Genomic DNA, 112,117 nt, shown 5'->3' on the forward strand with positions numbered 1-112,117 from the left:
GGCTCGATCGCCCTGGCCTACGAGGACCCGGCCGGGCGCACCGTGATCTTCACGGGCGACTCCCTGTTCCCCGGCGGGGTGGGCAAGACCGACTCTCCCGAGGCCTTCCGCGCCCTGCTGCACGATGTGCGCACCAAGATCTTCGACGTCTACGACGACGACACCCTCATCCTGCCCGGTCACGGCGAGTCCACGACTCTGGGAGCCGAGCGCCCGCACCTGGACGAGTGGGAGCGGCGCGGCTGGTGAGCCGCGGATCGGCAGCCGGGAGCGTGGTCTCGGCCGATCGCTGATCCCTCCCCCGCCCTCCCGACGACGCCGCGACGCCCCGTCGACCGCCCTCGTGCGAGCGGTCGACGGGGCGTCGTCGCGCCTGAACCGGCTCAGAACAGCCCGTGCACGGCGCCGTCGGCGTCGAGCCCGATGCGCTCGGCCGCCGGGGAGGCGGACAGCCCCGGCATGGTGCGCATGGTCCCGCAGATTGCGTAGACGTAGCCGGCCCCGGCGGCCAGGCGCACCTCCCGCACGGGCAGGCGCCATCCCGTGGGGGCGCCCTTCCGGGTGGGATCCGCGGTCAGGGACAGGTGCGTCTTGGCGATGACCACGGGCAGGTCCCCGTAGCCCTGCTCTTCGCAGCGGGCCAGCTGGCGGGCAGCCGCCGGGGCGATCTCCAGCCCGTCGGCCCCGTAGACCTTCCGGGCCACGGCGTCGAGCTTGTCCGTCAGGGAATCCTCGGGGGCGTAGGTGGGCACCAGCTCGTGCGGCTGCTCGCAGGCCTCGGCCACGGCGTCGGCCAGCTCGGTGGCGCCGTCTCCACCGCGGGCCACGCCCTCGTGCACGGCCACCCGCGCCCCGGCCCGCTCGGCGATCTCCCGGATGACGGCGTGCTCGCTGGGGTGGTCGGTCGGGAAGGCGTTGATCGCCACGACGGGGCTGATGCCGAAGCCGCGCAGGATCGCCAGGTGCTTGAGCAGGTTCAGGGCCCCGGCGCGCACGTCCTCGGGGTTCTCGGCCAGCAGCTCCTCGGGCAGGGGCTTGCCGGGCACGATCCGGTGGCGTCCGGAGTGGGCCTTCAGCGCCCGGACGGTGACCACGAGGACCGCGGCGTCCGGGGTCAGCCCGGAGACCCGGCACTTGACGTTGACGAAGCGCTCGGCACCCATGTCCGCTCCGAATCCGGCCTCGGTGATGACGTAGTCGGCGTGCTCCAGGGCGGCGTAGTCGGCGAGGATCGAGGAGTTGCCGGTGGCGATGTTGCCGAAGGGCCCGGTGTGGATCAGGGCGGGGACCCCTTCGAGGGTCTGCATCAGGTTCGGGTGGATCGCGTCGGCCAGCAGGGCCGCCAGCGCGCCGTCGGCCTTCAGGTCCTCGGCGGTCACGGGCGCGCCGTCCCGGGTGGAGGCCACGACGATGCGGGCCAGCCGGGCCTTCAGATCCGCCAGATCCGTGGCCAGGGAGAGGATGACCATGATCTCGCTGGCCGAGGTGATGTCGAAGCCGCTCTGGCGGGTGACCCCGTCCTGGCGCTCCCCCAGGCCGATGACGACGTGGCGCAGGGAGCGGTCGTTGATGTCCAGGACGCGCCGCCACGTGATGCTGCGCTCGTCGATGTCCAGGGCGTTGCCGTGGTGCAGATGGTTGTCCAGCAGCGCCGCGAGCATGTTGTGCGCGGCGGTGACGGCGTGGAAGTCCCCGGTCAGGTGCAGGTTGAGCTTGTCCATGGGGATGACCTGCGAGTACCCGCCGCCGGCGGCCCCGCCCTTGATCCCGAAGGTCGGGCCCAGGGAGGGCTGGCGCAGGGTGAGCATCGCGGAGCGGCCGGTGCGCGCCATGCCCTGGGCCAGGGAGACGGAGGTGGCGGTCTTGCCCTCCCCCAGCGGCGTCGGAGTGATGGCGGTGACCAGGACGTAGCGGCCGCGACGCCGTTCGGGGGCGGCGTCGGCGGCGGGCAGGAGCTTGGCGACGTGGCGGCCGTAGGGCTCCAGCCGGTCGCGCTCGATGCCGGCGGTCGCGGCGATCTCCTCGATGGGCCGGGGCTGGGCCTGCTGGGCGATCTCGAGGTCGGAGGGCATGCTCATGGGGACTCCCATCGTCGTGGGGGTGGGTGCGTTCCCTCTCCAGTATGGTGGCGGCGGGACCCAACCCGGCCGAGGCGGCGGGGTCGGGTCGGGCGGGCGCAAGCGGGGCCGACCCGGGCGGGTCGGTAGACTCGGGCCCGATGAGACTGCTCGAAGCCCTGGACCCCCGCCTCGCCGATGACGACCGCCGCTACTTCCGGGGAGATTTCGCCTCGAATCCGCTGACCGCGGAGGAGATCGCCGACGGCTTCTCCCGGTGGATCGACTCCCGGGGGATGCAGCTGTACCCGGCGCAGGAGGAGGCGGTGCTGGAGCTGGCCTCCGGGGCCAACGTCATCCTGGCCACCCCGACCGGCTCCGGGAAGTCCACGGTCGCGGTGGCCGCGCACTTCACGGGCCTGGCCCGCGGGCAGCTCTCCTACTACACGGCGCCGATCAAGGCGCTGGTCTCGGAGAAGTTCTTCGACCTGTGCGCGATCTTCGGCGCGCAGAACGTCGGGATGGTCACCGGGGACTCCTCGATCAACGCCGGTGCGCCGATCGTGTGCTGCACCGCGGAGATCCTGGCGAACGTGGTGCTGCGCGAGGGCGCGGGGGCCGATCTGTGCCAGGTGGTCATGGACGAGTTCCACTTCTACTCGGATCCCCAGCGGGGCTGGGCGTGGCAGGTGCCGCTGCTGGAGCTGCCGCAGGCGCAGTTCCTGCTGATGTCCGCGACCCTGGGGGATGTGACCCGGTTCCGGCGGGAGCTGAGCGAGCTGACGGGCCGGGAGACGGCCTACGTGACCTCCTCGGAGCGGCCGATCCCGCTGCACTACTACTACTCGGAGCAGCCCGTGCACGAGGCCATCGAGGAGCTGGTGCGCACGGACCGGGCCCCGGTGTACGTGGTCCACTTCTCCCAGGCCCAGGCCATGGAGCAGGCCCAGGCGCTGATGAGCATCGCGGTGCTGTCCAAGGAGGAGCAGCAGGCGGTCTCCGAGGCGATCGCGGGCTTCCGGTTCTCGGCGGGCTTCGGCAAGACCCTGAACAAGCTGGTGCGCCACGGCATCGGGGTGCACCACGCCGGGATGCTGCCCAAGTACCGGCGGCTGGTCGAGCAGCTGGCCCAGCGCGGGCTGCTGAAGGTCATCTGCGGCACGGACACCCTCGGCGTCGGCATCAACGTGCCGATCCGCACGGTGCTGATCACGGCCCTGTCCAAGTTCGACGGACGCCGCACCCGGCGGCTGAAGGCCCGGGAGTTCCACCAGATCGCCGGACGGGCCGGGCGGGCCGGATATGACACGGCCGGGACCGTCGTCGTGCAGGCCCCGGAGCACGAGATCGAGAACGCGAAGCTGCTGGAGAAGGCCAGGAACCGCTTCGGGGAGGACGAGAAGCGGATCGAGCAGTCCCTGCGGGGCAAGCGGAAGAAGCCCCCGCAGGGCTTCGTGACGTGGTCGCGCCAGACCTTCGAGCAGCTGGTGGCCGCCGAGCCTGAGCCGCTGACCAGCTCCTTCGGGGTGACCCACTCGATGCTGCTGAACCTGCTGCACCGGCCCGGGGACCCCTTCGCCGCGGCCGGCCGGCTGTTGCGGGAGAACCACGAGACCCCGGCCCGGCAGCGGGAGATGATCCGCCGGGCCCTGGGCATCTACCGGGAGCTGCTGGCTGCCGGCGTCCTGCGCCGCCTGGATCGCCCGGATGAGGAGGGCCGCCCGGTGGCGCTGACCGTGCAGCTGCAGGAGGACTTCGCGCTGAACCAGCCGCTGTCCCCCTTCGCCCTGGCGGCCCTGGAGCTGCTGGATCGGGAGTCGCCGGACTACGCGCTGGACGCCGTCTCCGTGATCGAGGCGACCCTGGATGACCCGCGGCAGGTGCTCATCGGCCAGGAGCGCAAGGCCCGCGGGGAGGCCATCGCCGCGATGAAGGCCGAGGGCATGGAGTACACGGAGCGGATGAACGCCGCGGACCGGATCACCTACCCGCAGCCCCTGGCCGAGCTGCTGGAGCAGGCCTTCGAGACCTACCGCTCCGGGGCGCCGTGGATCGCGGAGTTCGAGCTGTCCCCGAAGTCGGTGGTGCGGGACATGTACGAGCGGGCCATGTCCTTCGGCCAGTACGTGCAGTTCTACGAGCTGTCCCGCTCGGAGGGCATCCTGCTGCGCTACCTCTCGGACGCCTACCGGGCCCTGCGCCAGACGGTGCCCCCGGCGGCGCTGACCGAGCAGCTGGAGGATCTCATCGCGTGGCTGGGCGAGCTGATCCGGCAGACGGACAACTCCCTGATCGACGAGTGGGAGCGAATGAGCGCCGGGCAGGACGCGGCACCCGCGCCGGAATCCCTGGAGGAGCTGGTGGCCGAATCCGCCCCGAAGGTCACGGACAACCCGCGGGCCTTCCGCGTCATGGTGCGCAACGCCCTGTTCCGGCGAGTGGAGCTGTTCGCCGACGAGCGCGAGCGCACCCTGGGCTCCCTGGACGGGGACTCCGGGTGGGATGCCGACGGGTGGGCGGATGCGATGGACGAGTACTTCGAGACCTACGACGACCTGTTCACCGATGCCCAGGCGCGCTCCCCGCAGCACCTGATGATCGATGACTCGCAGCCCGGGATCTGGCGGGTGCGGCAGGCCTTCGCGGATCCGGAGGAGGCCTACGACCACGGGATCACGGCGGTGGTGGATCTGGCGGCCTCGGATGAGGCGGGCGCCCCGGTGCTGCGCATCGGGCACGTCGGTCCCTTCGCCGAGGCCGGACCGCTGGAGGCCGCGGAGGACCTGCTGGATGGGGAGTCGCCTCTCGATGGCACCTTGGGGGCACGGCGATGAGCCGGGTCCTGCCGGTGCCCGGTGCGGCACCCGTGCCCCACCGGGCCGGTCCCGTGCACGAGGTCGGGAGCCTGCGGCTGAGCGAGCATCGGTTCCGGGTGCCGCTGGCCCACGCCCGGGCTTGGACCCACCCGGAGGATCCGGCGGTGCCGGAGGCGGTGGCGGACCGGGAGATCGAGGTCTTCGCCCGGGTGGCCACGAGTGCTGATCCGGAGGCGCCGGTGCCGGTGCGGCGTCGGCCGTACCTGGTGTACCTGCAGGGTGGGCCGGGCATGGCCTCCCCGCGCCCGGCGTCGGATTCCGGGTGGCTGGGGCTGCTCGCCCCGCACTACCGGGTGGTGCTGCTGGATCAGCGCGGCACCGGCCTGTCCACCCCGCTCAGCGCGGGGTCCCTGGCCCGGGAGGGCGACGCCGCGGCGCAGGCGGCGTACCTGGAGCATTTCCGCGCTCCGGACATCGTGGCCGATGCGGAGGCGGTGCGCGCGACGCTGCTGGCCGGGGAGCCGGAGACCCGGTGGGCGAGCCTGGGGCAGAGCTTCGGCGGCTTTCTGACCCTGACCTACCTGTCCTTCGCCCCGGAGTCCCTGCTGCACTGCTGGATGACCGCGGGCCTGGCCCCGATCCACCGCGGCCCCGAGGAGGTCTACCGGGCGACGTATCGGCGGATGGCCGAGCGCAGCCGGGAGTTCCTCTCCTGGTACCCGGAGGATGCCGAGCGGGCCGGGCGGATCGCGGATCTGCTGGCGGGGCGGGAGGCGCTGCTGCCGGATGGGTCTCCGCTGAGCCCGGAGCGGTTCCAGAGCGTCGGGATGCTGCTGGGCGGCACCGGGCGGGTGCACCGGCTGCACTACCTGCTGGAGTCGGCCTTCGCCGAGGGCCCGGATGGCCTTGCGGAGGGCTTCCTGGCGGAGGCGGCCGGCGTCGTCGGCTTCGCGGGGCACCCGCTGTACGCCCTGATGCACGAGGCCATCTACGCGGATGGCCCGGGCACGGCGACGGCGTGGGCGGCGCAGCGGGTGCGGGAGGAGCTGCCGGAGTTCTCCCCGGGGGCCCGGCCGCTGCTGTTCACCGGGGAGATGATCCAGCCGTGGCACTTCCGCCTGGATCCGGCGCTGCGCCCGCTGCGGGAGGTCGCGGAGCTGCTGGCGGCCAAGCAGGACTGGGGGCGGCTCTACGACCTGCGGGTTCTGCGGGGCAACGAGGTGCCGGTGGCGGCCAGCGCGTATGAGCACGACGTGTACGTGGACTTCGACGCGGCCCGACAGACCGCGGCGTCGGTGGGGTCGCTGGACCTGTGGACCTCCCCGACGCTGCACCACGACGCCCTGGGCAACGACTCCCGGGAGGTGCTGCACGGGCTGGGCGAGCTGCTGGCCCGCGCCGGGGCCCTGCCGGGCAATCCGGTGTCGCCCGCGTGAGGTCCGGGGCGGCCCTGAACGCGGCCCTGAGCGGACGCAGACGGTCATCTGCCCGGTCCCCATGTGGCGCCGGGTACACTGACGTGCAGGTTCCCGGGCGCCCACCCCGGTCCCGCCCGATCCTCGGCGCGGGACCCGAGGCACCCTCTCCCGGAAGGAGCAACCCATGAGCGGAAAGATCACGCTGATCGGGGACACGTGGACGTCCACCCGCCCGGTCACGGTCAGCACCCGTCCGGTGGCCCGCCAGGACGCCGACGGCCTGGCCCGGCTGTTCTTCACGGCCTACGATGACGGTTCGGTGACTTCCCAGGCCCACGCTCTGGAGATCCTGCACCACATGTTCGACGGCGAGTACGGCGCGGTGCTGCCGAAGGCCTCCCCCGTGGTGGTGGATGATGCGGGCCGGATCATCGCCGCCGCCCTGGTGCTGGAGTCCCGGGTGGGCGATGACCTGCCGGATTCGCCGTATATCTTCGAGCTGTTCACGGAGTCCTCCCGGCGCCGGGAGGGCTTCGCCGAGCAGCTGCTGCGCGTGGCCATCACAGAGCTGAAGGAGGAGGGGTTCGAGCACGTGGCCCTGCGGATCAGCGAGGACAACGCCGCGGCGCTGGCCCTGTACCTGACCCTGGACTTCCGCCGGTGGTTCCCCGAGGAGGATGAGCTCTAGGCTCCCACGGGACGCCGCCGCGCGGGCCCGATCGCACCGAGGTGCGCTCGGCCCGCGCGCGTCTGACGGGTCTGCTGTGTCTGCCGTGACTGCTCAGAGCAGCCGCCGCTGCCCCGCCGGTTCCAGCAGCTCGGGCCCGTTGTTCCGGGGGCTGCCCACGGCCGGTCCCACCTCGCGCAGGCGCCATGCGGCGGCGACATCGTAGGCTCGTTCCCGCACCGCGTCGATGGCCCGCTGGGCGGCCTCGGCGCCCTCGGCGGCGGTGCGCAGCCAGGTGCTCAGCCCGTCCTGCGGGTCCCCGGTGGTCTCCAGGGGGATCGGCAGGCGGTCGTGCAGCCGGGAGAGCTGGCGCAGGGTCTCGGAGTCCCGGGCATCGGCCTCCTCGGCAGAGGGCGAGTCCATGGTGAGGATGGTCGCCGAGAGCAGCCACTGTCCTTCGTCGGGGCCGCTGGGGATGCGCCACCAGTCGTAGAGGCCGGCGAAGTAGATGCTCTGCTCCTCGGCGGAAGGGTGCACGTAGTACGGGGTCTTCTCGGGGGTCTTGCGGCCGGGGACCTCGGTGCGCAGCCACTCGTAGTAGCCGTTGGCGGGGATCGCGCAGTGCTGGGCGGCGGCGGCGTGGCGGAAGGCGGGCTTGGTCGCGGCGGTCTCGCTGCGGGCGTTGAAGGTGCGGGAGGAGAAGGTCTCGTCCTTCGCCCACCGGGGCAGCAGGCCCCAGCGGGCCGGGTGGATGGCGCGTCGCCGGGTGCCGTCCTCCTGGGCGTGGTCCACGATGATGGGCACCGTGTGCGTGGGAGCGACGTTGTAGTCCGCGCAGCTCTCCTCCAGCTCCACCCCGGCCAGCAGGTCCCCCGCCGCCCGGGCGATCACGTAGCGTCCGCACATCGCCGGTCCCCCTCTCCCAGTCCTCGGCGTCTCCCCTCGTCCGACGGCCATCATGCCACGCCGACGTCGCCTCCCCCACACCCTGGGAAAAACCTGTAAGGTTCTTCGGGTTCCCATCCATCTCGCACCAACAGGAGATCCCCCGTGTCCGAGAACCCCCACGGCTCCCACCCGAGCCAGGAGCCCACCCCCGAGGGCTACCCCGCCCCCACCCACCAGAGTGGCCAGCAGCAGGCCGGCTACCCGCAGGCCCCCTACGGCGCTCCCCAGGTTGCGCCCCAGAGCAAGGCGCGCAACGTCGTCGGCATCATCGCCATGATCTGCGCGATCCTCGGGACCATCCTGGCCTGCATCCCCGGGATCTTGGCCCTGGGATGGATTCTGCTTCCGGTGGGCTTCATCATGGGCATCGTCGCCGTGTGCCTGAAGGGCAAGGTCAAGTGGCAAGGGATCACCGCGATCATCGTGTCGGTGGTCGGGACGCTGATCGGCTTGCTCGTGTTCTTCCTCGTCATCGCCAACGCCGTCAACGACGCCGTGCAGGATAGTGATACCTCGCCGTCCACTTCAGCGTCCTCCTCCGCCGCGGCGGGTTCCGCCGCCGAGGAGACGGGCAAGTTCGGCCAGACCGTCCAGTGGGATGATGGTCTCAAGGCCACCGTGGGCGAACCGCAGGAGTTCACCCCCTCGGAAAGCGCTTCCGTCCAGGGCGATGGACAGGCTCGGAAGTTCACCATCACCGTGCACAACGGCACCGACAAGGCCATCGATGCCATGGGCATCAGCTCCACGGTCCAGTCGGGTGGAAAGCAGGCTGACTCCGTCTTCGATTCCGCGCAGAACATCGAGATTCCTTCTGGGAAGATCCAGCCCGGCAAGGATCTGACCTTCGACGTCGTCTACCAGGTGGCCGATCCGTCGGACATCAGCTTCGACCTGTCGATCATCGATCCGGACAGCTTGGACACCCATGAGGTGACCTTCGTTTCCTGATCGCCCTCGCGATCCGCCTCGGGCCCCGACATCCCAGCGATGCCGGGGCTCTTTGCGTCCATCCGGATTTTCCCTGCCGCGCAACATGGTCCTTCTTCCGCTCCCACGCGACGAAGACCCCTCCACGCCGTGTTCCGCGGGCTCGCGATGCCACGCCGACGTCGCCTCTCCCATACCGTGGGAGAACCCGGTAATGTCCTGTGCACCCTCATCCCGTCTCGCCCCGCGGGAGATGCCCCGTCTCCGAGACACCCCACGGTCCCCACCCGAGCTGGCAATCCGGTCCCGCGGGCCTACCCCTCCCGGGCGGCCACCCGCAGGTCCCCGACGGGACTCCCCCGTTCCCGCCGGGAAGGACCGGATCCAACGTCGTCGGCATCATCGCGCTGGTCTGCTCGATCCTCGGCACCGAGCTGATCTTCCTCCGTGTCCCCCTGCTGGGGCTGTTCGGCGTGATCCTGCTGCCGATCGCCTACTCCTGGGCATCATCGGCGTGTGTCAGAGACGGAAGGCCAAGTGGCAGGGCGCCACCGCGATCGTCGTGTCGGCGGCCGGCACGGTGGCCGGCTTCATCACGCTCACCCTGCTCATCGCGATCCCGATCTTCGGCCTCCACCTTAGACCTCCGACCCGATGCCATCCGCCGTGTGCACTTCGAGCTCACACGCCATCCGGGCGATGAGGCCGACCGCGCCCGCTCACCCGAGCCCGCCCCGGGCAGCCCGCTCCCACGCGGCGTAGCGTTCCAGCACGGCATCCTCGACGTCTTCGATCCTCGCCTCGGGGATCAGCTGCCGGACCGCTCCCACGGTGCCGGGATCCAGCTCGAGACCCAGGGCCGCATAGACCTCGGTGAGCACGGCGGCCAGCGGCTCCCGCCGGTCCACGACGACGGCGGCGGAGAACCACCAGGCGCCGGCCACCACCCGCTGCGCGGTGCCCACCAGCTTCGTCGGTCCGATGCCACCGGCCGCGCCGTGGACGCTGAACTCCCCGGGACAGTATTCGCCCGGCAGCTCCCCCACCCCGGCGTCGACCCCCAGGTCGGCCAGGGCCCGCGCCCACAGCGCCCCGAACTCGCGGTAGCGGCGCTGGTTGCCGCCGGTGGCATCGGCGTCAGGGCACAGGTGGTCCACGATCAGGCAGTCCCGGTGATAGGCCGCAGCCCGCCCGCCGACCTTGCGCACCCACGGTTCGAAGCCGTGAGCCGCGGCGGACGATGCCGCCCGGGCGAAGCCGGGGTTCAGCTCATCCCGACGCCCGAAGGCCACCACCGGCGCCGGACGGGACAGGCGCAGCACCTCCGGGTGCTCCCCGCGCCCGACGGCGCGCAGCAGCTCCAGGGTCCGCGCGTAGTCCGCGGCACCCGGGGCCGCGGCCTCGACCCGCTCGATGCGCACCGGCGCCTCCTTCTCCCGATTCCCGGCCAGCCTAGTCCAGCGCGGACGCTCGCTGTGGCCCCTATTCCGGTTCGGGGCACCGGGCAGGTGCCCGTCCCGGGCGCGGGGGTATCCTCGAACAGCGCCGCCCCCCTCATTCCCGTCTCGAACCGAGGTCTCCGCCCGTGCCCACCGCCACCCCGTCTTCCGGGCGCGATCAGACCGACCCGTCCGAAGGCGGCGCCGTCCTCAACGCGCTGCGTCACCCCCGGGTGCTGGGACGGGAGGTGACCGCCGGGTTCATGACCTCCCTGGCGCTGATCCCGGAGTCCACGGCCTTCGCGGTGGTGGCCGGGCTGGATCCGCGGATGGGGCTGTACGGCGCCGTCATCGTCGCGGTGGTGACCTCGGTGCTCGGCGGGCGCCCCGGCATGGTCTCGGCCGCGGCCGGCTCGGTCGCGCTGGTCGCCGCTCCCCTGGTCCGCTCCCACGGGGTGCAGGCCTACCTGCTGGCCGTCATCCTCTCCGGGGCGCTGCAGGTGGTGCTCGCGGTGTGCGGGGCGGCGAAGCTGATGCGGCTGATCCCGCCGGCGGTGATGCGCGGGTTCGTGGATGCCCTGGCCATCCTGATCTTCACCTCGCAGCTGCCGGAGCTGATCGGCGTCCCCTGGGCGGTGTACCCGCTGGTGGCCCTCGGGCTGTTCGTGGTCTTCCTGCTCCCCCGCCTGAGCACGGCCGTGCCGGGGCCGCTGGCCGCCGTCGTCGTGGTGACGGCCGCGGCGTGGCTGCTGGGGTGGACGGTGCCGACCGTCGGGGACCGCGGCGCGCTGCCCCACGGCCTGCCCAGCCTCGGGCTGCCGAGCCTGCCCACGGATGCGGGCGCGTGGACGGCGATCGTGCCGATCGCGGCCGCGATGGCCGTGGTCGGGCTGGTGGAGTCCCTGCTGACCGCCCGTCTGGTCGATGACATCACCGGCACGGGCTCGGATAAGACCCGGGAGGCCTGGGCGCTGGGCGCGGCGAACATCGCGGCGGGATGCTTCGGTGCGATGGGCGGGTGCGCGATGATCGGGCAGACCATGATCAACGTCCGGCACGGCCGGGCCCGGACCCGCCTGTCCACGCTGGCCGCGGCCGGCTCGGTGCTGCTGCTCGCCCTGGTGCTCGCGGACCTGCTGGCGGCGATGCCGATGGCGGCGCTGACCGCGGTGATGGTGTTCATCGTCGTGACCACCTTCGACTGGCGCTCGGTGGCCCCGCGGACCCTCAAGCGCTCCCCCTGGCCGGTCACCGTGGTGCTGGTGGCCACCGTCGGACTGACGGTGGCCACCCATGACCTAGCGATCGGCGTCATCGTCGGCACGGTGCTGGCCCGGCTGCTGCCGCGCGGGACCCGCCCGCAGGTCATCTGACCTCAGCGGGCGGGCCTCGACGGAGGGATGAGCGGGCGGCTCAGCCGAGCAGCCGCGCCGCGGCCTCGGAACGCTGCCGCGCGTCATCCTCCTCGGCGCCGGCGGCCACGTGCTCCTGACGCCAGGCCTCCACGAGCCGGCCGCGCAGGGCATCCTTGCCCTGTTCGGCGTGGATCTGCTCGAGGACTTCGCGGGTGTGCCCGATGTTGCCGGACAGGTGCACGTCCAGGGCGGCCAGGGCCTCGTCCCACGCGACGCCGAGCTCGGCGGGACCGTACTGGCCCCACCGCTGGTCATCGGCCACGGTGTGCCGCACGGTCACTGAGGTCCCGGTGACCCCGGTGGTCACGGCGACGGCGACCTTGCCGGTGCGCTCGGCCTCGGTCCACTCCAGCTGCAGGGCGCGGTGGCGGTCGCAGTACTGGATGGTGCCGGTGACGCCGCGGTCCTCGACGGCGAAGCTCCCGCCGGTGCGCAGCTCCCCGGTGACGGTTCCGAACCAGTCGGCCAGGCGCTGCGGCTCGGTGAGGGAGTCCCAGACCTCGGCGATGGGGTTGGTGTAGTGGGTGGCCAGCATGACCACGTGGGTCTTCTCGTTGTCCTTGACGTGGCGGTCCACGCGCTCGAACTGCTCGGTGGGATCGGGAATGCTCATGATCTCCGTCATACAGGACCGCGGGCCCCGGCGCCACTCGTAAAGACCGGAGACGCCGAGGAGCCCGGTCTGCGCCCCCGGGTGGGGGCGGGCCGGGCTCCTCGGCGCCGGAGGATCCGCTCAGCGGATCAGAAGTCCCAGTCCTCGTCCTCGGTGTTCACGGCCTTGCCGATCACGTAGGAGGAGCCCGACCCGGAGAAGAAGTCGTGGTTCTCGTCGGCGTTCGGGGACAGGGCGGAGAGGATCGCCGGGGAGACGTCGGTGACCGATGCCGGGAACATCGCCTCGTAGCCCAGGTTCATCAGGGCCTTGTTGGCGTTGTAGTGCAGGAACTTCTTCACGTCCTCGGACAGCCCGACGCCGTCGTAGAGGCTGTGGGTGTAGGCCACCTCGTTCTCGTACAGCTCGAACAGCAGCTCGAAGGTGTAGTCCTTGATCTCCTGCTGGCGCTCCGGGGACTCCTTCTCCAGGCCCCGCTGGAACTTGTACCCGATGTAGTAGCCGTGCACGGCCTCGTCGCGGATGATCAGGCGGATCAGGTCCGCGGTGTTGGTCAGCTTCGCGTGGGAGGACCAGTACATCGGCAGGTAGAACCCGGAGTAGAACAGGAAGGACTCCAGCAGGGTGGAGGCCACCTTCTTCTTCAGCGGGTCCTCGCCCTGGTAGTAGTCCATGACGATGTTGGCCTTCTTCTGCAGGTGCGGGTTCTCCCGGGACCAGCGGAACACCTCGTCGATCTCCTTCGTGGAGGCCAGGGTGGAGAAGATCGAGGAGTAGGACTTCGCGTGCACGGACTCCATGAACGCGATGTTCGTGTACACGGCCTCCTCGTGCGGGGTGAGCGCATCCGGCAGGAGGGAGACGGCCCCGACGGTGCCCTGGATGGTGTCCAGCAGCGTCAGGCCCGTGAAGACCCGCATGGTCAGCTGCTTCTCCTCCTCGTTCAGGGTGTTCCAGGACTGGACGTCGTTGGACAGCGGGACCTTCTCCGGCAGCCAGAAGTTCCCGACCAGCCGGTCCCAGACCTCCTGGTCCTTCTCATCCTGGAGGCGGTTCCAGTTGATCGCCTCGACCTGGTGGACCAGTTCGACCTTCTCGCTCATCATGGCGTTCTCGGTGCTCCTTGTGCGTGGTGGCGGATTCGACGACGGCGGCGGGCGGGGCCGCTCACAGCATGCAGGACACGCAGCCCTCGACCTCGGTGCCCTCCAGGGCCAGCTGGCGCAGCCGCGAGTAGTAGATCGTCTTGATCCCCTTGCGCCACGCGTAGATCTGGGCCTTGTTGATGTCCCGGGTGTTCGCGGTGTCCCGGAAGAACAGGGTCAGGGACAGGCCCTGGTCCACGTGCTGGGTGGCCGCGGCGTAGGTGTCGATGACCTTCTCGTACCCGATCTCGTAGGCGTCCTGGTAGTACTCCAGGTTGTCGTTGGTCAGGTACGGGGCGGGGTAGTAGACCCGGCCCAGCTTGCCCTCCTTGCGGATCTCGATCTTCGAGGCGATCGGGTGGATCGAGGAGGTGGAGCCGTTGATGTAGGAGATGGACCCGGTCGGCGGCACGGCCTGCAGGTTCTGGTTGTACATCCCATGGGCCTGCACCTGCTCGCGCAGCCGCTCCCAATCCTGCTGGGTGGGGATGTGCACGCCGTCGAACATCTCGCGCACCTTCTGCGTGGCCGGGGCCCACTCCCGCTGGATGTACTTGTCGAAGAACTCCCCGGAGGCGTACGCGGAGTCCTCGAAGCCCACGAAGGACTCCCCCCGCTCCTTGGCGATCAGGTTGGAGGCGCGGATCGCGTGGTAGAGCACCGTGTAGAAGTAGATGTTCGTGAAGTCGATGCCCTCCTCGGACCCGTAGTACACCTCCTCGCGGGCCAGGTAGCCGTGCAGGTTCATCTGCCCCAGCCCGATGGCGTGGCTCATCCGGTTGCCCCGCTCGATCGAGGGCACGGAGTCGATGTCGGACATGTCCGACACGGCGGTGAGCCCGCGGATCGCGGTCTCGATGGTCTTGCCGAAGTCCGGGGAGTCCATGGTGTGGGCGATGTTCAGGGAGCCCAGGTTGCAGGAGATGTCCTTGCCCACCTCGGCGTAGCCGAGGTCCGCGTCGTAGGCGGAGGGCTCGGAGACCTGCAGGATCTCGGAGCACAGGTTGGACATGATGACCTTGCCCTGGATGGGGTTGGCCCGGTTCACCGTGTCCTCGAACATCACGTACGGGTAGCCGGACTCGAACTGGATCTCCGCCAGGGTCTGGAAGAACTCGCGGGCGTTGATCTTCTTCTTCTGGATCCGGGAGTCATCGACCATCTCGTAGTACTTCTCCGTGACGGAGATGTCCGAGAACGGCATCCCGTAGACGCGCTCGACGTCGTACGGGGAGAACAGGTACATGTCCTCGTTGCGCTTGGCCAGCTGGAAGGTGATGTCCGGGATGACCACGCCCAGGGAGAGGGTCTTGATGCGGATCTTCTCGTCCGCGTTCTCCCGCTTGGTGTCCAGGAACTTGTAGATGTCCGGGTGGTGGGCGTGCAGGTACACCGCCCCGGCGCCCTGGCGGGCCCCGAGCTGGTTGGCGTAGGAGAAGGAGTCCTCCAGCAGCTTCATCACGGGGATGACCCCGGAGGACTGGTTCTGGATCTTCTTGATCGGGGCGCCGGACTCGCGCAGGTTGGTCAGGGCGAAGGCCACCCCGCCGCCGCGCTTGGACAGCTGCAGGGCGGAGTTGATGGAGCGCCCGATGGACTCCATGTTGTCCTCCACGCGCAGCAGGAAGCAGGAGACCAGCTCACCGCGCTGCTTCTTCCCGGCGTTGAGGAACGTGGGGGTGGCCGGCTGGAAGCGCCCGGAGATGATCTCCTCCACCAGCTCGGTGGCCAGCTGCTCGTCGCCGCGGGCCAGGGTCAGGGCGACCATGACCACCCGGTCCTCGAAGCGCTCCAGGTACCGCTGCCCGTCGAAGGTCTTCAGCGTGTAGGAGGTGTAGAACTTGAACGCGCCGAGGAAGGTCGGGAAGCGGAACTTCTTGGAGTAGGCCAGCTTGGACAGGCCCTTGATGAACTCGAAGCTGTACTGCTCCAGGACCTCCGGCTCGTAGTACTGGTTCTCCACCAGGTACTCCAGCTTCTCCTCCAGGTCGTGGAAGAACACGGTGTTGGTGTTCACGTGCTGGAGGAAGTACTGGCGGGCGGCCTGCCGGTCGGCGTCGAACTGGATCATGCCGTTCGCGTCGTAGAGGTTCAGCATAGCGTTGAGCTCGTGGTAGCCCAGGCCCTTGTACTTCTCGGGGATGGTCTTGTCGGCGGCGGGGGCCTCGTCGGTCATGCCGGCAGCGGCGGGCAGTTTCGTGTCCAAAACGCGGTGAGTCCTTCGTGTACGCGGGTCACGTCCTCGGACGTGCCCATGAGTTCGAATTTGTAGAGTACGGGGACCTGGCACTTGGCGGCGATCTTGTCCGCGGCGATGCCGAAGTCCTCCCCGAAGTTGGTGTTGCCCGCGCCCATCACGCCGAGCATCAGCTCGCGGTTGCGGGGCTCGCGCAGGAACTTCATGACCTGCGGCGGGATGGTCTCCCCGGAGCGGGGACGCCCGTAGGTGGGCACGCACAGGACGAACGGCCGGTCCATGATCGGGGTGTCCTCCCCCGTGCGCAGCGGGATGCGCACGGTGGGGAAGCCCAGCTTCGCCACGAACTTGGCGGTGTTGCCGGAGATCGAGGAGAAGTAGACGACGAGGGGGTCCTGCGGTGCCGCGGCCCGGGGGTGCGGCGGGGTGTTCGGATCGATGGTGTGCGATGAGTCCGCGGCGGTGGACACTTCGACCTCATTCCTCACAGGGGTGGTACGGTGGACGACGTCGGGCGGGCGCGTCCCGGGGGTGCGTGCGCGGCACGCGGGCGGCTCGTGGAGGAAGGCGACCGGCCCGGTGCCCGCGCGTGCAGGCGGGGGCTTCAGGAGACGAGCGTGGTCTCCAGGGCGGCGATCTTGTCCGGGCGGAAGCCGGACCAGTGGTCGTCCTCGGTGATCACGACGGGGGCCTGCAGGTAGCCCAGCTCCTTGATCCGCTCGAGGGCGGCGGCGTCCTCGGTGACGTCGACGACGTCGTAGGAGATGCCCCGCTTGTCCAGGGCGCGGTAGGTCGCGTTGCACTGCACGCAGGCGGGCTTGGTGTAGACGGTCACAGACATGGTGCTCCTCCGAAGGCTGCTGGGATGGATCCGCTGGGGACGGGTGCGCGCGGGCCTGACGCGGCGGGTCGCGCTCGTGGGCGGCGGATCGGCTCCAATACTACATCTAGTGGCGACCCCCGCAAGGGCCCCCCAGATAGTGTGCCGAACGCCCCTCCGCGGCGTTATCCCCAGGTCCGGCCGCGGCTTTCCGCGGGGCGGTCCCGGTTGTCCACAGCACCACCCTCGGCACCGCGCCGTCCGGAGGGCCGACATGGAACTTCTCACAGCCGGATCTGCCCCTCTCGACCCCGTCGCGGGGGTAGGAGGCACCCGGAGCGGGCGGTCTCAGAGCAGACCGGCCGAGCCCAGCTTGTCCGACAGGCTCGCCCCGTCGTTGGCCTCCATCCACAGGGACCCGGCGGCGATCTGCTTGGCCCGGTCATCGCTCCACACCCGCCCGGAGGCCAGCACGGACTCCCCCACCGTGAGGTTGCGGATCAGGATGGCGGCCACCCGGTCCGGGTAGCGCAGCGCGAAGCCGTTGTACACGTCCGGGTCCCGCTGCCCGTCGTCGCCGATGAGGATCCAGCGCACGTCCGGGAACTCCTCGGCCAGCCGACGCAGGGAGCCGACCTTGTGCCCGGCCCCGGAGCGGAACCATCGGCTGCGCGTGGGCCCCCATTCCGTGAGCAGCAGGGTGCCCTCCGGATAGGCGTTGCGGGAGAGGAACCGGCGCAGCGCCGGGGCCACGTTCCACGCCCCGGTGGACAGGTACATGATCGGCGCCTCGGGGTGGGCCCGGTGGATCCGCTCCAGCAGCACGGGCATCCCCGGGGTGGGCATGCGCGCGTGCTCGCTGAGCACGAAGGAGTTCCACGCCGCCAGCAGCGGCCGCGGCAGGGCGGTGACCATCACGGTGTCATCCACATCGCAGACGACGCCGATCCGCTGCCCGTCCGGGACCACGTACACCGTGGTCTCGGTGGGCTCGGCACCGGACATGGCCAGGGTGACCCGATGCTGTCCCGGGGTCAGGGCGATGGGCAGGCGCACGTCCAGCACCCCGCCCTCGTCGGCCCGCACGGGGAACTCCCGACCCTCGATGCGCACCGTGATCGGCGCCTCGGAGATGGGCACGGAGGTGAAGGAGCGCCAGCCGCGGGCCGCGCTGGTGCGGCGGGGGTTGCCGGTGAGCATCTCCGTGAGCTCGGTGAACAGCTGGGTCTTGTACAGCGCCCGGCACAGCACCCGCACCCAGGAGGTCGTGCCGTAGCCGACGAAGGGCACGATGACGGGCTCGTTGCCGGCCCGGCGGGCGGCCGTCTCCCGGTGCTCGTGCACCCGGTCCATGATGCGGTAGCCGAGGTTCAGGGCCTCGGCGCCGACGACGGAGGTCGAGGAGCCGCGGACGCGGCGGCGGGGCAGGCGCATGGGTTCCATGCTGGCACAGCCGCGCCGGTCGGGCCGGGCGGTTCACCTGCGGGCAACACGCCCCGGGCATCATGGGCCCATGACCCAGCAGGCCTGCGCCCCCTCCCTCCGCGTCCCCGATCCCGCCGTGCGCCGCGCGTGGCTGTTCGTCCTCCTCCTGCTGGCCGGCACGTGGCTGTGGTGGGCCTGCGCGGCCGGGACGGAGGGGCGGCTGTGGCTGCTGGGCGGGACGGCCTTCCTGCTGGGCATGCGCCACGGGCTGGATGCGGACCACATCGCCGCGATCGACAACGTGACCCGTCGTCTCATGGGGGCCGACGACGCCCGCGGCCGCCGGGGTGGGGCAGGAACCACCGGGCTGTGGTTCTCCCTGGGGCACTCCACGGTGGTGCTGGCCGCGGTGGTGCTGCTGCTGGCCGGCTCGCGGACGCTGCGGGAGCAGCTCGGGGACGAGGACTCGGCCCTGGGTCGGTTCACGGGCGTGTGGGGCCCGAGCGTGTCCGCGGTGTTCCTGGTGGGAATCGCGGTGTGGAACGTGGTCCTGCTGCTGCGCCGCGAGCGCGGCCAGCGCCCCGGTGCGGCTCGGGGTCCAGCCGGGGCGATCTTCGGTTCCCTGCTGTCCGGCATCGGCTCGGCCCGCGGTATGTATCCGGTGGGTCTGCTGTTCGGGCTGGGCTTCGATACGGCGGCCTCGGTGGGGCTGATGGTGATCTCCGCCCAGGCCATCGAGGGTGCGTCCTGGTCGGCCGCTCTGGGGCTGCCGCTGCTGTTCACCGCGGGCATGGCCTGCTGCGACCTGGCCGATTCCACCATCGTGCGGCGGGTCTACGGGTGGGCCCTGGAGGCCCCGGCGCGGCGGCGGGCCTACGATGCGTCGGTCACGCTGATCTCCGCGGTGGCTGCGCTGCTGGTCGCGGCGGTGACCGCGGCGGAGCTGGCCGCGGACGCGGATCTGCCGGTGCCGCGTCTGCTGGCCGGGCTCAACGTGGAGTATGTGGGCGTGTGGCTGCTGGTGCTCAGCGTGCTGGGCTGCGCGGTGTATCTGCCGCGCCTGGTCCGGAGCCTGTCCGTCCTCAGGTCCCGTCAGGTCACCGGGGGTCGGGGCGTCCGGTGACCTCCGGGCGGTCACCGGGCTCGGGGCGGTCCATCGCCGCCAGCCACCGGTGCAGCACCGGCTCCAGGGCTGCGCGGCCGCGGTGGGCGTGCTCGCCCATCCACCGCCACAGGATCCCGGGCCCGGCCAGGTGTAGCAGCTCCTCCCCCGTGCCCTCCGGGTCCGGGACGAAGCCCAGGGCCATGGCCTGCACGAGGGTGCGGTGTCCGGCCAGCACGGCCGGGTCCCGCCACAGGCTCGTCTCGGTGCCGGGCACGGTCCCGGTGAGCAGGTCCTCCACCAGCAGCGGGGCGCCGTCGTGGGTGATCCGGGTCGTGGTGCGCACCGGGGAGCCGGTCTCCCCGGAGCGCCCGAGCACCAGGGTCTCGGCCAGCACGGCCCGGGCGCCGTCGGCCAGCTCCAGCCGGGTGGCCCGGGTCAGGGCCGAGCCCTGGGCGGCCACGCAGGGGGCGGCGTCGTAGCGCAGCCGTGCCCCGGGGCCCAGGCTGCCGGTCAGCTCCCAGCGGCTGGCTCGCCCGCCGGCGTCGTAGGCGACCAGCCCGGCCGGTTCGATCAGCTCTGCGCTCACTCCGGGTCCCAGGCGCACGCGCAGGGCCAGCCGGTCTCCGCCGAGCAGGCTCATCTGCCGCCCGAGCAGCGCGATGCGCACCCGCGGTCCGTCCCGGTGCACGGGGCGGGCGCTGACCAGGTCCCCGGGCTGCAGCCGGGTCACCCGGGCCCGGCCCTGCTCATCCGCGTCGATCTCGATGACGGTGGGGCGGCTGGCGCTCACGCCTCGGCCGGGCCCGCGCCCGTCTCCCCGTGGGAGTGGGTGTGCGGGTGCTCGTGGACGTGGGGCTCGTCCGCGCCGTCGTGGGTGTGCAGGTATCCGCCGTCCTCGTCGGCGTGGAAGTGCGGGGCCATGGGGCCGGGATCCACGGGGGTGTGCACCCCGGCGAGGTGGTTGCCCCGGACCTGCAGGATCCAGTCGCACAGGGCCTGCACGGTCTCGGGGCGGTTCTTGGACACGGGCAGCACAGGCGCGCCCTCGCGGGCCGCGGCGGCGTCGCCCACCATCTGCTCGACGTCCACCTCGACGTAGGCGGCGATGTCGGTCTTGTTGATCACCAGCAGGTCCGCCCGTCCGATGCCGGGGCCGCCCTTGCGGGCGACGTCTCCCCCACCGGCCACGTCCAGGACGAAGATCTGGGCATCGATCAGCGCCGGGGAGAAGGTCGCGGTGAGGTTGTCCCCGCCGGATTCGACCAGGACCAGGTCCAGGGGCGCGAAGTCCTCCTCCAGCTCCTCCACGGCCATCAGGTTGGTGGTGACGTCGTCGCGGATCGCGGTGTGCGGGCAGGCCCCGGTCTCCACGGCGCGGATGCGCTGGGGGTCGAGGACTCCGGCGGAGCGCAGGAAGCGGGCGTCCTCGTCGGTGTAGATGTCGTTGGTGATGACGCCGATGCTCAGCTGTCCGCTCAGCCGGGCGCAGATGGAGGCGATCAGCGAGGATTTGCCGGTGCCCACAGGCCCGGCCACCCCCAGTCGCAGGGTGGGGCGGGCGGGGCTGCCGGTGGCGGCGGGGTTCTCGGTGGTCGTCTCGGGGGTGGTCGTCTGCTCAGGCACGGAACAGCCTCCTGTCTCGTCGGTCGTGGGTCTGGGCCCAGTGGTCGATCATCGGCGCGGCCAGGGCCGGGATGTCCTCCGGGGCCCGGACCGCCAGGGCGGTGCGCACCACGTGGGTCACCGTGGGCGCCAGCCGCAGGATCCAGGCCGGGGGCACGGCCGGGTCCATCGGCTCCAGCTTCAGGGCGGCCGCGGCCACCGTCTGCGCGTCTTCGTAGCACAGGGCCGTGACCAGCGCGGTCTCCTCCAGGCCCCAGGCCGCCGCGATCAGCCCCAGGGCCACGCCCCGATGCGGTCGGGGCCCGCAGACCTGCGGGTCCAGGGCCTCGGGGGCGACGGCGTGCGGCAGGGTGCGGGCCAGGCGCAGCAGGGCCCTCCCCAGGAAGGCCGCGGTGCGCCGCTGCGCGGGTGCGGGCGTGCGGGCGGCAAGCTCCGCCTCCACCGCACGCACGGTGCCCCGATCCGGGCTGCGGGCCACGAGCACGGCCGCGGCGGCCTCCGCGGCGACGACGCTGAGCAGCCGGGTCCGCAGGTACCCGGGGATCTGCTCCGGGCGCAGCTGCCCGGCCAGCAGGGCCGGTTCCAGGGATCCCGAGAACGCGTGTGCCCCGGTGGGCAGGCGCGCGTCGGCCAGCAGCAGACGCAGCAGCTCGGCGGTGGCCCGCGGGTCCGCGGCGGCCTCGACCTCGGTGTGCACGGGAGCCTCCTAGAACAGGTGGTACCGCTGGGTCAGCGGCAGCCGGCGGGCGGGTCGGTGCGGCACGGGCTCGCCGTCGATGCTGACCCGGAAGGTCTCGGAGTCCACGTCGATGCGCGGGGTCGCGGCATTCAGGACCATATCCACCTTCCCGATGCCGCGGGTGTCCTTGACGGGGGTGAGGCGCCGACGCAGCCCGAGCCGGTCCCGCAGGCCGTCCTCCAGGGCCGCCGGGGCGACGAAGGTCGTGGCCAGGTCCGCCGCGCTGGGCCCCCACCCGGCCAGCTGGCGCCGCATCAGCACCGGCTGCGGGGTCGGCAGGGAGGCGTTCGGATCGCCCGTCGGGGCCAGGACGATGCCGCCGCCCTTGATCACCGCGTCCGGTCGCACGGCGAAGAAGGCCGGGGACCACAGGACCAGATCCGCCAGCTTGCCCGGGGTCACCGAGCCCACCTCGTCGTCGATGCCGTGGGCGATCGCCGGGTTGATCGTGTACTTGGCGACGTAACGGCGGGCCCGGGCGTTGTCCGCCGGGGCGGCCTCGTCCTCGGCGGTGCGCCCGCGCAGAGCCTTCATCGCGTGGGCCACCTGCCAGGTGCGGGTGATGGTCTCCCCGATGCGGCCCATCGCCTGGGCGTCGGAGGAGGTGATGGACAGCGCCCCCATGTCGTGCAGGATGTCCTCGGCCATCATCGTGGTGCCGCGGATGCGGGATTCGGCGAAGGCCAGGTCCTCGGGGATGCGAGGGTTCAGGTGGTGGCAGACCATGAGCATGTCCAGGTGCTCGTCCACCGTGTTCACCGTCAGCGGCAGGGTGGGGTTGGTCGAGGCCGGCAGCACGTTGGGGTGGGAGGCGACCGTGATGATGTCCGGGGCGTGTCCTCCACCGGCGCCCTCGGAGTGGAAGATGTGGATGCCGCGCCCGCCGATGGCGGCCAGGGTGTCCTGCACGAATCCGGCCTCGTTGAGGGAATCCGCGTGCAGGGCCACCTGGATGCCCAGCTCCTCGGCCGCGCGCAGGGCGGTGTCGATCGCCGCGGGGGTGGCACCCCAGTCCTCGTGGACCTTCAGCCCCGCCGCGCCTGCCATGATCTGCTCCCGGCAGGCTTCGAGGGAGGAGGTGTTGCCCTTGCCGTAGAGCAGGATGTTCAGCGGCACCGCGTCCAGCCCGCGGTGGATCGTCATCAGGTTGGCCGGCCCCGGGGTGCAGGTGGTGGCCTTGGACCCCTCGGCGGGCCCGGTCCCCCCGCCGCCCACCGTGGTGATCCCCGCCGCGAGCGCCTCCTCGAGGGCCCCGGGGCCGAGCAGGTGCACGTGGGTGTCGATGCCGCCGGCGGTGAGGATCTTGCCCTCCCCGGCGAGGATCTCGGTGCCGGGGCCGATGGCGAGGTCGGGGTGCACCCCGTCCATGGTCTCGGGGTTGCCGGCCTTGCCGAGGGCCGCGATGCGCCCGTCCTTGATGCCGACGTCGGCTTTGACGATCCCGGCGGCGTCGAGCACCAGGGCGTTGGTGATGACCAGGTCCGGCGCCCCGGGTTCTCCGTGGCCGGCGGCGCTGGTGCGTCGGGACTGACCCATGGACTCCCGGATGTCCTTGCCGCCGCCGAAGACGACCTCGTCGCCGCCGAAGCAGTGGTCGACCTCCGGGGTGATGGTCAGGTCGGTGTCGCCCAGGCGCACCCGGTCCCCGATGGTCGGTCCGTACAGGTGGGCGTAGTCGCGGCGGGGGATCCTCATGCCGTCTCCTGCGAGGTCGCGGGCCCGGCACCCTGGGGTGCGGGGCGGTCCAGGGGCGCGCGCAGACCCGGCACGGTGCGGGTGCCGGCCAGGGGGATGGCCTGCACCTGCCGGGTCACACCGGGTTCGAAGCGCACGGAGGTGCCGGCGGGGATCGCCAGGCGGTGGCCGCGGGCTGCTTCCCGGTCCAGGTTCAGCCCTGGGTTGACCTGGCTGAGTTCGTAGTGGGAGCCGATCTGCACGGGGCGGTCGGCGGTGTTGGTGATGGTCAGGGTGGTCACGGGGCGCTCGCCCAGCAGCTCGTGCTCGCCCTCGGCGGGCAGGATCTCCCCGGGGATCATGAGATCGGCTCCGTGATGGTGATCAGCTTGCGTCCGTCGGGGAAGGTGGCCTCCACCTGGATGTCCGGGATCATCTCGGGGACCCCGTCCATGACCTGATCCCGGGTGAGCACGTGGCGTCCTTCGGCCATGAGCTCGGCGACGCCGCGTCCGTCCCGGGCGCCCTCGATGGCCCAGCAGGAGATCAGGGCGACAGCCTCGGGGTGGTTGAGCAGGACGCCGCGCTGCAGGCGCTCGCGGGCCACCATCCCGGCCACGGCCAGCAGCAGCTTCTCGGTGTCCGAGGGACTGAGCATCATGGGCTCGAGACTAGGCGGCGGCTGTTTCCCGGGTGTTTCGGGTCTCTCCGGGTCCGCCGGGACCCGATGACGCCGCGGAAACACGCCGCTGATGGCGGTGAAATCCGGGCGCGGGAGGATGGCGGGCATCCCGGCGGCCCGCACGCACTCAGGCCGCTGCACCGCACCCGCGCACCTGAGGAGCCCCGATGACCCAGACCCTCTCCGCCCCCGGCACCGCCGGGGCCCCGGCCCCCGCCGCACCCGATGCGGGGACCCGGGAGTCCCTGGAGGACTACACCCTGCGCTTCGCCCCGCGCTCCTACCGCACCTGGAGTCCCGCGGTCGTCGCGATCAGCGCCCTGGGCGGCATCGCCTACCTGGCGGACTTCTCGATCGGGGCGACCATCGGGATCTCCTACGGCACGGCCAACGCGGTGTGGGGTGTGCTGGTGGCAGCGGTGATCATCTTCGTCACCGGGTTCCCGCTGGCCTACTACGCCGCCCGGTACAACGTGGACCTGGACCTGATCACCCGGGGTTCGGGGTTCGGCTACTACGGCTCGGTGCTGACCAACGTGGTGTTCGCCTCCTTCACGTTCATCTTCTTCGCCACGGAGGGCTCGATCATGGCCCAGGGGTTGAAGCTGGGTCTGGGCATCCCCCTGCCGGTGGGGTATCTGATCTCCACGGTCATGGTGATCCCGCTGGTGGCCTACGGGATGAAGGCGCTGGCGAAGCTGCAGGTGTGGACGACGCCGCTGTGGCTGGTGCTGATGGTGGTGCCGCTGGTGTACCTGGTCCAGCGCGACCCGGACGCGGTGGGGACCTTCCTGGCGTACACGGGCCGCTCCGGTCAGGCCGGGGTGAGCACGGCGTCGGTCATGCTGGCGGCGGGGGTGTGCCTGTCGCTGATGGCGCAGATCGCCGAGCAGATCGACTACCTGCGGTTCATGCCCGCGCGCACCGGTCGCAACCGGCGGGCCTGGTGGACCGCGCTGGTGCTGGGCGGGCCCGGGTGGGTGCTGTTCGGTGCGGCCAAGCAGATCATCGGGATGTTCGTGGCGGTCTGGCTGATCTCCCACGCGGTGCCGGGCACGGATCCGCACGCCGAGGAGCCGGTGCACCAGTTCCTGGGGGTGTACCGGGAGATGATGCCGGGGTGGCTGGCGATGACGCTGGCGGTGGTGCTCGTCGTGATCTCGCAGATCAAGATCAACGTGACCAATGCGTATTCCGGCTCCCTGGCGTGGACCAACAGCTTCACGCGGCTGACCCGGCGGTATCCGGGGCGGCTGGTGTTCGTCCTGGTGAACCTCGGCATCGCGCTGGCGCTGATGGAGGCGGACATGTTCGCGATGCTCAGCGCGGTGCTGAGCTTCTACGCCAACTGCGCGATCGCCTGGATCACCACGGTGGCCGCGGACATCGCGGTGAACAAGATGCTGCTGGGGATCTCCCCGAAGCAGCCGGAGTTCCGCCGCGGGATGCTCTATGCGGTGAACCCGGTGGGCTTCGGCGCCTTCCTGATCTCCGCCGGGGTGTCCATCGCCGTGTACTTCGGCGCCTTCGGATCCGGGGTCCAGCCGTATTCGGCGCTGTTCGCGGTGGGTCTGGCGGTGGTGTGCACCCCGGTGCTGGCCGTGGTCACCGGGGGACGGTACTACCTGCGGCGCACCGATGACGGCGTGGCCGTGCCGATGTACGACGGTGAGGGCAACCCGACCGATGAGCGGCTGCGCTGCTGCGTGACCGGGCTGGAGTTCGAGCGTCCGGACATGATCGCCTCCGCCCGGCCCGGTCCGGCCGGTGAGATCCAGTACATCTCCTCGCTGGCCCTGGCCACGGATCGCACCGGAGAGCACGTCCTGCCCGCACAGACGCACACGAACCCACGGAAACACAACAGAAAGCGGGTGCCGGCGGAGTAGCATCGGGGACGGGCTCGGTCCGCCGTCGGCCGAAGGCGCCGGGCCCGCGCACCGACGCCGAGATCGCCACGGGAGGGTCGCAACAGATGAGCGCCGAGAAGACCAGCACCACCGCCGCTTCGGAAGCCAGGCGACCGCCCACGGGAATGATCATCAAGATCGCGGCGATCCTCCTGGTCACCGTCGTCGTGTACTTCCTGCCCGTGCCCGACGGCGTGGATCCGCGGGGCATGCACATGGCCGGGATCTTCGCCGGGACCATCCTCGGGCTCATCCTGCAGCCGCTGCCCACCGCCTCCGTGGCGCTGATCGGTCTGGCCGCGGCCATGATCACCGGCACCATGGACGCCTCCAAGGAGGCCCTGCAGGGCTTCGGCAACGCCTCGATCTGGCTGATCGTCGCGGCGTTCTTCATCGCCGACGGCTTCCTGATCACCGGGCTGGGCCGTCGCATCGCGCTGATGTTCGTCTCCGTGCTGGGCAGGTCCTCCCTGGGCCTGTCCTACGGGATGGCCCTGACCGACCTGGTCCTCGCGCCCGCGACCCCGTCGAACACGGCGCGCGCCGGCGGCGTCGTCTACCCGATCATCAAGTCCCTGGCGGAGGTCAACGGCTCCCGCCCGGACGACGCCGAGTCGCGCCGTCGGCTGGGCTCCTACCTCTCCCTGACCTCCGTGCAGGTCAACACCATCACCTCGGCGATGTTCGTCACCGCCATGGCCGGCAACCCGCTGGCCGTGGGCTTCGCCGCGAAGCAGGGCGTGGAGATCTCCTGGGGCACCTGGGCGCTGGCCGCCATCGTGCCGGGGCTGGTGGCGCTGGCGGTCATGCCGTGGCTGATGTCCAAGATCTACGCCCCGACCCTGAAGCAGACCCCCGAGGCCCCGTCACGGGCGAAGAAGGAGCTGGCCGAGCTCGGGCCGATGTCCCGCGGCGAATGGGTCATGCTGGCCACCTTCGTGCTCCTGCTGGTGCTGTGGGTCCTGGGGTCGACCCTGCACGTGAACGCGACGGCGGCGGCCTTCCTGGGCATCGCGATCCTGCTGGTCACCAAGGTGCTGACCTGGAAGGACATGGCGAAGAACTCCGGGGCCTGGTCCACGCTGATCTTCTTCTCCGTGCTGGTGGGCATGGCGACCCAGCTCAACGACCTGGGCGTGATCGACTGGATCGGGCACGGCGTGGCCTCCCTGGTCGGCGGGCTGCCGTGGATCGCGGCCTTCGCGGTGCTGAGCCTGGTGTACTTTTACGTGCACTACCTGTTCGCCTCCAACACCGCCCAGATCGTCGCGATGTACTCGGTGTTCCTCGGGGCGGCCATCGCCACCGGGACCCCGCCGATGCTCGCGGCCCTGGCGCTGGGCTTCATCGGCAACCTCTTCGGCGGCATCAGCCACTACGCCTCCGGGCCGGCCGGGGTGATCTTCGGCTCCGGCTACGTGCCGACCAGCGAGTGGTTCCGGGTCTCGTTCATCGCCTCGGTGGCCAACATCCTCATCTGGTCCCTGGTCGGCGGCGGGTGGATGTTCGTCCTCGGCATGTGGCACTGACCTTTCGTCCCCGCTCGATCTGACACCAGGGCCCCCGGCGCACCGCCGGGGGCCCTGGTCGCTCCCGTTCGTGCCGGGCGCGGCGTTCACCGCCGTTCTCGCACCGCGCGGTGCATTCGCCGCGGGCGCGGTGGGGCGGATCCGCCCGGACCGGCGTCAGTCGATCCCGATGTAGGCGGCGAACTCCCGGTGCCCGGTGACCCGCAGGTCCCAGGTGGGGCGCACGAACTCCTCGGCCGCCACCCGGTAGCGCACCTCCTCCTCGGCCTGCCGCCCGTGGGCGTCGGGCACCAGGTGGGTGCCGTTGGGGCGGTATCCGAGCTTCTCGGAGACCGCCCGGGAGGCGTCGTTCCAGGCGTAGGCGCCGCTGGATGCGGCCCGGGCGCCGAGGTGGTCGAAGGCCCACAGCAGCACGGCCTCGCGCATCTCCCGTCCCAGGCCCTTGCCCTGGTGGGCCCGGACCAGCCAGCTCGCCGTGCTCACCTGGTGCAGGAGGGTGAAGTCCCGGGCTCCCACGTCCTGCATCCCGATCAGCACCTCACCGGCGTCGGTCTTCAGGAACACGCCGAACAGCAGCATCAGGTCGGCCTGGTCCATCCGGGATCGGCATTCCCAGAGCCACGCGAAGCTGGCGTGCGCCTTCTGCTCCGGGGTCCCTTCGTTCCACGGGCTGCTGAAGGGATTGCTGCGGGTGTGGGCGATGGGCTCGGTGGTCGCGGCGAGGTAGGCCGGCAGGTCCGCGTCGCGCAGCAGCCGCAGCACCAGCCGCGGGGATTCCAGGCGCAGCCCGAACGGGGGCCACACCCGCTCCAGCGGCAGCGACGGGTCCCCGGCGGGGACGCGGAAGCCCGCGGGCTCCCCCTGCTCCTTCCCAGGCTGCGGTGACCGGTCACGGGGATCGGGTGTGGTGGTGCTCATCACCCTATTCCATCACAGGAGCCGAAGCTCGGATGCGGTGGGATGGCATTCTCGGCAGGTCACCCATGGTGTGATGTCCTTCACCTCTGCTAACTTCAGGGGTGAAGAACCCCTCCTCCAGGAAGGTGCCGCAGATGCGCCCCTCGAGACTCTCGCCCCTGGCCCTGGCCGGACTGCTGCTGCTCAGCGGCTGCGGCACCTCCCCCGGGAGCGACGCCGATCCATCGACGAGCAGCCCCGTGACGTCGTCGACGGCGTCGTCGTCGGTCGCCGCCCCCTCTCCCCCGGTGGCATCCCCTTCCGAGCCTGCGCCGGCGCCGAGCACCCTGGCCACCCTGGCCCCGGGACCGGGCCACACCGGGGACACCCTGCCCACGGATGATCCGACCGCGGCCGAGGCCTCCTGCGCCTCGGTGACCGCGCAGCAGGCGCAGGAGTCGGCCCTGCCCCAGGTCCCGCAGTTCGACGATGGCGAGCGGTGGGCGTGGGATGCGTCCACGGCGGACACCGGCGGCTTCAGCGACTGCGCGCAGCTGTCCTGGATCACGGTGGGCATCCAGGGTGCCACGGGGTCCTCCCCGTATCAGATCCTGCTGTTCCACCGGGGCGAGTTCATCGGGCCGGCCACCGAGCGGGCCTACGGCTTCGCCCCGCGGGTCCAGCGCATCGACGACGCCGCGATCCAGGTGACCTACCGCTGGGCCGGGCGCGGGGAGACCACCGCGGGGGCCTCCCGGACCGCGGTGTCGGTCTTCCGGTGGAATGAGCTGCGCGGCGCGGCGGACCGAGCCGGGGAGCTGCCGCCGACCTGATCCTGACGCCCCGCGAGACCGTACATCGCCGCCCAGACCGTACGAACGTGCCGAGACCGCACCCGTCGGGTCCGGTCTCGGCACGTCTGTACGGTCTCGGCCGATCTGTACGGTCTCAGCAGGGGTGCGCGCGGAGGAGAGGCTGCCCACGCGCCGTCGATCCCCTGGCGATCGGGGCCCCTCAGGTACCCGACTCCACCGCGGGTACCCGCACCGCGTCCTGGGCGGTGAGCAGCCGGGAGACCGGGCATCGCTGGTGGGCCCGCGCGGTCAGCTCCCGCACCTCCTGATTGGGCAGCCCGGGAATGGCCACGACGGCGGTGGGTTCGAAGCGGTAGGAGCCGTCGGGATTCCGGTGCAGCTCGACCTCGACGCAGACCTCGGGCCGATGCTGCGCGGGATCGAGTCCCTGATCAGAGAGGACGGCTTCAAGGGTCGCGGCGAGACAGGTGGACCAGGCCATGCCCAGCAGCTGCTCGGGATTGGCGCCGGACGAGGTCCGCTCAGGCGGCCCGGTGCGCAGGCTGAGGCCGTCGTCCGCGGTGACGGTGCCCTGGATGCCGCCCCGGTTGGTCACGCGGGTGCGGTACAGGACGGGATCGGAGGATTGCGGCTGGCTCATGCCCCCACGGTAGACCCCGTACAACGCAGAAGATCCCGGGCCATCCGTGCGGATGATCCGGGATCTTCGATCGTGGAGCTGAGGGGACTCGAACCCCTGACCCTCTGCATGCCATGCAGATGCGCTACCAGCTGCGCCACAGCCCCAACGGATGAAGACTGTACCAGCTGCGGGCCGCCTGTCCAACTCGGCGGATCCAGGGTGGTGCGCGCCGGCCGAGCCTCCGGGAGATCCGCGCCGCGTCTACCCTCCGCGTCCGCCCTCCGGGACCGGGCGACGTCGACGGGCCGCCTCCGCGTCCTGCGGCGCGACCCGCCTCTGACATGCTGGAAGACATGAACCACGAGACCCCCGCACAGCAGCCCGCGAAGGCCACGTCCGTCATCGTGCTGGCGCTGATGATCATCATCCCGCTGGCCGTCGGCATGGTCGGCTCCCTGGCCAGCGCCTCCGCCGTGGACGGCTGGTACGCCGACGCCGACAAAGCCCCCTGGACTCCCCCGAACTCCGTGTTCGGCCCGGTGTGGACCGTGCTGTACGTGATCATCGGGGTGGCCGCATGGCTGGTGTGGCGCGAGCACGGGCGCCCCGGACGACGCCGTGCCCTGACCCTGTACGTCGTCCAGCTGGTGCTCAACAGCCTCTGGACCCCGCTGTTCTTCAACGGCTACACCCACTGGGGCACCACCGGGCTGATCCTGGCCGCCCTGGACATCCTCCTGCTGCTGGCCTGCGCCCTGGGCACCTTCGCCGCGTTCCGGCCAGTCCAGAGGCTTGCGGCCTGGCTGCTGGTGCCGTACCTGCTGTGGATCGCGTACGCGACCACCCTGAACCTGTACATGGTCTTCACCAACTGACCCACGAGAGGAGGGCCCCGGATGAAGCGCGCGCTGCTGCTGGTCGCCGCGATCCTCGCGGAGGTCTCGGCCTCGCTGAGCCTGAAGGCCGCGATGAGCGCTCCGTGGCTGTACGCCTGGACGGTCGCGGGATACACGCTGGCCTTCGTGCTGCTGGGGCTGCTGCTGTGGGCCGGCATGGCGCTGGGCGTGGCCTACGGATTGTGGGGCGCCGGCGGCGTCGCGCTCACGGCCCTGGCGTCCGCGGCGATCTTCGGCGAGGCCCTCTCCCCGCGGATGGGTCTGGGACTCGTGCTGGTGATCGCCGGTGTGCTGTGCGTGGAGCTGGGCTCCCAGCGGGTGCGCCGCCGGGCCCTGCGCTCGGTCGACGTCGGGCGGGCCGACGTCGGCCCGGCCGGGGACGCTCGGGACGGGAGGGTGAGGTAGGTGGCGTGGACCGTGCTCATCCTGGCGGTGGTGTGCGAGGTCGCGGGCACCTCGAGCCTGCGCCTGGCCGTGGATCGGGGCCGGGCCTGGTACGCGCTCACCGCCCTGCTCTACATCGCGGCGTTCACCGCACTGAGCGCGACCCTGCACCTGGGTATGCCCCTGGGCATGGCCTACGGGATCTGGGCGGCCCTCGGCGTGGCCCTGACCGCGGTGGTCAGCCGCGTGGCGTTCAAGGAGCCGCTGGACGCAGTGATGGCCGCGGGCATCGCCCTGATCGTGGGTGGGGTGCTGCTGCTGGAGACCGGCTCCTGAGCCTGGGCCGCGGGGAGTAGAGTATTCGGGCGCGCCCCGCCCCGGCTTCTTCGGGAGGGCGCCATCGCCGGGGGCGACGTCGTGCCGAACGCCGACCGTCTCCTGCCCCCGTACCCACACACTTCTCCAGGAGGAACCATGCTGCGCACCGTGCTGGGCGCGAAGATCCACCGCGCCACCGTCACGCAGGCGGATCTGCACTACGTCGGATCCATCACCATCGACGCCGACCTGCTGCAGGCCTCCGGGATCGTGGAGGGTGAGCAGGTGCAGGTGGTGGACGTGACCAACGGCTCCCGCCTGCAGACCTACGCGATCGCGGGACCCGCCGGCTCCGGGGTGATCGGCATCAACGGGGCGGCCGCCCACCTGGTGCATCCCGGGGATCTGGTCATCATCATGTCCTACGTGATGGTCGATGCCCGGGAGCTGACCGAGCACGAGCCGCAGGTGGTGCACGTGGACGGGGAGAACCGGGTGGTCGCCCTCGGTGCGGACCCGGCGCAGCCGGTGCCCGGGGCCGAGGACCAGATCGACCCGCGACGCGCCGCCGTCGACGCCTGACGCGGGTCGGGGCGCCGCCATCGTCCGGCGCCGAGACCGCACGCGGTCGCCGAAACCGCACAAAACTGCCGAGACCGTACCCGTCGGGTGCGGTCTCGGCGCGTCTGTGCGGTCTCGGCACATCGGTGCGGTTTCGGCGGTGAACGCCGAGGACGCCCGGACACACGACGAGGGCCCCACCGGATTCCTCCGGCAGGGCCCTCGTCCTCACTGGTGGAGCTGAGGGGACTCGAACCCCTGACCCTCTGCATGCCATGCAGATGCGCTACCAGCTGCGCCACAGCCCCAAGATCACTCTCGCGATCCCGTGTCACCTCGCGGCGACTCATCTACTGTACTCAGACCGTCTCCCCCGCGCCAAATCCGCGAAGGGTGATCTGTCACACCCGCGCCGCCCCATGCCGCGGACCCCGCACCGCGGGCCCGGCGTCGCGGCTCAGGAAGCCGGATCCTGGGCCAGTTCGGGGCTGTCGGGCATCTGCTCGGGATCGGCCAGCTCCTCCTCCACGCCCAGGGGGATCCGCGGGGCGTCGCTCCACAGCCGGTCGAGGGCGTAGAAGATCCGTTCCTGCTCGTGCTGCACGTGCACCACGATGTCCCCGAAGTCCAGGAGCACCCAGCGGCCCTCGGCCTTGCCCTCCCGGCGCACCGGCTTGATCCCGGCCTGCTCGCGCAGCTGATCCTCCACCTCGTCCACGATCGCGTCCACCAGCCGCTCGTTGGCGGCCGAGGCGAGCAGGAAGCCGTCGATCAGGCCCATCGCCTCGGAGACGTCGTAGGCGTTGAGCTGAGTGGCGTGCTTGTCGGCGGCGGCCCGCGCGGCGATGCGCAGGGCCTGCACGGACTCGGGTGCTGCGGTCATGGGAGGTCCTTTCGGTGGGGACGGCGGCGGGTGGCCGTCCGCTGACGGTTCAGTGGGTGCGGGCCGGGTCGGTCGCGGTGAGCACGGTGAGCGGGGGGGGTTACGGAATCAGGAAGATCACGCCGAGCACGACGGCGGCCACCAGCACCAGCAGGATCAGGGTGATCAGCCAGGCCCGGCCGGTGCCGCCCGGGGCCTTCGCATCCAGCCCGGACAGGTCCAGTCCGTGGGCGTCCACCGCCCGCACGGGACGGGCGTCCTCGGGCTGCGCGGCGCCCTCCGCGGTCTCATCCTGGGCGGCGGACTCCGCCGGGGAGGTCTCCTCGGGCCCGGTCTCCTCCGGGGCGGCCACGGCGTCGTCGGCATCCGCCGACGCCCCCACACCGGCCCCCGCATCGGCATCCTGCACTCTCGGGGTGCTCCCGGTGATCACCGGGATCCCCATGGTCTGCGGGCCCAGCAGGCGCTCGTCGTAGACGGTGCCGGCGAAATCGGTGTTGCCCAGCCCCGACAGGTGCGCCGGGTTCACCGAGACGATCCCGCCGGAGACCGTCCCCGGGCCGGCCCCGAGGATCTGGCGCTGCACGTCCTCCAGCAGGGCCCGGTCCCGGTAGGTGGTGGCGGTGCGGTCCCCGACGATCGCCGCGAACTCCTCATCCGCGCTGAGTCGGACGAACTCGCCCTGCTCGCTGATCGCCTGGAACCGCCGCTGGAACTCCAGCAGCCGATCATCCGGCTCCATGACCGGCACCACCGGAACACCCTGGGTCTCGGGGTCCGGGGCGTTGCCGCGCAGGCGGTCCAGGTACTGCTCGCGGTAGCGTCGCAGCCTCCGGGGTCCCAGATCCTCCGGGGCGGGCGGGACCTGCAGGCCGTCCTCGGCCACGAACGTCTTCTGCGGGTCCGCGGTGATGTCCGTGGTGGTGCGCTGCGCGTTCAGTGCTGACTCCTTGACGAGATGCTGCCCTCCGGGGCCTCGGGGGCTCCGGTTCTCCCCGCCGGTGTGGGGACGGCGTCGTTCGGCTGCGATTCTACCGGCCGGGCCGCCGGATCCGCCCGGCATCCCGGCAGCTCATCGGGGCCCTGCCCGGCCCGCTCGGGCACCGTGACGTCCTCGCGGTGGTAGAGCTCGTACTTGTTGATGTACTGCACCACGCCGTCCGGGACCAGGTACCATACGGGCTTGCCGTCCGCGGAGCGGCGCCGGACGTCGGTCGAGGAGATCGCCATCGCCGGCACCTCCAGCAGACCCACCCCGGCCGCACGCTCCGGGGCGGCCAGCTCGTGGCCGGGTCGGGTGACCCCGACGAAGTACGCCAGGTCCCACATCTGGGCGGCGTCCTTCCAGGACAGGATCTGCGCCATCGCATCCGCCCCGGTGATGAAGAACAGGTCCGCGTTCGGGCGCAGCTGGTGCAGGTCCCGCAGCGTGTCCACGGTGTAGGTGGGGCCGGGCCGGTCGATGTCCACCCGGGAGACCGTGAACCGGGGGTTCGACGCCGTGGCGATCACGGTCATCAGGTACCGGTGCTCCGCCTCGGTCACCCGCTGGTCGGCTTTCTGCCACGGCGTGCCGGTGGGCACGAAGACCACCTCGTCGAGGTCGAAGACCGCCGCGACCTCGCTGGCCGCGACCAGGTGCCCGTGGTGGATCGGGTCGAAGGTCCCGCCCATCACGCCCAGCCGGGTCCGCCCGGGGCGGCGCGGCGGGACGGTCAGGGTGGTGTGCCCGGAGGTCTCCAGCTGGGGGTTCATGCGCTCCTGCCCGCGACGGCGCCCCGCGCGGGCGGGACGCCATCGATCATGACTCAGTGCCGGTGGTACTCGGCGTCGTACTTCTCGACGGACTCCCGCTCAACCTCGCTGAGCTCGGACGGCGCGGAATCCGGGCGCACGACGCCGCGGCCGCTGTAGGAGTGGCAGATCAGGGCCAGCGCGATGAAGCCGACCATGAACAGGATGGCGAACCAGTGCGGCGCCAAGGGCAGCTCGTTGACCACGTGCTCCTCGGCCACGGTGGAGGCCAGGACTGCGATGCTCATGGGCGCTTGCTCCTCTCCGGCGGCCGGCGCGGCCGCGGCGTTCGGTGTGCGATGGATGCTGAAGGCCAGTCTAGCCCCTGGTCTGCCCCTGACCCCGCACGACCCACTTGCTCGTGGTCAGCTCCGTCATGCCCATGGGCCCGCGGGCGTGCAGCTTCTGCGTGGAGATCCCCACCTCGGCGCCCAGCCCCAGCTGGCCGCCGTCGGTGAAGCGGGTGGAGGAGTTGACCATGACCGTGGCGGCATCCACCCGGGAGACGAACTCGTCGGCCTCGGCGAGGTCATTGGTGATGATCAGCTCGGTGTGCCCGGTGGAGTGCCGCTGGATGTGGCGCAGCGCCTCCTCCATGTCCGGGACCACCCGCACGGACATCTCCAGGGCCAGGGACTCATCCGCCCAGTCCCCGTCCTGCGCTGCCAGCACCTGCTCCGAGAGCCCGCCGGCCAGCCGGGCCGCGGCCTCGTCGGCGTGCAGGCGCACCCCGGCCTCCAGCAGCCCGCGCAGCACGGCCTCGGCGGCCGGGGCGCCCTCCTGGATGAGCAGGGTCTCCGCGGAGTTGCAGGCCGAGGGCTTGTCGGTCTTGGAGTCCACCACCAGGTCCACGGCCATCTGCTCCGGGGCCGAGGCGCCCAGGTAGATGTGCACGTTGCCCTCCCCGGTCTCGATCACCGGCACCCGGGCGTTCGCCACGACGGACTGGATCAGCCCGCGCCCGCCGCGCGGGACCAGCACGTCCACGCGGCCGCGGGCCAGCATCAGGGCGGTGGCCCCGTCTCGGCCGTACTCGTCCACGGACTGCACGGCATCCATCGGGAACCCGGCGGCATCCAGGGCGTCGCGCAGGATCCCGACCAGGGCGGTGTTGGTCTCCTGGGCGGCCGAGCCGCCGCGCAGCATCGCGGCGTTGCCGGATTTCACGGCCAGCCCCGCGATGTCCACGGTGACGTTGGGGCGGGCCTCGTAGATCGCGCCGACCACGCCCATCGGCACCCGGATCCGGGAGACCCGCAGCCCGTTGGGCAGGGTCTGCCCGTCGATGATCTGCCCGACCGGGTCGGTCTGCCCGGCCAGCTCGTGCAGAGCCGTGATCAGCGCGTCGATGCGCGCATCATCCAGGGCGAGCCGGTCCAGCAGGTTCTCCGCCATGCCCTTCTCGCGTCCGCGGGCCAGGTCCCGGGCGTTGGCCTCCAGGATCACGGATCGCCCGGCGTCGATCCCCTCGGCCATCCGGCGCAGGGCGGTGTCCTTGTGGGAGCGGTGCGCGGTGGCCAGCACCCGGGAGGCGGCGCGGGCGTCATCGGCCATGGCCTCGACGGCCTCCTGCACCTCACGGGGCACGGTCGGAACGGACGGAGTGCTGCGATCGGTGTCGGTCATGGACCCGATGATAACGAAGGTGCGCGGCGGATTCAGCGGCGGCGCAGCACGGCCAGGTTGTCCACGTGCACGACGACGCCGTCGAACCCGTCGCCCAGCTCCTCCTCCGCGGCCGCGCTGGCCAGCCCCGCGATCCGCTCGATGTCCTGGCTGGAGTAGGCGGCCAGCCCGTGGGCGAAGGTGCGCCCCTGCGGGTCCTTGATCGCGATGGGCTCGCCCGGGCGGAAGATGCCCTCCACCCCGGTGATCCCGGCGGCCAGCAGGGAGGTGCGCCGGCGCACGGCCCGCTCCGCCCCGGCGTCGACGGTCACCGCGCCCTTGGTCTTGGCCAGCTGGGACAGCCACACCAGCCGGATCGAGCGGCGCCCACCCGTGGGCTGGAACCACGTGCCCACATCCGCCCCGTCCAGGGCCGCGGCGGCGTTGGCGGCGGAGGTGACCAGCGCGGGGATGCCGGAGGAGGAGGCGATCTTCGCGGCCTCCACCTTGGTGACCATGCCCCCGGAGCCGACCCCCGCGCGTCCGATCGTGCCGATCTCCACGCCCTCCAGGTCCCGCTCCGGGTCCGTCACGGTGCTGATCCGCTCCCCGCCCTCGGCCGGGTGCTTGGTGTACAGCGCATCCACGTCGGACAGCAGCAGCAGCGCGTCCGCCTTGATCGTGTGTGCGACGAGTGCGGCGATCCGGTCGTTGTCCCCGAACTTGATCTCGTGGGTGGCCACGGCGTCGTTCTCGTTGACGATGGGCAGCACGTTCAGGTCCAGCAGCCTCTCCAGCTGACGGTGGACGTTGTGGTAGCGGCTGCGGTGCATCAGGTCCTCCGCGGTGACCAGCACCTGGGAGATCGTGACGTCGTAGCGGGAGAAGATCTCGGTGTAGCGGGTCATGATCAGGGACTGCCCGACGGCGGCCGCCGCCTGCTGGGTGGCCAGGTCCTTGGGCCGCTTGGTCAGCCCCAGCGGGGCCAGCCCGGCCGCGATCGCCCCGGAGGAGACGAACACGACCTCCACCCCGCGCCCGTGGGTCTTCGCCAGCACGTCCGCGATCGTCGCGACGGCCAGCTCGTCCAGGGAGTGGGCGATCGAGGTCAGGGAGGAGGAGCCGACCTTCACGACGATGCGCTTGGCCTTGGGCAGATCCTCCCGCCGCTCGATGGGGCTGATCCTGTTCTTCCCCCGGGACTCGGCCGAACGCTGGATCTCGGCGCGGGACAGGGACGCGGACGGGGTGAGCATGGGTTCTCCTCTTCTGCGTGGACGGCGATCGCGGGTCGGTATCAGACGGACGGTGTCGAAGCGGCCCCGGTGGGGTCGTCGCCGGGGGTCAGTCGGCGTCCTCGGCGCGACGGCGGGCGCGCCGGTCGCGGGCGGCGTCCACGGACTCCGTCCACTTGCCGGCCAGGCGCTCGGCCTCCAGCTCCTCGCGCGCGGCGGCCTTCGCGTCCTTGCGCTGCTGGTAGTCCTCCCGCTTCTCGGCGCGGGTGGGGCGGATGATCTCCTCGAGCCTGGAGTCGGTGCCGCGCGGGCTGGACAGCAGCTCCGCGCCGCCGACCATCGTCGGCTCCCAGTCGAAGACCACGGCGTCGGCCTCCTCCCCGATCACCACGGCGTCCCCGGGGGTCGCGCCCTGGGCGAATAGCTCGTCCTCGACGCCGAGCTTGGCCAGCCGGTCCGCGAGGAAGCCCACGGCCTCGTCGTTGGCGAAGTCGGTCTGCTTGATCCACCGCTCGGGCTTCTCCCCGAGCACCCGGAACAGCGGCTCCAGGTTGCGCTCCTCCCGGCGGATGCTGAACTCCCCGCGCCCGCCGCGGCGGCGGGACACGGCCCGCGGGCGCAGCACGGCCGGGGCCTCCTGCGTCTCCTGCTCCTGATCCTCCTGCGCGGCCCGGGCCTCGGCCACCAGCTCGGCCATCGCGAAGCCCAGGGCGCGCAACCCCTCGTGGGAGGCGGTGGAAACCTCGAAGACCCGCAGCCCGCGGGCCTCCAGCTCGGGGCGCACGAGCTCCGCCAGCTCCCTGGCCTCCGGGACGTCCACCTTGTTCAGGACCACCAGGTGCGGGCGCTGCACCAGGGGCGTGGCGGTGCCGGCCGTGGGATCCACGGAATAGCCGGCCAGCTCCTTCTCGATGACCTCGAAGTCCGAGATCGGGTCCCGGCGCGGCTCCAGGGTCGCGCAGTCGATGACGTGCACGATCGCCGCACAGCGCTCCACGTGGCGCAGGAACTGGTGGCCCAGCCCCCGACCCTCGGAGGCGCCCTCGATCAGCCCGGGCACATCGGCCACGGTGAAGCGGGTGTCCCCGGCCTGCACGACCCCGAGGTTGGGCACCAGGGTCGTGAACGGGTAGTCCGCGATCTTCGGGCGCGCCGCGGACATCGCCGCGATCAGCGAGGACTTGCCGGCCGAGGGGTACCCGACCAGGGCGACATCGGCGATGGACTTCAGCTCCAGGACGAGGTCCCGCTCCTCGCCGTCGATGCCCAGCAGGGCGAAGCCGGGGGCCTTGCGCTTCGGGGAGGCCAGGGCCGCGTTGCCGGCCCCGCCCTGCCCGCCGTGGGCGGCGACGAACTCATCGCCCATCCGCACCAGGTCCGCCAGCACCTTCCCGTCCCGGGTCTTCACGACCGTTCCCTGCGGCACGGACAGGACCAGGTCCGCCCCGTGGGTGCCGTGGGAGAGCCCGCCGCGGCCGATGTCGCCCTTGGGCGCGGTCTGGTGCGGCGAGTGGTGGTATTCCAGCAGCGTGGTGGACTGCCCGTCCACCCGCAGGATCACGTCTCCCCCGTTGCCGCCGTTGCCGCCGTCGGGGCCGCCCAGGGGCTTGAACTTCTCGCGGCGCACGGACACGCAGCCGTTGCCGCCGGCGCCTCCGCGGGCGTGCAGGACCACCCGGTCCACGAAATCGGCCACGTGCAAAACCCCTTCGGTCAGCGGATGGGAGGGGCGCCGCGGGGTGCGGCGCCGGACTCCGGCGGGCCCTTCGATCCTATCGGCCCCGGAGGTCATGGACGAGAAGAGGGCCCGCTCTCCCGTCAGGGGAAGGCAGGCCCTCTTCTGCATGGTCACCGGCTGGTTGCGGCCCCCGGTGCGAGCCGTGCTCCTCGCGGGGAGAACTACTCCGCGGCGGCGAGGATGTTGACGACCTTGCGGCCGCGGCGACGACCGAACTCGACCTGGCCGGCGGCCAGGGCGAACAGGGTGTCGTCCCCGCCGCGCCCGACGTTCTCACCGGGGTGGAAGTGGGTGCCGCGCTGGCGGACGATGATCTCGCCGGCGTTGACGGACTGGCCGCCGAAGCGCTTCACGCCCAGGTACTGGGGGTTGGAGTCGCGGCCGTTGCGGGTGGAGCTTGCACCTTTTTTGTGTGCCATTACTGCCTGCCTTCGTAGGGGTGACGGGTGGGTGAGCGGAGCCGATCAGGCGTCGATCGCGGTGACCTTGACCTGGGTCAGCTCGGCGCGGAAGCCCTGGCGCTTCTTGTAGCCCGTCTTGTTCTTGTACTTCTGGATGACGATCTTCGGGCCGCGCAGGTCCTCGACCTTCTCGGCGGTGACCTTCGCGGAGGCGAGGGCCTTCGGGTCCGCCTGGACCTTCTCGCCGTCCACCAGCATCAGGACGGGCAGCTCGATGGTGCTGCCGGCCTCACCGGCGACGCGGTCGAGGGTAACGAGGTCTCCCACGGAGACCTTTTCCTGGCGGCCGCCAGCGCGGACAATCGCGTACACCACTTGGGAACTCACTTCTCTCGACATTCAACGTACTGGGGTTCTGCTCAGAGCACCGCAACCACCGGGGACGTGGCCGCCGGACGTGGGACGCACCCGGAGGACGGGTCCGTCGAGGAAGGTCGCAATGAGCACCGACAGTCAAGGATACGGCACAGCCCCGCGCCCGGGCAAGTGTTCGCCCGGGCGCGGCGGCCGCGACGCCGCTCGGCCGCGGGTCACTCGGGCCGGCGGATGTCCTCGGCCTTCACGCCGACGCCGAGCATCATGACCTCCTCGGCCTGTGCGGCCGCGGCGGTGGTGCCGTCGGTGCTGGGGGCGGCCGCGGCCGTGGCGACCCGGACCCCCGAGGCCTCGCCCTGCTGACCGGCGACGATGCTCCCGCCCTGCCCGCCGTCGGAGCTGGCCCGACGGGAACGGCGCTTGGGGCGGGAGGCGGAGGCCGGCCGGGCCCGCTCCTCCTGCGCCGGGGCAGCTAGTGCGGCCTGGGCGGACTCCTGGGCCTGATCCGGCTGCTCGGAGCGGCGCGAGGCGCCCGGGGTGGCGACTCCGGTGACCGTGGGCCGCTGCTCGGCCGGGTCCTGCGCGGTCCGCGCCGGGGACTGGGCCCGCCGGGGGGTGCGGGAGGTCCCGGACCGGCGGCCCTGCTCCTGCCGGTCCTCGCCCCGGGTGCGCCCGCCCCGCTCCTGAGCGGAACCGGACTGCCCGGCGTCGGACTTCCCGGTGCCGGACGTCGCGGAGCCGGAGTTCTCTGCGCCGGACTGTCCGCCGCGCTCGGTCTGCTCCGAGCGGCGCGAGCGCCGGCCGGGCTTCATGTCCTCGAGGGCCTCGAGTGCGGCCTGGCGCGCGGCGTCGGCGGCCTCGCGTCCGGCCCGGCGGCTGTCCTCCCGGCGCGTGCGCCCGGCGCGTGCGGAGCGGGTGCTCCCGGCCCGGCGCGGGGCGGGCAGCCCGGTCTCCTCCCCCGCCGACGAGGCGGAGTCGTCCCGGTCCCGTCCCCGGCGGGAGTGACCGCGGGACGTCTCGCTGCGGCGGGAGTCCTCGGTTCCGGACTCTCCGCGCCCGGCCTCTTCCCGGGGCGCCCGGCGCTCGAAGGCCTCGCTCAGCGAATCCAGGTCCAGGGACCGCTCGGAGCGCTCCCGCTCCTGGTCCGGCTGCCGCTCCTCGCCGTGGGGCAGGGAGACGACCTCACCGTGGATGGTCACGACCATGTCCGGGTCCTCCGGCAGACCGTGGCCGGAGCCAGCCTCGTCGCGTCCATCCGCGGCGTGGGCCGTCTCGCCCTGGGCCTGGGACCCGTTCTGCGAGGACTCGCCCTGCTGCGTCTCGGCCTGCTCGCCCCGGGAGCGTCCGCCGCGCTTGCGGCGCTTGCGCTTCTTGGCGGCCTTGGACTCCTGTCCCGCGCCGTCGTGCTGCTCGACCGAGTCCCCGGAAGACGCCGCCTGCTGGGTGCGCTCCTGGTCCTCTGCGTCGTCCTCGTGTTTGGAGGAGGCCGCGGCGATGGTCGCGAAGGCCGTGCGGGCGGCCTCGGCGCGCGCGTCGTCCTGCGGGTTGCGGGGGGTCTCCTCGCGCTGCTGGCGGTTGCGGGACCGCTTGCGGTCGTGCCGGTCATGGCGGTGGTGGGTCTCGGAGCCGTGACCGCCCGAGCGGCCCTTCAGCGGCTCGTCGTGCACGACGACGCCGCGGCCGTCGCAGGCCTCGCAGGGCTCGGAGAAGACCTCCAGCAGACCGGTGCCCATGCGCTTGCGGGTCATCTGCACCAGACCCAGCGAGGTCACCTCGGCCACCTGGTGCTTGGTGCGGTCCCGCCCGAGGCACTCCACCAGACGCCGCAGCACCAGGTCCCGGTTGGACTCCAGGACCATGTCGATGAAGTCGACGACGATGATCCCGCCGATGTCGCGCAGGCGCAGCTGGCGCACGATCTCCTCGGCGGCCTCCAGGTTGTTCTTGGTGACGGTCTCCTCCAGGTTGCCCCCGGAGCCGGTGAACTTGCCGGTGTTCACGTCGATCACGGTCATCGCCTCGGTGCGGTCGATGACCAGGGAGCCGCCGGAGGGCAGGAACACCTTGCGATCCAGGGCCTTGGCCAGGCCCTCCTCGATCCGGTAGTGGTCGAAGACGTCCTCCTCCTCGGTCCACTGCCGCAGCCGTCCCACCAGATCCGGGGCCATGTAGGTCACGTACGCCTCGATGGAGTCCCAGGCCTCCTGACCCTGCACGACCATCGCGGAGAAGTCCTCGTTGAACACGTCGCGCACGGTCTTGATGGACAGGTCCGGCTCCTGGGACAGCAGCTCCGGGGCGGTGGTCTTGCGGGAGTTCGCCTTCTTCTGGATCTCCTCCCACTGCACCCGCAGTCGGTTGATGTCGTGGGCGAGGTCCTCCTCGCTGGCGCCCTCCGCGGCGGTGCGCACGATGACGCCGGCGCCGTCGGGCAGGTGGTCCTTGAGGATCTTCTTCAGCCGGGCCCGCTCCGTGTCCGGCAGCTTCCGGGAGATCCCGGTCATGGACCCGCCGGGGACGTAGACGAGGAAGCGCCCGGGCAGGGAGATCTGCGAGGTCAGCCGGGGGCCCTTGTGCCCGATCGGATCCTTGGTGACCTGCACCAACACGGAGTCCCCGGACTTCAGGGCCCGCTCGATGCGCCGGGGCGCGCCGTCCAGGCCCGCGGCGTCCCAGTTGACCTCACCGGCGTAGAGCACCGCGTTGCGCCCGCGGCCGATGTCGATGAACGCCGCCTCCATGGAGGGCAGCACGTTCTGCACCTTCCCGAGGTAGACGTTGCCGATCAGGGAGTCCTGCTGGGTCTGGGACACGAAGTGCTCGGCCAGCACCCCGTCCTCCAGGACGCCGATCTGGATGCGCTCGTCCTTCTGGCGCACGATCATCTGCCGGTCCACGGACTCCCGACGAGCCAGGAACTCGGCCTCGGTGATTCCGTGCCGACGGCGCCCGGAGGCGCGGGATTCCCGACGGCGCTGGCGCTTGGCCTCCAGGCGCGTGGAGCCCTTCACGGAGGTCACGGCGTCGGCCGAGGTGGACTCGACGATGCGCGGGGTGCGGACCTTGGTGACGGTGTTGGGGTCCTCCTCCTCGTCCACCAGCTCCAGGTCCGTGTCTCCGCGGCGCCGCCGACGGCGCTTGCGGGCAACGACCTCGCCGTCGTCCTGCGGCTCGTCCTCGGCGGCCTCGAGCTCGGCCTTCTCCTGCTGCTTCTTCGCCAGGGCCGCGGCCTTCAGCTCCTCGATGTCCGGGGCCTTGAACAGCACGGAGGTCGCGCCGAACGGGTCGGCGGCGACCTCCGGGACGGAGGAGGCGGCGGGTGCGGTCTCGGCGTCCTCGCCCCGGGGGGCGGCGCCGTCGTTCTGGGTGCTCATCGTCTGCGGATGCTCCTGTGGTGCGGCCGCGGAGCCGTGCCGCACCCGGTCCGCCGCCGCGGATGGTGGCCGGTCGGCGCCCCGCCCTAAGGCGGGCGGGACGAGCCGGAAGTCGTCTGGCTGCCCAGCACCGTCTCTCCAGCCGTGGCATCGCCCGGCGATCAGGCCCCGCCGGGGATCATCTCCCCGCGGGCCGCGGTGGGTGGGCCGATGGTCGCGCCGAGCTCCGCAGTCTCACGGGAGTCTTGCCCGGGTGGTCTTCGCCCGGGCGCTCGCTGGAGCGCTGCCAGGCGGTGCACGGCACCCGTCGGCGGCACATCGGACCGGAGGAGACCGCGTGCGGCGCGGCCCTCGGCCTCCCCCAGTATCGCACACCCCCGCCGCGGGAGGGAGGGGCGGGGCCCCGGTGCGTGCAGGACACATCCAGGAGACGCACGGTCGACGCCGCTAAGATGACCGACGCACGCCCACCGGCGGCGCCCCGGCGCCACCGGATCATCCCCGACCCATGAAGAAGGTGCCCGCGTGAGCGCAGCAGTGACCGAACTCCCCGAGGATTCCGCGGCGGAGGGGACCGAGACGCTCCCCCAGCGTCGGCGCCTGGCCTGGCTGATGGTCGTGACCGGCGCCGTCGGCTTCTTCGCCGCGGCGATGCTGGTGTGGGAGCGGCTGCAGATCTACGTGGATGCCGGCCACGTCTCCAGCTGCGACCTGAACTCCCTGGTCAACTGCGGCACCGTCATGCGCACCAGCCAGGCCGCGGCCTTCGGCTTCCCGAATCCGCTGATCGGCATCGTCGCCTACGCGATCATCCTGACCATCGCGACGGCGATGCTCGCCGGGGCGCGCCTGGCCCGCTGGTACTGGTGGTGCGTGCAGATCGGGGTGACCCTGGGCTTCGTGTTCATCTGCTGGCTGTGGTACCAGACCACCTTCCGCATCGACGCGCTGTGCCTGTACTGCATGATCGTGTGGATCATGCAGACCACGCTGTTCGTGCATGTCACGGTGCACAACATGCGCACCGGGGTGATCCCCGTGCCGCGGCGGGTCGCCTCGGCGATGACCGGCTGGGCCTGGTTCCTCACCGTGATGATCCTGCTGGTGCTGTTCGGGATCATCTTCATCCGGTTCTTCTCGGTGATCATGGGCATGTTCTAGGCGCCGGGTGCGACCCGCGCGGGTCGCCCGCAGGCACGGACGGGGCCCGTCCCGACGCACCGCTTCACGCGGTGGTCGGGGCGGGCCCCGTCGTAGTTCACGACACCGAGCCAGCCGCGGGGTGCTGCCCCGGGCGGGGCGCAGCGGCGGCGCACAGGCGGCGGTTCAGCCGAACCAGATGCCGATCTCGCGCTGGGCGGATTCCGGGGAGTCCGAGCCGTGCACGAGGTTCTTCTGCACGTCCTCGCCCCAGTCGCGGCCGAGGTCCCCGCGGATCGTGCCGGCCGGGGCGGTGGTCGGCTCGGAGGGGCCCATGATGGTGCGCAGGCCCTCGATGCAGCGGTCCCCCTCGATCACCGCGGCCACGACGGGCCCGGAGCCCATGAAGCGCACCAGCGGCTCGAAGAACGGCTTGCCGGCGTGCTCGGCGTAGTGCTGCTCCAGGATCTCCCGGGAGGGGGTGAGCATCCGCAGCTCGGCGATGCGGTAGCCCTTGGTCTCGATGCGCGAGAGCACCGCGCCGATGAGGTTGCGTTCCACGCCGTCGGGCTTGACGAGGACGAGGGAGCGTTCGGTCATGGGATCCTCCTGATCCGGAAGACGTGCGGACGGTCTGAGTCCATCCTAGCCAGCCGCACCCGCGCCACGGCGGAGGCGGAGGGTCAGCCGCGCGGGGTCTCGAGGCTCCACAGCCGCCGCACCTGCACCCCCAGCTGCCGCAGCACGGCCGTGCCGAAGGAGATCGTGCCCAGCGCGAGCTCGACCCGCGTCGGATCGGAGGCGGCGTCCCGGCCCGGCCGAATCCGCTCCAGCAGCTGCGCCAGCCCGATCACCGGGACCCTCTCCGTCAGCTCACCGGGCAGCCGGTAGTCCAGGTGCCCGTCCCGCCCCAGGTCCACGAAGGCGTGCTCGACGCCGCGGTCATCCAGCAGATCGGCGATGGCCCGCCAGTCCTTGGTCATCGGCACGGACCACCACACCCGCTGCACCCGCCCCGCATCGGAGACGGCCCGCGCGGCCTCCAGCGCGTGGGCCGCCCCTGCCGCGTCGATTCCCGCGTCCACGACCAGCAGGCAGCCGTCCGGAAGGCGGTGGGCGCTGCCGCGCCCGGGCCGACGCACCGGGCTGGACCCGAAGCCTTCCGGCGGTTCGTCCACGCCCAGGGCGCGGGCCGCCGCGCGCGCCGCGGCCAGCGCGACCCGTTCGTTCTCCACGAGGAAGTCACCCGCGGGCACCACCACCAGGGGTGCTGCGTGGCGGGCGCAGGTCCGGCGCAGGAGCCGGTCCGGGCCGGGCGCCTGCGGGACGCTGGCCACGGGGGCTGGCCCGTGCACCAGGCCGATCTTCTCCTGGGCCACGTGCATCAGGCTCGGTCCGAACACGTCCAGGTGCTCCGGGAGAATCCGGGTCAGGGCCACGGCCACCGGGTCGAACAGGCTCACGGCGTCGTGGGCCCCGCCCATCCCGGCCTCGTGGACTACGACCTGCGCCCCGGCCGCGCGCAGCATCGCGTGTCCCAGCACCGTGAACAGGTCCGTGGGCGCCAGATACGCGCCGGGGGCCGGGGTCGCCTCGGGCAGGACGGCGGCCAAGTGGTCCAGGCCGTCGCGGTAGGCCGCGGCGGGCAGCACCTTCCCGTCCAGGACGAAGCGGTCCCGGTTGGAGATGATCCCCGGGGAGCTGACCAGCCCGACGCGCAGCCCGCAGGCCTGCAGGCGCCAGGCGATCTCCGCGGCGGTCTGCCCCTTGCCCTTGGAGCCGGTCACCACCACGCTCGGTGCGGGGTCGGCACCGCGCAGCAGGCCCGTCAGGACCCGTCCGGCCGCGGCGACGTCGCGCACGGCGTCGGCGGGCCGAGCCGCCCAGCCGGCGAAGACCGTCCGGGATTCCAGGGCCCGCAGGCCCTCATCGGTCGCGCTCACGCGCGCCCGTGGGTGCGCTCCCACTCCTGCTCGGCCTCGAAGCGCTCGGCCTTCTCCCGGTCCAGGCGCGCGCCCACGACCATCGAATACCACCAGCAGGCCAGGAAGCACGCGCCGATGAAGAACATCGCCGGCACCAGGAACCCCGTGGCCACCAGCAGCACCTGCAGCACCCAGCCGGCGGTGTACCCCCAGGGCCTGCGCAGCAGGGCGCACAGGGCGACGAAGGCCGCCGCGAAGATCAGGCCCCCGATCATCACCGCCGTCTTCAGGCCCGCCCCCGCGTGGAAGACCGAGAGGCCGAAGAACGCCAGGGTCGCGAAGAACACCACGAGGGCCTCGAGGACCAGCACGGTGGAGGCGAACATCATCCGCACGGAGCTGGGCTTCTTGACCTGTCCGGGCCGCCATTCCCGCTGCGCGCGCGTCAGCCGAGCCACGGGCCCTCCTCCCCTCCGGTCGGCTCCCCGTCGGCTCCCGTCAGACCGGATTCCGGCAGCGGGCCCAGCAGCATCCGGGCCTCCCCGGCCACGGTCACGGAGCCGGTGATCAGCACGGCGGCGTCCAGCTCCTCGCGCACGGCGGCATCGGAGACGGCCGCGGTGATCGCCTCGTCCAGGCCGGCGAAGGCCTGCACGGCGTCCTCGTCGAAGCCCTCCGCCACGGCCAGGCGCGCCAGCTCCTCCGGGTCGATGGCCCGCGGGGAGTGGGAGGCGCTGATGTACAGGCGGGCGTCGAAGCGTTCGGACTCGGCGTAGGACTCGCGCAGGATGCGCAGCATCTGCGCCGCATCCTTATCCGCCAGGATCCCCAGGACGATCTCCAGCTCCCGGGCGGGCACGGTCTCCTCGATGGCGCGCACCTGCGCGAGCAGCCCGTGCGGGTTGTGCGCGGCGTCGATGATGACGGTCGGGGCGGTGCGCACCGTCTCCATGCGGCCCGGGGAGCGCACGGCCGCCAGGCCCGCCCGCACCAGCTCGACGTTCAGCTCGCGTTCTCCCCCGCCCAGGAAGGCCTCGACGGCGGCGATGGCCAGTGCGGCGTTGTCCGCCTGGTGCTCCCCCGCCAGGGGCAGCGCCAGGTCCTCGTAGACCCCGGCCAGCCCCTGCACCGCGAGCACCTGACCGCCGGTTCCCGGGACCCGGGAGCGCACCCCGAACTCCACGCCGCCGAAGCGGAACGGAACCCCGGCCTCCCGGGCCGCCTCCAGCAGGATCTCGGCCGCGGCCGGACGCTGGGCGGAGGAGACGAGGAAGCCGCCGGGCTTGATGATCCCGGCCTTCTCCCGGGCGATCTCTTCCACGGTGTCCCCGAGCATGCGGGTGTGGTCCAGGTCGATCGGGGTGAGCACGGAGACCGCGGCATCGGCGACGTTGGTGGCGTCCCAGCGACCGCCCAGACCCACCTCCAGGACCATGACGTCCACGGGGGCCTCGGCGAACACGGCGAAGGCCAGCACGGTCATCGCCTCGAACTCGGTCAGCGCCACCTCCCCGCGCTCGGTGAGCCGCTGGTCGGCCAGGAGCAGGAAGGGCCGGATCTCGTCCCAGGTGCGCACGAAGGTCGCGTCGTCGATCGGGGCGCCGTCCACGGCGATCCGTTCGGTGACGCGTTCCAGGTGCGGGGAGGTGTAGCGCCCGACCCGCAGATCGTGGGCCATCAGCAGGGCCTCGACCATCCGGGCCGTCGAGGTCTTGCCGTTGGTGCCGGTCAGGTGGATCACCGGGGCCGCATGAGCGGGATCCCCCAGCAGGTCCATGGCCAGGCGCATCGCGTCCAGGCGCGGGGCCATCTGGGTCTCCGGGGCACGCCCGCGCAGCTCCGCGGCCACCGACTCCGCGGAGAACGCGTCCTCGCCCGGGTCCGGGGCCAGGTGCGGCAGATCCGCCTCGAGGTCCTCCCCGATGCCGTGGGGCACCGGGGAGGAGGAGCCGGTGCGCTCCATCTCGGTCAGCTCGCGGGCGATCGCCTCGTCCTCGTCCTCCAGCTCCTCCTCCCCGCCGAAGTGCGGATCCAGCGGATCCAGCTCCGGGGGGAAAGGCGCGGGCTGCGGCTCGGCGCCGTCGTGGTCCTCGCGGGGATCCTGCTCCTCGCGGAAGGGCTGCTCGCTCATGCTCTGGCTCAGTCCTCGGTCGTCACGGTCACGTGCAGGCCCTCGCCCGGCTCCAGGACGAGGTCCTCGGTCAGGGTCTCGGCCGTCACCAGCTCGGCGTGGGCTTCCACGGCCGCGAGGGTCGCGGCGTCGGCGATCACCACGGTGCGGATCCGGTCCGAGACCATGAGGTCCTCGTCCTTGCGGGCCTGCTGGATCGCGCGGATGACGTCCCGGGCGGTGCCCTCAGCCTGAAGCTCCGGGGTCAGGTGCGTGTCCAGGACGAGGAAGCCGCCGTCGATCACGGCCACGGCCCGCTCGGTCCCGGCGGACTCGTCCACCACGGTCTCCAGCTCGAACTCACCGGGCTGCAGGCCCAGGGGCTCCTCGAGGGTCTCGGAGCCCACCACGACCCCGTCGCCATCGGTCCGCCAGTCCCCCGCCTTCGCAGCGCGGATGGCCTGCTGCACGAGCCGACCCAGCCGGGGTCCGGCGGCCCGGGCGTTGACCTTCAGGCTGCGGGAGATGCCGTAGTCCTCGGCTGAGGTCTGCTCGGCGTCTAGCACGGTCACCGTCTTGATGTTCAGCTCTGAGGCGATGATGTCCGCGTAGGTACCCGCCAGGTCCGCCCCGCGCGGCGCGGCGACGGTCAGGGAGGCCAGGGGCTGGCGCACGCGCAGCCGGTGGGCCTTGCGCAGCGCCGAACCGGCCGAGCACACGGCCCGGGTGGTGTCCATGAGCTCGGACAGATCCGCCTCCTCGGCGAAGGCCCCGGCGTCCGGCCAGTCGGCCAGGTGCACCGAGCGGCGCCCGGTCAGCCCGCGCCACATCTCCTCGGCGGTCAGCGGCAGCAGGGGCGCTGCCACCCGGCACGCCGTCTCCAGGCAGGTCCACAGCACGTCGAAGGCGACGATGTCCTCGTCGAAGAAGCGCTGGCGGGAGCGGCGCACGTACCAGTTGGTCAGGGCGTCGGCGTAGTGACGCAGGTGCTCGCAGGCGCTCCACACGTCGTAGGCGTCCATCGCCGCGGTGACGTCCGTGATCAGCTGGCGGGTGCGGGCCAGGATGAATCGGTCCATCACGTGGTCCGAGGTGTAGCGGGGCCGGGCCTCGTAGCCCTCCCCGTCGAAGGCCGCGTTCGTGTACAAGGTGAAGAAGTGGTACACGTTCCACAGCGGCAGCATCACCTGGCGCACGCCCTCGCGGATGCCGCGCTCGGTGACGATGAGGTTGCCCCCGCGCAGGATGGGGCTGGACATCAGGAACCAGCGCATCGCATCGGAGCCGTCCCGGTCCAGGACCTCGGAGACGTCCGGGTAGTTGCGCAGGGACTTGGACATCTTCTGCCCGTCCGAGCCCAGCACGATGCCGTGGGAGACCACGTTCTTGTACGCGGGCCGGTCGAACAGGGCCGTGGCCAGGATGTGCAGGGTGTAGAACCAGCCGCGGGTCTGCCCGATGTACTCCACGATGAAGTCCGCCGGGTAGTGGTGCTCGAACCACTCCTTGTTCTCGAAGGGGTAGTGCACCTGGGCGTAGGGCATGGACCCAGAGTCGAACCACACGTCCAGCACGTCCGGGACGCGGCGCATCGTGGACTTCCCCGTCGGGTCATCCGGGTTGGGCCGGGTCAGCTCGTCGATGAACGGCCGGTGCAGATCCGGCTCTCCGTCGTGGTTGAGCGGCAGGCGCCCGAAGGCCTCTTCCAGCTCCGCGAGCGAACCGTAGACCTCGGTTCGCGGGTAGTTCGGGTCATCCGAGACCCACACGGGGATCGGCGAGCCCCAGTAGCGGTTGCGGGAGATGGACCAGTCCCGGGCGTTCTCCAGCCACTTGCCGAACTGGCCGTGCTTGACGTTGCCGGGGATCCAGTTGATCTGCTCGTTGAGCTCGACCATGCGGTCCTTGAACTCGGTCACCGACACGTACCAGGAGGTGATGGCCCGGTAGATCAGGGGGTTGCGGCAGCGCCAGCAGTGCGGATACGAGTGCACGTAGGACTTCTCCCGGATCAGCGCGCCCTTGGCCTTCAGCGCGTTGATGACGGTGCGGTTGGCCTCGAAGACCTGCACCCCGGCGATCCCGGTCAGGGTGTCGTCCCCGGAGGCGGTGGGCTCGGCGAACAGCGGCAGGAACTTCGCGCCCTCGTCCACGGAGAGCACCACGGGGATGTCGTGGGCCTCGCAGACCTTCTGGTCGTCCTCACCGTAGGCGGGGGCCTGGTGGACCAGCCCGGTGCCGTCGGTGGTGGTCACGTAGTCCGCGACCAGCACCTGCCAGGCGTTGCCGGTGCCGTAGGTCTCGGCGTCGACGAAGTGATCCCACAGCGGCGCGTAGCGCACCCCGGCCAGCTGGGCGCCGTCGTAGGTCCGCACGACGCCGGCCCGGGCCGTGGCGACCGGATCCTCGGCGTCGGCGTACCCGAGGTCCTTCGCGTACTCGGCCAGCAGGTCCTCGGCGACCACGTAGCGGGCCCCGGCCCGCTCACCGGCACCCTCCACCAGCACGTAGCGGATGTCCGGGCCGACGGCGATCGCCTCGTTGGTCGGCAGGGTCCAGGGCGTGGTGGTCCAGGCCAGCAGGTGGGCACCGGCCAGCTGGCGGGCGACGTCGGGCTCGGCGGCCAGGGAGGTGTCCTCGGTGACCTCGAAGGCCACGGTCACCGTGGGGTCCTGCCGGTCCTGGTAGACGTCGTCGTCCATGCGCAGCTCGTGGTTGGACAGCGGGGTCTCGTCCTTCCAGCAGTACGGCAGCACGCGGAAGCCCTGGTAGGTCAGGCCCTTCTCGTGCAGCCGCTTGAAGGCCCAGATGACCGATTCCATATACTCGACGTTGAGCGTCTTGTAGTCGTTCTCGAAGTCCACCCAGCGGGCCTGGCGGGTGACGTACTTCTGCCACTCGTCGGTGTACCTGAGCACGGAGGAGCGGCAGGCGTCGTTGAAGCGGTCGATGCCCATCTGTTCGATCTGCTTCTTGTCCGTCATGCCCAGCTGTTTCATGGCCTCCAGCTCGGCCGGCAGCCCGTGGGTGTCCCAGCCGAAGCGGCGGTCCACCTTGTGCCCGCGCATGGTCTGATAGCGAGCCACGAGGTCCTTGACGTAGCCGGTGAGCAGGTGGCCGTAGTGGGGCAGGCCGTTGGCGAAGGGCGGCCCGTCGTAGAACACGAACTCGTCGGTGGGTCCGTCCGGGTTCTCGCGCTGGTCGATGCTGGCCTGGAAGGTGCCGTCCTGCTCCCAGTGGGAGAGCACGGCCTCCTCGATCGCGGGGAAGGAGGGGGAGGCGGGGACGGCGTCGCCTGCGGCGGAGGACTTGGGGTAGTGGCTGCTCACGCGGACATCCTGAGGCTGGTCGGGTCTCTTGCTCGTCAGGACGCCCGCCGCCGCGGGACCGTTCGGGTCCCGGACCGCGCACGCGGTACCACCTCACTTGCCGGGGCCGAGGAGCCCGCGGCGGCGCACAGGGGCCGCCGCGGGAGGTTCTCGACGGTCCTCGACCGCTTCATTCGTCGGCTGTGACGGGCCTGCCCGTCCGGGTCTAATGAGGCTGTATCTGTTCCGCCTTCCCCCGCGCCGCAGCGCTTCGGTGGGGGTCGGCAGGTACCGCCCGTTCTTCCGGATTGCTCGCCGGTGATGGCCGGGTCATCGCACTGGCCCCAGTGTAGGCCCGCCCGCTCCGGGGTGTCTAACGCCGACCGCGCCCCCGCCGCGACTACGGTGGATGCATGGCCGATTCCCGCAAGACCCCGACCCCATCCGCCCACCCCCGCGCCGCACGGTCGGCCCGCCTCCAGGCCGGGGCGCTGACCGGGATGGGCCTGCTGCACTTCCTCCGCGCGGGTGCCTTCGACCCCCTGATTCCCCCGGCCCTTCCCGGCTCGGCCCGCGCCTGGACCTACGGCTCGGGGGCTGCGGAGCTCACCGTGGCCGCCCTGCTGGCCAGGCACCGCACGCGCCGGATCGGCGGGCGGGCGGCCGTCGGGCTCTACCTGGCAGTGTGGCCCGGCAACGTCCAGATGGCCTGGGATGCCCGGCACGACTCCCCCGCGCGCCGGATCATCACCCTGGCCCGCCTGCCGCTGCAGATCCCGATGATCCGCGCCGGCCTGCGGGTCGCGCGCGAGGCCTGAGGCACCCGCCCGCTGCCGCCCGGCTCGTCCCGCCCCGCCCGGCCCCTTCTGGTGTGGGCCGAGTTCAGTCGGTCGAGGCGCCCATCGCGGCCACGTCCCCGACGACGATCACCGCGGGGGCGCGGACCCCGCGCCGCCGAGCCAGCTGCGCGATGGTCTCCAGGGTGCCCACCGTGGTGCGCTGCTCGGGGGTCCAGCCGCGTTCGACGATCGCGACCGGGGTGAGCGGGTCGTGGCCCAGCTCGATCAGGTGCCGGGAGGTGTCGGCCAGTCGGCGCACGCCCATGAGCAGGATGAGAGTATGCGCCCTGTCGTGCGGGACCACCGGGAGCTCGGTGTGCGCGGTGACCACGCTGAAGCCGTGGGAGAGGTTCCGATGGGTCACCGGGATCCCGGCGGCTGCCGGCACGGATACGGCGGAGGTGATCCCGGGCACGACCTCCACGGGCACCCCGTGGGCCGCGCAGTATTCCTCCTCCTCGCCCCCGCGGCCGAAGACGAACGGGTCCCCGCCCTTCAGGCGGACCACCCGCAGGCCCTTCCGGGCCTCCTCCACGAGGGTCGCATTGATCCGGTCCTGGGTGACCTTGTGGTACCCGGCGCGCTTGCCGACGTCGATGATCCGGGCGTGCTCGGCCAGGCGCGGCAGCAGATCCACCGGACCGAGCCGATCCGCCACCACGACGTCGGCATCGGCCAGCAGGTGCCGCCCGCGCACGGTGAGCAGGCCGGGATCTCCGGGGCCACCGCCGACCAGCGCCACGCCGCCGGGAGGCAGCCGCGACTCGTCCGGGGATTCCAGCACCTGCTCCCGACGGGCCCGGACCGGGGCTTCCCCCGTCTCCAGGCGCGCCTGGATCCAGGCGGCCACGGCCTTGGCTCGGGCGGGATCCGCGGCGGCGTTGACGCCCACGCTCACCCCGTGCGCCCGGGCGGCGGCCGCGGACCACGCGGTCGAGGCCTGGGGATCGCCGCCGATCACGGCGAAGATCCGACGGCTCTCGGCGGCCTCGGCCAGCTCCCGCTGGGCCCTCGGGCTGCTCGTGTGAGCGAACAGGAGCCACACCCCGTCCAGATCCGCGGCCGCGGCCCGGCGCCGGTGCCACACCAGGTGGGGGTCCTGATCGGCCAGACGCGCCAGCTCCTCGGTGACCTCCGGGGCCACCAGCAGCACCCGGGCCCGCTCGATCAGCAGGGCCCGGACCCGCCGCTCGGCCACCGGGCCGCCGCCGGCGACGAGCACCGTCCGACCCGCCAGCCGCAGGCCGACGGGCAGGCTCACGCCACCAGCTCCTCATCGGCGGTGCGCGCCCAGTCCGCGAAGCCCTGCTCGGGGTCCTGCCGGTGGCGCAGGTAGGAGCGCACCAGGCGCTCCACGTAGTCGGCGATGCCCGTGGCCGGGACCTTCAGCCCGCGCACGGTGCGCCCGGTGACCCCGCCGTCGTTGGCGTACCCGGACAACTCCCCACCCAGGTGCACCTGGAAGCCGGGCACCTGCTCCCCGACCTCATCCGTGATGATCTGGCCCTTCAGCCCGATGTCCGCGGTCTGGATGCGCGCGCAGGAGTTGGGGCAGCCGTTGATGTGCAGGGTCAGCTGCTCGGGCAGCCGTTCGGCCACGTCGGCCAGGCGCTCATCCAGGTCCCGGATGACCCCCTCGGCGGTGTCCTTGGTGTCCACGATCGCCAGCTTGCAGAACTGGATGCCCGTGCAGGCCATCGTGGTGCGGCGGAACAGGGACGGCTCGGCCTCCAGGCCGATCTCCCGGGCTCCCGCGACGAAGGCCTCGACGTCGTCCTCCGGAACGTCCAGGACCACGATCTTCTGGTAGGGGGTCAGCCGCAGCCGGCCCGCGCCGTGGTCCTGCATGAGGTCGGCCAATCGGTTCAGCAGCCGCCCGCCGACGCGCCCGACCACCGGGGACAGCCCGACGTAGTATCGGCCGTCCTTCTGCCGGTGCACCCCCACGTGATCGCCCGTGCGGGTCGGGCGCTGCGGGGCGGGCCCGTCCGGCAGGCGCCAGCCGAGATACTCCTCCTCCAGGACCTCGCGGAACCTCTCGGGACCCCAGTCGGCCATGAGGAACTTCAGCCGGGCCCGGTTGCGCAGGCGGCGGTAGCCGTAGTCCCGGAAGATGCTGGTGACCCCGAGCCAGACCTCGGCCGCGTGCTCCGGGGCGACGAAGGCGCCCAGGCGCTGGGCGAGATGGGCGTTGGTGGACAGCCCGCCGCCGACCCACAGGTCATAGCCGGCCCCCAGCTCGGGGTGGACCACCCCGACCAGCGAGATGTCGTTGATCTCGTGCACCACGTCCTGGCTGGGGTGACCGGTCACGGCGGTCTTGAACTTGCGCGGCAGGTTGGACAGCTCGGGGTCCCCGATGAAGCGCTCCTTGATCTCCCGGATGGTCGGGGTGGGATCCAGGATCTCCTCGGCGGCCACTCCGGCCACGGGCGAGCCGAGGATCACGCGGGAGACGTCCCCGCAGGCCTCCGTCGTGGACAGGCCCACGGACTCCAGACGCCGCCAGATCTCCGGGACGTCCTCGATCTGCACCCAGTGCAGCTGGATGTTCTGCCGATCCGTGACGTCCGCGGTGCCGCGGCCGAACTCCTCAGAGATCCCCGCGATCACGCGCAGCTGCTCCAGGGTCAGCGCACCGCCGTCGATGCGCACCCGCATCATGAAGTACCGGTCCTCCAGCTCGGAGGTCTCCAGCTTGGCGGTGCGCCCGCCGTCGATGCCGGGGCGGCGCTGGGTGTACAGCCCCCACCACCGGAACCGGCCGTGCAGGTCGTCATCGGCGATCGCGTCGAATCCCTCGCGGGCGTAGACGGACTCGATGCGCTCCCGCACGTTGAGTCCGTCGTCCTCGAGCTTGAACTCCTCGTTGTGGTTCAGCGGGGCGCGTCCGTCGATCTTCCACTGGCCGTTCGGTTTGGCGGCGCGCTTGCGCTTCGGGGTGGGCTGCGCAGCCGGTGCGGTACCTGACATGGTTCGACCCTAGGGAACCCCCGCGGTGAGCGGAAAAATCGGCTCAACACGGAACAACGCGGGGACGCGCGGCGTCATCTGAGGTGATCCGAGCGAAACATGATGCCGCGCGAGCACCCCGGGGCGCGCGTCCGGCGAGGCGGGGGCCGCCCGGGGCGCCGTCGGTGCCGGGATCAGGTGGATTGGGTCTCGACCTCGACCTCGCCGCCCCCGGCGGCGGCCGCGGCCCGGCGCAGGGCCAGCAGGGCGACGGCGCGCAGCCCCGCCTCGTCCTCGGCCTCCACCAGGGGTCCGGCCAGGCGCTGCGGACCGGCGGCGGCCAGCCGGTCCTGGAAGGTCCCCGGGGTGAGCAGATAGGAGGAGCAGGCCACCGCATCCGCCTCGCTGCCGGCGGCGCGCACGACCTCGGCGATGCTGGGCCGGCCGGCGCCGTAGCCCAGGTGCACCGGCAGGCCCAGGGCATCGGCGAGCAGGTCCCGCTGCCGGGCGGCGGCCCGCCGGCCGGCGGTCACCGAGGAGCCGGCCGCCCCCATGACGACGGCGCCCGGCTCTACCTCGGGGCTCCACCCGGCCTCTCGCAGCCGCCGCACCTGCAGGGCCGCCAAAACCGGGTCCGGGCCCAGGGCCCGGGCCACGACCATGCCGTGTCCGCGGCGCAGTCCGGGATGCCGCCGGGCAGCGTTCTGCAGATCCACCCGCGTGTGGTAGCCGGTGGACAGCAGCAGCGGCTGGATGACCCCCGGGCGATCAGGGGGCAGGGCGCCGACCACCGCGTCGGCGGAGGGCTCCTGCACGTCCACCGAGGCGGCGTGCACCGGTCCGGGGGCGAGGGAGCGGATCGCATCCACCAGGGCGGCCATGGTCCGCTGGCCCAGCGCGCTGCGGGTGCCATGCCCGCACACCACCAGGTGCACCCCGGACAGGGCCCGCCGCTCGTCCGGGTCCAGCGGGTCCTGGGTGTCCGGCCGGGCCGGCCGGTGCCCGCTCACGAGGGGTCCCGGCGGATGACCTTGTGCTGGGCGGCCTGGGCCACCGGGCGCAGGGTCACGGTGTCCAGGGCGATGTGGTGCGGCAGGGTCACGGCCAGGACGTTGACGCGGGCGACGTCCTCGGCGGTCAGCGGCTGCTCGACCCCGCGGTACACGGCATCGGCGGCTTCCCGGGAGCCCAGCCGGTTCAGGGAGAACTCCTCGGTGCGCACCATCCCCGGGCGGATCTCGATCACGCGCACGTTGTGCTCGGCCTCCTCCAGGCGCAGCGCCTCGGTCAGGCCGCGCTCGGCGAACTTCGCGGCGTTGTAGCCGCCGCCGCCCTCGTAGCCGGCCTCCGCGGCGGTGGAGGTCAGATTCAGCACGGTGCCGCGCCCGTTGGCGCGCAGGTCCGGCAGGAAGGCGCGGACGGTGTTCAGGGTGCCCAGGACGTTGACCTCGTACATGGCCCGCCAGTCCTCGGGATCGCCGTCGGCCACGGCGTCCATGCCGATCGCGCCGCCGGAGATGTTCAGCAGCGCGTCCAGCGGTCCGTGCTCCCGCCGCACCCGCTCGGCCAGGGCCGCCACCGCCTCGGGATCGGTGACGTCCAGGGGGTGCGGGATCACCCCGGTCTGCTCGGCCAGCTCCTCCAGGCGCTCGGCGCGGCGGGCCGCGGCGTACACGGTCCAGCCCTCGGCGCGCAGCTGACGGGCTGTCTCCCGCCCGATCCCGGAAGACGCTCCGGTGACGACGGCGGTGCGGGTGGTGCTCGATGCGGTGGTCTCGCTCATGTCCCCCACCCTAGCGACGCCCGGATGACGATCGTGTGACCCGGACGATGGGAGGTCTTCTGCGGCGGTACCCTCGATGGGGTGAGCCTCCCTGCATCCGCGCCCGTGCGCCACCCGGTCGACCGCGTCCCTCCGTTCCCCCGCCTGGCGGCGCTGGGCGTCCAGCACGTCCTGGCATTCTACGCCGGCGCGGTGATCGTGCCGCTGCTGATCGCCCAGTCCCTGCACCTGGATGCGGCCACGACGATCCACCTGATCAACGCGGATCTGCTGACCTGCGGTCTGGCCACCCTGATCCAGTCGGTGGGTCTGGGTCGCCGGGTCGGGGTGCGCCTGCCCATCATCCAGGGCGTCACCACCACCGCCGTCGCCCCGATCATCGCGATCGGGCTGGGGGCCACGGACGGGCGCGGCGGCGTCGAGGGCCTGCCGATGATCTACGGGGCCGTGATCGTCTCCGGGCTGTTCACGTTCTTCGCCGCCCCGGTCTTCTCCCGGCTGCTGCGCTTCTTCCCGCCGGTGGTCACCGGCTCGGTGCTGCTGTGCATGGGCACCTCGCTGCTGGCGGTCTCCGCGAACGACGTCGTGGACCACGCCCAGGACGCCCCGGACGCCAGGGCCATCGCCTACGCCGCGGGCACCCTGTTGGTGATCGTGCTGGTCCAGCGCTTCTTCCACGGGTTCCTGGGCACCCTCGCGGTGCTGATCGGGCTGGTGGCCGGCACCGCGGTCGCCCTGCTGCTGGGCGATGCCCACCTGGACGAGGTGGGTCGGGCCGATGCCCTGGGCATCACGACCCCCTTCTACTTCGGCATCCCGCAGTTCAGCGTCTCGGCGATCCTCATGATGGTCATCGTCATGATGATCACCATGGTGGAGACCACCGGGGACGTGTTCGCCACCGGGGAGATCGTGAAGAAGCGGATCCGGGCGAAGGACGTGACCGCGGCGATCCGGGCCGACGGCGTCTCCACGACCCTGGGCGGGGTGCTGAACTCCTTCCCGTACACCTGCTTCGCCCAGAACGTGGGCCTGGTGCGCATCACCGGGGTGAAATCCCGGTGGGTGGCCGCGGCCGCGGCGGTCCTGATGATCGTGCTCGGGCTGCTGCCCAAGGCCGGGGCCGTCGTCGCCTCGATCCCCTCGCCGGTGCTGGGTGCTGCCTCCCTGGCGCTGTTCGCCAACGTCGCGTGGGTGGGGATGCAGACCATCGGGCGGGCGGACATGTCCGACAACCGCAACGCGGTGATCGTCACGACCGCCCTGTCGCTGGCGATGCTGGTGACCTTCAAGCCGGAGATCGCCCAGGTGCTGCCCTCCTGGGCGCAGATACTGCTCTCCTCCGGGATGATCGCCGGGTCCATCACGGCCATCGTGCTGAACCTGCTGTTCTTCCACGTGGGTCGCCAGAGCGGCGGGCTCATCGCTCGCTCCCCGGAGGGCGAGGGTCTGACCCTGGAGCAGATCAACGCCCTGGACCGGGAGGGCTTCGTGCGCGCCCTGGGTGAGCTGTTCAACCGCGAGACCTGGCCGCTGGAGCAGGCCTGGGAGTCCCGACCCTTCGCCGACGTCGCCGCGCTGCGCGAGGCGATCCAGGTGGCCGTGCTCACCGCGCCCCGCCAGCGGCGCGAGGCCCTGATTCACGACTACCCGGACATGGCCCAGCTGATCACCGCCCCCGAGGAGGAGCACGCCCGGATCTCCCGGGACCGCGGCTCCCTGGGGCTGGAGGACCTGGACGATGCGCAGCTGGCGGCCCTGCAGGAGCTGGCCGCCCAGTACCGCGAGCGCTTCGGGATGCCGTGGGTGGCGTACCTGTCCACCACGGATTCGGTGGATCGGGTGCTGCGCTCGGGGGTGCGGCGCCTGGCCAACTCGGCCGCGCAGGAGCACCGGGTGGCGCTGACACAGATCGTGGAGATCGCCAACGACCGCTTCGACGCGCTGCTGGCCGGGGCGAATCCGGTGCGGGCCTCCTGGGATCGGAAGTTCACCGAGCTGGACTGACCGGGCCGGAGCCGATCCGGACCGGGTGGAGCCGGGCCCGGTGGGCCGACGGCTCACGGCGGCGTGCGTGAGACAATGGGCGGCATGGCTGAGATCAACCAGGGCACAGACGCGCCCGCACGCACCACCGTCCCCGACAAGCCCGGACTGGAGGGCCTGGAGGAGAAGTACTCGCAGGCCTGGCGGAAGGCTGGGACCTATGCCTTCGACGCGCAGACCAGCCGCGAGCAGGTCTACTCCATCGACACTCCCCCGCCCACGGCGTCGGGCTCCCTGCACGTGGGACACATGTTCTCCTACACGCAGACGGATGTGATCGCCCGCTACCAGCGGATGCGCGGGAAGAACGTGTTCTACCCGCTGGGCTGGGACGATAACGGCCTGCCGACCGAGCGGCGGGTGCAGAACTACTACGGGGTGCGCTGCGACCCGTCGAAGCCGTACGTGGAGGGGTATCGCCCGCCGGAGAAGCCGGCGCGCAACCAGCGGGACTGGGATGTGATCTCCCGGCAGAACTTCATCGAGCTGTGCGAGGAGCTGGCGGTCGAAGACGAGAAGGTCTTCGAGCACCTGTTCATGACCCTGGGCCTGTCCGTGGACTGGGATCGCACGTATCGGACCATCGACGCCCATTCCCGCCGGGTTTCCCAGCGGGCGTTCCTGCGGGATCTGGCGGCCGGCAACGCCTACATGGCCGAGGCCCCGACCATGTGGGACGTCACCTTCCGCACCGCGGTGGCCCAGGCGGAGCTGGAGGACAAGGAGCGCGAGGGCGCCTACCACCGGATCTCCTTCCACCGGCCCGACGGGCAGAAGGTGTGGATCGAGACCACCCGCCCGGAGCTGCTGCCCTCCTGTGTGGCCCTGGTGGCGCACCCGGAGGATGAGCGGTACCGAGAGCTGTTCGGCACCACCGTGACCTCGCCGCTGTTCGGCGTCGAGGTTCCGGTGAAGGCCCACGAGCTGGCGCAGCCGGACAAGGGCGCGGGGATCGCGATGATCTGCACCTTCGGCGACACCACGGACGTGACCTGGTGGCGGGAGCTGGATCTGCCGACCCGCGCGCTGATCGGCCGGGACGGGCGCTTCGCCCGGGAGGTCCCGGAATGGATCACCGACGAGGACGCCCGGGCCCGCTACGAGCGGATCGCCGGGGCCACCGTGTTCACCGCGCAGAAGACCGTGGTGGAGATGCTCGGGGAGAACGGGGAGATGGAGGGTGAGCCGCGGCGGATCACCCACCCGGTGAAGTTCTACGAGAAGGGGGACAAGCCCCTGGAGATCGTGACCTCCCGGCAGTGGTACCTGCGCAACGGCGGTCGCGACGAGGACCGGCGGAGGACGATGATCGAGCGGGGCCGGGAGATCTCCTGGCACCCCGCGTTCATGCGCAGCCGGTACGAGAACTGGGTGGAGGGCCTGAACGGGGACTGGCTGGTCTCCCGCCAGCGGTTCTTCGGCGTGCCCTTCCCCGTGTGGTACCCGGTGGATGAGCACGGGGAGCCGGACTACTCCTCCCCCGTCCTGCCCACCGAAGAGCAGCTGCCGGTGGATCCGGCCGCGCAGGCTCCGGCCGGCTACGCCGAGGATCAGCGGGATCAGCCCGGCGGGTTCACCGCGGACCCGGATGTGCTGGACACCTGGGCCACCTCCTCCCTGACCCCGCAGATCGCGACCGGGTGGGGCGAGGACGACGGGCTGCACGCCAGCACGTTCCCGATGGATCTGCGTCCGCAGGGCCACGACATCATCCGCACCTGGCTGTTCTCCACCGCGGTGCGCGCGGATTCCCTGGAGGATTCCGTGCCGTGGCGGCACACGGCCCTGTCCGGGTGGATCCTGGATCCGGACCGGAAGAAGATGTCCAAGTCCAAGGGCAACGTGGTGGTGCCCCACGAGGTGCTGGACAAGTACGGGGCCGACGCCGTGCGCTACTGGGCCGCCTCGGCCCGCCTCGGGGCGGACACCGCCTACGACGAGGGGCAGATGAAGATCGGCCGGCGTCTGGCGATCAAGCTGCTCAACGCCTCCAAGTTCGTGCTCATGCAGGGGGTCACCGCGGATTCGGTGATCGGCCGCGGCGCGGACGCGACGGTGGTGGTCAACGGGCTGGATCGGGCCCTGCTGGCCCGGCTGGAGCAGGTGGTGCGGGAGGCCACGCAGGCCTTCGAGGACTACGAGTACGCCAAGGCCCTGCAGCTGACCGAGACCTTCTTCTGGACCTTCACGGATGACTACGTGGAGCTGGTCAAGGACCGGGCCTACGGCGGGCGCGGTGCGGCCGAGCAGGCCTCGGTGCACGCGGCGCTGGCCACGACCCTGGACGCGCTGCTGCGGCTGTTCGCCCCGTTCCTGCCCTTCGCGACGGAGGAGGTGTGGTCCTGGTGGCGCGGCGGCGTCGAGCAGGGCGCCTCGGTGCACCGGGCCGAGTGGCCGAGCACGCAGGCTTACGCGGGCGTGACCGGGCAGGCGGAGGTCCTCGACGTCGTCGGCCGCGCCCTGTCCGGGGTGCGCAAGGCCAAGTCCGAGGCGAAGGTCAAGCAGCGCACCGAGGTCCTCGAGGCCACCGTGCGCGCCGAGCAGGCCGTGCTGGACCTGCTGGCCGAGGGCGCGGAGGACCTGAAGGCCGCGGGCAACGTCCGCGGGCTGCGGCTGCTCGCGCAGACCGGAGCGGAGCTGGCCGTGGCCTCGGTGCGCCTGGCCGCCGAGGACGCCGCCGATGCCCGCTGAGCGCTCCGAGACCGAGCAGCCGCGCCCGGCGGTCGAGGCGGAAGCCTCGCCCGCCGGGCGCGGCCCGTCCCGCTACGCCACCTCCGAGGGCCGCGGGCGGGACCCGCACTACCCCGAGTACCAGGGGGATACGGATCAGACCCAGCAGACCCGCTTGCAGCAGCAGCTGCAGGACGAGCGGCGCCTGATCGACGACTGGCCGGATAAGGTCTACTTCATCCTGGCCGGGCTCGCCTCGATCTGGCTGGCCGTGGTGGCCCTGACCCAGGACGTGCACATGAGCTGGTGGTCGGTGCTGTTCATCCTGATCTTCTGGGGGCTGGCGGCGTACCTGACCCTGCCGCGCTTCCACCGGATCATGACGACCATCTACGTCCCGGACTACTTCTTCGGCCGCACCCAGACCGGTGACGGCCTGCTCGGGGATCCGGTGAACCTGGCGTTCCTGGCGGAGGAGGACGACATCCACGAGGCGATGCGCCGGGCCGGGTGGACGATGGCGGAGCCGGTGACGCTGAAGAGCTCGTGGCAGATCATCATCTCCTCGCTGACCAAGCGCTCCTACCCGTCCGCGCCGGTCTCCCCGCTGCTGCTGTTCGGGCGCCGCCAGGATTTCGCGTACCAGCAGGAGGTGGACGGCAACCCGTCCAAGCGCCATCACGTGCGCTTCTGGAAGACCCCGGAGGGCTGGATGCTGCCGGGCGGGCAGCGGGCGGACTGGGTCGCGGCCGCGACCTACGACAACGCCGTCGGGCTGTCCCTGTTCACCCTGCAGGTCACCCACAAGGTGGATGCGGCCACGGACCTGGAGCGGGACTACGTGGTCCAGACGCTTGGCTACACCAGCCCCGAGGCTTCGGTCCGGGTGCTGGAGGGGTTCATGAGCGGGTACAACTCCCGCAACGGCGGCGGGGACCAGATCCGCACGGACGGGAACCTGCCCATCGTGGACCTGGACGAGGTGGTGCCCGGGGACCACGAGGAGGATTCCGGGGAGCAGGCCCGCGGGCCGCGCGGACACCGGAACCTCTCCCAGCTGGCCGAGAAGGCGCCGCCGCAGGTCTGGCTGGCCGGGGCGCTGGTCTCGCTGGTGGCCCTGCTGCAGATGGGGCGCAGCCTGTACCGGCTGTTCACCCCGGAGTTCACCCGGTCGGTGCGCGAGCAGCGGCTGATCGACGCGGCGGAGGCCTTCGCCGCGGACACGGGCAGCGACCTGTGGGATGTGACCCTTGCGCTGGTGACGGCGGCGATCGCCGTGATCGCGCTGGTGCAGGTGCTGCTGGCGATCAACGTGGTGCGCGGGCGGTACCGGGCCCGGCAGATCAGCCTGGCCCTGCTGCTGGTCAGCTTCGTGGCCACCGCGGTGGAGGTGTTCAACGGGACGGCGGACTCCTCGATCACCTACGCGGTGTTCGTGGTGATGGCCAGCCAGGTGTTCGCGATGATCGAGTACACCTCGGATGACGCGATCAACTACACGTGGGCGGCCCGCCAGACGCTGCGCCGGCGCAAGGCGCAGAAGCGGAAGGATCGGCGCGAGACCCGGAGCGCGGCGCGCGGCGGATCCTCCGACCGGGGGTGAGCCCCGGCGGGCACGAGGGCGCGGGAGCCGCCCCGATGCGCGCAGGCCCCGGCCGCCCTTCCCGGGATCGGGAATCGGCGGCCGGGGCCTTCGCTCGCGGCGGGGTCGGGCGGCTCAGTCGAACTGCGGTCCGCGGGTGCGGGAGCGCTTCAGCTCGAAGAACCCCTCGTAGGAGGCCAGGGCGAGCGCCCCGTCCCAGACCTTTCCGGCCTCCTCGCCCTTCGGCGCCGGGGACATGACGGGGCCGAAGAACGCCGCACCTTCCAGCGCGATGATGGGCACGCCGACGTCGTCTCCGACCAGCTTCAGCGCGCGGGCGTTGGAGGCGCGCAGGGCGTCGTCGTAGGTGTCCTTCTCGGCCTCCTCGGCCAGCTCCGCCGGCAGCCCGGTCTGCTCCAGGGCCCGCTCGATGGCCTCGCGGAGGCGCTTGGTCTCGTCCTGCTCCCCGGTGTTCTCCGGGTGGATCGCGGTGCCGACGGCGTCGTAGAAGGCCTTGACCTTCTCCTGCCCCTGGGTCTCGCGCACGGCCATGGCCACGCGGGCCGGTCCCCGGGAGCGGTCCAGGTGGGCGCGGTAGTCGGCGGGGATGTCCTTGTCCTCGTTGAGGAGGCTCAGGCTGAAGGGATTCCAGGTGACCTCGACGTCGCGGATGCCCTCCACCTCGGTCATCCAGCGGGAGGTCATCCAGGCCCACGGGCAGATGGGATCGAACCAGTACTCGACCTTCTCGGTCATGGCGTGTGCTCCTTCTCGGGTCGCGTCGGGCCCCTTCCGGGGCCGCTGCCGTCCAGCACAGCCGCGCAGGAACCCCGATTATTCCCCGGCGGCGCTCCGACTGCGCAGCTGGCGCAGCTCCCAGCGGAAGCAGAGCGCCGCCGCGATCACCCCGACGGCCAGCTCCACCCCGAGGATGATCCCGTCCACCGCGGTCACCGCCCCGCCGAGAAGCACGATGAGGCCGAACAGCGCCAGGCAGGCCAGCCAGGCGCCCAGCCCGCAGCCGATCCGCCAGCCGATCGCTTGCGGGCTGGTGCGGCGGTAGCGGGTTTAGGTGACCTCGGGGATCCATCGATTCATGGCCCACTCGATGAGGATGCCCACGACCACGGCCACGGCGAGGCCCAGCAGGGAGGACGGCGCGATCCACGGGTCATCCCCGCGGAACGCGGTCCACACCAGCACGGCCGCGACCACGCCGAGCGGCTGGGCGAGCCCGCGGAGCCCCAGCTTCCAGGGGGCCGGCGCCTCAGGTGCGGAGGGCGGGCTCATCATCAGGCCGTCTCCTCTCGGCGTGCTGTGATCTCCAGAACAACAGAGGTGGAACCGGAGAGTCAAGACCGGTCCCGCCCCGGGCACGCGGCTAGAGGGAGGGCGACGCGTCGTCCCGCTCCCTCGCGATCTCCTCCATCCGGCGCACCCCGGCGAGGTAGGACACAGCGGAGAACACCGCCATGGCCGCGAGGACGATGATCATCAGGGTCGCGTTGCCGAAGATGCTGAAGCGGTAGGTCGCCGCGGTGCGGCTGACGATGAAGGCCGCTGCGATCCACGCGGTGACGAACAGGAACGGGACGAGGGCCCGCCAGAGGATCATCCGGCGGGAGGAGTACTTGGCCCGCTCCAGCTCGGGGTCCTTCGCATCGGCCAGCGTCCGCGGCAGCAGCGCCAGACCCGCCACGAAGCCGATCACGATCGGCACCAGCGCCCAGTTCTGGGAGCGCTCCTGCGGGATGCCCAGGACGACGCCGAGAAAGATCGCCGACGTCGTGAGAAACGGGGACCCGTATTCGCGGATCAGGACCTTGGGGATGCTGTGCACGATGCTGCGGACTCCTTGCGTTCATGGATGAGGTCTGACGACGGGATCGGCCGGAACAGTGTCCCGGTACCCTCGGACCGGGAAACTCAGGAGGCGCTCTTGCGCTGCGCCTCGAGCTCCTCCCGAGTGATGATCTCCGGCTCGCTCTGCCCGCGCACGGCCTCGGCGGTGACCACCACCTCGGCGACGTCCTCCCGGGAGGGGATCTCGAACATCACCGGCTGCAGCAGCTCCTCCATGATGGCGCGCAGACCGCGCGCCCCGGTGCCGCGGGAGATGGCCAGGCGGGCGATCTCCCGCACGGCGTCGTCCGTGAAGTGCAGGCGGACGTCGTCGAAGGAGAACATCCGCTGGTACTGCTTGGCCAGGGCGTTGCGCGGCTCGGTGAGCACCCGAGCCAGGTCCTCCTCCCCCAGCTCGGACAGGCTGGCCAGCACCGGCAGGCGCCCGATGAACTCCGGGATCAGCCCGAACTTCAGCAGATCCTCCGGCAGCAGCTTCTGCAGGATGTCCGTCTCCTGGGCTGCCTGCTCGATGGGAGCGCCGAAGCCGATGCCCTTCTTCCCGACGCGCGCCCCCACGATCTCCTCCAGGCCCGCGAAGGCACCGGCGACGATGAACAGGACGTTGGTGGTGTCGATCTGCACGAAGTCCTGCTGCGGGTGCTTGCGCCCGCCCTGGGGCGGCACGGCGGCGACGGCGCCCTCGAGGATCTTCAGCAGCGCCTGCTGCACGCCCTCCCCGGAGACGTCGCGGGTGATCGAGGGGTTCTCGGACTTGCGGGAGATCTTGTCGATCTCATCGATGTAGATGATCCCGGTCTCGGCCTTCTTCACGTCCCCGTCCGCGGCCTGGATCAGCTTGAGCAGGATGTTCTCCACGTCCTCGCCGACGTAGCCGGCCTCCGTCAGGCTCGTGGCATCGGCGACGGCGAAGGGCACGTTCAGCTTCTGCGCCAGCGTCTGGGCGAGGTAGGTCTTCCCGGAGCCGGTGGGCCCGACCAGCAGGATGTTGGACTTGGCGATGTCCACGTCCTCCCCGCCGGAGGCCAGCAGCTGCTGGCCGGTCACGGGGGTCGCGGAGTCCTTGGCGCGGATCCGCTTGTAGTGGTTGTACACCGCCACCGCGAGGGCCCGCTTGGCCGGGTCCTGACCGATCACATACTCCTGGAGGAACTCGTAGATCTCCCGCGGCTTGGGCAGCTCCGCGGAGGCCAGTTCCGTGACCTCGCTGAGCTCCTCCTCGATGATCTCGTTGCACAGCTCGATGCACTCATCGCAGATGTACACCCCGGGGCCGGCGATGAGCTTGCGGACCTGCTTCTGGGATTTGCCGCAGAAGTTGCACTTGAGCAGGTCGGCGGTCTCACCGAGACGGGACATGGTTCCTCACTTCACGCGGCGACGAGGGCGGGATGCGCGGGCGGTGGGCCCGCTCGCGCGCAGGGTCCGGGCCGCCGTCGGGCGGGCGCATCGGATACCAGGCTACCGGCTGCGACGCCCCCGCGTCTGCCCTGTTGCGCAGGGTGTGGATATGACGCGGGGGCGCTGCGAGATGACGGATCCGAACGGATCAGTCCTGGGTGTTGATCTGCGGCTTGTTGATCTTGCGGGACTCCAGGACCTGGTCGATCAGGCCGTACTCCTGGGCGTCCTTGGCGGTGAGGATCTTGTCCCGCTCGATGTCCTTGTTGACCTGCTGGCTGGTCTTGTTCGAGTGCAGGGCCAGGGTGTCCTCCAGCCAGGTGCGCATGCGCATGACCTCGTTGGCGTGGATCTCGATGTCCGAGGCCTGCCCGCCCTGCTGCCCGGCCAGGGCCGGCTGGTGGATGAGCACGCGGGCGTTGGGCAGGGCCAGGCGCTTGCCGGGGGTGCCGGCGGCCAGCAGGACCGACGCCGCGGAGGCCGCCTGCCCCAGGCACACGGTCTGGATCTCCGGGCGGATGTACTGCATCGTGTCGTAGATCGCGGTCATCGCGGTGAAGGAGCCGCCCGGGGAGTTGATGTACATGACGATGTCCCGGTCCGGGTCCTGGGCCTCCAGGACCAGCAGCTGGGCCATGATGTCATCGGCCGAGGCGTCGTCGACCTGCACGCCGAGGAAGATGATGCGGTCCTCGAACAGCTTGGCGTAGGGGTCCTGGCGCTTGTAGCCGTACGGGGTGCGCTCCTCGAAGGAGGGCAGCACGTACCGGTCGGTGGGCATGGTCAGGCCGGAAGCCTGGGCCTGCGGGGAGGTGAAGTTCATGGAAGTCTCGTGTCTCCTGGGAAGAGGTGGGGTGTGCGTGGCGGACCGGGGAGGTTCAGGAGTGCTTCAGGGTCCCGCCGCCGCCGGAGACGGAGCCGGCGGACTGGGCGATGTGGTCGAAGAAGCCGTACTCCAGGGCCTCCTGGGCGGTGAACCAGTTGTCCCGGTCGTTGTCCTCGAGGATCTGCTCCACGGACTTGCCGGTCTGCTGCGCGGTCAGCTCGGCCATGCGCTTCTTCATGTCCAGGATCAGCTCGGCCTGGGTGCGGATGTCCGAGGCGGTGCCGCCGATGCCGCCGGAGGGCTGGTGCATCAGGATCCGGGCGTTGGGGGTCGCGTAGCGCTTGCCCGGGGTCCCGGAGGAGAGCAGGAACTGCCCCATCGAGGCGGCCATGCCGGTGGCGATGGTCACGACGTCGTTGGGGATCAGCTGCATCGTGTCGTAGATGGCCATCCCGGCGGTGATGGATCCGCCCGGAGAGTTGATGTACAGGTAGATGTCCGCCTGCGGGTCCTCCGCGGAGAGCAGGAGCATCTGGGAGCAGATCAGGTTGGCGTTGTCATCGCGCACATCCGAGCCGAGCCAGATGATGCGCTCCTTGAGCAGACGGTTGTAGACGTGGTCGTCCTGGCCGCCGGGCTCGCGGCTCATCTGCGGGGCCGAACCGTGGGCGGAAAGCTGCTGTGCCATCGGTGGTGTGTCCTCTTCTCGTCGCTGAGCGGCAGGCCCCCGTCCACCCGGGACGGGGCGTCGGCGGGGGCCTTCTCCGCTGGTGTCTGTCTACGACAGTAGTAGGCCGACGCCCGCGCGCCCACGGGTGCCCGAGCCAGTTCGCTGTTGGCTTGCCGGGGGCTGGACGGCAGAACGACGCCGCCCCGAGCCCCTCCTCAAGGCGGGAGGGGGTCGGGGCGGCGTCGTCGCTCAGCGAGCGCGAAGGGGCGGAGGGGATCAGTCCTGCTGGGCGGTCTCCTCGGCCTGCTTCTGCTCGCCCTGCGGGTTGAGGTAGGAGCTCAGGTCCACGGCGTTGCCGGAGGCGTCCACGACCTCGGCCTGCTCCAGCACCTTGGCCAGGGCCTTGGAGCGGCGGACCTCGCCGACCATCATCCCGGCCTGCCCGGAGGAGTCCAGCATCTGGGCGAACTGGTTGGGGTCCATGCCGTACTGGGAGGACATCGTGATGATGTAGTCGATCAGCTCGGCCTGCTCGACGCCGATCTCCTCCTTCTCGGCGATCGCGTCGAGGATGACCTCGTTGCGGAAGGCCCGCTCGGTGTTCTCCCGGACCTCGGCGCGGTGCTCCTCGGAGTCGTGGTCGGCCTCGGCGTTGGGGTTGGAGAAGTGCTGCTCGACCTGCTCGTCGATGACCTTCTCCGGCACCGGGACCTCGACCAGCTCGACCAGGCGGTCCAGGGCCTTGTCCCGGGCCTCGGCGCCCTGCTCGGCGACCTTGGCCTGGGCGGCCTGCTTCTTCAGGTCCTCCTTCAGCTCGTCGATCGTGTCGAACTCGGAGGCCATCTGGGCGAAGTCGTCGTCGGCCTCGGGCAGCTCGCGCTCCTTGACGGCGCTCAGCTTGACCTTCACGGTGGCGTCCTCGCCGGAGTGCTCACCGCCGGCCAGCTGGGTCTCGAAGGTCGCATCCTCCCCGGCGGACAGGCCGGTGAGGGCCTCATCCAGGCCCTCGAGCATGGTGCCGGCACCCACCTGGTAGGACAGGTCGTTGGCGGCGTCGACCTCCTCGCCGTCGATCGTTGCCTGCAGGTCCAGGGTCACGAAGTCGTCCTCGGCGGCCGGGCGGTCCACGGCCTTCAGGGTGCCGAAGCGGGAGCGCAGCTCGTCCAGGGCCTTCTGCTCGTCCTCGGCGGTGACCTCGGCGTCGGCGACCTCGACCTTCAGCCCGGTGTACTCGGGAAGTTCGATCTCGGGGCGCACGGTGACCTCCAGGGAGACCTGGATGTCCTTCTCGCGCGCGTCAGACTCGGGCTTGGCTACGACGTCGACCTCGGGCTGGGCCAGCGGGGTCAGCTCGTTCTCGGCCAGGGCCTGCTGGTAGAAGCCGTTGAGGGCGTCGTTCAGGGCGTTCTCCACGACGAAGTCGTAGCCGACGCGCTGGTCGATCAGCGCCGCGGGGACCTTGCCCTTGCGGAAGCCGGGCAGCTGGATCTGGTTGGCCAGGTCCTTGTAGGTCTTGGTGAGAAACGGCTTGAACTCCTCGAAGGGCACATCGACCTGGATCTTGGCCAGGGTGGGGTTCTGCTTCTCGACGGTGGTCTTCACGTCCGTTGGTCTCCTACGGGTCGTCTTGGATGGAGCCCGCGCGGATGCCCGAGCGGGCGGGTTGCGGCGTGCTCGCCTACACGGCGGGATGCGCCGCGCACGTGTGATCGGAGAAGGGCCGCGCGAACGCCGCGTCGACGTCGCAGATCCGGCCCCTCCACCGTCGGGGTGACAGGACTCGAACCTGCGATCTCCTGCTCCCAAAGCAGGCGCGCTAGCCACTGCGCTACACCCCGTCAGCCTCAGGTCAGTTTAGCGTCTCGCCCTCGCATTGCGAATCATGCTCGCGCAGTCTGCTCGCCGCATCCATGCGGAACGGCCGCCGCGGGGCCCGTCCCGCGTCTCTTGTGGGCGGTGCTGGTGCCGCCCGGAGCGCACCGGTGGATTTGACGCCCGGCGAGCCGGTGGTGTTCGATAAGGTGGTCCGCCGAGGCCCCCCGTTCCGGGGTCGGTTCCTCGCGCAGCGCGGGGATGTAGCTTAATGGTAAAGCCTCAGTCTTCCAAACTGATGACGCGGGTTCGATTCCCGTCATCCCCTCTCACGGCCCCGTCACCCTCCGGTGGCGGGGCTTCGTCGTCTCCTGACGCCGGTCGCGACGCCGCCGAGACCGTACGGTCTCGGCGTGTGTGCGGTCTCGGGGTCCTCGCCTCCGGGGCCGCTCAGCGCGGGGCCTGGCAGACGGTGCACCAGTAGAGCTTGCGCCCGCCCAGGTCCTCCACGACGATCGCGTCCTGTCCGCAGACCCGGCAGGGGCGTCCGTGGCGCAGGTAGACGTAGTTGGCGTGCTCGCGCCAGGCCCGCTCGGCGGGCACCCCGGGCCGGTGCTCCGGGGCGGTGGTCACGATCCGACCCAGCCGCACGGCGGCCTCCATGAGGGTGACGTTGTCCCGCCACAGCAGCTCCAGCCGCTCCCGCGGGACCCGAGCTGCCGGGGTGTGCGGGTGCTGACCGGCCCGGAACAGGCTCTCCGCGCGGAAGATGTTCCCGATGCCGGCCACCGCCTTCTGATCCATCAGCACCGCGCCGATGGGTCGGGAGGTCGCAGCCGCCGCGGCGTAGAACGGCTCGGGGTCGGCCTGCGGGTTCAGGGGGTCCGGGCCCAGCTGGGCGTCCAGGGCCGCCACCCCGGTGGGCTCCAGGACCCGGCAGATCGCGGCCCCCACCAGGTCCGCGTAGCCGTGCTCCCCCACCAGGCGCACCCGGGTGGTGGGTCGCGGGGCCGGCGGCCCGGCGTAGGCGGCCGGGGCGTCGTCTGCCTCGGTGCCGGCGGTCTCCCGCTCGGCCATCCGTCGGGGCGCCCCGATCGAGGAGGCGGCGGCGAAGGTCTCATCCCCGCCGAAGGTCCACGCCCCGTACATCCCCAGGTGCACGTTGAGGGTGAGGTCGTTGTCGAAGCCGAGGAAGAAGTGCTTGCCGTGGGCCCGGGAGGTGACCGCCCGCGCCCCGTTCAGCAGGGCGGCTCCCTGGGCGAAGCGCCCCTGGGGGCTGGAGACCCGCAGGGTCTGGCCGAGGAAGCCCTCCGCGAAGCGGCGGGCGACGCGGTGGATCGAGTGGCCCTCAGGCATCCGCGTCCAGAACGCTGCCGGCGATCCCCCCGGTGCGCTCGTACTCGCCGATCTGCCCGATGCGGCGCACGTGTCGCTCGTCGCCGCTGAACGGGGTGGACAGGAAGACCCGGATGATCTGCAGGGCCTCCTCCTTCTCGTGCTGGCGGCCGCCCACCGCGGCGATCTGCGCGTCGTTGTGCTCCCGGGCCAGGGCCGCGGTCGCCTCGCTCCAGATCAGGGCCGCGCGGATGCCGGGCACCTTGTTCGCGGCCATCTGCTCGCCGTTGCCGGAGCCGCCGAGCACGATCCCGAGGGCCTCGCGCCCGGCGTCGAGATCCCGGCGCACCGCGATGGCGGCGTCGATGCAGAACGCCGGGTAGTCATCCTGCGGGTCATAGGTCTGCGGCCCGTGGTCGATCAGCTCGTGGCCGTCGGAGGTGAGGCTGTCCACCAGGTAGCGGCTGAGCTCCAGCCCGGCGTGGTCGGTGGCGATGTGGATGCGCAACGTCGCTGCTCGCTTCCTCGGTCGCGGCCTCCGCGAAGCGGCGGGGCCTGTGCGGTGCTAGGGGTGCGGGCCGTTCGGGCCCGGCCCCGCCCACACTACCCGGTGGGGTGTAATACCCTGAGAGTCAGGTTGAAACCGCTGTCCCCGATGAAAGGCCACGCGCCCATGCCCGGAATGAATCTGACGCGCCAGGAGGCGGCCGAGCGCGCCGACGTCGTCACCCGCGTGCACTCCTATGACATCCGCCTGGACCTGACCGGGTCCTCCCGGGCCTTCGCCTCGACCACCACGGTCGTCTTCGACGCCGTGCCGGGGTCCTCCACGTTCATCGACGCGGTCACCGACTCGGTGCAGCGGGTGCGCCTGAACGGGCGGGACCTGGATCCCGCGGAGGTCTCCGACGGGGTGCGCATCCAGCTGCCGGAGCTGGCCGAGAGCAACGAGCTGACCGTCGAGGCCCAAGCCCTGTACACCAACACCGGCGAGGGCCTGCACCGCTTCGTGGACCCGGTGGACGACGAGGTCTACCTCTACACCCAGTTCGAGGTGCCCGATTCCCGGCGCATGTACGCCGTCTTCGAGCAGCCGGACCTGAAGGCCGAGTTCACCTTCACCGTCACCGCTCCAGCCGCCTGGACGGTGATCTCCAACCAGCCGGTGGACTCCCGCGAGGAGCAGGGCGAGCAGGCGGTGTGGCGCTTCCGCCCCACCCCCCGGATCTCCTCCTACATCACCGCCCTGGTGGCCGGGCCCTACGCCAAAGTCTCGGATTCCCTGACCAACGCCGAGGGCCGGGAGATCCCCCTGGACCTCTACGCCCGGCGCTCCCTGATCGAGCACCTGGACGCGGAGGACATCTTCACCCTGACCAAGCAGGGCTTCGCGTTCTACGAGGAGCAGTTCGGGGTCCCCTACCCCTTCGAGAAGTACGACCAGCTGTTCGTCCCCGAGTTCAACGCCGGGGCGATGGAGAACGCCGGGTGCGTGACCATCCTGGAGGACTACATCTTCCGCTCCAAGCCCACCGAGGCCATGGTGGAGCGCCGGGCCATCACCGTCCTGCACGAGCTGGCGCACATGTGGTTCGGGGACCTGGTGACCATGAAGTGGTGGAACGACCTGTGGCTCAACGAGTCCTTCGCCGAGTTCATGTCCCACCTGGCGGCCGTGTCCAACACCCGGTTCACCCACGCCTGGACCACCTTCGGCGCCTCGGAGAAGACCTGGGCCTACCGCCAGGACCAGCTGCCCTCGACCCACCCGATCGTCGCCCCGATCAACGACCTGCAGGATGTGCAGGTCAACTTCGACGGCATCACCTACGCCAAGGGCGCCTCCGTGCTGCGCCAGCTGGTGGCCTGGGTGGGCCAGGAGGAGTTCATGCGGGCGCTGCGCTCCTACTTCGAGAAGCACTCCTGGTCCAACGCGACCCTGGCGGATCTGCTCGCGGAGCTGGAGTCCACCAGCGGGCGCGAGCTGGATTCCTGGTCCAAGGTCTGGCTGGAGACGGCCGGGGTCAACACCCTGACCCCCTCCATCACCGCCGCCGAGGACGGCACCCTGGAGTCCGTGGAGGTCATCCAGACCGCCCCGAACGACTACCCGACCCTGCGTCCGCACCGGATGACCGCCGGGTTCTACGACCTGCGGGACGGGAAGCTGGTGCGCACCCACCGGGTGGAGTTCGACGTCGAGGGCGAGCGCACCGCGATCCCCGGCGTCGCCGGGCGGGCCCGCCCGGATCTGATCCTGCTCAACGACGAGGACCTCGCCTACGCCAAGGTCCGGCTGGATGAGCGCTCCTTCGATACGGCCGTGGCGCACCTGCGCGACTTCGAGGAGTCCCTGCCGCGCGCCGTCGTGTGGGGGGCGGCCTGGGACGGCACCCGGGACGGGCAGATCCCGGCCCGGCAGTTCGTGGACCTGGTGCTGAACAACATCGACGCGGAGACGGACTCCACCTCGATCATGACGCAGCTGCGCAACCTGGCTACGACCCTGAAGATGTACGTGCGCTCGGATGCCCAGGAGGCCACCCGGGAGAAGGCCGCACAGCGGCTGTGGGAGATCGCCCAGTCCGCCCCGGCCGGGTCGGACCGCCAGCTGCAGTTCGTGCAGGCCTTCGCCGCCCACGCCACCACGGAGGAGCAGAAGGACACCGTGCGCGCGCTGCTGGAGGGTCAGCAGCGGCTGGAGGGCCTGGAGATCGACCGGGACCTGGCCTGGCGTCTGCTGATCGCGCTGGCCGCGGCCGGGCGGGCCGACGAGGCGGAGATCGACGCCGCCGCGGCCGAGGACAACACCTCCACCGGCGCCCAGAAGGCCGCCCAGGCGAAGGCCGCGATCCCCACCGCGGAGGCCAAGAACCGGGTGTGGGAGCAGGTGGTGGAGCACCACGACCTGCCCAACGTCATCCAGCGCTCCGCGATCATGGGGTTCAACGCGACCACCAAGAGCTCCCTGCTGCGCCCGTTCATCCCCCGCTACTTCGCCGCGATCGAGCGGGTCTGGCAGGAGCTGTCCCACGAGATCTCCCAGCAGATCATCACCGGGCTGTTCCCCCAGGTGGTGGACCGGGACGTGCTGGAGGCCTCGGAGCAGTTCCTCAGCCAGCTCGGCGAGGGCCGGGACTCCCTGCGCCGCCAGGTGATCGAGGGGCGCGACGGCATCGAGCGGGCCCTGCGGGTGCAGGCCGCGGACGTCATCGGCTGACGAGTCGTGAGCGCCCCGAGCCTATATGAGCAGATCGGCGGGCACGCGGCCTTCCAGCGGCTCACCCGGGAGTTCTACTCCCGGGTGGCCGCGGACCCGGAGTTCGCCGCGATGTACCCGGAGGAGGACCTGGAGCCGGCCCGGGTGCGCCTGGAGATGTTCCTGGAGCAGTACTTCGGCGGGCCCACCACCTACGGGCAGCTGCGCGGACACCCGCGGCTGCGGATGCGCCACGCCCCCTTCCGCATCGACTCCGCGGCCCGGCAGACCTGGCTGCGATTCATGCGCGAATCCCTGGACACCCTCGAGCTGCCGCAGATGCTGGACGGGCTGATGTGGGACTACTTCCAGCGGGCCGCCGTCGCGATGACGAACACCCCCGGATAGCCGGTCACAGGGAGGCGGCGGGGCGGGCCAGCAGGTGCCCCGCCCGGTTGGACAGGCGCCGCCACGGGCCCTGGGCGTGCACGACGACGTCGCCGCCGCCGAGGAAGCCCAGCGCCTTGGCCCCGAAGGCCGCACCGGCCACGAAGCCGCCGGGCTGCTCCACGGTGCCCCAGATCCGCGAGCGCACGGTGCTCAGCACCGCCGCGCCCGCCTGGGCCGGCAGGGCCTGCTCTACGGCCCGGCTGCCCTGCCGGGCGAGCTCCTCGAGCCGCTGAGCAGAGACCGTGCCGCACTCCTTCCAACCCGAGGTGCCGGGGATCGCCCCGGACCAGGCGGCCCGCACGGTGATCGGGGGCAGGGCCAGCGCCGCCCCGGCCCGGTCCACGCGGGCCAGCCGATCCAGCACGGCCGCCGCCTGCACCGTGACATCGGCTCGGGAGGGTTCGGACAGGTGCACGGCCCGCATGCCCAGGACCGTGGGCACCTGCTCCAAGAGGGTGTCCCCGCTCATCACGGGCACCCACACGGCCAGGACCGAGCCCACGGCCTGCAGGCGCACCGCGGCACCCTCGTCCAGGGCGCGGGCCCGGGAGATCAGAGTGGCCAGGTCCCTGGCCTGCCGGGGATCGGCCAGCCGCAGGACGGGGGCCGTGGACTGCTCGGGGGTGGGCCGGTCAGCGGCGGGGGCGTCGTCGTTCATCCTCCCCACCCTAGTCCGGACCCGCCGCGCGGGTGGGGCTGGGCGGTGGGGCTGGGTGACGAGGCGTCGCGGCTACGATGGGCGGATGAGCGAAGTCGATGACTCGGGTGCCCCCGCCGATCCCTCGGAGGCCACCGCGAAGCTGCTGAGCATGTTCCGGCTGGCTCCGGAGGAGCCGCTGCGCACCACGGAGGACGTCTTCGTTGGACGCACCGTGGGACCGGAGACCCCGCGGGTCTACGGCGGGCAGGTGCTGGCCCAGTCCGCGATCGCGGCCAGCCGCACCGTGGCCGAGGACCGGCCGATCCACTCCCTGCACGGGTACTTCCTGCGTCCCGGGGATGTCACCCAGCCCATCACCTTCGGCGTGGAGCGGATGCGCGATGGCCGCTCCTTCTCCGCCCGCCGGATCCACGCCTACCAGGAGGGGCGGGTGATCCTGTCCTGCCTGGCCTCCTTCCAGGTCCCCCAGCCGGGGCTGGAGCATCAGGAGCGGATGCCCGAGGGCGTGCCGGCCCCGGAACAGCTGCCCAGTCCGCGGCAGCTGCTGGCCGACGTCGACGATCCGCGGGCACGGCGCATCGCCTTCGGGCGTCCCTTCGACCTGCGCTACGTCTCCGAGCCGATCTTCCTGGCCCCCGCCGGGGCCCGGGAGGCCTCCACCGCGGTGTGGTTCCGGACCTTCGGGCGGCTGCCGGATGATCCGGTGATCCACCGGGCCGCGATCGCCTACGCCTCGGACTACACGCCGATCGAGCCGATCCTGCGCCGGCACGGGAAGTCCTGGACCGAACCGGGCCTGGCCGCGGCCACCCTGGATCACGCGATCTGGTGGCATCGGGAGGCCAGGGCCGATGAGTGGCTGCTGTACACCCAGCATTCCCCGAATGCCTCGGGTTCCCGGGGGCTGGCCTGCGGGAGGATCTTCGACTGCACCGGGCGCCTGATCGCCACGACGACGCAGGAGGCGATGATCCGACTGCCGGAGTGAGCCCCCGCCTGGCCTTATCCACCGAAGACGCCGATGGCGCCTGCCCCCGCGTTCTCGGGGACGGGCGCCATCGGCGTGGTCAGGTGCCGCTAGTCGCGGGTCAGGCGGCGGTGGGTGACCCGGTGCGGGCGGGCGGCGTCGGCGCCGAGGCGCTCGACCTTGTTCTCCTCGTAGGACTCGAAGTTGCCCTCGAACCAGTACCACCGGTCCGGGTGCTCCTCGGTGCCCTCCCAGGCGAGGATGTGGGTGGCGACCCGGTCCAGGAACCAGCGGTCGTGGGAGACGACCACGGCGCAGCCCGGGAACTTCAGCAGCGCATCCTCCAGGGAGGAGAGGGTCTCCACGTCCAGGTCGTTGGTGGGCTCATCCAGCAGCAGCAGGTTCCCCCCCTGCTTCAGGGTCAGGGCCAGGTTCAGGCGGTTGCGCTCACCGCCGGAGAGCACCCCGGCCTTCTTCTGCTGGTCCGGGCCCTTGAAGCCGAATGCGGAGACGTAGGCGCGCGAGGGCATCTCCACCTGGCCGACCTTGATGAAGTCCAGCCCGTCGGAGACCACCTCCCACAGGGTCTTCTCCGGGTCGATGTTCTCCCGGTTCTGATCCACGTAGGAGATCTTCACGGACTCCCCGACCTTCAGCTCGCCGCCGTCCAGCGGCTCCAGGCCCACGATGGTCTTGAACAGTGTGGACTTGCCGACGCCGTTGGGGCCGATGACCCCGACGATGCCGTTGCGCGGCAGGGAGAAGGACAGGCCGCTGATCAGGCTGCGCTCGCCGAAGCCCTTCTGCAGGTTCTCCGCTTCGATGACCTGCGAGCCCAGGCGCGGTCCCGGCGGGATCTGGATCTCCTCGAAGTCCAGCTTGCGGGTCTTCTCCGCCTCGGCGGCCATCTCCTCGTAGCGGTTCAGGCGGGCCTTGGACTTGGTCTGGCGCCCCTTGGAGTTGGAGCGGACCCAGTCCAGCTCGTCCTTCAGGCGCTTGGCCATCTTGGCGTCCTTCTTGCCCTGCACCTCCAGGCGCTTCTGCTTGGTGTCCAGGTAGGTGGAGTAGTTGCCCTCGTAGCCGTGCAGGCGGCCGCGCTCCACCTCGCAGATCCACTCGGCCACGTGGTCCAGGAAGTAGCGGTCGTGGGTCACGGCCAGCACCGCACCGGGGTAGGACTGCAGGTGCTGCTCAAGCCACAGCACGGATTCGGCGTCCAGGTGGTTGGTGGGCTCATCCAGCAGCAGCAGGTCCGGCTTCTGCAGCAGCAGCTTGCACAGGGCGACCCGGCGTCGCTCGCCCCCGGAGAGGACCTTCACGTCCGCGTCCCCGGGCGGGCAGCGCAGGGCGTCCATCGCCTGCTCCAGCTGGCTGTCCAGGTCCCAGGCGTTCGCGGCGTCGATCTCCTCCTGGAGCTTGCCCATCTCCTCCATCAGGGCGTCGAAGTCTGCGTCCGGGTTCGCCATCTCCTCGGAGATCTCGTTGTACCGGTCCAGCTTGGCCTTGATCTCGCCCACGCCCTCCTGGACGTTGCCCAGGACGGTTTTCTCCTCGTTCAGCGGGGGCTCCTGTAGGAGGATGCCGACGCTGTAGCCGGGGCTCAGCCGGGCCTCGCCGTTGGAGGGGGTGTCCAGCCCGGCCATGATCTTCAGGATCGTGGACTTGCCGGCGCCGTTGGGGCCGACGACGCCGATCTTCGCCCCCGGGTAGAAGGACATCGTGACATCGTCCAGGATGACCTTGTCGCCCACCTTCTTGCGGGCCTTGGACATCGTGTAGATAAATTCAGCCATGCCGTCCAGGCTACTATGCGCGGCAGCGGCCCGGATCGGGTGCCCTAGCCGGCGCGGTGACCGGCGAAGCACCGGCCGTCGGACAGCGGGGGCCCGGTGCTCACGCTCACGGCACCGACCGGTCGCACGTCGGCGAGCAGACACTGACCCCGGGTCTTCACGGCCGCGTCCACGCTGTCCACGTCCAGCCCGGTGGGGGTGGTGTCCTGTCCGACCTCGACGTCCTGACCGGACCAGCCGGCCTGCGCGATGCCGGAGCGCACCCGATCGGCCGTGACTTCCTGGCCCTTCAGCGACCCGGTGAGCACCTCCTGCAGGTGCCGGGCATCCTGCTGGAGCGGGTCCTCCGAGGACGCCGCGGGGGCGGGGGTCTGCGCAGTCTGCGAGGACCCGGTGTCGGCGTCGGAGCATCCGGTCAGCGCCGTCGTCAGGGCCGTCACGGTGAGGACGGTCAGCACGGCGGCGCTGCGGCGGGTGACGGGCATCGGGGCTCCTGGGCGGGCGGCGTCGGGGACACGGACATTGTGCCACGCCCCGAGGCCTCCCGCCCCGCCCGGTCCTCTCGGACCGCATGGGCCGCATGATCCGCTCGGGTCGGAGCCTCAGCTCATGGCCGCCAGGGCCCCGTCCTCCTCGTCGGCCTCGGACATCCCGGTCGGCTCGGGGCCCGCCGCGCTGTCCGCGCCGGGGTCCTCGTCGGCGTCTCCGGTGGCGGTGCGGCCGGTCTCGGGGGTCGGGTCCGCGGGATCCGCCGGGTCCTCGAGGATCTGCCCGGTCCGGGCATCCACCCACTCCCCGGTCCCCGTCTCCACCTCGGAGGGCAGAGACCCGGCGGAGGCGGGACCGGTGTCCCAGCCGCTGCCGGACTCCCGGGGATCCTGGCGGCGCTCCCCGGGCTGGGGGCCGCTGCTGCGGGCGAAGCTGGCGGTGCCGAAGGCGAGGTCGTGGCCCACGCTGAGGGCCTCGATCTCCACCGTGGAGCGCTTGATGCCGCCGGATTCCCAGGTCTTCACGCGCAGCTTGCCCTGCACGATCACCGGCTGGCCCACCTGCACGGAGGCGGTCACGGTGCCGGCCAGGGCGCGGAAGGCGGTGACGGTGTACCAGTTGGTGTGGCCGTCCTTCCACTCCTTGGCTTGGGCGTCGTACCACCGCGGGGTGGAGGCCAGGCGGAAGGAGGCGACGGCGGTGCCGTTGCCGGGCATGGTCCGGGGGTCGGGCTTGGTGGCGACGAAGCCGCGGACGGTGATCAGGTCGGTCATGGCCGTGTCCTTTCGGGAGGGGCTGGTGCCGGCTCCCGCGGTGCTCGCGGGCGGTCCGGTACCGCTCATCCTGGACCCCTCGGGGTGCGTCCCATCCCCCGCTCCCCCGGATTCGCGGGGCTGCTGTGGATGCCGCCGGGAATCCCGCGGGAGATCCACCGATTCCGGAGCCGAAGGGATCCGGCCGGACGCGCCAGGCGCCGGCGATGACCGAGGGGGATGACCGGCCTCAAGGACGCCGCGCCGCGAAGAAACCGGATGATCTATCGCGTGCTCAGCTCCCGCGCCCAGTCGATGGCCTCCTGCACCAGCTCGTCTGTGAGCCCGGTGACCCGCCGCGGGTCGCGGTGATCCACCCAGGGTGCAGGCACCTCGATGACCCGGTGCGGCTGCGGGACCCGGGTGAGGTGCTCGCGGTCGGCCGGGGAGACGTCGTCGTCGAGCCAGACGAAGGGCCGTCCCGCGGCGACCTCCAGGATCCCGGGGACCTTGGCGGCGTCCACCCGGTCGATGTGGGCGACCGGCCAGGTGGTGGGCAGCCCGAGCTGCGGGGCGATCAGCCGGGGCGCGTCCTCTTCCCAGGTGGTGCCCCAGGCCATCTCGAAGTGGCGCGTCAAGCGCAGCACCCGGTCGCGATCGGCCGGGTCCAGGATCACGGTGAATTCCACGGGCAGGGACTGCGGCACGACGGTGATGCGGCGCAGCCCGCGGCGTTCGGCGAGGTCCGCGGAGACGAAGTGGTTCAGGACCCCGTCCACGTCGAGGAAGGCGAGGGGCCGGGCTGCCGCGGAAGCGCTCATGGCTGGAACCTCCTGCCCCGTCATGCGAACGGCCCGACCGCTGATCCGGTGCCCCAGGAGGGAGTCGAACCCCCGACCAAGAGATTAGAAGGCTCCTGCTCTATCCACTGAGCTACTGAGGCGCGTCCGCCGCGACGGCGGACTCCCCCACCATACCGCGGGTCCCGCCGCCCCGCATGCCGCCCGACCTCGGCCCTGTCCGGTGCCGGCCGGTGTCAGACGACGGCCGCGCCGCGGTGTCGGCGTCGGAAGACTCGCCGGGTGGAGGGGTCCAGGAACATCAGGTACACCGCGTAGACCAGGGCGACGACGATCGCCACGAGCCGCCCCATGTTCAGGTCCAGATCCAGGTAGGGGAACACGTCCAGCTGATCGGAGACGGCCCAGAGCATGAAGAACAGGGTGGTCAGGAAGTAGAAGTCCACGTGCCAGTCCGCCCGGATCCCGGTGGCCGCGAAGAAGGGGATCAGCCAGACCACGTACCAGGCCTGGATCATCGGGTTGAACATCACCACGAAGGCCAGGGCCAGGGTGAGGCGGCGGATGATCGTCTGATCCCGCCCGATCAGCGCCATGATGCCCGCCCCGAGCATGCCGAGCAGCTGCCCGATCTTCTGGATCGCGGACTGCACGTCCCCGCCGGGCCCACCCCACGAGTCCACGAGCACCTTGCCGAGGAAGCTCAGCGCCCCGATGGGCGCGTACCAGATCCACACCCCGCCGGTGGTCTTCAGGCCGTTGATCCAGTCGAAGCCGAACCCGTTCATCCGGCCCATGATCCACAGCTGCGCCAGGCACACCGCGAGGGTGAGAACCCAGAACAGGATCCGCCGCGGCCAGGAGGCGCCGCGCCCGGCCCACAGCAGGCCGATGAACGGCAGGGTGATGATCGCGATCGGCTTCACGGCGATGGCCAGGGTCACCAGGGTGATCCCCCCGATCCCGCCCGCCGTGGTGCGCCATCGGGCGCTGACCCACACCCCGGCCATCATCAGCCCGATCATCAGGGCGTCGTTGTGCGCGGAGATCACGAAGTGCACCAGGAACATGGGATTGGCCAGGCACAGCCAGCAGGCGCGCACCGGGTTGATCCCGTGCATCCGGGCCAGCTTGGGCAGGAAGATCGCGATCAGGGCGACCCCGATCAGGGCCACCAGCCTGAAGAGGTAGAAGGCGACGTCGGGCGAGGTTCCGGCCACCCGCACGACGAGGCCCTCGATCCACAGGAAGACCGCGCCGTAGGGCGGCGGGGACTGGCTCCACAGCGGGTCCGCCCCGGACTGGAAGAAGTTGTTGACCGAGGAGACCCCGGATTCGTACGGGTTCAGCCCGGACTCGTAGACCCGGCCCTGGGCGTAGTAGGAGTACACGTCCCGGCTGAACAGCGGGAAGGAGAACAGCATCGGGGTGACCCAGCACAGGATCGCCAGGGTCACCCACTTCTTCGCCGGGCGTCCCCAGTGGTCGATCTTCTGGCTCAGCCGCAGCCACTCGCGGGTCAGGGCCATCGCCCCGAGGGCGGTCATCACGATGCAGGCGACCACCGCGCCGTCGGTGTAGCGCAGCGCGATGATCACGGGGTCCTGGCGCAGCCGGGAGATGGGGGCCAGCCAGCCGATGCCGAAGGAGCCGACCATCATCAGCAGGGAGCCGATCGTGCCGATGACGATGGTGCGCATCGGGCTGCGCTGCACGAAGCGCGGCTCGGTTCTGGTCCGGGCTGCGGACGCGACGCTCTGGCTCACGTGCTCCCCTGGGTCGGTCTTGCTGGTGCGGTCGGTGCTGGTGCGGGAAAGATGCTCCCGCCCACTGTACCGATCCCCCGGCCTGCTCCGGTGTGTGGCGCCGTCGGGGTGGCGGGGCGATAGATTGGAGGGGTGTCTAAGAATCATGAGCGCATTGTGTGGATCGACTGCGAGATGACCGGCCTGGACCTGGAGAGGGACGCGCTGATCGAGGTCGCGGTGCTGATCACCGACGCGGAGCTGAACATCCTGGATGAGGGTCTGGACGTGCTGATCGCCCCTCCGGAGGGCGCCCTGGAGCAGATGGGCGACTTCGTGCGGCAGATGCACACCACCTCGGGACTGCTGGAGGAGCTGCCCGACGGGCTGAGCATGGCCGAGGCCACCCGGCAGGTGATGGAGCACGTCCGCCGCTATGTCCCGGAGCCCGGCAAGGCGCAACTGGGCGGGAACTCGGTGGGCACGGACAAGACCTTCCTGGCCCGGGACATGCCGGAGCTGATCGAGCACCTGCACTACCGGATCATCGACGTCTCCACGATCAAGGAGCTGGCCCGCCGGTGGTACCCGCGGGCCTACTACCAGGCGCCGGCCAAGACCGGGAACCACCGGGCCCTGGGCGACATCCGGGATTCGATCCAGGAGCTGCGCTACTACCGCGAGGCCGTGTTCGTCCCCCAGCCGGGCCCGGACTCCGAGACCGCGAAGGCGATCTCCACCCGGGTGAGCGAGGCCGACTGAACCCCGGCGTCTGCTGAGCACGACGCCGTCCGGGTACGGTGCCGTTCGAGCGCGCCTCCGACTGAGCCGCGTGCCGCTGTGCGCGGTCTCACGCCCGCCGCGGGCCGTGCTGATTCGCCGACGACGGGCGGGCTCGTGTAGTCTCTTGGATGTTGCCCAGCGGGCCGGAGCGATCCGGAACCCTCCGGGCAGCGATCTTGATGGTGGTCGTAGCTCAGTTGGCAGAGCGCCTGGTTGTGGTCCAGGAGGTCGCGGGTTCAACCCCCGTCGATCACCCCGAAGACAAGGCCCGGATCCTCACGGATCCGGGCCTTCGTCGTCCCCTGCCGCAGGTCTGCTCTCCGTGCCTGCTCGGCACCGACTCAGTCGGCGGCGCCGCGGGCCTGCAGAGCGTCCCCGACGTCGTCGGCGTGGCGCAGGGTCAGCACCAGCACCGGCATGACCCACGCCCACGGGGCCAGCCGAACACCCCGGCTGCGCTGGGCCTGGCGCACCTGAGTGACGATCCCGGCGACCTGCCCGATGGAGGTGATCGCCAGCGCCATCGCCAGGCCGACCGCCGTCGGGCTCACGCCCACCCGGCGCAGCGGACGCAGGCAGGTCTGGGCCACCTCCACCATCTCCTGCACCCGGGTGGTGCGGGTGAGCACCTGCGCCAGCAGCACCACCGCCAGCACCCGGGCCGTATTGCACACCGCGGCCAGGGGCGGGGAGAAGATCAGCTGGGTCCCCACCAGGAAGATCACCAGCACCAGCATCGCCCGCAGGTCCCGCGCCATGATCCGCGCGCTCAGACCCGCCGCAGCGTAGGCGAGGGCGGGCAGCAGGAAGGCCGCGGCGGCCAGACCCCACGAGTTCGGCAGCAGGGAGAGCACGATGGCGCCGAGGGCGAGGACCAGCAGCTTCAGCCAGGCCGGGGCGCAGTGGATCGGACTGGTACCGGGCAGGTAGAGGCTGATCATCGGCCCGGTTCCTCGAGGCTTCGGTGGTAGCGGGCGATGACCTCGTCCGGCGGCCCCTGGGCCTGGAGCTTCCCGTCGCGGATCAGCACGGCCTCATCGCAGCGAGCGGCCAGGTCCATGTCGTGGGTGACCAGCAGGACCTGGCGGGCGGCCGGGGCCAGCAGCCGGTCGGCGATGATCCGGCGGTGCCGGGCGTCCAGCATGCTCGTGGGCTCGTCCGCGATCACCAGGTCCGGGCCGCCCACCAGCACCGAGCACAGGGCCAGCCGCTGCATCTGCCCGCTGGAGAGGGACTGGCAGGCCCGATCGGCCAGATCACTCAGCCCGTGCTCGGCCAGCGCCGCATCCACGGTCCGCCGGATCTGCTCGGTGGTGAGATCCCGACCGCGCAGGGTCAGGGCCACGTCCTCGCGCACCACGGGCATGATGGCCTGGGCGCCGGGGTTGGCGAAGACGAAGCCGACGCACCGACGCAGCCGGCGGCGGTCGGCGACGGCGTCGACGCCGTGCACGGTGACGCTGCCCGCGGCCGGATCCATCAGCCCCGCGATGACGCGCACCAGGGTGGACTTGCCCGAGCCGTTCTCCCCGATGACCGCGGTGCGCGCGGCCCCGAGCGTGCAGGTGAGCCCCTGCAGCAGCACCGACTCCCCCTCGGGTCCGTCAGCTGTGACGGTGAGGTCTCGCACCCGGACGACCGGGGGCTGGTCCTCCTCGGGGCGCGCCTGGCCGGATCTCGGCGCGGTGGCCTCCGGTGCCTCCGGGTTCGGTCCGAGCGGTGCGCCGGTTTCCGGGGCGGGGGCAGTCCCACGGGTTGGGTGCCGATCGGCCCGGCGGCGGCGCAGGAACCTGCTCATCAGGGCTCTCCTCTTCGGGTCATGGGGGGGTCTTCTGCCGGGTAGTGCGGGACCGGTGCCGCTCAGTCGCCGCGCTGCAGCAGGACCGCGGCGGCCATCCCGCCGCCGATGGCGCAGGCCGCCGCTCCGAGCGTACCGGGAGGGCAGGCCAGCAGCCGGTGATGCAGCCGCACGAGCACAGCCGCCCCGGAGGCTCCCCACGGGTGCCCGAGGGCCAGCGCTCCCCCGGCGGCGTTGACCCGAGGATCGATCCGCTCCCCGTCGGCCAGGTCGAGATCGTCCAGGGTGGCCAGGACCTGGGCGGAGAAGGCCTCGACGATCTCCAGGGCGCCGAGCCGATCCAGCCCGATCCCTGCCCGGCGCAGCAGCCGCCGCAGGGCGCCGGTGGGTGCCGCCCCCGGCAGGGCCGGGTCCCCTCCGGCCAGGATGCCGGCCCGCACCAGGGTGTGCGGGCGCGCGGGCTGCCCGTCGACGCCGCGCGGGGCGGGGCCCAGCAGTAGCGCGGCCGCGCCGTCGGCGATGCGCGCGGTGTTCCCCGGGGTCACCGATCCGAACCCGGGCCGAGGCTCACCCGTGATCCCGGTCTCCGGCAGGGAGTCGGTATGTCGCGGCGAGGCGCCCCCGGAGGGCGTTCCGGGCTCCGCCGCCTCCGGGACGAGCGGGGCGAAGCGGGCCAGCAACCGGGCGGTCACCGCGCGGGGGCCGTCATCGGCGATGCCGCTGCCGTCGAGACGCTCGGCGGCCAGCAGGTCCGCGTGCTCCAGGGCCAGGCGGTGGCTGCGCTCGGCCAGGGCGTCCTGCCGCTGGCGGGTGATGCCCCGGACACGGGCCAGGTCCTCGGCGGCGTGCACCAGGTCAGGGTCCGGGAAGCCGCGCGGAACCATGGGCGCCTGGCGGTAGGCCACGCCGTCGATCCGGCGCTCCGGGGCGGTGGAGGGGCTCTCCACCCCGCCGGCGGCGATCAGTCCGCCGTCCAGACGGATGCGGTCCGCGGCCTGCTGCACCGCGAGCATCCCGGAGCCGCACTGGGCGTCCACGGACCAGCCGGGGCAGTCCAGACCGAATCCCGCGGCCAGGGCGGCCCGCCGCCCGACGTTCCCACCGGGACCGGTGCAGCTGCCGAGGATCACACCGTCCACCGCCCTCTCCGGCGAGGAGATACCGGCCGCCGCGGTGAGGCCGGCGAGCAACGGGCCGGCCAGCTGGTCATCGGTGCGTCCGGCTTGGGCGCGGGAGCGCCCGGTGAAGGCGCTGCGGCCCGCAGCGAGCACGGCGACCTCAGGCATGGCCGGCCTCCTCTGCCCGTGATACTTCAACCTCTGGTTGAAGTGAAAGCGAATCATCTGAACCTTCACCTCCGCTTGAACCCTGCGACGGCGTCCAGGGCGGCAGGTCCGCCACCTCGGCCGGGCGCAGCCGCCGGGGTTTGCCACTGGGTGTGCGCGGCAGGGCTGCCGTGAACAGCCACCGGCGGGGGCGCTGGGCGGGATCCAGCCTGCGAGCGCACCACGCGCGCAGCTTCCGCCGGAGTCGCCGTTCGCTCAGCTCCGAAGCTGCCGAGCTCGGCTGGATGCAGGCGGCCACCAGCTGACCCAGCCGCGGGTGCGGCGCTCCGTAGACGAGAGCCCGGTCCACCAGGGGCGAGGCGAGCAGGACGGCCTCCACGGCCTCCGGGGTGACGGTGGCCCCGGCGGTGAGGATGGCCTGATCCTCCCGGCCGCACAGAGCCAGCACGCCGTCCTCGGACAGCCTCGCCCGGTCCCCGACGCTCAGCCAGACACCGTCCTCGGATTCCTCCCGGCGCAGGGTCGAGACGCCGCCGATCAGCTGGCGGGCCGCCTGCTCCGTGCGCACCCACAGCACCCCGCGGCGCACGCGCAGCCGGACGTCGGGGAAGGCCCGCAGACCCGAGCCGTCGTCCACGGCCACCAGGGAGAGCTCGGCCGCACCGTAGTAGCCGAGCACGGCGATGCCCCGCCGCTCGGCTTCCGCCCGCAGCGCGGGGTCCACCCGATCCCCGCCGATCACCGCGACCCGCAGCCGGTGGGAGAACGCACCCTGGGCGTCGAGCAGATCCAGGACCTCGCGCAGGTGCCACGGGGTGCCGTGCAGCAGATCCGCACCCGCGAGATCCTCGGCGGTGATGCGGACTCCGCGCGGCACGCGCAGGCGCATCCCGGAGTGGGCCGCGTGCACCGCGGCGAAGGGACCCATGGAGGAGACGGGATGCACGGGCAGCAGCAGGGTGCGACCGGCGGTCGTGGACCATCCGGCCACCCGGGCGATCAGCCGATCCAGCCCCGGGTAGGCGATCTCCCAGGAGGCCGGGGTGCGCAGCAGGATCTTCGGCGTCCCGGTGGAGCCGGAGGTGCACGCGGCCCAGCCGATGCCCTCCTTCGGGGATGCGGCGGCCGCGCGCTCCAGGATCTGCGCCCGCCGCTGTGGTGACCACCGCTCGTCGCCGATCAGCGGGATGCCGCCGTCGGCCCGCAGGCGCAGGGCCCGCTCGAGCACCTCGGCGTGATCCGCGCCGGTGATCAGGGTGATGCCGGAGGCGGTGGATTCCAGGTGCAGGCTCCCCCGCTCTCCCTCCCGCTGCGGCGCAGGATGGGTGGGCGTCATCGCAGGAACGCGCGCGGGTAGGCCTTCCACAGGCCCGTGGTGATCAGGGTGGTCAGCACCGCCTTGATGATGTCCCCGGGGAGGAAGGCGAAGGAGGCGTAGAGGGATTCGCGCAGGCCGATGCCCAGCCGCCAGGCCTGCACGGGCACCCCGAAGAGGTAGATCACCGCGATGCCGCCGATGAGGCTGGCCAGCAGCACCCGGATCCAGCTGGGCCTGCCGGCGCGGGGCAGGGCGATCAGCCCGACGACGAAGGCCCCCGCGATGTAGCCGATGAGGTACCCGCCGGAGACCCCGGCGAAGACGCCGATACCCCCGCGCCCGCCGGACAGCAGCGGCAGCCCGACGATCACGAGCAGCTCGAACAGCGTCACCGAAGCCGCGCCCCACACCGGTCCGAGCACCGCCCCGGCGAGCATCACGCCGAGGGTCTGGGCGGTGATGGGCACGGGGATGCCGGGCACCGGGATCGGGGCCATCAGACCGAGCACGGCGATGAGGGCGGCGAAGACGGCCACGCGGGCGATGATGTGCGCCGGAGAGAGGGTGCTGCGGCGCCGGGGCGCTGCGGGCTGGCTCATGGGGAGTCCTCCTGGAGTCCTGGCCGGGGGAAGCAACGATTGAACACCGTTCAACATAGCCCCTCCCCTGGTTGGAAGCACCTCCGGAAGGATCGGTGTGACGCAGCCGATACCCCGGGGCGGCCCGGCGGGTGGCAGCCCGCGCTGGGTTAGCCTGGTGGGATCGCACGCCCGTGCATCCGCCGTCGTCCCCTCAGGAGCGCCATCGTGACCATCCTGCCCATCGTCATCACCGGGGAGCCGGTGCTGCACCGACCCACCCGGCCCGTCGCCGACTTCGGCCCGGACTTCCAGCGGCTGATCGAGGACATGTACGAGACGATGGACGCCGCCCACGGCGTCGGGCTGGCCGCGACCCAGGTGGGGTCGGGTCTGCGCGTGTTCGTCTACGAGTACGCCAACGACGACGCCGCGGACCGCGGCGTGATCGTGAACCCGCGGCTGAGCCTGGGGAAGATCTCCCAGGAGGACCCGGACCCCGAGGAGGAGTCCGAGGGGTGCCTGTCCGTGCCGGGACTGTCCTTCCCGCTGAAGCGGGCCGAGTGGGTGCGCGTGTCGGGTCAGGACGCCCAGGGCGCCCCGCTGGAGTTCGAGGCCCACGGCTGGTTCGCCCGGGTCATGCAGCACGAGACCCAGCACCTGGACGGGCAGCTGTACGTGGACCACCTGAACCGCCGCTGGTCCGCGAAGGCGCGCAAGGCCATCAAGCGCGAGGGCTGGGGCGTGCCCGGCAACACCTGGATGCCCGGCGTCGACGAGGATCCGTTCGGGCACTGACCATCCCCGGCGGACCCGCTAGCCGGCGGCGGGCACGATGACGCTCAGCTGCGCGGTGCCCCGGGTGTCCCGGGACAGCTCCACCCGGTGCTCCCGAGCGAGCAGGTCCGCCAGGGCCTCGGCGTCGGTGGGGTCCTGCCCGGAGAGCAGCAGGCTGCGGGTGATCAGGCCCCGGTAGTGCTTGGCCATGTGGGAGACGACCTTCCGGGTGCCGTCGGGACTCTCACGCTCAGCACGGATCAGCACGGTCTGCTCCGCCGGGGCGGGCCAGGCCGCCTGGTAGCCGCCGGAGCGGCAGTCGATGATCAGCTCATCCGCAGCCCGCGCCTCCAGGACCGGGCTCAGTTCCCCCTTCCACCAGGCGGCCAGGCTCCCCTTCGGGGCGATCTTCGCGCCCATGGACAGCCGGTAGGCGGGGATCCGGTCGGTCGCGGCGATCGCGCCCCACAGGGCCGAGGCGATGACGACGTCGCGCCCCGCCCGCTCCCGGGCGGCCGGGGTCAGGCTCGCGGCGTCCAGGGCGTCGTAGAGCACCCCGGTGTAGACCTGCAGGGCGGGCCCGGCCGGCAGCTCGCGCAGGTGCCGGTTGCGTTCGACCTCGGCGGCCAGGGAGGGCCCGACCTTCAGCAGCTGCCCGGCATCCTCCCGGGCGCTGACCTCCTCGAGTCGGGTCAGGAGGGTCTCGCGGGCCTCGGTGAGCTCGGGGAAGCTCAGGGCCCCGAGGTCCACGGGATCGCCGTCGGCGGGCTGGGTCTTGGTCTCGGAGGGCGGCAGCAGGATGAGCATGGGCCCCAGTGTAGAGTGGCCCCCGGACGGGTCGGCCAGACGATCGCGCGGCCCACGCTTCGTGGGTCTCGAGGAAAGTCCGGGCTCCGCAGGGCAGGATGGTGGATAACGTCCACTCGGGGCAACCCGCAGGCCAGTGCCACAGAGAACAGACCACCCGCCGTGCCACGTGCAGCGGTCACGGCGGGCCAGGGTGAAAAGGCGGTGTAAGAGACCACCGGGCGCCTGGTGACAGGTGCCGCAGGGTAAACCCCATCCGGAGCAAGGCCAGACAGGATGCGTTCGAGGGCTGCCCGCCCGAGCATCCGGGTAGGCCGCTCGAGCCGCGGAGCGATCCGCGGCCTAGATGGATGATCGTCGCCGTGCGGCGGGTGACCGCCGCGCGGAACAGAACCCGGCTCATCGGCCGACCCGTCCACCGCTCCCTTCTCCTGCCGTGTACGCTCACAGGTGAGACACGACACAGCCAGACGAGGAGACCCCATGCACCACCACCGCGACGCCGAGCACCGATTCCCGGAGGACGACGCCGAGCAGCCGATCACCAGCCCCGGACCGGACACGGACCCGGAGGGCACCGAGCACGAGGTGAGCCCGGGGCCCGACAGCGACCCCGAGGGCACCGAGCACGAGCCCGGCATGGGCGCGGACAGCAACCGGGAGGCCACCGACTCCGAGCCCAGCCCCGGGCCGGATCTCGGCCAGCGCTGACCGATCCCCCGCCCCAGACCGCCCCGGAGCAGCCTCAGTACCGGGCAGCCTCGGCGTTCGTGGAGGCCGAGCCCGGGTGCCGCTCGGGGCGCACCGCGAAATCCCACGGATCGGTGTTCAGCTCGCTGAGCAGCATCTGCACCGCGAAGCCCTCCCGCGCCAGCTCCGCCTCCAGGGCCCGGGCGCCCTCGGTGAGCCACAGCTGCTCGGAGGCGAAGTGCGAGCAGTCGATCAGGTAGGGCCGGCCCCCGCTCAGCAGGGCCCGCTCGCGCGCCTCCGAGGCCGGGTGGTGGCGCAGGTCTGCGGTCACGTACACGTCCGCGTCCACGGCGCGCACGGCGTCGAACAGGGAATCCCCGGCCCCTCCGCACACGGCGACCCGCCGCACCAGCCCCTCCCGGGGCCCGGCCACCCGCACCCCGCCGGCCGTCGGGCGCATCGCCGAGGCCAGCCGCTGGGCCAGCGCCTCCAGGGTCACCGGCTCCGCCAGCTCCCCCACGCGCCCGATGCCGGTGCTGCCCCGCTCGGCGTCGGTCGGGTCCAGGGGCCGGGCGGCCTTCACCCCGCAGGCGCGGGTCAGCGCATCCGAGACCCCGCCGTCGTAGGAGTCCGCGTTGGTGTGCGAAGCCAGCAGCCCGATGCCGTGCTCCACCAGCTCGTGCACCACCGCGCCCTTGTCCGTGTCCGCGGGCAGGAAGTGCGCCCCGCGCAGCAGCAGCGGGTGGTGGGTCAGCAGCAGCTGCGCGTCCCGGCGCACGGCCTCGGCGGCCACGGCCTGGACCGGGTCCACCGCCCAGAGGATGCGCCGCACCGGCGCGTCCGGGCGCCCGCACACCAGGCCGCTGGCGTCCCAGGACTCGGCCAGCTCCCGTGGCCACAGCCGGTGGGCGGCGGCGACGACGTCGGACAGGTGCGCGGTGGTGCCGGTGGTGCTCATGCCCGCCAGTCTAGGAGACCCGGTCGAGGAACCCGCGGCCCGGGCGGCGCCGCCTTCCCCCGCCAGCGAACCCCGCTGTCCTCCGACTGCCGGCCGGGTCCAGGATGGAGGACATGCGCGAACTGACTCTCGCGGCGGGGTGCTTCTGGTGCCTGGACGCCGTCTACCAGCGGACCCGCGGCGTGGAATCCTCCATCGCCGGATACACCGGGGGCGCCACCGAGCACCCCACCTACCGCGAGGTGTGCACCGGGCGGACCGGGCACGCCGAGGCCATCCGGGTGCGCTTCGACGAGGACGAGGTGCCCGCCGACGTCATCATGGACATGTTCTTCACGACCCACGACCCCACCAGCCTGAACCGGCAGGGCTACGACGTCGGCACCCAGTACCGCTCCGCGGTGTTCTACCGGGACGAGGAGGAGAAGCGGTTCTTCCAGGAGCAGATCGCCCGCGCCCAGCGGCTCTACGACCGCCCGATCGTCACCACCGTCGAACCACTGGGGACCTTCTGGGAGGCCGAGGCCGTGCACCAGGACTTCCAGCGCACCAACCCCGCCAACGGCTACTGCCAGGCGATCATCGACCCCAAGCTGGCGAAGGCCCGGGAATATTACCGCCCGTGGCTCGTTTCTTAAGCCAGGAAACGCCGCGTGGCTACGGTGGTCACGCATCCCACCCGGCCCGCTGCCCGAATCGTCCCCGCCGGGGACGACCAGCGGCCCCGGGCGCCACGACCCCAGGAAGGCTGACATGGCTAAGATCCTCGACAACGTCACCGAAGCGATCGGCGACACCCCGCTCGTGCGGCTGAACCAGCTGGACAAGGACCTGCCCGGCAACGTCGCCGTCAAGCTCGAGTTCTACAACCCCGCCAACTCCGTGAAGGACCGCATCGGCAAGGCGATCATCGACGCCGCGGAGGCCTCCGGGCAGCTCAAGCCCGGCGGCACCATCGTGGAGGGCACCTCCGGGAACACCGGCATCGCCCTGGCCATGGTCGGCGCGGCCCGCGGGTACCACGTCATCCTCACCATGCCGGAGACCATGTCCACCGAGCGCCGCGTGATGCTGCGGGCCTACGGCGCGAAGATCGTGCTGACCCCCGGTGCGGAGGGCATGCGCGGGGCCGTGGACAAGGCCGCCGAGATCGTGGAGAACACCGAGAACGCCGTGCTGGCCCGCCAGTTCGAGAACGAGGCCAACCCCAAGATCCACTACGAGACCACCGGCCGGGAGATCTGGGAGGCCACCGACGGCGCCGTGGACGTGTTCGTGGCCGGCGTCGGCACCGGCGGCACCGTCTCCGGCGTCGGCAAGTACCTCAAGGAGCGCAAGCCCGAGGTCAAGGTCATCGCGGTGGAGCCCTCCGACTCCCCGCTGCTCACCGAGGGCAAGGCCGGCCCCCACAAGATCCAGGGCCTGGGCGCCAACTTCGTCCCGGACACCCTGGACCGGGAGATCTACGACGCCGTCGCCGACGTCACCCTCGAGGACTCCGTGCGCGTCGCCCGCGAGCTGGGCGCCAAGGAGGGCATCCTCGGCGGGATCTCCTCCGGGTCCATCGTGTGGGCCGCACTGGAGGAGGCCAAGAAGTCCGAGAACGAGGGCAAGCTGATCGTCGCCGTCGTCACCGACTTCGGCGAGCGCTACGTCTCCACCGTCCTGTACGAAGACATCCGCGCCTGATCGTGGGCTTCCTCTCCCGCCTGCGCGAGGACCTGGACACGGCCCGGTCCCACGATCCGGCCGCGCGCGGCAGCCTCGAGATCATGATCAACTACTCGGGGCTGCACGCGATCTGGATGCACCGAGTCGCCCACCGCCTCTGGCAGCGGGACGCGACCAAGGCCACGGCGCGCACCCTCTCGCAGGTCTCCCGCTTCCTCACCGGGATCGAGATCCACCCGGGGGCGCAGATCGGCCGCCGGTTCTTCATCGACCACGGCATGGGCGTGGTCATCGGGGAGACCACGGAGATCGGCGATGACGTGATGCTCTACCACGGGGTGACCCTGGGTGGGCGCTCACTGGAGAAGGTCAAGCGGCACCCGACCATCGGGGACGGCACGACCGTGGGGGCCGGGGCCAAGGTGCTCGGGCCGATCACGATCGGCGCCGGCTCCGCGGTCGGGGCGAACGCCGTGGTGGTCCACGACGCCCCCGCGGATTCGATCGTCACCGGGATCCCGGCGGAGCACCGTCCGCGCACCCCGGAGAAGAAGCAGCCGCTGGTGGATCCGGCCACCTACATCGATCCCGCCATGTGGATCTGAGGTCCCCGCACGGGTGAGCCCGGCCCGAGGCCGTACGGTGCCCGCCCGCAGAAGACGACGCCCCGCCCTTCGCAGTGCGAAGGGCGGGGCGTCGTCGTGTTCCGCGCAGGGACTTACTTGGAGGGCTCCTTGTTGACCCGCTCCGGGGTCGAGGGGGCGGTCTGCTCCTCGTCGGTGCGGATCTCGGTGCGGTCCCCGGACCACAGGGTGTGGAACGTGCCGGGGCGATCCACGCGCTGGTAGGTGTGCGCGCCGAAGAAGTCCCGCTGCCCCTGGATCAGGGCGGCGGGCAGGCGCTTGCGCCGCAGCGCGTCGTAGTAGGACAGCGAGGAGGCGAACACCGGCACCGGCACGCCCAGCGCGGTGGCCTTGGCCACGACGCGGCGCCAGGAGGGAACCAGCTGCTCCATGACCTTCCGGAAGCCCGGGGCCAGCAGCATGTTCACGGGGGCGTCCTCCCCGCGGTAGGCCTGCATGATCTCCCCGAGCAACTCGGCGCGGATGATGCACCCGGCCCGCCACAGGGAGGCGATGACGTCCAGCTTCAGGTCCCACCCGAACTCCGCGCCGGCCTTGGACAGCTCGTCCAGGCCCTGGGCATAGGAGACCAGCTTGGAGGCGTACAGCGCCCGGCGCACGTCCTCGATGAACTCCGGGTCCCCCTGGGCGACACCCGTGGTGGAGATCAGCCCGGCGGACAGCTGCTCCTGGGCCTGGCGGCGGGCTTCCACATCCGAGGAGGACAGGGCGCGGGCGAACACCGACTCGGCGATACCGGAGACCGGGGCGCCCAGGTCCAGGGCGGACTGCACCGTCCAGCGTCCGGTGCCCTTCTGCCCCGCCTCGTCCTTGATGACGTCGATCAGGGCCTCACCGGTCTCGGCGTCCCGCTGGGAGAGGACCTCCGCGGTGATCTCGATAAGGTAGGAGTTCAGGTCCGTGGTGTTCCACTGCCGGAAGACCTCGGCCTGGGCCGCAGGCTCCAGGCCGACGACGGAGCGCAGCAGGTCGTGGGCCTCCCCGATGACCTGCATGTCGGCGTACTCGATGCCGTTGTGCACCATCTTGACGAAGTGCCCGGCCCCGTCGGTGTCGATCCAGGCGCAGCAGGGGGTGCCGTCGTCGGCCTTGGCGGCGATGGTCTCCAGCAGGGGGCCTACGGACTCGTAGGACTGCCGGGAGCCGCCGGGCATGATGGAGGGCCCGTTCAGGGCGCCCTCCTCACCGCCGGAGACGCCGACGCCGACGAAGTGCAGCCCGTTCGCGGCGCACTCCTGCTCGCGGCGGATGGTGTCCTTGAAGTAGGAGTTGCCGCCGTCGATGATGATGTCGTCCTCATCCAGCAACGGGGTCAGCTGCTCGATGACGGCGTCCACGGGGGCGCCGGCCTTGACCATGACGAGGATGCGGCGGGGCTTCTCGAGGGAGTCCACCAGCTCCTGCAGGGTCTCGGTGCGCACGAAGTCGCCCTCGTCTCCGTGCTCGGCCAGCAGCTCGTCGGTCTTGGCGGTGGTGCGGTTGTGCAGGGCCACGGTGTACCCGTGCCGGGCGAGGTTCCTGGCCAGGTTGGCGCCCATCACGGCGAGTCCGGTGACGCCGATCTGCGCCCGTGCGGTGTTCTGGGAGTTCTCTTCTGCCATGCACCCCAGCCTACGCGGTGTGCGGCGGGTGCGGACAGTCCGGGCGGGCGCGCCCGCGGCGCGATCGTGGGTGGGTCCTACCGGGATCGAACCGATGACCTACTGGGTGTAAACCAGTCGCTCTGCCAGCTGAGCTAAAGACCCTGGCGAACGGGTGGGAGGCTTGCGCAGCCGCCGGCACCCGATCCGAGGGAACACCGTACCGGATGCACAGCCCGCAGGGGGAATCCGCCGCGGCCGCGAGGGCCTTCAGAACCGGGTGCCCACCAGTCGGGTCGCGGCCCACTCGGGGCAGGCGGCCTCGGTGGTGGTCACCCGCAGCCCGGCGGTGGGGGCGGCCTCCTGCAGGTCGGCCGGGGAGACGTAGCCGTCGCGCCCCGCCTTCGGGGTGAGCACCCAGACGACGCCGCCGTCGTCGAGGGTGGTCAGGGAGTCCACCAGCGCATCCACGAGGTCCCCGTCCCCGGCGCGCCACCAGAACAGCACCGCGTCCGCGACCTCCTGGGCGTCCTCGTCCAGCAGCTCCTCGCCCGTGAGGTCCTCGATGTCCTCGCGCAGGGCGAAGTCCACGTCCTCGTCGTAGCCGAACTCCTGGATGAGGTCGCCCTCCTTGAAACCGAGCAGGACTGCCGAGCGGTCCTCGGCGGTCGTGGTCTCGCTCACTGGTTCTTCCTCCTGAGGGGTCTGGGGATCGCCGCGGAGCCGATGCTCGCCGCGGGCGACGGCCGACGTCGCGGGGATGGCGCGCGCCGGCGTCGTCACACGTACCACCCAACACCGTCGACGCCGTCGGATCAAGTGTCGGCACCCGCCCGACGTGGCGCACGCCATGGGTCGGCGGGCTCGCCACGGAAGGGCCCGCACACCCCGGATATGACACCATGGAAGGTGACGCGGCGCGCCGACGAGGGCGCGCCGGGAGCGGCCTCTGACGGGGCGCATGCTCCCCACTGACACCGAGTGAAAGAGGTTCACCGTGGCTCCCTCAGCGACGAACGACCACATCCTCAGCCAGCTCACCGCCGGCATGGCCGACCAGGACCACGAGGAGACATCCGAGTGGATGGAGGCCTTCGACCAGCTCGTCGAGACCCAGGGCACCGAGCGGGCCCAGTTCATCGTCCGCCGCCTGCTGCAGCGGGCCGGGGCCAAGTCCGTTCAGGTCCCCACCGTGACCACCACCGACTACGTCAACACCATCCCCGTGGACCAGGAGCCGGAGTTCCCGGGCGATGAGGAGATCGAGCGCCGGTACCGCGCGCTACTGCGCTGGAACGCCGCCGTCATGGTCCACCGCGCCCAGCGCCCCGAGATCGGGGTGGGCGGTCACATCTCCAGCTACGCCGGCGTGGCAACCCTCTACGAGGTGGGCCTGAACCACTTCTTCCGCGGCCAGGACCACCCCGGCGGCGGGGACCAGGTCTACTTCCAGGGCCACTCCTCCCCCGGCAACTACGCCCGCGCCTACCTCGAGGGCCGACTGACCGAGGAGGACCTGGACGCCTTCCGGCAGGAGAAGACCAAGCCCGGCCACGAGATGCCCTCCTACCCGCACCCCCGGTGCAAGCAGGACTTCTGGCAGTTCCCCACCGTGTCCATGGGTCTGGGCCCGCTCAACGCGATCCACCAGGCGCAGTTCAACAAGTACCTGCACAACCGCGGGATCAAGGACACCTCCGAGCAGCACGTCTGGGCCTTCCTCGGCGACGGCGAAATGGACGAGCCCGAGTCGCGCGGCGCCCTGCAGCTGGCGGCCAACGACAAGCTGGACAACCTCACCTTCGTCGTCAACTGCAACCTCCAGCGCCTGGACGGGCCGGTGCGCGGCAACGGCAAGATCATCCAGGAGCTGGAGGCGTTCTTCCGCGGCGCCGGCTGGCACGTCATCAAGGTCATCTGGGGCCGCGAGTGGGACGCGCTGCTGGAGAAGGACGAGGACGGCGAGCTCGTGAAGATCATGAACGAGACGCTGGACGGGGACTACCAGACCTACAAGGCGGAGAACGGCGGCTTCATCCGCGAGCACTTCTTCGGGCGCTCCCCCAAGACCAAGGAGATGGTCGCGGACATGTCCGACGACGAGATCTGGTCCCTCAAGCGCGGCGCCCACGACTACCGCAAGGTCTATGCGGCCTACAAGCAGGCCCTGGAGACCAAGGGCCGGCCCACCGTCATCCTGGCCCAGGGCATCAAGGGCTACGGGCTGGGCACCCACTTCGAGGGCCGCAACGCGACCCACCAGATGAAGAAGCTGACCCTGGAGGACCTCAAGGTCTTCCGGGATCGCCTGCGCATCCCCGTCTCCGACGAGGAGCTGGAGAAGGACCTCTACGGCGCCCCGTACTACCACCCGGGTCCGGACGCCCCGGAGATCAAGTACATGCTGGAGCGGCGCAGGGAGCTCGGCGGGTTCATCCCGATCCGCGACGGACACCAGCGGCCCATCTCCCTGCCCCCGGAGAAGGCCTACGCCGGGGCCAAGAAGGGCTCGGGCAAGCAGATGGCGGCCACCACCATGGCCTTCGTGCGCCTGCTCAAGGACCTGATGCGGGACAAGGAGTTCGGCAAGCGGATCGTCCCGATCATCCCGGATGAGGCCCGCACCTTCGGCATGGACTCCTTCTTCCCCACGCAGAAGATCTACAACCCCAACGGCCAGAACTACCTGTCCGTGGATCGCGAGCTGATGCTGGCCTACAAGGAGGCCACGGACGGTCAGCTGCTGCACGTGGGCATCAACGAGGCCGGGGCCACCGCGGCGTTCACCGCCGTCGGCTCCTCCTACTCCACCCACGGCGTCCCGATGATCCCGGTGTACATCTTCTACTCGATGTTCGGCTTCCAGCGCACCGGCGACGGCTTCTGGGCCGCCGCGGACCAGCTCTCCCGCGGGTTCATCATCGGCGCGACGGCCGGGCGCACGACCCTGGCCGGCGAGGGCCTGCAGCACATGGACGGGCACTCCCCGATCCTGGCCTCGACCAACCCGGCGGTGCGCCACTACGACCCCGCCTACGGCTACGAGATCGCCCACATCGTCCAGCGCGGCCTGGAGCACATGTACGGCGAGGGCGACGAAGACCACGACGTCATGTACTACCTCACGGTGTACAACGAGCCGATCGTGCAGCCGGCCGAGCCGGAGGACGTGGACGTGGAGGGGATCCTCAAGGGCATCTACCTGCTCAAGCCCGCCGAGATCGACGGGCCGCGAGCCCAGCTGCTCGCCTCCGGCGTGGCGGTGCCGTGGGCCCTGGAGGCGCAGCGGATCCTGGCCGAGGACTGGAAGGTCTCCGCCGACGTGTGGTCCGTGACCTCCTGGAACGAGCTGCGCCGGGACGCCCGCAAGGCCGAGGAGCAGGCGATGCTGCACCCGGAGCAGGAGCAGCGGGTGCCGTTCGTGACCAGCCAGCTGGAAGGCGCCACCGGCCCGATCGTGGCCTCCTCGGACTTCACCTCCGACGTGCCCGATCAGATCCGCCAGTACGTGCCCAACGAGTTCGCGACCCTGGGTGCGGACGGCTTCGGCTTCTCCGACACCCGGGCCGGGGCCCGCCGGTTCTTCCACATCGACGCCCACTCGATGGTGGTGCGCGCCCTGGAGATGCTGGCGGCCCGCGGCGAGGTCGACGCCGACGCCCCGCGTCAGGCCATCGACCGGTACCACCTGCTGGATCCGGCCGCCGGGGTCTCCGGCAACTCCGGCGGGGAAGCCGCCTGAGCCCGACCCTGCTACCCGCGGGCCGGGACCGACGGGACCGTCAGTGCGACGGCCCCCGTCCGGACCCGGCCCGCGGGCGTCTGTGCGGGGGGTCTCCGCACGGGTCGCAGGGCGGGGCCGGGAAAACCGGAGCGCCCCACGGCCCGTACGGACATGATCTGCGCGCCGATTCGTGGAAAGCTGAGACCGTGATTGCCATACTCTGCCCTGGACAGGGCTCCCAGAAACCCGGATTCCTCTCGCCGTGGCTCGACGACGAAGCGCTGCGCACCCGCCTGGCGGGGCTGGGCGACGTCGTCGGACTGGACCTGGTGCGCTTGGGCACCGAGGCCGATGAGGAGACCATCAAGGACACCGCGATCGCCCAGCCGCTGATCGTGGCCGCGGGCATCGTGGCCGGCGAGCGGCTGAAGGAGGCCCTGACCGGCGAGGACCTGGTCTGGGCCGGGCACTCGGTCGGGGAGATCACCGCGGCCGCGCTGTCCGGCGTGCTCAGCGCGGAGGACGCGCTGCGCTTCATCAAGGTCCGCGCCGAGGGCATGGCCCGGGCCGCCGCGGCTGAACCCACCGGGATGGCCGCGGTGCTCGGCGGGGACGAGGAGCAGGTGCGCGCGGCCATCGAGGAGGCCGGACTGACGGCGGCCAACGCCAACGGCGGCGGTCAGATCGTCGCCGCGGGCACCGCCGCCCAGCTGGAGGCCTTCGCGGCCGCTCCCCCGGCCCGCACCCGCGTGATCCCGCTGAAGGTCGCCGGGGCCTTCCACACCCACCACATGCGCCCGGCCGTGGGACCTCTGCAGGAGCTGGCCCGCGGCCTGGAGCCCGCCGAGCCGGTCTCGACCCTGCTGTCCAACCGCGACGGCAAGCCCGTGACCTCCGGGGCCGCGGCCCTGCAGTCCCTGGTGGACCAGGTGACCCGCCCGGTGCGCTGGGACCTGTGCCAGCAGAAGCTGCTGGAGCTGGGCGTCGACTCCGCGTGGGAGCTGCCCCCGGCCGGCACCCTGACCGGGCTGGCCCGGCGCGCCATGAAGGGCGTGCCGGTCACGGCCCTGAGCTCCCCGGAGCAGCTGCCGCAGCCCTGATCCCCGACCCCCGCGGGGTGGCCGCTGACCGCGGGGAAGAAGCGGAGCGGCGCCGGGGCCGGTAGACTGGCCCCCGGCAGAGCGAAACCCATTCGGCCCGCGCGGCCCAAGCGCCGCCGGGAGACTGCAAGACAAGGAGAACCGATGGCTGACAAGAACGAGATCCTCGCCGGACTGGCCGAGATCGTCAACGAGGAGACCGGTGTGGAGACCGAGGAGGTCCAGCTGGAGAAGTCCTTCACCGAGGACCTGGACATCGACTCCATCTCCATGATGACCATCGTCGTCAACGCGGAGGAGAAGTTCGGGGTGACCATCCCGGATGAGGAGGTCAAGAACCTCAAGACCGTCGGCGACGCCGTCGACTTCATCGCCAACGCCTCCAACTGACGGCGGGCGGCGAAGCCGCCGCGTGGGGTGCGGCGCCCAGTCGGCGCCGTGCCCCGCGCGCTCTCGCCGCGAACCCCGGCCAGCACCATCCGCCCGCCCCGCGGGCTCCCCGTAACAGAAAGTTCTCGGCAGATGAGTCGCAAAGCAGTCGTGACCGGTCTCGGAGCCATCTCACCGATCGGCGCCAGCGCCCACCAGATGTGGGCCAACGCCCTGAAGGGAGTCTCCGGCGTCGTCTGTCTGGAGGACGAGTGGGTGCAGCAGCACCAGCTGCCCGTCTACATCGCCGGGCGGGTCAGCTCCCCCATCAGCGAGTCCGAGTACGTCTCCCGGGTGGAGACCAAGCGCCTGGACCCCTCGGGGCAGTTCGCCGTGCACTCGGCCCGTCAGGCCTGGGCCGACGCCGGGTTCACCGGTGAGGACGCCGAGGCCAGCGAGGAGCTGGATCCGGAGCGGGTGGCCGTGTCCTTCGGGACCGGGATCGGCGGGGTGTGGACCCTGCTGGACAGCTGGGACACGCTGCGCGAGCGCGGCCCCCGCCGGGTGCTGCCGATGACGGTGCCGATGCTGATGCCCAACGGGGCCGCGGCCGCCGTCTCCCTGAACCACAAGGCCCGCGCTGCGGCGCAGACCGTCGTCTCCGCGTGCGCCTCCGGCACGGAGGCCCTGCACGTGGCCCTGGACCTGATCCGCACCGGCAAGGCCGACGTCGTGGTCGCCGGCGGCACCGAGTCCGCGATCCACCCCCTGCCGCTGGCGGCCTTCGCGAAGATGCAGGCGCTGTCCACGCGCAACGACGAGCCGGAGCGGGCCTCCCGCCCCTACGACGTCGATCGGGACGGCTTCGTGATGGGCGAGGGCGCCGCAGCGCTGATCATCGAGTCGGAGGAGCACGCCAAGGCCCGCGGGGCGCGCATCTACGCGGAGCTGGCCGGCACCGGGGTCTCCTCGGACGCCTTCCACATCACCGCCCCCGACGCCGAGGGCCTCGGTGCCGCGCGCAGCCTGCGCGAGGCGATGGCCTCCGGGGACTTCACCGCCGCCGACGTCAAGCACGTCAACGCGCACGCGACCTCCACCCCCGTGGGGGACATCCCGGAGGCCACGGCCCTGCGGGCGGCCTTCGGCTCCGCGACCGATGACATGGCGGTCTCGGCCACGAAGTCCATGACCGGGCACCTGCTCGGCGCCGCCGGGGCGATCGAGGCCGTGATGACCGTGCTGGCGGTGCACGAGCACAAGGCCCCGGCGACCATCAACCTGGAGCACCAGGACCCGCAGATCGACCTGGATGTGGTCACCCAGGCCCGGGATCTGCCGGCCGGGGAGATCGTCGCGGTCTCCAACTCCTTCGGCTTCGGCGGGCACAACTCGGTAGCCGCCTTCCGCTCGGTGAACTGACCCCCGCATCCCCCACGCGCACGACGGCGCCCCGGCTGGACAGATCCTGCCGGGGCGCCGTCGTGTCCCGGGTGCGGGGATGCGTGGTGCCGGGGTGGCCGAGCGGTCGCGGGTCAGCTCACCCGGTGCAGCACGCGCACGTTCTCCGGGGCGCTGACGCACTCGCGCAGGGGCTCCAGCTCCTCGTCCCACGCCTCCCCCAGCGCGAGGGAGAACTGGCGCAGCAGGGCCTGGGGATCACCCTGGGCGCTCTCGTAGGCGCAGCGCACGCGGTCCTCGGTGATGACGGTGTTCCCGGCGGCATCCGTCATGGCCCAGAAGATGCCGAGGCCGGGGGTGTAGGCCCAGCGACCGGCGTCGGATCCGGGGCGGGCCTCCTCGTGGATCTCGAAGCGCAGATTCCCCAGCTGACGCAGGGCGGAGGCCAGCAGGGCACCGGTGCCGCAGGGGCCCTCCCATTCCAGGGTGGTGCGCACCTGTCCGGGCAGGGCGAACTGCGGGGACCACTGGGGCTCCGGGGTGCGTCCGACCACGGATTCCAGGGCCCACCGGATGTGCGGGCACAGCGAGGCGGGGGCTGCGTGGATGTGCAGCACCCCGTGGGTGCGGGGGGTGTTCACGTCGTCTCCTCGGGACACGGGACAGATGCGTCTTCCCCTACGATCTGTCGCCCCGACGGCGGACGTTGCGGGCCCTCGCCCGGGCACCATTGTGCCCCACCCGCAGCGACGGGCCAACCGCGACCCGGCGCGCTCAGGCCCGCGGGTGGGCCCCGCGGTAGGTGTCGGCCAGGCGCTGCACCGAGACGTGGGTGTAGATCTGGGTGGTCGCCAGGCTGGCGTGTCCCAGCAGCTCCTGGACCGCGCGGATGTCGGCCCCGCCGTCCACCAGGTGCGTGGCCGCGCTGTGGCGGAAGACGTGGGCGCCGGTCACCCCGGTGTCCGTGGCTCGGGTGAGGGCCGCGTTGATATCCTCCCGCAGCTGCCTCGGGTCCGCCCGTCCGCCGCGGGGCCCGAGGAACACCGCCGACGCGGCCGACCCCTCGGGGTGGGCACCGGCCCAGCGGGGGCGGCCCTGCTCCAGCCAGGCACGCAGGGCGGCGACGGCCGGGGCCCCCAGGGGGACGGTGCGCTGCCGGTTGCCCTTGCCGGTCAGGGTCAGGGTGCGCCGCTCCCAGGAGATGTCCCCCAGATCCAGGCCGGCCAGCTCTGCGATGCGCGCGCCGGTCGAATACAGCACCTCCACGACCGCCAGCGTCCGCAGCCGGCGGGTGCGGGCCGCGGGAGGCTCTGATCCTTCGCTGCCGGGGCCCGCGGACGCCCCGGACTCGGCCGCCGCAGCATCGGCCGCGTCGGAACGGGCGCGCTCGGGCTCGCGCAGGTGGGCGATGACGGCCTCGACCTGCGCGGCGGAGAGCACCGGCGGCAGGCTGCGGGGGCGCTTGGGCGACTGCAGGCGCACGGAAGGGTCGACGGGAACCAGCCCCTCCCGCTGCGCCCAGCGGAAGAAGCCGCGCGCCGCGGAGGCCCGACGGGCGGAGCTGGTCCGGGCGGCACCGTCGTGCCCGGCCAGCCAGTCCCGCAGGTCCTCCAGGGTGATCTGCTCCGGGCTCTCGCGTCCGCGGCGCTGGGCGTGGCGCATCAGGTCCGCCAGATCCCCCAGATACGCGGCGATGGTGCGCGGGCTGCGATGCCGCTCCCACCGCAGGTGCTCCTCGTACTCGCCCAGGGCGCGGGCGTGGGCCTCCCCCAGCTCCTGCTCTCCCGACCGGTCCTCCCCGGGCCGGTCGGCCGTCGGGGCGCTCACGGCCGCTCCCGAGGTGATCGACTCTGCGCCCATGTACCGACCTGCCGCAGCATCGCCCCCAGCCGGAAGCGCTCGGGGTGCTGCACGGTGAAGCCGTGCTCCCGCAGGGGTGCGGCGGTGACCGCCCCGACGGCGAACAGGCCGAGGTCCCCCGAGGCGCTGCGCTCGGCCAGGCGGCACCGCTGCTCGGCGTCGGCCGCCTTCAGCCACGCCGCGGCGGCCCCCGCGGAGGTGAACAGCACGGCATCGGCCGATCCGTCGGCGGCTTCGCGCACGCTGCGCAGCACCGGCTCCGGATCCGCGGGCTGGGCATAGCGGTACAGGACCACCCCGTGCACCTGCGCACCCCGTTCGCGCAGGTCCCGGGCGTCGCGGCCGTCGTCCATCCCGTGGTGCTGGATCGCGACGGTGCGTCCGCTCAGCCCCTCGACGGTGAGGTGTTCGATCAGCTCGCTCGTGCTCTCCCCGGGTGCGACCCAGTCGGCCGTGAGCCCGGCGGCCCTGATGGCCCCGTGGGCCTTGGCCCCGCGGGCGAGCAGGCGGGTCTGACCGAGCAGGCGGCGCAGCGGCTCTCCGAGCTCGAGCGCATCGGCGGCCGCCAGCCACGCGCGCAGCCCCACCCCCGTGGTGATCAGCACCGCCTCGGGACGCGCGGCGAGGATCGCGCGGGTGTCCCGGGCGATCTGCTCGTCCCGCTCGGCCGGCACCACCACCAGGGCGGGGCAGTGGAAGACCTCCGCGCCGAGGCGGGTCAGGGCCTCGTCGATCTCCCGGGAGCGTCGCTGGGCCGTCAGGTGCACGCGCAGCGGCGCTCGGGCATCGGTGTCGCTCACGTCAGAGACCTCCTGGGTCGATGGGTGCGCCGTCGCCCCGGGTCGAGGGAACCGGGGCGACCTCCTGCCCTTCACACTGTATCCACCGGGGTGCCCGATCCCGCACGCTGCGCCGGACGGGAGTCCGGGTGCAGCCGCCAGGTGCCGTCCTCGCGCCGCTGGGCCAGCCCCCGGCCCTCCAGCACAGACAGGCTCGGCAGCACCTGGCGGATCGCCAGCCCGGCGACGGCGCACAGCCGATCCGCGGGCACGGCGCGGGCCACGGGCAGGGCATCCAGCACCAGCCGCTGCACCTCGTCCAACCCCTCCCGCGGATCCGGCTCCCCGGGACCGGCACCGGTTCCCGCGACGCCGCCGAGCCCGGAGCCTTCAGGCCCCGACGCCTCGGGTCCGGCCGCGCCGGCCCCCGACCCGGGCATCGGCAGGAGTCCCTGCCCCGCGCCGCTCAGGCCCGGCAGCTGCGGGGAGCCGATGAGCTCCCGCAGGTCCCGGGTGCTGGTGACCATGCTCACCGGCTCCTCCTGCAGCAGCCGGTGGCAGCCCGCCGACTGGGCGCTGAACACGCTGCCGGGGACCGCGGCCACCGTGCGCCCCCATTCCAGGCCGTGGTGGGCGGTGTTCAGCGCCCCGGAGCGCCACCCGGCCTCCACCACCACGATCACCTCCGCCAGCCCCGCGATCAGCCGGTTGCGCTGCAGGAAGCGGTGGCGCATCGGGGAGCACCCGGGAGGGACCTCGGTGAGCACCAGCCCGCGGTCGGCGATCTCGCGCAGCAGGTCCTCGTGCCGGCGGGGGTAGAAGCGGTCGATGCCGCAGGCCAGGAAGCACACCGTCGCCGGGTCCCGGACGGAGGTGGCCAGGGCGGCCCGGTGCGCGGCGGCGTCGATCCCGAAGGCCCCGCCGGACAGGATCCCGTAGCCTTCGGCCGCCAGATCGCCGGCCAGGTGGGAGGTGACGGCGGTGCCGTAGCCGGTCGCGTCCCGGGAGCCGACGAAGGCGATCTCCCCGACCCCGCACCGGGCCAGCCGCTCCCGCTGCCCCCGCCCCCACAGCCCCCACGGCTGGGCCGGGCCGAGGTCCAGGAAGGGCTCGGGCCAGTCCGGATCCTCCGGGCAGGCGAACCAGGCGCCGTGGTGGCGGGCGAGGGTCTCCTCGAGGGCCTCGACACGGCGCAGCCCGACCCGCGGCTGCCACCGTCGCACGGCCTGCTCCAGCGCCTCCTCGGTGAGGCTGCGGGCGTATTCGGGCCAGGCTTCGGCCGCTTCGCGCCGCTCGGCCGGGCTCGGTCGGTCGCGGCCCTCGGCGATGGCCAGGGCACGCTCCGGCCCGAAGGCCGCGACCAGGACGATGGCCACCGCGTCCTGGGGTTCGGCGATCTGCATCAGGCGCTGCCGGGCGGTGCGCACGGCGGCGGGGGCGAGGGAGGTCATGGCGGTCTCCTGGGGCTGGGGATTCGGTGTGCGGGACGTGAGGGTGGGGGTGGATTCAGGCGGGGGCCAGCTGGGAGGTCAGGCGCAGGCTGATGGCGGTGTCGATGTCCTGGCGCGCCGGGGAGGTGCGTCCCTCCAGGTCCGCGATGGTCCAGGCCAGGCGCTGCACGCGGTCGCAGCCGCGCAGGGTCAGCTCGCCGCGGTCCAACAGGCCCTGCAGCGGGGTGAGCACGCTGGGCTCCAGGCGCAGCGCCCCACGCAGGTGGGTGCCGCCGAGCTGGCCGTTGGTGGACAGGCCGAGTCCGGCCAGCCGCTCGGCGGCGATCGCGCGGGCCTGCCGGACCCGGGCGGCCACGGCGGCGCTGGTCTCGGCCTCGCCGCGGGTGCGCATCTGGGCGTAGGAGAGCTTGGGCACCGTGATGTGCAGGTCCACCCGGTCCAGCAGGGGCCCGGAGAGCTTGGCGAGGTAGCGACGCCGCTCCACCGGGCCGCAGGAGCAGCGTCCCCCGCCCATCTCCTGGGAGCGTCCGCAGGGACACGGGTTGGCGGCCAGCACGAGCTGGAAGCGAGCCGGGTACTGGGCGCTGGCCCGGGCCCGGTCGATGGTGATCAGCCCGGATTCCAGGGGCTGGCGCAGGGCATCCAGGACCCCGCGGCGGAATTCCGGGGCCTCGTCGAGGAAGAGCACGCCGCGGTGAGCCCGGGAGGCGGCACCGGGTCGCGGCAGCCCGCTGCCCCCGCCGACGATCGCCGCGGCCGAGGCCGTGTGGTGCGGTGCCTCCCACGGGGGATCCTCGATCAGCCGGGTCAGCGGGGCGGTGCGCTGGCCGATCGAATGCACCGCGGTCACCTCGTGGGCTTCGGCAGCACCCAGCCGCGGGAGGATGCCCGGCAGCCGTTCGGCGAGCATCGTCTTCCCGGAGCCGGGCGGCCCGACCATGGACAGGTGGTGGCCTCCGGCGGCGGCGATCTCCAGGGCCCAGCGGCCCTCCTCCTGCCCGACGACGTCGGCCAGGTCCTTGGGCGCCGCGGGGGCAGGTTCCGCTGCGACGGCGCGCGGGCGCTGCGGCGGGCGGATCAGCGTCTCGGTGCGGGCGCCGGCCCAGGCCAGGACATCGGCCAGGCAGGAGAATCCGTGCACGACGGCCCCCTGGACCAGCTGCGCCTCCGGCAGGTCCTCCTCCGCCACCACGACGTGCTCGTGTCCGGCGGCCACCGCCGCGGCGACGCTGGGGAAGACCCCGGGCACGGGACGCAGGCAGCCGTCCAGACCCAGCTCGGCCAGGTAGACGCACCCGCCGGTGGGCTCGGTGGCGCCGTCGGCCTGCACCGCGGCCATGACGATCGCGAGGTCGTAACCGGAGCCGGTCTTCGGCAGGGTCGCCGGGGTGAGGTTCACGGTGATGCGGCGCGGGGCCAGGGCGCGACCGCTGTTCTTGGCCGCCGAACGGATCCGCTCCCGGGACTCCATGAGCGTGGCGTCCGGCAGCCCCAGGAGCACGAAGGACGGCAGCGAGGCGCCGATGTCGGCCTCCACATCCACCAGGTGGCCCTCCAGGCCCAGCAGGGCGACGGTGTGCGTACGGGCGAAACCCATCTCAGCCCACCCCTTCCAGCTGCTCGTAGGTGAAGCCCGTCGGGGTGCCGGTGATGGCCACCGCGTCGATGCGCACCCGCCCCGGGCGCAGCCCGCAGCCGCGGGTCCACTCCCCCGTGAGCCGGCGCAGGCTGCGGATCTTCTGCTCGTCGATGGCTTCGAAGGGATGCCCGCAGTCTGCCGTGGTGCGGGTCTTGACCTCGCAGATCACGTATCCTTCCGGGGCACGGCAGATCAGGTCCAGCTCCCCGCGCGCGGGCTCGCCGCGCTCGGCCTGCGCGCCGGCGGGCGGCCGCCAGTTGCGCTCCAGCACCTCCCATCCGCGTCCGATCATCACGGCGGCGGCGATCTGCTCGCCCCACCGCCCGGTCTGTGCTCGCTCGTCCATGTCGGCACCTGCCTTTCCGTCGGCACCCATCGTGGGCGCAGCGCGGCAGGCGCGGACCGGAAACCGCGGATTCGAGGCGGCGAAAGTGGATGGGAAGCCCGAATCACGGCCGCGTCCACCGGTTCGGGAGACCGGTCCCCCATCGTCCCCGGGCACGGGCGCACGGACCGGACGGCCGGTCGAGGGGTTCGGCGGCGCAGGCGCGACGCGGGGAGGGGCGAGGAAGGGGCGGCGCAGGTGCGAAGCCGAGAGGCGTGTTGCGAGCGCGCGGACCTGGAAAGGAGGGCCCGACGTCGGCAGTGGGGGTCAGCCGCGGGCGGCCCGGGCCGCCTCGAGAGCCTCGGAGGCGGCACCGAGCTTCCAGCTGAGCCGATGCTGCGGCGTCGGGCCCAGGGCGGCGATGGCCCGCCGGTGGGCCGCGGCGCCGTAGCCCTTGTTCCCGGCCCACCCGTAGCCGGGGTGGGCTGCGTCCAGCTCGAGCATCAGGGCGTCCCGATGCACCTTCGCCCAGACGGAGGCCGCGGCCACGCTCGCGCAGGCCACGTCCGCCTTCACCCGGGTGCTCACCCTCCCGGTCCACGCGGGCAGGTCTTCGCCCTCCAGAGCCTGCGCCACGGGATCCGGCTCCGCGAACAGGTCCGGGGCAGGCGCGGTGAGCCAGTCATGGCTGCCGTCCAGCAGGACGGCGTCGGGCCGGTGCCCTGCCGCGCCCAGCTGGGCCAGCGCACGCTGCCCGGCCAGGCGCAGGGCCCCGGTGATGCCCAGCAGGTCGATCTCCCGGGGCGAGGCGCAGCCCACGGCCGCGGGGATCCAGGCCGCGATCTGCTCGGCCATCGACGTGCGTCGGGCCGGGGAGAGCAGCTTGGAATCCGTCAGGTCCGGGATGGTCAGCCGCGTGTGCGCGTCCACGACGGCGGCTCCGACCGCCACCGGCCCGGCCAGGGCGCCTCGGCCCACCTCGTCCATGCCGGCCACGGATCGGCACCGCGGGCCCAGCAGGCTGCGCTCCAGGTCCAGGTCCGCCATGGGGCGCACCGTGTGGGGCCTTCCGGTCGCGGGCCGGACGTGCTCGGCGTCGGGCATCAGGACTTCGAAGGGGCCGGCACGTCGGCGAAGACCTCGTGGTGGTCGTCCAGCAGGTGGAAGCGGTTCAGCGGCCACGCGGTGACGAAGGCCCGGCCGACGACGTCGTCCGCCTTCACGAACTCCGTCTTCTGCTCGATGTGGTACCGGGAATCCGCGGAGGCGTCCCGGTGGTCGCCCATCACGAAGAACTCGCCGTCGGGCACCGTCACGTCGAAAGGCATCCCGCAGGGGTGGGAGCCGGGGTACAGGTAGGAGGATTCGTCCAGGGTCCTGCCGTTGACGGTGACCTCGGAATCGGCGTCCTTGCACACCACGTGGTCCCCGCCGGTGCCGATGACGCGCTTGATGAGGTAGTTCTCCGAGGCATCCGGCATGACCCCGACGAAGGACAGCGCCTGGCGCACCGGGGAGACCTGGCCCTGCTCGGAGGCGGGGATCCATCCCTGGGTGTCCTCGAAGACGATGATGTCCCCGCGGGAGGGGTCGTGGAACCAGCTGCCGGCGACGTTCACGAAGATGCGGTCGTTCAGCTCGAGGGTGTTCTCCATCGAGCCGGAGGGGATGTAGAAGCCGCGCAGCAGGAAGGTCTTGACCAGGAAGGCGATGAGCACCGCGTAGAGGATGACCAGCAGGGTCTCCCGGATCTTCCCCCAGGCCCCCTGCGGCCGCTCCTCTCGCTTCCGACGCCGCAGAGCTCTCCGGGAGCGGTCCCCGGCCGCGGGGGTCGGGGCGGCGTCGTCGGGGTGGGAGGCTGCGGGCGTGGCCGGATCTGCCATAGGATTCCTTCATGGGCCGGGTCGGCGGGGTCCCGCCGGGTGGTGGATGGGGCTACCGCAGTCTAACGGTCCAGGCTGTGAATGCGGTGCAGCGGCCGGACGACGGCCACGGGGGTGCCGATGATCCGGTCCTCCCGGATCATCCCCCCGCCGGGGGCCCCGAGCAGCGCCCGGGAGTCCCGGGAACCGGAGCGGTGGTCCCCCATGACCCAGAGCCGCCCCGCGGGGACCCGCACGGAGAACTCCTGCTCGGAGGGCTTCTCCCCGGGAGGCAGGTACGGCTCAGTCAGGGGCTGGCCGTTGACCTCCAGGCGCCCGTCCGCGGAACAACAGCGCACCGTGTCCCCGCCGACGCCGATCACGCGCTTGACGAACACATCCTCGCGGGTGCGCAGGCCCGTCCAGGCGCCGGCGACTTCCAGGGTGTGGCCCAGCCACCCGCCCTCGGAGCGGTAGGGGGCCAGCGAGCCGGTGCCGTCGAAGACGATGATCTGCCCGCGCTCCGGGTGGTCCTGACCCACCCGCCAGACCGCGATCCGATCCCCGGGCATCAGGGTGTCCTCCATGGACCCGGAGGGCACGGTGAAGATCTCCAGCAGCAGGCAGCGCACGAGGATCATCAGCGTCAGGGCCAGGGCCGGGACCGCAACGACCAAGCGCCGACCCCCGAGCGGGAGTCGGCGCTTGGCCTCAGGGGCGGAAGCCTCCGCCCGAGATGAGGGTGACAACCCTACGCGTTGTCGCGCTTCTCGCGGATGCGCGCGGCCTTGCCGTGGCGCTCGCGCATGTAGTACAGCTTCGCGCGGCGCACGTCACCGCGGGTCAGCACCTCGATCTTGTCGATGATCGGGGAGTGCACCGGGAAGGTGCGCTCCACGCCGACGCCGAAGGAGACCTTGCGGACGGTGAAGGTCTCGCGCACCCCGGCACCCTGGCGCCCGACGACGTAGCCGCGGAACACCTGGACGCGGGAGCGGTTGCCCTCCACGATGTTGACGTGCACGTCCAGGGTGTCGCCGGGACCGAAGTCCGGGATGTCCTGGCGCAGGGACTTGCTGTCGATGAAATCGAGAGTCTGCATGACTGTTCGCTTCTCCTCGGCCGCCGCCGCAGGTCGCCGACCGATGCTCACGCCGCCCGTCTGCCCCGAAGATCCGGGGGTGGGCGGTGCTGCTGGGTATCCGAGGCAGGATCGGTGCCTCGGTGCCGTGTCCGTCAGGTCGCTCTTCCCCCTGCGGCAGGGGCGTGCCCGAACACGGCGCAATCGCCTATCCTAGCGGGTCGGCGCCTTCGCTGCCAGTGTCGCGGGCGGCTTCCTCGAGCACCGTGCGGTCGCGTGCGTCCAGGCGCTGCGGGGGCAGCGCCTGGATCAGGTCCGGGCGGCGCTCCAGCGTGCGGCGCAGCTGCCAGTCCCGGCGGGTCCGGGCGATCAGCGCATGGTTGCCGGTCAGCAGCACCTGCGGCACCTCCCGGCCGCGCCAGTCGGCCGGCTTGGTGTACACGGGGTACTCCAGCAGTCCCTCCGCGTGGGATTCCTCGACCAGCGAGGCGGGGTTGCCGATGACCCCGGGCAGCAGCCGGGCCACGGCCTCGATCATCGCCATCACGGCGACCTCTCCCCCGTTGAGCACGTAGTCCCCGATGCTCACGGGGCGCACGCGGAAGCGCTCGGCGGCCCACTCCAGCACGCGCTCGTCGATGCCCTCGTAGCGCCCGCAGGCGAAGACCAGGTGCTCCTCCTGCGCCCAGGCCTCGGCGGTGCGCTGGGTGAAGACCTCCCCGGCCGGGGAGGGCACGATCAGCAGCGGGCGAGGATCCGGCTGCGCGGGATCGGTCGAATCGGCGGGTTCGTCGAGGATGGCCTCCAGGGCCTCGGCCCACGGCTCGGGCTTCATGACCATCCCGGCCCCGCCGCCGTAGGGGGTGTCGTCCACGGTGCGGTGGCGGTCGTGGGTGTGCTCGCGCAGGTCGTGCACGCGCAGATCCAGCAGACCGGCGCGGCGGGCCTTGCCGATCAGGGACAGCTCCAGGGGCGCGAGGTACTCCGTGAAGATGGAGACGACGTCGTAGCGGTGCCTCACGGCCGCGGCTCCCCGTCCTGAGCGCCGCCGGCCTGCGCGCCGCCGGCCTGCGCGCCGCCGGCCTGAGCGTCCCCGTCCTGAGCGCCGTCCTCGGCCGCTAGTCGCGACGCGTCAGCGTCCTCCCGGTTCAGCTCCAGCAGCCCCGGCGGGGGCGTGATGACGACCCGCCCGGCCTCCAGGTCCACCTCCGGGACGATCTCGGCCACGAAGGGCACCAGCGACTCGGAGCCGTCCGCGAGGGTCACGGCCAGCAGGTCCTGGGTCGGCAGGGTCTGCAACCCGGTGACCGTCCCGACCGGCTCCCCCAGCCGGGCGCGCGCGGGGTCCTCACCGGCGCGGGCCCACTCCTCGGGGTCCACGGCGTACACGGCCAGGCCCGTGAGCTCGTGTTCGTAGTACCCCTCGGTCTCCTCCGCCTCCTCGGTGTCGATGAGCAGGTGGTGGTTG

At 71.7% G+C, this 112,117-nt stretch carries 104 protein-coding genes, 7 tRNA genes and 1 other RNA gene (2 of these 112 running past the window's edge); 35 read left to right on the top strand and 77 right to left on the bottom strand.

What is annotated here, in order from left to right:
- On the top strand, positions 1-249 hold the final stretch of the coding sequence (locus I6G21_RS09570; protein WP_100462935.1) for an MBL fold metallo-hydrolase. 420 nt of this gene lie to the left of the window's left edge; the window shows 249 of its 669 coding nt (coding positions 421-669); the start codon falls outside the window, past its left edge; its stop codon occupies positions 247-249.
- 134 nt (positions 250-383) lie between these two features.
- Here I6G21_RS09570 and I6G21_RS09575 read toward each other — a convergent pair whose 3' ends face one another.
- Entirely contained in the window at positions 384-2,078 is a 1,695-nt protein-coding gene (locus I6G21_RS09575; protein ID WP_232238443.1) for a formate--tetrahydrofolate ligase, read from the bottom strand.
- Between the two features lie 140 nt (positions 2,079-2,218).
- Here I6G21_RS09575 and I6G21_RS09580 point away from each other — a divergent pair, with 140 nt between their 5' ends.
- From I6G21_RS09580 to I6G21_RS09590, 3 genes are all read left to right on the top strand, one after another.
- Entirely contained in the window at positions 2,219-4,891 is a 2,673-nt protein-coding gene (locus tag I6G21_RS09580) for a DEAD/DEAH box helicase (protein WP_129357481.1), read from the top strand.
- The gene (locus I6G21_RS09585) at positions 4,888-6,309 is read left to right on the top strand and encodes an alpha/beta fold hydrolase (protein ID WP_129357480.1); all 1,422 of its coding nucleotides are present in this window, start codon (positions 4,888-4,890) and stop codon (positions 6,307-6,309) included. Before I6G21_RS09580 ends, I6G21_RS09585 begins: the two co-directional genes overlap by 4 nt.
- Before the next feature lie 166 nt (positions 6,310-6,475).
- Entirely contained in the window at positions 6,476-6,979 is a 504-nt protein-coding gene (locus I6G21_RS09590) for a GNAT family N-acetyltransferase (protein ID WP_100462941.1), read from the top strand.
- Between the two features lie 93 nt (positions 6,980-7,072).
- Here I6G21_RS09590 and I6G21_RS09595 read toward each other — a convergent pair whose 3' ends face one another.
- Complete coding sequence (locus I6G21_RS09595) at positions 7,073-7,864, bottom strand: SOS response-associated peptidase (RefSeq protein WP_100462942.1); 792 nt, start codon at positions 7,862-7,864, stop codon at positions 7,073-7,075.
- 144 nt (positions 7,865-8,008) lie between these two features.
- On the opposite strand from I6G21_RS09595, the gene I6G21_RS09600 reads away from it, so the two are divergent.
- Positions 8,009-8,857 carry a tripartite tricarboxylate transporter TctB family protein gene (locus tag I6G21_RS09600; protein ID WP_100462943.1) on the top strand — a complete coding sequence of 283 codons (849 nt, stop codon included), beginning with the start codon at positions 8,009-8,011 and terminating at the stop codon, positions 8,855-8,857.
- Between the two features lie 698 nt (positions 8,858-9,555).
- Here I6G21_RS09600 and I6G21_RS09605 read toward each other — a convergent pair.
- Entirely contained in the window at positions 9,556-10,257 is a 702-nt protein-coding gene (locus tag I6G21_RS09605; RefSeq protein ID WP_129357479.1) for a lipoate--protein ligase family protein, read from the bottom strand.
- A 164-nt stretch (positions 10,258-10,421) separates the two neighbouring features.
- Here I6G21_RS09605 and I6G21_RS09610 point away from each other — a divergent pair, with 164 nt between their 5' ends.
- Positions 10,422-11,648 carry a SulP family inorganic anion transporter gene (locus tag I6G21_RS09610; RefSeq protein WP_232238444.1) on the top strand — a complete coding sequence of 409 codons (1,227 nt, stop codon included), beginning with the start codon at positions 10,422-10,424 and terminating at the stop codon, positions 11,646-11,648.
- A gap of 40 nt (positions 11,649-11,688) precedes the next feature.
- On the opposite strand, the gene I6G21_RS09615 is transcribed toward I6G21_RS09610, so the two are convergent.
- From I6G21_RS09615 to I6G21_RS09640, 6 genes are all read right to left on the bottom strand, one after another.
- On the bottom strand, positions 11,689-12,303 hold the full coding sequence (locus tag I6G21_RS09615; RefSeq protein ID WP_165869961.1) for an SRPBCC domain-containing protein: 615 nt from the start codon (positions 12,301-12,303) through the stop codon (positions 11,689-11,691).
- 128 nt (positions 12,304-12,431) lie between these two features.
- Positions 12,432-13,406, bottom strand: a complete 975-nt coding sequence (gene nrdF, locus I6G21_RS09620; RefSeq protein WP_058730954.1) for a class 1b ribonucleoside-diphosphate reductase subunit beta — start codon at positions 13,404-13,406, stop codon at positions 12,432-12,434.
- A 64-nt stretch (positions 13,407-13,470) separates the two neighbouring features.
- Entirely contained in the window at positions 13,471-15,624 is a 2,154-nt protein-coding gene (nrdE, locus tag I6G21_RS09625) for a class 1b ribonucleoside-diphosphate reductase subunit alpha (RefSeq protein WP_058730955.1), read from the bottom strand.
- On the bottom strand, positions 15,621-16,115 hold the full coding sequence (nrdI, locus tag I6G21_RS09630) for a class Ib ribonucleoside-diphosphate reductase assembly flavoprotein NrdI (protein ID WP_375542936.1): 495 nt from the start codon (positions 16,113-16,115) through the stop codon (positions 15,621-15,623). The genes nrdE and nrdI overlap by 4 nt, the downstream gene beginning before the upstream one ends.
- A gap of 134 nt (positions 16,116-16,249) precedes the next feature.
- Positions 16,250-16,486 (bottom strand): glutaredoxin-like protein NrdH, encoded by a 237-nt coding sequence (gene nrdH / locus I6G21_RS09635; protein WP_100462948.1) that lies wholly within the window; start codon positions 16,484-16,486, stop codon positions 16,250-16,252.
- Positions 16,487-16,813: 327 nt separating this feature from the next.
- Positions 16,814-17,899, bottom strand: a complete 1,086-nt coding sequence (locus I6G21_RS09640) for an App1 family protein (RefSeq protein ID WP_075515298.1) — start codon at positions 17,897-17,899, stop codon at positions 16,814-16,816.
- A gap of 79 nt (positions 17,900-17,978) precedes the next feature.
- Between I6G21_RS09640 and I6G21_RS09645 the strand changes: the two genes are divergently transcribed.
- A complete protein-coding gene (locus tag I6G21_RS09645; protein ID WP_165869960.1) occupies positions 17,979-19,013 on the top strand; it encodes a HoxN/HupN/NixA family nickel/cobalt transporter in 1,035 nt (344 codons plus the stop codon).
- Here I6G21_RS09645 and I6G21_RS09650 read toward each other — a convergent pair.
- From I6G21_RS09650 to I6G21_RS09675, 6 genes are read right to left on the bottom strand one after another with little or no spacing between them, the layout of a single operon-like run.
- A complete protein-coding gene (locus I6G21_RS09650) occupies positions 18,988-19,785 on the bottom strand; it encodes an urease accessory protein UreD (protein WP_100462951.1) in 798 nt (265 codons plus the stop codon). The two genes, I6G21_RS09645 and I6G21_RS09650, sit on opposite strands and share 26 nt — an antisense overlap.
- On the bottom strand, positions 19,782-20,618 hold the full coding sequence (ureG, locus tag I6G21_RS09655) for an urease accessory protein UreG (protein ID WP_100462953.1): 837 nt from the start codon (positions 20,616-20,618) through the stop codon (positions 19,782-19,784). The genes I6G21_RS09650 and ureG overlap by 4 nt, the downstream gene beginning before the upstream one ends.
- Positions 20,611-21,315 (bottom strand): urease accessory protein UreF, encoded by a 705-nt coding sequence (locus tag I6G21_RS09660; RefSeq protein WP_197939446.1) that lies wholly within the window; start codon positions 21,313-21,315, stop codon positions 20,611-20,613. Before I6G21_RS09660 ends, ureG begins: the two co-directional genes overlap by 8 nt.
- A 9-nt stretch (positions 21,316-21,324) precedes the next feature.
- A complete protein-coding gene (locus I6G21_RS09665) occupies positions 21,325-23,052 on the bottom strand; it encodes an urease subunit alpha (RefSeq protein WP_100462954.1) in 1,728 nt (575 codons plus the stop codon).
- Positions 23,049-23,393: an urease subunit beta gene (gene ureB / locus I6G21_RS09670; RefSeq protein ID WP_100462956.1), complete on the bottom strand. Its 345-nt coding sequence runs from the start codon at positions 23,391-23,393 to the stop codon at positions 23,049-23,051. The genes I6G21_RS09665 and ureB overlap by 4 nt, the downstream gene beginning before the upstream one ends.
- The gene (locus I6G21_RS09675; protein WP_075515292.1) at positions 23,390-23,692 is read right to left on the bottom strand and encodes an urease subunit gamma; all 303 of its coding nucleotides are present in this window, start codon (positions 23,690-23,692) and stop codon (positions 23,390-23,392) included. The genes ureB and I6G21_RS09675 overlap by 4 nt, the downstream gene beginning before the upstream one ends.
- Positions 23,693-23,880: 188 nt before the next feature.
- On the opposite strand from I6G21_RS09675, the gene I6G21_RS09680 reads away from it, so the two are divergent.
- Both I6G21_RS09680 and I6G21_RS09685 read left to right on the top strand, forming a co-directional pair.
- The gene (locus I6G21_RS09680) at positions 23,881-25,602 is read left to right on the top strand and encodes a purine-cytosine permease family protein (protein WP_075515291.1); all 1,722 of its coding nucleotides are present in this window, start codon (positions 23,881-23,883) and stop codon (positions 25,600-25,602) included.
- Between the two features lie 86 nt (positions 25,603-25,688).
- Entirely contained in the window at positions 25,689-27,152 is a 1,464-nt protein-coding gene (locus I6G21_RS09685; RefSeq protein WP_100462957.1) for an anion permease, read from the top strand.
- 156 nt (positions 27,153-27,308) lie between these two features.
- Here the strand turns inward: I6G21_RS09685 and I6G21_RS09690 are convergent, their stop codons facing one another.
- Entirely contained in the window at positions 27,309-28,070 is a 762-nt protein-coding gene (locus I6G21_RS09690; protein ID WP_100462959.1) for a GNAT family N-acetyltransferase, read from the bottom strand.
- Positions 28,071-28,204: 134 nt separating this feature from the next.
- On the opposite strand from I6G21_RS09690, the gene I6G21_RS09695 reads away from it, so the two are divergent.
- The gene (locus tag I6G21_RS09695; RefSeq protein WP_081101630.1) at positions 28,205-28,882 is read left to right on the top strand and encodes an LppP/LprE family lipoprotein; all 678 of its coding nucleotides are present in this window, start codon (positions 28,205-28,207) and stop codon (positions 28,880-28,882) included.
- A 181-nt stretch (positions 28,883-29,063) separates the two neighbouring features.
- On the opposite strand, the gene I6G21_RS09700 is transcribed toward I6G21_RS09695, so the two are convergent.
- Together I6G21_RS09700 and I6G21_RS09705 are read right to left on the bottom strand one after the other, a co-directional pair.
- Positions 29,064-29,504 carry an OsmC family protein gene (locus I6G21_RS09700; RefSeq protein ID WP_058730952.1) on the bottom strand — a complete coding sequence of 147 codons (441 nt, stop codon included), beginning with the start codon at positions 29,502-29,504 and terminating at the stop codon, positions 29,064-29,066.
- Between the two features lie 73 nt (positions 29,505-29,577).
- Positions 29,578-29,650 (bottom strand) — tRNA-Ala (locus I6G21_RS09705).
- 189 nt (positions 29,651-29,839) lie between these two features.
- On the opposite strand from I6G21_RS09705, the gene I6G21_RS09710 reads away from it, so the two are divergent.
- From I6G21_RS09710 to panD, 4 genes are all read left to right on the top strand, one after another.
- On the top strand, positions 29,840-30,361 hold the full coding sequence (locus tag I6G21_RS09710; protein ID WP_224799518.1) for a TspO/MBR family protein: 522 nt from the start codon (positions 29,840-29,842) through the stop codon (positions 30,359-30,361).
- A 21-nt stretch (positions 30,362-30,382) separates the two neighbouring features.
- Positions 30,383-30,787 (top strand): DMT family transporter, encoded by a 405-nt coding sequence (locus I6G21_RS09715; protein ID WP_061225656.1) that lies wholly within the window; start codon positions 30,383-30,385, stop codon positions 30,785-30,787.
- The gene (locus I6G21_RS09720; RefSeq protein ID WP_061225657.1) at positions 30,788-31,102 is read left to right on the top strand and encodes a DMT family transporter; all 315 of its coding nucleotides are present in this window, start codon (positions 30,788-30,790) and stop codon (positions 31,100-31,102) included.
- A 138-nt stretch (positions 31,103-31,240) separates the two neighbouring features.
- Positions 31,241-31,666, top strand: a complete 426-nt coding sequence (gene panD / locus I6G21_RS09725; protein WP_058730703.1) for an aspartate 1-decarboxylase — start codon at positions 31,241-31,243, stop codon at positions 31,664-31,666.
- Positions 31,667-31,877: 211 nt separating this feature from the next.
- Here panD and I6G21_RS09730 read toward each other — a convergent pair.
- From I6G21_RS09730 to I6G21_RS09780, 11 genes are all read right to left on the bottom strand, one after another.
- Positions 31,878-31,953, bottom strand: a tRNA-Ala gene (locus I6G21_RS09730).
- A 149-nt stretch (positions 31,954-32,102) separates the two neighbouring features.
- Entirely contained in the window at positions 32,103-32,528 is a 426-nt protein-coding gene (rsfS, locus tag I6G21_RS09735; protein WP_061225658.1) for a ribosome silencing factor, read from the bottom strand.
- Between the two features lie 100 nt (positions 32,529-32,628).
- Complete coding sequence (locus I6G21_RS09740) at positions 32,629-33,414, bottom strand: hypothetical protein (RefSeq protein WP_061225659.1); 786 nt, start codon at positions 33,412-33,414, stop codon at positions 32,629-32,631.
- Between the two features lie 50 nt (positions 33,415-33,464).
- Positions 33,465-34,283, bottom strand: coding sequence for a nicotinate-nucleotide adenylyltransferase (nadD, locus tag I6G21_RS09745; protein WP_081101631.1), 819 nt, complete (start codon positions 34,281-34,283; stop codon positions 33,465-33,467).
- Positions 34,284-34,336: 53 nt separating this feature from the next.
- On the bottom strand, positions 34,337-34,570 hold the full coding sequence (locus I6G21_RS09750; RefSeq protein WP_058730706.1) for a hypothetical protein: 234 nt from the start codon (positions 34,568-34,570) through the stop codon (positions 34,337-34,339).
- A 70-nt stretch (positions 34,571-34,640) separates the two neighbouring features.
- Complete coding sequence (locus I6G21_RS09755) at positions 34,641-35,948, bottom strand: glutamate-5-semialdehyde dehydrogenase (protein ID WP_058730707.1); 1,308 nt, start codon at positions 35,946-35,948, stop codon at positions 34,641-34,643.
- Between the two features lie 32 nt (positions 35,949-35,980).
- Complete coding sequence (gene proB, locus I6G21_RS09760) at positions 35,981-37,183, bottom strand: glutamate 5-kinase (protein WP_058730708.1); 1,203 nt, start codon at positions 37,181-37,183, stop codon at positions 35,981-35,983.
- An 88-nt stretch (positions 37,184-37,271) separates the two neighbouring features.
- Positions 37,272-38,858, bottom strand: a complete 1,587-nt coding sequence (gene obgE, locus I6G21_RS09765; protein WP_058730709.1) for a GTPase ObgE — start codon at positions 38,856-38,858, stop codon at positions 37,272-37,274.
- Between the two features lie 203 nt (positions 38,859-39,061).
- Positions 39,062-39,319 (bottom strand): 50S ribosomal protein L27, encoded by a 258-nt coding sequence (gene rpmA / locus I6G21_RS09770; RefSeq protein ID WP_058730710.1) that lies wholly within the window; start codon positions 39,317-39,319, stop codon positions 39,062-39,064.
- Between the two features lie 45 nt (positions 39,320-39,364).
- Positions 39,365-39,676 (bottom strand): 50S ribosomal protein L21, encoded by a 312-nt coding sequence (gene rplU / locus I6G21_RS09775; protein WP_058730711.1) that lies wholly within the window; start codon positions 39,674-39,676, stop codon positions 39,365-39,367.
- A 215-nt stretch (positions 39,677-39,891) separates the two neighbouring features.
- Entirely contained in the window at positions 39,892-43,215 is a 3,324-nt protein-coding gene (locus I6G21_RS09780) for an Rne/Rng family ribonuclease (RefSeq protein ID WP_456239057.1), read from the bottom strand.
- A gap of 360 nt (positions 43,216-43,575) precedes the next feature.
- Between I6G21_RS09780 and I6G21_RS09785 the strand changes: the two genes are divergently transcribed.
- Positions 43,576-44,211 (top strand): vitamin K epoxide reductase family protein, encoded by a 636-nt coding sequence (locus I6G21_RS09785; RefSeq protein ID WP_224799522.1) that lies wholly within the window; start codon positions 43,576-43,578, stop codon positions 44,209-44,211.
- 165 nt (positions 44,212-44,376) lie between these two features.
- On the opposite strand, the gene ndk is transcribed toward I6G21_RS09785, so the two are convergent.
- The 5 genes from ndk to ileS form a co-directional block, all read right to left on the bottom strand.
- Positions 44,377-44,790: a nucleoside-diphosphate kinase gene (gene ndk / locus I6G21_RS09790; protein ID WP_058730713.1), complete on the bottom strand. Its 414-nt coding sequence runs from the start codon at positions 44,788-44,790 to the stop codon at positions 44,377-44,379.
- Positions 44,791-44,873: 83 nt separating this feature from the next.
- Positions 44,874-46,133 carry a folylpolyglutamate synthase/dihydrofolate synthase family protein gene (locus I6G21_RS09795; RefSeq protein WP_064725382.1) on the bottom strand — a complete coding sequence of 420 codons (1,260 nt, stop codon included), beginning with the start codon at positions 46,131-46,133 and terminating at the stop codon, positions 44,874-44,876.
- Entirely contained in the window at positions 46,130-46,573 is a 444-nt protein-coding gene (locus tag I6G21_RS09800) for a DUF4233 domain-containing protein (RefSeq protein WP_058730715.1), read from the bottom strand. Before I6G21_RS09800 ends, I6G21_RS09795 begins: the two co-directional genes overlap by 4 nt.
- Positions 46,561-48,246 carry a bifunctional folylpolyglutamate synthase/dihydrofolate synthase gene (locus tag I6G21_RS09805; RefSeq protein ID WP_064725383.1) on the bottom strand — a complete coding sequence of 562 codons (1,686 nt, stop codon included), beginning with the start codon at positions 48,244-48,246 and terminating at the stop codon, positions 46,561-46,563. The genes I6G21_RS09800 and I6G21_RS09805 overlap by 13 nt, the downstream gene beginning before the upstream one ends.
- 8 nt (positions 48,247-48,254) lie before the next feature.
- Positions 48,255-51,554 (bottom strand): isoleucine--tRNA ligase, encoded by a 3,300-nt coding sequence (gene ileS, locus I6G21_RS09810; RefSeq protein ID WP_064725384.1) that lies wholly within the window; start codon positions 51,552-51,554, stop codon positions 48,255-48,257.
- Positions 51,555-51,946: 392 nt separating this feature from the next.
- Here ileS and I6G21_RS09815 point away from each other — a divergent pair, with 392 nt between their 5' ends.
- Positions 51,947-52,351, top strand: coding sequence for a DoxX family protein (locus I6G21_RS09815; RefSeq protein ID WP_197939447.1), 405 nt, complete (start codon positions 51,947-51,949; stop codon positions 52,349-52,351).
- A gap of 64 nt (positions 52,352-52,415) precedes the next feature.
- On the opposite strand, the gene cobA is transcribed toward I6G21_RS09815, so the two are convergent.
- The 4 genes from cobA to I6G21_RS09835 form a co-directional block, all read right to left on the bottom strand.
- Positions 52,416-53,633, bottom strand: a complete 1,218-nt coding sequence (gene cobA / locus I6G21_RS09820; protein ID WP_061225661.1) for a uroporphyrinogen-III C-methyltransferase — start codon at positions 53,631-53,633, stop codon at positions 52,416-52,418.
- Positions 53,630-55,345 (bottom strand): nitrite/sulfite reductase, encoded by a 1,716-nt coding sequence (locus I6G21_RS09825; RefSeq protein ID WP_064725386.1) that lies wholly within the window; start codon positions 55,343-55,345, stop codon positions 53,630-53,632. Before I6G21_RS09825 ends, cobA begins: the two co-directional genes overlap by 4 nt.
- 173 nt (positions 55,346-55,518) lie before the next feature.
- Positions 55,519-56,334, bottom strand: a complete 816-nt coding sequence (locus I6G21_RS09830) for a sirohydrochlorin chelatase (protein WP_058730258.1) — start codon at positions 56,332-56,334, stop codon at positions 55,519-55,521.
- Positions 56,331-57,107 carry an SDR family oxidoreductase gene (locus tag I6G21_RS09835; RefSeq protein WP_058730257.1) on the bottom strand — a complete coding sequence of 259 codons (777 nt, stop codon included), beginning with the start codon at positions 57,105-57,107 and terminating at the stop codon, positions 56,331-56,333. Before I6G21_RS09835 ends, I6G21_RS09830 begins: the two co-directional genes overlap by 4 nt.
- 81 nt (positions 57,108-57,188) lie before the next feature.
- On the opposite strand from I6G21_RS09835, the gene I6G21_RS09840 reads away from it, so the two are divergent.
- The 3 genes from I6G21_RS09840 (at position 57,189) to I6G21_RS10760 (ending at position 63,426) form a co-directional block, all read left to right on the top strand.
- Positions 57,189-59,114, top strand: a complete 1,926-nt coding sequence (locus tag I6G21_RS09840; RefSeq protein ID WP_058730256.1) for a solute carrier family 23 protein — start codon at positions 57,189-57,191, stop codon at positions 59,112-59,114.
- 84 nt (positions 59,115-59,198) lie between these two features.
- Positions 59,199-61,844, top strand: coding sequence for a valine--tRNA ligase (valS, locus tag I6G21_RS09845; protein ID WP_064725387.1), 2,646 nt, complete (start codon positions 59,199-59,201; stop codon positions 61,842-61,844).
- Positions 61,834-63,426 (top strand): LssY C-terminal domain-containing protein, encoded by a 1,593-nt coding sequence (locus I6G21_RS10760; RefSeq protein WP_232238445.1) that lies wholly within the window; start codon positions 61,834-61,836, stop codon positions 63,424-63,426. The genes valS and I6G21_RS10760 overlap by 11 nt, the downstream gene beginning before the upstream one ends.
- Positions 63,427-63,540: 114 nt before the next feature.
- Here I6G21_RS10760 and I6G21_RS09855 read toward each other — a convergent pair whose 3' ends face one another.
- The 8 genes from I6G21_RS09855 to I6G21_RS09890 all read right to left on the bottom strand — a co-directional run bounded on the left by I6G21_RS09855 (position 63,541) and on the right by I6G21_RS09890 (position 70,003).
- Positions 63,541-64,161 (bottom strand): mycothiol-dependent nitroreductase Rv2466c family protein, encoded by a 621-nt coding sequence (locus tag I6G21_RS09855; protein WP_064725388.1) that lies wholly within the window; start codon positions 64,159-64,161, stop codon positions 63,541-63,543.
- Positions 64,162-64,473: 312 nt separating this feature from the next.
- Complete coding sequence (locus tag I6G21_RS09860; protein ID WP_064725389.1) at positions 64,474-64,698, bottom strand: hypothetical protein; 225 nt, start codon at positions 64,696-64,698, stop codon at positions 64,474-64,476.
- 88 nt (positions 64,699-64,786) lie between these two features.
- Positions 64,787-65,245, bottom strand: a complete 459-nt coding sequence (locus I6G21_RS09865) for a hypothetical protein (RefSeq protein WP_058730253.1) — start codon at positions 65,243-65,245, stop codon at positions 64,787-64,789.
- An 86-nt stretch (positions 65,246-65,331) separates the two neighbouring features.
- Entirely contained in the window at positions 65,332-66,627 is a 1,296-nt protein-coding gene (gene clpX / locus I6G21_RS09870) for an ATP-dependent Clp protease ATP-binding subunit ClpX (RefSeq protein WP_064725390.1), read from the bottom strand.
- 190 nt (positions 66,628-66,817) lie between these two features.
- Positions 66,818-67,492: an ATP-dependent Clp protease proteolytic subunit gene (locus tag I6G21_RS09875; RefSeq protein ID WP_058730251.1), complete on the bottom strand. Its 675-nt coding sequence runs from the start codon at positions 67,490-67,492 to the stop codon at positions 66,818-66,820.
- Positions 67,493-67,547: 55 nt separating this feature from the next.
- Complete coding sequence (locus I6G21_RS09880; RefSeq protein WP_064725391.1) at positions 67,548-68,183, bottom strand: ATP-dependent Clp protease proteolytic subunit; 636 nt, start codon at positions 68,181-68,183, stop codon at positions 67,548-67,550.
- A gap of 258 nt (positions 68,184-68,441) precedes the next feature.
- Positions 68,442-69,767, bottom strand: a complete 1,326-nt coding sequence (tig, locus tag I6G21_RS09885; RefSeq protein WP_064725392.1) for a trigger factor — start codon at positions 69,765-69,767, stop codon at positions 68,442-68,444.
- A gap of 163 nt (positions 69,768-69,930) precedes the next feature.
- A tRNA-Pro gene (locus tag I6G21_RS09890) sits at positions 69,931-70,003 on the bottom strand.
- A 231-nt stretch (positions 70,004-70,234) separates the two neighbouring features.
- Here I6G21_RS09890 and I6G21_RS09895 point away from each other — a divergent pair.
- Positions 70,235-70,305, top strand: a tRNA-Gly gene (locus I6G21_RS09895).
- Between the two features lie 122 nt (positions 70,306-70,427).
- Here I6G21_RS09895 and I6G21_RS09900 read toward each other — a convergent pair.
- Together I6G21_RS09900 and I6G21_RS09905 are read right to left on the bottom strand one after the other, a co-directional pair.
- Complete coding sequence (locus tag I6G21_RS09900; protein ID WP_064725393.1) at positions 70,428-71,333, bottom strand: Fpg/Nei family DNA glycosylase; 906 nt, start codon at positions 71,331-71,333, stop codon at positions 70,428-70,430.
- Positions 71,326-71,820, bottom strand: coding sequence for a ribose-5-phosphate isomerase (locus I6G21_RS09905; protein WP_064725394.1), 495 nt, complete (start codon positions 71,818-71,820; stop codon positions 71,326-71,328). Before I6G21_RS09905 ends, I6G21_RS09900 begins: the two co-directional genes overlap by 8 nt.
- Positions 71,821-71,985: 165 nt before the next feature.
- Between I6G21_RS09905 and pepN the strand changes: the two genes are divergently transcribed.
- Entirely contained in the window at positions 71,986-74,532 is a 2,547-nt protein-coding gene (gene pepN / locus I6G21_RS09910; RefSeq protein WP_129357475.1) for an aminopeptidase N, read from the top strand.
- A 6-nt stretch (positions 74,533-74,538) separates the two neighbouring features.
- Entirely contained in the window at positions 74,539-74,919 is a 381-nt protein-coding gene (locus tag I6G21_RS09915; RefSeq protein WP_129357474.1) for a globin, read from the top strand.
- A gap of 4 nt (positions 74,920-74,923) precedes the next feature.
- Here I6G21_RS09915 and I6G21_RS09920 read toward each other — a convergent pair whose 3' ends face one another.
- Entirely contained in the window at positions 74,924-75,619 is a 696-nt protein-coding gene (locus tag I6G21_RS09920) for a hypothetical protein (protein ID WP_129357473.1), read from the bottom strand.
- An 85-nt stretch (positions 75,620-75,704) separates the two neighbouring features.
- On the opposite strand from I6G21_RS09920, the gene I6G21_RS09925 reads away from it, so the two are divergent.
- Positions 75,705-76,610, top strand: coding sequence for an acyl-CoA thioesterase (locus tag I6G21_RS09925; RefSeq protein ID WP_129357472.1), 906 nt, complete (start codon positions 75,705-75,707; stop codon positions 76,608-76,610).
- An 89-nt stretch (positions 76,611-76,699) separates the two neighbouring features.
- On the opposite strand, the gene ettA is transcribed toward I6G21_RS09925, so the two are convergent.
- The 6 genes from ettA to mptB all read right to left on the bottom strand — a co-directional run bounded on the left by ettA (position 76,700) and on the right by mptB (position 82,189).
- Entirely contained in the window at positions 76,700-78,382 is a 1,683-nt protein-coding gene (gene ettA, locus I6G21_RS09930; protein ID WP_058730319.1) for an energy-dependent translational throttle protein EttA, read from the bottom strand.
- 44 nt (positions 78,383-78,426) lie between these two features.
- Positions 78,427-78,867 carry a DUF6993 domain-containing protein gene (locus I6G21_RS09935; protein ID WP_129357471.1) on the bottom strand — a complete coding sequence of 147 codons (441 nt, stop codon included), beginning with the start codon at positions 78,865-78,867 and terminating at the stop codon, positions 78,427-78,429.
- 117 nt (positions 78,868-78,984) lie between these two features.
- The gene (locus I6G21_RS09940; RefSeq protein ID WP_058730321.1) at positions 78,985-79,644 is read right to left on the bottom strand and encodes a single-stranded DNA-binding protein; all 660 of its coding nucleotides are present in this window, start codon (positions 79,642-79,644) and stop codon (positions 78,985-78,987) included.
- A 263-nt stretch (positions 79,645-79,907) separates the two neighbouring features.
- Positions 79,908-80,444, bottom strand: a complete 537-nt coding sequence (locus I6G21_RS09945; protein WP_129357470.1) for a hypothetical protein — start codon at positions 80,442-80,444, stop codon at positions 79,908-79,910.
- 49 nt (positions 80,445-80,493) lie between these two features.
- A tRNA-Arg gene (locus I6G21_RS09950) sits at positions 80,494-80,566 on the bottom strand.
- A 93-nt stretch (positions 80,567-80,659) separates the two neighbouring features.
- A complete protein-coding gene (gene mptB, locus I6G21_RS09955) occupies positions 80,660-82,189 on the bottom strand; it encodes a polyprenol phosphomannose-dependent alpha 1,6 mannosyltransferase MptB (protein ID WP_058730323.1) in 1,530 nt (509 codons plus the stop codon).
- A 132-nt stretch (positions 82,190-82,321) separates the two neighbouring features.
- Here mptB and orn point away from each other — a divergent pair, with 132 nt between their 5' ends.
- Both orn and I6G21_RS09965 read left to right on the top strand, forming a co-directional pair.
- The gene (gene orn / locus I6G21_RS09960; RefSeq protein ID WP_081046205.1) at positions 82,322-82,930 is read left to right on the top strand and encodes an oligoribonuclease; all 609 of its coding nucleotides are present in this window, start codon (positions 82,322-82,324) and stop codon (positions 82,928-82,930) included.
- A 203-nt stretch (positions 82,931-83,133) separates the two neighbouring features.
- Positions 83,134-83,206: transfer RNA gene (locus I6G21_RS09965), tRNA-His, on the top strand.
- Positions 83,207-83,292: 86 nt separating this feature from the next.
- Here I6G21_RS09965 and I6G21_RS09970 read toward each other — a convergent pair.
- The 5 genes from I6G21_RS09970 to I6G21_RS09990 form a co-directional block, all read right to left on the bottom strand.
- Entirely contained in the window at positions 83,293-83,892 is a 600-nt protein-coding gene (locus tag I6G21_RS09970; protein ID WP_129357469.1) for an energy-coupling factor transporter transmembrane component T family protein, read from the bottom strand.
- Complete coding sequence (locus tag I6G21_RS09975) at positions 83,889-84,581, bottom strand: energy-coupling factor ABC transporter ATP-binding protein (RefSeq protein WP_232238446.1); 693 nt, start codon at positions 84,579-84,581, stop codon at positions 83,889-83,891. The genes I6G21_RS09970 and I6G21_RS09975 overlap by 4 nt, the downstream gene beginning before the upstream one ends.
- A 230-nt stretch (positions 84,582-84,811) precedes the next feature.
- Complete coding sequence (locus I6G21_RS09980; RefSeq protein WP_061225927.1) at positions 84,812-86,035, bottom strand: thiolase family protein; 1,224 nt, start codon at positions 86,033-86,035, stop codon at positions 84,812-84,814.
- Positions 86,028-87,371 carry an ANL family adenylate-forming protein gene (locus tag I6G21_RS09985; RefSeq protein WP_129357467.1) on the bottom strand — a complete coding sequence of 448 codons (1,344 nt, stop codon included), beginning with the start codon at positions 87,369-87,371 and terminating at the stop codon, positions 86,028-86,030. The genes I6G21_RS09980 and I6G21_RS09985 overlap by 8 nt, the downstream gene beginning before the upstream one ends.
- Positions 87,368-87,952, bottom strand: a complete 585-nt coding sequence (locus tag I6G21_RS09990) for a biotin transporter BioY (protein WP_058730328.1) — start codon at positions 87,950-87,952, stop codon at positions 87,368-87,370. Before I6G21_RS09990 ends, I6G21_RS09985 begins: the two co-directional genes overlap by 4 nt.
- A 207-nt stretch (positions 87,953-88,159) precedes the next feature.
- On the opposite strand from I6G21_RS09990, the gene def reads away from it, so the two are divergent.
- The gene (def, locus tag I6G21_RS09995; RefSeq protein ID WP_129357466.1) at positions 88,160-88,729 is read left to right on the top strand and encodes a peptide deformylase; all 570 of its coding nucleotides are present in this window, start codon (positions 88,160-88,162) and stop codon (positions 88,727-88,729) included.
- 18 nt (positions 88,730-88,747) lie between these two features.
- On the opposite strand, the gene I6G21_RS10000 is transcribed toward def, so the two are convergent.
- Positions 88,748-89,515 carry a YaaA family protein gene (locus I6G21_RS10000; RefSeq protein WP_058730330.1) on the bottom strand — a complete coding sequence of 256 codons (768 nt, stop codon included), beginning with the start codon at positions 89,513-89,515 and terminating at the stop codon, positions 88,748-88,750.
- Positions 89,516-89,542: 27 nt separating this feature from the next.
- On the opposite strand from I6G21_RS10000, the gene rnpB reads away from it, so the two are divergent.
- Positions 89,543-89,933: RNase P RNA component class A (rnpB, locus tag I6G21_RS10005), an RNA gene on the top strand.
- Between the two features lie 65 nt (positions 89,934-89,998).
- Positions 89,999-90,226 carry a hypothetical protein gene (locus I6G21_RS10010; RefSeq protein WP_058730331.1) on the top strand — a complete coding sequence of 76 codons (228 nt, stop codon included), beginning with the start codon at positions 89,999-90,001 and terminating at the stop codon, positions 90,224-90,226.
- Positions 90,227-90,260: 34 nt separating this feature from the next.
- Here I6G21_RS10010 and I6G21_RS10015 read toward each other — a convergent pair whose 3' ends face one another.
- Positions 90,261-91,163, bottom strand: coding sequence for a Nif3-like dinuclear metal center hexameric protein (locus I6G21_RS10015; protein ID WP_058730332.1), 903 nt, complete (start codon positions 91,161-91,163; stop codon positions 90,261-90,263).
- A 113-nt stretch (positions 91,164-91,276) separates the two neighbouring features.
- Here I6G21_RS10015 and msrA point away from each other — a divergent pair, with 113 nt between their 5' ends.
- From msrA to epsC, 3 genes are all read left to right on the top strand, one after another.
- Positions 91,277-91,801 carry a peptide-methionine (S)-S-oxide reductase MsrA gene (msrA, locus tag I6G21_RS10020; protein ID WP_058730333.1) on the top strand — a complete coding sequence of 175 codons (525 nt, stop codon included), beginning with the start codon at positions 91,277-91,279 and terminating at the stop codon, positions 91,799-91,801.
- A gap of 115 nt (positions 91,802-91,916) precedes the next feature.
- Entirely contained in the window at positions 91,917-92,852 is a 936-nt protein-coding gene (cysK, locus tag I6G21_RS10025; protein ID WP_058730334.1) for a cysteine synthase A, read from the top strand.
- A 2-nt stretch (positions 92,853-92,854) separates the two neighbouring features.
- On the top strand, positions 92,855-93,439 hold the full coding sequence (epsC, locus tag I6G21_RS10030; protein WP_058730335.1) for a serine O-acetyltransferase EpsC: 585 nt from the start codon (positions 92,855-92,857) through the stop codon (positions 93,437-93,439).
- Between the two features lie 113 nt (positions 93,440-93,552).
- Here the strand turns inward: epsC and gndA are convergent, their stop codons facing one another.
- The 3 genes from gndA to I6G21_RS10045 form a co-directional block, all read right to left on the bottom strand.
- Entirely contained in the window at positions 93,553-95,079 is a 1,527-nt protein-coding gene (gene gndA, locus I6G21_RS10035) for an NADP-dependent phosphogluconate dehydrogenase (RefSeq protein ID WP_058731594.1), read from the bottom strand.
- A 71-nt stretch (positions 95,080-95,150) separates the two neighbouring features.
- Positions 95,151-95,223 (bottom strand) — tRNA-Val (locus I6G21_RS10040).
- A 105-nt stretch (positions 95,224-95,328) separates the two neighbouring features.
- Positions 95,329-95,742: a DUF3052 domain-containing protein gene (locus tag I6G21_RS10045; RefSeq protein WP_058731595.1), complete on the bottom strand. Its 414-nt coding sequence runs from the start codon at positions 95,740-95,742 to the stop codon at positions 95,329-95,331.
- Between the two features lie 364 nt (positions 95,743-96,106).
- Here I6G21_RS10045 and aceE point away from each other — a divergent pair, with 364 nt between their 5' ends.
- The 4 genes from aceE to I6G21_RS10065 all read left to right on the top strand — a co-directional run bounded on the left by aceE (position 96,107) and on the right by I6G21_RS10065 (position 101,673).
- Positions 96,107-98,800: a pyruvate dehydrogenase (acetyl-transferring), homodimeric type gene (gene aceE, locus I6G21_RS10050; protein WP_058731603.1), complete on the top strand. Its 2,694-nt coding sequence runs from the start codon at positions 96,107-96,109 to the stop codon at positions 98,798-98,800.
- Between the two features lie 188 nt (positions 98,801-98,988).
- The gene (locus tag I6G21_RS10055; RefSeq protein WP_058731596.1) at positions 98,989-99,882 is read left to right on the top strand and encodes an ACP S-malonyltransferase; all 894 of its coding nucleotides are present in this window, start codon (positions 98,989-98,991) and stop codon (positions 99,880-99,882) included.
- 144 nt (positions 99,883-100,026) lie between these two features.
- Entirely contained in the window at positions 100,027-100,272 is a 246-nt protein-coding gene (locus tag I6G21_RS10060; RefSeq protein ID WP_058731597.1) for an acyl carrier protein, read from the top strand.
- A gap of 132 nt (positions 100,273-100,404) precedes the next feature.
- A complete protein-coding gene (locus I6G21_RS10065; RefSeq protein WP_061224967.1) occupies positions 100,405-101,673 on the top strand; it encodes a beta-ketoacyl-[acyl-carrier-protein] synthase family protein in 1,269 nt (422 codons plus the stop codon).
- Between the two features lie 113 nt (positions 101,674-101,786).
- Here I6G21_RS10065 and I6G21_RS10070 read toward each other — a convergent pair whose 3' ends face one another.
- The 12 genes from I6G21_RS10070 to rimM all read right to left on the bottom strand — a co-directional run.
- The gene (locus I6G21_RS10070; RefSeq protein ID WP_058731599.1) at positions 101,787-102,293 is read right to left on the bottom strand and encodes a DUF3145 family protein; all 507 of its coding nucleotides are present in this window, start codon (positions 102,291-102,293) and stop codon (positions 101,787-101,789) included.
- Between the two features lie 133 nt (positions 102,294-102,426).
- Positions 102,427-103,479, bottom strand: a complete 1,053-nt coding sequence (locus tag I6G21_RS10075) for a tyrosine-type recombinase/integrase (protein ID WP_269148336.1) — start codon at positions 103,477-103,479, stop codon at positions 102,427-102,429.
- Positions 103,476-104,312 (bottom strand): uroporphyrinogen-III synthase, encoded by an 837-nt coding sequence (locus I6G21_RS10080; RefSeq protein ID WP_058731601.1) that lies wholly within the window; start codon positions 104,310-104,312, stop codon positions 103,476-103,478. The genes I6G21_RS10075 and I6G21_RS10080 overlap by 4 nt, the downstream gene beginning before the upstream one ends.
- 71 nt (positions 104,313-104,383) lie before the next feature.
- Positions 104,384-105,742, bottom strand: coding sequence for a DNA-processing protein DprA (locus I6G21_RS10085; RefSeq protein ID WP_064725409.1), 1,359 nt, complete (start codon positions 105,740-105,742; stop codon positions 104,384-104,386).
- Between the two features lie 55 nt (positions 105,743-105,797).
- Positions 105,798-107,339 carry a YifB family Mg chelatase-like AAA ATPase gene (locus tag I6G21_RS10090; protein WP_058731762.1) on the bottom strand — a complete coding sequence of 514 codons (1,542 nt, stop codon included), beginning with the start codon at positions 107,337-107,339 and terminating at the stop codon, positions 105,798-105,800.
- A 1-nt stretch (position 107,340) separates the two neighbouring features.
- Positions 107,341-107,727 (bottom strand): YraN family protein, encoded by a 387-nt coding sequence (locus I6G21_RS10095; RefSeq protein ID WP_058731763.1) that lies wholly within the window; start codon positions 107,725-107,727, stop codon positions 107,341-107,343.
- 306 nt (positions 107,728-108,033) lie between these two features.
- Positions 108,034-108,753, bottom strand: a complete 720-nt coding sequence (locus I6G21_RS10100; RefSeq protein WP_224799694.1) for a ribonuclease HII — start codon at positions 108,751-108,753, stop codon at positions 108,034-108,036.
- Positions 108,754-108,809: 56 nt separating this feature from the next.
- Entirely contained in the window at positions 108,810-109,589 is a 780-nt protein-coding gene (lepB, locus tag I6G21_RS10105) for a signal peptidase I (protein ID WP_064725410.1), read from the bottom strand.
- A gap of 62 nt (positions 109,590-109,651) precedes the next feature.
- Positions 109,652-110,245, bottom strand: coding sequence for a signal peptidase I (gene lepB / locus I6G21_RS10110; RefSeq protein WP_232238447.1), 594 nt, complete (start codon positions 110,243-110,245; stop codon positions 109,652-109,654).
- Positions 110,246-110,319: 74 nt separating this feature from the next.
- Complete coding sequence (gene rplS, locus I6G21_RS10115) at positions 110,320-110,670, bottom strand: 50S ribosomal protein L19 (RefSeq protein WP_058731467.1); 351 nt, start codon at positions 110,668-110,670, stop codon at positions 110,320-110,322.
- Between the two features lie 187 nt (positions 110,671-110,857).
- Positions 110,858-111,670: a tRNA (guanosine(37)-N1)-methyltransferase TrmD gene (gene trmD, locus I6G21_RS10120; RefSeq protein ID WP_058731468.1), complete on the bottom strand. Its 813-nt coding sequence runs from the start codon at positions 111,668-111,670 to the stop codon at positions 110,858-110,860.
- On the bottom strand, positions 111,667-112,117 hold the 3' portion of the coding sequence (gene rimM / locus I6G21_RS10125) for a ribosome maturation factor RimM (RefSeq protein ID WP_129357463.1). 239 nt of this gene lie beyond the right edge of the window; 451 of the gene's 690 nt are visible here — the last part of the coding sequence; its start codon lies beyond the right edge, outside the window; the stop codon is at positions 111,667-111,669. The genes trmD and rimM overlap by 4 nt, the downstream gene beginning before the upstream one ends.

Source organism: Rothia kristinae, from assembly GCF_016028855.1.
GTDB lineage: Bacteria > Actinomycetota > Actinomycetes > Actinomycetales > Micrococcaceae > Rothia > Rothia kristinae.

Bases quoted from the DNA above. Each gene is read 5' to 3' on its own strand.
- I6G21_RS09575 (WP_232238443.1), bottom strand. From the start codon at position 2,078: ATGAGCATGCCCTCCGACCTCGAGATCGCCCAGCAGGCCCAGCCCCGG.
- I6G21_RS09580 (WP_129357481.1), top strand. From the start codon at position 2,219: ATGAGACTGCTCGAAGCCCTGGACCCCCGCCTCGCCGATGACGACCGC.
- I6G21_RS09585 (WP_129357480.1), top strand. From the start codon at position 4,888: ATGAGCCGGGTCCTGCCGGTGCCCGGTGCGGCACCCGTGCCCCACCGG.
- I6G21_RS09590 (WP_100462941.1), top strand. From the start codon at position 6,476: ATGAGCGGAAAGATCACGCTGATCGGGGACACGTGGACGTCCACCCGC.
- I6G21_RS09595 (WP_100462942.1), bottom strand. From the start codon at position 7,864: ATGTGCGGACGCTACGTGATCGCCCGGGCGGCGGGGGACCTGCTGGCC.
- I6G21_RS09615 (WP_165869961.1), bottom strand. From the start codon at position 12,303: ATGAGCATTCCCGATCCCACCGAGCAGTTCGAGCGCGTGGACCGCCAC.
- nrdF (WP_058730954.1), bottom strand. From the start codon at position 13,406: ATGAGCGAGAAGGTCGAACTGGTCCACCAGGTCGAGGCGATCAACTGG.
- nrdE (WP_058730955.1), bottom strand. From the start codon at position 15,624: ATGACCGACGAGGCCCCCGCCGCCGACAAGACCATCCCCGAGAAGTAC.
- nrdH (WP_100462948.1), bottom strand. From the start codon at position 16,486: ATGTCTGTGACCGTCTACACCAAGCCCGCCTGCGTGCAGTGCAACGCG.
- I6G21_RS09640 (WP_075515298.1), bottom strand. From the start codon at position 17,899: ATGCGCCTGCCCCGCCGCCGCGTCCGCGGCTCCTCGACCTCCGTCGTC.
- I6G21_RS09645 (WP_165869960.1), top strand. From the start codon at position 17,979: ATGACCCAGCAGGCCTGCGCCCCCTCCCTCCGCGTCCCCGATCCCGCC.
- I6G21_RS09665 (WP_100462954.1), bottom strand. From the start codon at position 23,052: ATGAGGATCCCCCGCCGCGACTACGCCCACCTGTACGGACCGACCATC.
- ureB (WP_100462956.1), bottom strand. From the start codon at position 23,393: ATGATCCCCGGGGAGATCCTGCCCGCCGAGGGCGAGCACGAGCTGCTG.
- I6G21_RS09675 (WP_075515292.1), bottom strand. From the start codon at position 23,692: ATGATGCTCAGTCCCTCGGACACCGAGAAGCTGCTGCTGGCCGTGGCC.
- I6G21_RS09680 (WP_075515291.1), top strand. From the start codon at position 23,881: ATGACCCAGACCCTCTCCGCCCCCGGCACCGCCGGGGCCCCGGCCCCC.
- I6G21_RS09685 (WP_100462957.1), top strand. From the start codon at position 25,689: ATGAGCGCCGAGAAGACCAGCACCACCGCCGCTTCGGAAGCCAGGCGA.
- I6G21_RS09690 (WP_100462959.1), bottom strand. From the start codon at position 28,070: ATGAGCACCACCACACCCGATCCCCGTGACCGGTCACCGCAGCCTGGG.
- I6G21_RS09695 (WP_081101630.1), top strand. From the start codon at position 28,205: ATGCGCCCCTCGAGACTCTCGCCCCTGGCCCTGGCCGGACTGCTGCTG.
- I6G21_RS09700 (WP_058730952.1), bottom strand. From the start codon at position 29,504: ATGAGCCAGCCGCAATCCTCCGATCCCGTCCTGTACCGCACCCGCGTG.
- I6G21_RS09710 (WP_224799518.1), top strand. From the start codon at position 29,840: ATGAACCACGAGACCCCCGCACAGCAGCCCGCGAAGGCCACGTCCGTC.
- I6G21_RS09715 (WP_061225656.1), top strand. From the start codon at position 30,383: ATGAAGCGCGCGCTGCTGCTGGTCGCCGCGATCCTCGCGGAGGTCTCG.
- panD (WP_058730703.1), top strand. From the start codon at position 31,241: ATGCTGCGCACCGTGCTGGGCGCGAAGATCCACCGCGCCACCGTCACG.
- rsfS (WP_061225658.1), bottom strand. From the start codon at position 32,528: ATGACCGCAGCACCCGAGTCCGTGCAGGCCCTGCGCATCGCCGCGCGG.
- nadD (WP_081101631.1), bottom strand. From the start codon at position 34,283: ATGAACCCCCAGCTGGAGACCTCCGGGCACACCACCCTGACCGTCCCG.
- I6G21_RS09750 (WP_058730706.1), bottom strand. From the start codon at position 34,570: ATGAGCATCGCAGTCCTGGCCTCCACCGTGGCCGAGGAGCACGTGGTC.
- I6G21_RS09755 (WP_058730707.1), bottom strand. From the start codon at position 35,948: ATGACCGACACCGATCGCAGCACTCCGTCCGTTCCGACCGTGCCCCGT.
- proB (WP_058730708.1), bottom strand. From the start codon at position 37,183: ATGCTCACCCCGTCCGCGTCCCTGTCCCGCGCCGAGATCCAGCGTTCG.
- rpmA (WP_058730710.1), bottom strand. From the start codon at position 39,319: ATGGCACACAAAAAAGGTGCAAGCTCCACCCGCAACGGCCGCGACTCC.
- ndk (WP_058730713.1), bottom strand. From the start codon at position 44,790: ATGACCGAACGCTCCCTCGTCCTCGTCAAGCCCGACGGCGTGGAACGC.
- I6G21_RS09805 (WP_064725383.1), bottom strand. From the start codon at position 48,246: ATGAGCGAGCAGCCCTTCCGCGAGGAGCAGGATCCCCGCGAGGACCAC.
- I6G21_RS09815 (WP_197939447.1), top strand. From the start codon at position 51,947: ATGGCCGATTCCCGCAAGACCCCGACCCCATCCGCCCACCCCCGCGCC.
- I6G21_RS09825 (WP_064725386.1), bottom strand. From the start codon at position 55,345: ATGTCAGGTACCGCACCGGCTGCGCAGCCCACCCCGAAGCGCAAGCGC.
- I6G21_RS09835 (WP_058730257.1), bottom strand. From the start codon at position 57,107: ATGAGCGAGACCACCGCATCGAGCACCACCCGCACCGCCGTCGTCACC.
- valS (WP_064725387.1), top strand. From the start codon at position 59,199: ATGGCTGAGATCAACCAGGGCACAGACGCGCCCGCACGCACCACCGTC.
- I6G21_RS10760 (WP_232238445.1), top strand. From the start codon at position 61,834: ATGCCCGCTGAGCGCTCCGAGACCGAGCAGCCGCGCCCGGCGGTCGAG.
- I6G21_RS09855 (WP_064725388.1), bottom strand. From the start codon at position 64,161: ATGACCGAGAAGGTCGAGTACTGGTTCGATCCCATCTGCCCGTGGGCC.
- I6G21_RS09860 (WP_064725389.1), bottom strand. From the start codon at position 64,698: ATGATGAGCCCGCCCTCCGCACCTGAGGCGCCGGCCCCCTGGAAGCTG.
- clpX (WP_064725390.1), bottom strand. From the start codon at position 66,627: ATGTCCCGTCTCGGTGAGACCGCCGACCTGCTCAAGTGCAACTTCTGC.
- I6G21_RS09875 (WP_058730251.1), bottom strand. From the start codon at position 67,492: ATGAACTTCACCTCCCCGCAGGCCCAGGCTTCCGGCCTGACCATGCCC.
- I6G21_RS09880 (WP_064725391.1), bottom strand. From the start codon at position 68,183: ATGGCACAGCAGCTTTCCGCCCACGGTTCGGCCCCGCAGATGAGCCGC.
- I6G21_RS09900 (WP_064725393.1), bottom strand. From the start codon at position 71,333: ATGCCTGAGGGCCACTCGATCCACCGCGTCGCCCGCCGCTTCGCGGAG.
- pepN (WP_129357475.1), top strand. From the start codon at position 71,986: ATGCCCGGAATGAATCTGACGCGCCAGGAGGCGGCCGAGCGCGCCGAC.
- I6G21_RS09920 (WP_129357473.1), bottom strand. From the start codon at position 75,619: ATGAACGACGACGCCCCCGCCGCTGACCGGCCCACCCCCGAGCAGTCC.
- I6G21_RS09925 (WP_129357472.1), top strand. From the start codon at position 75,705: ATGAGCGAAGTCGATGACTCGGGTGCCCCCGCCGATCCCTCGGAGGCC.
- ettA (WP_058730319.1), bottom strand. From the start codon at position 78,382: ATGGCTGAATTTATCTACACGATGTCCAAGGCCCGCAAGAAGGTGGGC.
- I6G21_RS09935 (WP_129357471.1), bottom strand. From the start codon at position 78,867: ATGCCCGTCACCCGCCGCAGCGCCGCCGTGCTGACCGTCCTCACCGTG.
- I6G21_RS09940 (WP_058730321.1), bottom strand. From the start codon at position 79,644: ATGACCGACCTGATCACCGTCCGCGGCTTCGTCGCCACCAAGCCCGAC.
- I6G21_RS09945 (WP_129357470.1), bottom strand. From the start codon at position 80,444: ATGAGCGCTTCCGCGGCAGCCCGGCCCCTCGCCTTCCTCGACGTGGAC.
- I6G21_RS09970 (WP_129357469.1), bottom strand. From the start codon at position 83,892: ATGATCAGCCTCTACCTGCCCGGTACCAGTCCGATCCACTGCGCCCCG.
- I6G21_RS09980 (WP_061225927.1), bottom strand. From the start codon at position 86,035: ATGCCTGAGGTCGCCGTGCTCGCTGCGGGCCGCAGCGCCTTCACCGGG.
- I6G21_RS09985 (WP_129357467.1), bottom strand. From the start codon at position 87,371: ATGACGCCCACCCATCCTGCGCCGCAGCGGGAGGGAGAGCGGGGGAGC.
- I6G21_RS09990 (WP_058730328.1), bottom strand. From the start codon at position 87,952: ATGAGCCAGCCCGCAGCGCCCCGGCGCCGCAGCACCCTCTCTCCGGCG.
- I6G21_RS10000 (WP_058730330.1), bottom strand. From the start codon at position 89,515: ATGCTCATCCTGCTGCCGCCCTCCGAGACCAAGACCCAGCCCGCCGAC.
- I6G21_RS10010 (WP_058730331.1), top strand. From the start codon at position 89,999: ATGCACCACCACCGCGACGCCGAGCACCGATTCCCGGAGGACGACGCC.
- I6G21_RS10015 (WP_058730332.1), bottom strand. From the start codon at position 91,163: ATGAGCACCACCGGCACCACCGCGCACCTGTCCGACGTCGTCGCCGCC.
- msrA (WP_058730333.1), top strand. From the start codon at position 91,277: ATGCGCGAACTGACTCTCGCGGCGGGGTGCTTCTGGTGCCTGGACGCC.
- cysK (WP_058730334.1), top strand. From the start codon at position 91,917: ATGGCTAAGATCCTCGACAACGTCACCGAAGCGATCGGCGACACCCCG.
- gndA (WP_058731594.1), bottom strand. From the start codon at position 95,079: ATGGCAGAAGAGAACTCCCAGAACACCGCACGGGCGCAGATCGGCGTC.
- aceE (WP_058731603.1), top strand. From the start codon at position 96,107: ATGGCCGACCAGGACCACGAGGAGACATCCGAGTGGATGGAGGCCTTC.
- I6G21_RS10060 (WP_058731597.1), top strand. From the start codon at position 100,027: ATGGCTGACAAGAACGAGATCCTCGCCGGACTGGCCGAGATCGTCAAC.
- I6G21_RS10065 (WP_061224967.1), top strand. From the start codon at position 100,405: ATGAGTCGCAAAGCAGTCGTGACCGGTCTCGGAGCCATCTCACCGATC.
- I6G21_RS10085 (WP_064725409.1), bottom strand. From the start codon at position 105,742: ATGACCTCCCTCGCCCCCGCCGCCGTGCGCACCGCCCGGCAGCGCCTG.
- I6G21_RS10090 (WP_058731762.1), bottom strand. From the start codon at position 107,339: ATGGGTTTCGCCCGTACGCACACCGTCGCCCTGCTGGGCCTGGAGGGC.
- I6G21_RS10095 (WP_058731763.1), bottom strand. From the start codon at position 107,727: ATGGACGAGCGAGCACAGACCGGGCGGTGGGGCGAGCAGATCGCCGCC.
- I6G21_RS10100 (WP_224799694.1), bottom strand. From the start codon at position 108,753: ATGGCGGACCTGGACCTGGAGCGCAGCCTGCTGGGCCCGCGGTGCCGA.
- lepB (WP_064725410.1), bottom strand. From the start codon at position 109,589: ATGGCAGATCCGGCCACGCCCGCAGCCTCCCACCCCGACGACGCCGCC.
- rplS (WP_058731467.1), bottom strand. From the start codon at position 110,670: ATGCAGACTCTCGATTTCATCGACAGCAAGTCCCTGCGCCAGGACATC.